We start from the raw sequence: 115,343 nt of genomic DNA, 5'->3' as shown, positions 1-115,343 counted from the left end.
GCCTGCTTGAGCATGTCGTTAAGACGCGCTTTTTGGAAAAAGAGGAATTGCTGCTGGCCGGCGACTTGCATGCTGAGCAAATACGGCAGCGATGTGTGCTTGATCGGGGTCCCTTCGGGCCGGGTCACGGCCTGAACTGACGAAATTCCCGGCACTGCGAGGACGGCTTTGGCTAACTTCTCGAGCACCAGGAAATCAGCCGGATTGCGTAGATCGTGGTTGGTCTCGACCAACAGGATCTCGGGGGTCATCATTGCCGACGGGGGAAAATGTCGCGCTGCGGCCTCGTACCCCAAATTGCCGGGGATGTCCTTGGGAATGAACTGCTGGTCGTTGTAGCTGGGTTTGTAGCCCGGCAGCGTCAACAGACCGATAAGCGTGACCGCCAGGGAGGCGACGAGAATGGGCGCGGGCCATCGAACGATCGCCGTGCCGACCCGGCGCCAGGCGCGCGGGTTGATTTTTCGCCGGGGCTCGAACAGCCCGAAACGGCTCCCGACGGTCAGTACTGCTGGAATAAGCGTGACCGCGACCGCGACGGCGACCAACACACCCACGGCGCATGGGATGGCCAGCACGTAGAAGGAGGGCAGCCGCGTAAAGATCAGAGCGAAAAGGGCTCCGGCGATCGTGAAACCCGAGGCCACGACGACCTTGGCGACCCCGTGGTACGTGGTGTAGTAGGCCGTCTCTCTGTCCTGACCGGCCTGACGCGCCTCCTGATATCGCCCGACGAAAAATATCCCATAGTCGGTACCGGCCGCGATCACGAGGGACACCAGCAGATTAATGGCAAAGGTGGTGAGGCCTATGGCCCCTTGATGGCCGATGAATGCAACAATGCCGCGGGCGACTTGCAGTTCTATCCCGACCACCAGCAGCAGCAGAATTGCGGTGATGACCGAACGATAAACCAGAAGCAGTGTTATGAAGATCACCGCGACGCTCACCAGGGTGATCGTCGCAACCGTCCTGTCGCCGCTGTGGCTCATATCCGCACTGATCGCCGCCGGCCCGGTGACAAACGCTTTGACTCCCTGCGGTGCCGGTGTTCGCGCGACGATGTGCTGAACCGCTTCAATCGATCCGTTGCCCGCGGCGAGAATCAGTTGAACATAGGCGGCCTTTCCATCGACGCTTTGCGCGGCGTGTCTGGTTAATTCATCTCCCCAGAAATCCTGGACGTACGCCACATGCTTCGGATCGTCTTTCAACTGAGAAATCAATCGATTGTAGAACTGGTGGGCGTCGTCGCCGAGGGGTTGCTGACCCTCCAAAACGATCGCCGCCACACCGCCGGAATTCGATTGATCGGAACGGCCAGGTTGGTCAGATCCTTTGAAGTCCTCATTCAGCCGCTTTGCCGCGGTGATGGACGGCGCATCCGAGGGGCTCAGGGATACTGAGCGCTCGCTCTCCACCTGCTCCAAAGAGGGGACACAGAAAATCAAGAAACCGATGACCGCCAGCCACGCCAGGATGACGAGCACCGACAATCGACGGATCGTCCGCGCTACCAATGGTCGACTGCTGTGTAGCTGATGGGTGCTCATGCGTTGAACGCGCAGGACGTAAACGCGCTTACCTCGTGCGTGACCTTCTCGACTTTGACCACGCCGTCCAGCAGGATGCGGCATCCGATGCTGTCACTGTCACCCTGCGCCGCAACGCTTTTCATGCCCGTTGCCGCGGTGACGGCGAACTCGAACGACCACGGCAGGTTTGCCCCCTCAACATGCTGCGAATCGCCATTGGCGCCGAAATAGCTGATCAAGGCCACGGTCCCTGGCGGTCCGAAGACCTCATACCTCAGGTGAGGGGGATTGTAGGGTTTGTTGTCCACTCTGGTGTCGCCGTACGAGAGTCCCTTCTCGGCGCCGAAGAGGCCGTGCAGTCGCGAAACGGTCAATGCTCCAACGGCAATCACCACCAGGACGACTAGTGGGATCCACAGCCGCCTCAGGACCTGAAGAATCACAGATCCCGCATTTCGGCGGCTTTTTCCGGATCCGACGTGCGCTCGGGGCGCGGCTGACGTCTGGCGAGCGCGTCGGAACGGAACACGTCCGGGACGGTGGAGTTGGCCAGCATCGAGGTCGCCCTCGACGGCGATATCGGAGCGCGACGGCTCAACATCGCGCACACTGCCCCAGACCACCGCACCACCCTAGCCGACACGAGTCTAATTACGGTTGCAAACCATAACGGAGGCCCACAGGTTCGTCCCGCCTTCGTCCGGGATTTAAGGAAGTTCTCAGTATGGTGTGTGGGGTACCGAAGGGGTCCGAGCCACGCCCCGGCATATGATGCGGCGCGGGCCTTGACCGTCCGTAGTGTTGCACCAAAGCGCTACTGGCCGACGGCATCCCCCGGAGGACCGGATGGCGGGTTCTTCCGGCCGGGCGAACACGAGGCTGCTGCGGCTTCATTTCGCAGAACACGCACGGAGTGAAGGGCCACGATTACCCGATGAGATTTGTGCTGGCGTTCTATGGGACTCGCGGCGATGTCGAGCCCGGCCTCGCTGTCGGCCGTGAGTTGCGGCGCCGCGGCCATGACGTATGCATGGCCGTCTCGCCCGACCTGGTCGGCTTTGCCGAGGCGGCTGGGCTTGCGGCGGTCGACTACGGGCCAGACATCCAGGCGTGGCTGGAATCGACGCGTAACTTCTGGGCGTATTTCTTCCGCAATTTCTGGAGGATTCGGGATGTGCTCGCGCTCTTGCGCGAATCTCGGGAGCCCGGCACGCGGCGTTGGGGTGAGATGAGCGCGACACTGACCGAGCTGACGAACGGCGCGAACTTGCTGTTGACCGGCATGAGTTATCAGGAGCTTGCCGCCAATGTCGCGGAGTACCGCGACATTCCGCTGGCCACGTTGCTGTGGTTTCCGATAAGGGTCAACGGCCGTCTCGTTCCGAGCCTCCCGCCTTCGTTCATCCGTTCGGCGATGCGGATCTACGAGTGGCTGGTTTGGCGCGGGGTGAAAAAGGTCGAGGACTCGCAGCGCCGTGAATTGGGCCTGCCGAAGGTCACCCGCCCCGCGCCGCGGCGGATCGCCGAACAAGGATCGCTGGAAATCCAGGCCTACGACAAAGTGTGCTTTCCCGGGCTTGCCGACGAATGGGCCAAATTCGGTCGCCAGCGGCCCTTTGTCGGCACACTGACGATGGAATCACCGACGGACGCCGATGAAGAGGTGGCCTCGTGGATCGCGGCCGGCGCGCCGCCGATTTTCTTCGGGTTCGGCAGCATCCCGGTCGAATCCGCCGCCGACACGGTCGCCATGATCGGCAGGGCCTGTGCACAGTTGGGAGAGCGCGGGCTGGTGTGCGCCGCCGCGACCGATTTCAGCAACGCCCCCCATTTCGAACACGTCAAGGTGGTGGACGCGATGAATTACGCCGCGGTCTTTCCCGCTTGCCGCGCAGTCGTGCACCACGGTGGCGCGGGCACCACGGCCGCGGGCCTGCGCGCCGGGGTCCCCACGTTGATCCTCTGGATGGCGGACGTTCAGCTCATCTGGGGAGTGGCGGTGAAACGGCTGAAGGTGGGCACCGCTCGGCGCTTTTCGACCGTGACCGAAAAATCGTTGGTCGCCGACCTGCGGACCATCCTCGCTCCGCAGTACGTCACCCGGGCCCGCGAGATCGCCACGTGGATGACCAAACCCGCCGAAAGCGTCGCGGCCGCCGCCGATCTTGTGGAAGATTTTGCGCGCTCCAGGAGTGTTGGTCGATAGGCGGCGCACGGGCACGGCTGGTCGCGACTGAGGCTTCAGGCGATCCCGTTCACCGGGCCGCTTTCGCCTGGTGGTCAGTTGGCGAAATGCGCCTGGTTCAGGTGGTCGGCCACCCGCAGCGCGTTGGCGGCGACCGTCAAACTGGGGTTCAAACCGGCGCTTGACGGAAAGAAGGAGGCATCCACCACGTAGAGGTTGTCGACTTCGTGTGCCCGATTTTGTGGATCGAGCACGCTGGTTTTGGGATCGGTACCGAAGCGGCAGGTGCCACAGACGTGACCCAGGGTGGAGTTGTTTGCGCCGGTGCGCAGGGTGAGCGTGCGAAACGGATTCAATACCTCTTTTATCTGCCGCATGAACACGGCGCGGCGCTCGATCTCGCTGGCGTGTAGACGATATCGAAGTCGCAGCCGCTGGCGGCCGTCCGCGCCGGGCCGATCGCTGGGTAAGACGTGGTTGTCCAGGTAGGGCAGGTCTTCCATGATGGGGGCCAGGAGCAATCCGCCGTTGAAGAAGCGATCGTAGATCGGCCGCACCGCGGGGCTCACCAGGCGCAGCAGCTTCGGCTGCCAGCCCGGGTGGTTGGTCAGCATGTCCATGGATGCCAAATTGGCCATCGCACCGGCTGACTGCACAGTGCCGTATTTCTGCCCCTCCCAGAAATAGAAGTCGTTCAGCCCGATCTCCTTGTTTTCCGCCGTGATCTGGCAGCGGGCTTGCGGCCAGACCTCGATCCAATCCATGAGATGGCGCATTAAGTTGCGGCCCACATAATCCGAGCTGTTGGCCAGTCCGCGTGGCCAGTCCCCCGATCGGGAGTTGAGCAGCAGCACCGGGGTGGCCAGGGCTCCGGCGGCCAGCACCACCACCTCGGCTTTCAGGGCGAGCGTGTCGCCGCGGTGCTGGGCGATCACCTGCCGCACGTGGGTGCGGTCGGCCTCGAGGCGCACCACCCGGCATTCGTCCAGCAGGTGGGCGCCGTGCTCGGCCACGGCGGGCAGCACGCCGTTGCGGGCGGCGTCGTTCTTGCACGACTGCGGGCAGAGATGGCCCTGGCAGGTGGGACACCCGTCGGTGTAGTCGCAGGCCATCGGCAGGTGGTAGGGGTGCAGTCCGCGGCCGGTCAGGTAGTTGACCAGGGGTTGGTTGTCGGGGGAGAACGGTGGTGCCGGGGGCAGCCCGACGGCGGCGGATTCGGGGCGCAGGGGGTCGGGCGCGCCGCGCACGCCGAGCTGTTTTTCGGCTTGGGCGTACCAGGGGCTGAGCTGGTCGTAGGTGATCGGCCAGGCCTCGGGCACGGTGGAGTCGCCGGGGTCGCGGAAGTTTTGGCGGGGGGTGAAGTCTTGGGCGAAGAAGCGTTCGCAGACCATGCCGTAGAGGGCCGAGGAGCCGCCGGTGCCGGCACCGATGTACGGCACGAAGCGCTTGGGGAAGCGCCCGCTGATGTCTTCGATCTCGTCGGTGCTGCGCCCGGCCCGGGCCAAGGCGTCGTAGTAGCCGGCTTCGGAACGGTAGGCCTGTGGCTCGGCCAGTTCGGGCATGGCCGCGCGAATCGTTCCCGGTGTCCCGGGCAGCGTCGAGCGGCCCTTTTCGACGAATAGCACCCGCCGGCCCGAGCGGGCCAGCGAGTAGCCCAGCATTCCGCCGCCCATGCCGGTGCCCACGATGATCGCGTCCCACACGACGCGTTCGGCCTCGCGCGCAGTCAGCTCGCCGACAGCCAAAATCAACTCCTCAACGGTTGATGGCCCAACGCATGGCCGGTCCAGGCGAATCGAGATCGTAGCATCGCGCATCGTGCACCAACCGCGATCGTCGGCGCGGCCCCCGCGCGCGGTTGGTTGCCGGACACCGGTGACCGTGAAACGCCAACGCCGCCATGTGCTCACGCTGTGCTACGACACCGTTGAGCCGTCATCCCGATTGAAGCGGCTTGCTTAGTGCGAGCGACCGCAGCAAAGCCCTGACGGCCGGCGCCTCAACACCTGGAGTCGCACCTGTCGCAGTAGTCACACGAAGGGTGTCGTCGGTAACCGTCAGGTAATGCTGTTGCGGCGGAATGGAACTTGCGATCGGGTCAAGCTCGCGGAATCGGGCCTCAAACCCTATTAGACGCGCGTAGCGTACCCCTAAATCACTCGTGCCTCGTCGAACGGTTGGAACCCAATGACTTCCTATGTGATCGCGACTCCGGAAGCCCTGGCCACTGCGTCATCAGATCTGGCCGGGCTGCAGGAAACGATCAAGGCGGCCTATGCGGCGGCGGCGCCCTCGACGACGTCGGTGGTGGTCGCGGCCCAGGACGAGGTGTCGGCGGCGATCGCGAAGTTATTCGGCGGCTTTGCCGAGGATTTTCAGGCGCTGAGCGCGGAAGCTGGGCAGTTTCACACTGCTTTCGTGGAGGCCTTGGGTTTGGGTGGGAACTCGTATGCCGCCACGGAGGCAGCGAGCGTGCCGATTCTGGGGAACGTGCCGTATCTCGCGAGCATAGAAACGAGCATCGAAAACATCCTGAACCCCAGCGACTGGACGACCGTCGGCACGTGGTTCTCGCCCGTCCTGAGGATAACGACGTTGCTTGCACCGCTGACCGGGAAGACACCACGCGCCGCGTTCGGCAACGGCGCCAACGGCGCCAACGGCGCGGCCGGGACCGGCGCGGCCGGTGGTAACGGCGGCAATGGCGGCTGGATTTGGGGCAACGGCGGCAACGGCGGCAACGGCGGATCCGGCGCGGACGGCGTAGCCGGCGTTAACGGCGGCGCCGGCCAAAACGGCGGCAGCGGCGGCTCCGGCGGCCTGGGCGGGCAGTTCTTCAGCCATGCCGGGTCCGGCGGCAATGGCGCAGCCGGTGGCAACGGCGTTGGCAATGGTAGCGGCGGCAACGGCGGCAACGGCGGAACGGGCTACTGGACTTCGGCGGGTGTCGGGGGCAACGGCGGCAGCGGCGCCGGTACTGGCAACGGCGGCAACGGAGGCACTGGCGGGGCCGGCTTCGCGGGCGTGACCGGTGGCGATGGAGGTAACGGCGGCGACGCCACTGGCACCGGCAACGGCGGCAACGGCGGCAGCGGCGGCTACGCGACCAGTTCCATTTCGGCTGCCGCCGTCGGTGGCAATGGCGGGAACGGCGGCAACGGCACTTCGGGTGGTGCCGGTGGGAACGGTGGTACGGGCTTCATGAACGGAACCGGAACCGTCGCGGGCGGCGCGGGCGGTAACGGGGGCACGGGCAGCACCGGCGTGGGTGGAACTGGAGGGGATGGTGGCTGGGCGAATGAACTTAGCGGTTCCTCTTCGGCCGCCGCCATCGCCGGTAATGGTGGGAACGGCGGGAATGGTGCCGTCGCTGGTGCCGGCGGGGCGGGTGGTGTGGCGGGCACCAACGGAGCGGGAACGGCTACTGGCGGCGCGGGTGGCAACGGTGGCACCGCCAGCAGCACTGTCGGTGGCGCAGGAGGGGCCGGCGGGGCGGCGACTGTCCCGAATAGTGCGTCGTCGGCTGCCGCCGTCGGCGGTAACGGCGGGAAGGGCGGGGACGGCATCTTCGGTGGTGCCGGCGGGGCCGGTGGTTCGGCTGGCACGAACGGATCAGGGACCGTCACAGGCGGCGCGGGCGGCGACGGTGGGAATGCCAGCGGCACCTCCGGTGGCGGCGGTGGTGCGGGTGGGGCCGGTGGCTTTGTGAGCATCAACAATGCGTCTTCGGCTGCCGCCGTCGGCGGGAATGGCGGGAACGGCGGGAACGGCACCTTCGGTGGTATCGGTGGGGCCGGCGGTGCAGCCAATCAGGCCGGAACGGGATCCGTCACGGCCGGGTCGGGCGGCAACGGTGGCACCGCCACCACCGGCGTCGGCGGCGCCGGAGGGGCCGGGGGGGCAACGGCGATCAGATCTAGCCAGTCCACGTTTAATGGCGTCGGCGGCACTGGCGGAGCGGGCACCGGCGGGGTGGGTGGGGCCGGCGGTGCAATCTCAACGGCCGGAAACGGAAACGTCACTGGCGGCGCCGCTGGCGTCGGTGGTGGCGGCTATAACGGCGGCAATGGCGGCGTCGGTGGTGCAGCGTCGAGTTCCGGAATCGGAAACGCCACCGGTGGTGCCGGTGGCGACGGAGCCAGCGGCACCGGCGGCGCGGGTGGCGCCGGTGGTGCCGGTGGCACCGCGGCTATCAGTACCAGCACCTCTGTGGGTTCGGCAATCGGCGGCAATGGGGGCAGCGGCGGGGACGGGACCTTCGGGGGTTATGGCGGGGCCGGTGGTGCAGTCAGTACGGCCGGAGTCGGAAACATTACGGGCGGCACGGGCGGCGACGGTGGTACCGGCAGCAGCAACAGCGGTGGCGCCGGTGGGGCCGGTGGCACCGCGGCAATCACATCTACCTTCTCCGCGGCTACGGCTGCCGGCGGCGATGGCGGGAACGGCGGGGGCGGCACGCCCGGAGGTGCCGGCGGAGCCGGTGGTGGCGCGTCCACCGCGGGAATCGGAAACGCCGTTGCAGGCACGAACGGTAATCACGGGTAATGGTGCATGCCGGTCACGACCTCCCACTCCAACGCTCTTATCTCTTGCCGGTAGGTGGCTAATTCGGCCAAAGCCGTCGTCCGTTCCGCCAGTTGGCGCGCCGAGCGGATAAAGTTCGCCGCGATCGAATCCGCCCGCCGACCCGCCCGTCGCCAAGGCCGACCGGCCAGGATTCTTGGGACCAGGGCAGCCGGCGGGGCGGGATCATGTCAGCGCGCGGGTGCCGAGAAGGGCACCGCGAAACCGAGGGAGTCGGTTTCGCTCGACACGTGTATACCAACGGGTATCGTCTGTCTTCGTGATCGAACTCGACGGCGTGACGAAAACGTTCGACGGAGCAATTCACGCCTTGCACGACGTGACCTTTTCCGTTTCTACGGGGTCGATTTGCGCTCTGCTCGGTCACAACGGCGCCGGTAAGACGACCGCGATCAAGATCCTGTCAACGCTGCTGCGGCCCACCTCTGGCCAAGCAATCGTGGCGGGGTACGACGTGGTCCAAGACCCGGCACAGGTGCGGGCCAGCATCGGAAGCATCGGTCAGTGGGCCGCGCTCGATCTCGAGCTCACCGGCAGGGAGAACCTGGTGCTGTTCGGCCGACTGCGGGGACTGCGGCGCAAAGACGCGCGGCTGCGAGCCGACGCCTTGATCCATCAGTTTGATATGTCGCACGCCGCCGACCGACCGGTTCGGACGTATTCGGGCGGCATGCGGCGTCGCATCGATATCGCCGCCGGACTGGTGGTTCTACCGAAAGTGCTTTTCCTCGACGAGCCGACGACAGGGCTGGACCCGCGTAGTCGCCGCGACGTATGGGACCTGGTGTTGTCATTGTCAGCCCAGGGCGTCACAATCCTGCTCACCACGCAATACCTCGAAGAAGCCGACGTGCTCAGCGATTCGATTGTCGTGCTGAACAATGGTCGTATTGTCGCCAATGGGACCGCCGAAGACCTCAAGCGCCGCGTGGGATTGGGCTACTGCACCGTGAGCCCGGTAAATCCCGGCGACCTCGCCAAGATATTCGCCGCGGTCGCCGATCTCGAAGGCGCCGAAGCCGATTACGAGGCGAACACCGTCTCGGTGCGCTCGCCCGATGGTGTTGCGACGCTCGGTGAAGTGTTCCGCCGGGTGGATCAGCTTGGCGTCGAGCTCGCCGACATAGCGCTACGTAAGCCGTCCCTGGACGAGGCGTTTTTGCTCCTCACCGAAGACGTGACCACGACGTGAGCGCGCTGGCTGCTTTGACCGAGCGCGTGGTGCGCGTCGCAATGCGCGACGATTTGCCGTTTGCGGTTCTGTCGCCCGCCGCCAGCTTGGTCATTTTCAATTTCATGCTGAACAATGTGATCGACACCGGTGGAATGACCTACCCGCAATACGTGCTACCGGCCGTCATCGTCCAGGTGATATTTCTCGGTGCGCTCACCACCGTTGACCGGGCTGCCCGCGACGAGCGCGGCGACTTCGGGGATCGGCTTCGCACACTTCCCATGTCCACGATGACACCGATGATGGCCCGCATGTTGTATTGCCTCTTCCGCGGCACTTTGGCTCTGCTCGCCGCGGTCGCGGCCGGGTACGCGTTTGGTTTCCGACTGTTTGGCGGTTTCGGGTACGCCGTGGGTTTCGCCGTTCTGACCCTCACCTTGACCCTTGCACTATCGCTCGCGGCCGACGCGGCAGGGGTTCTTACCGAAGCTTCGCAGGGCAAGATCGCAAGAAGCGGAGGACTGACTCAGTTGCTTTTGGTTCCCCAAATGTTGCTGGTCATGCTTTCCACGGGGCTGGCGCCTGTCGACTCGTTCCCCACCTGGCTGCATTCATTCGTGCGCAATCAGCCTGTCTCGCAGGTGACGCAGACCATGCGCGGATTCGCCGCCGGCCATGTGGTGGTCAGCGATTTGGCCATCAGCTTGGGATGGTGCCTCGCGTTGCTGGCGGTGTTCGGGGCGGTCGCGGTGGGGGCACAGAGGCGGCAGCGATGACGGTCAACACACCGTCGGGGAGCTCACTGGCCACCGAAACTGTGGTTTTTGCCGGCCGCCTCCTCACCGAGTGGCGGCGCCAGCCGGCGGTGCTGATCCAGAGTCTGGTGTTCCCGACCTTTTTGTTGATTACTTACAAAGTCCTGGTCGGTAAATCGATCATGAGAATTACCGGCACAGACAGCATTTACGGCTTGGTGCCGATGTGCGCGGTGGCGGGTGCGATGTTCGGAACGATCGTCGCCGCACGCACTATTCCTTTCGAACGCGACACCGGGATGATCGGCCGATTGTGGGTGTTGCCTGTCAAGAGGGCGAGCGCGATGACCGGCCGGCTGCTCGCCGAGGCCGCCCGCACACTGGTGAGCACCGTATTGATCACCGCGGTCGGCGTCGGACTCGGACTTCGGTTCAAAGGCGGCTGGCTCGCCGTGATTCCATTCCTCCTGGTGCCCGTGCTGATAGCGGTCGTCTTCGCGACGGGAGTAATAGCGATCGCGGTACGGTCCAAGACCGGTGCCGTGCTCTCCTGGCTGGCGGTGCCATCCATCGGCTCGGTGTTTTCCAGTTCCGGTGTTGTTCCCGCGGAAAACCTGCCCTCGGCGGTGCGGCTACAAATGCACCTGCAGCCGATGTGGCCGACGATTGAGTCCATGCGGGCACTCGCGCAAGGTGATCCCGCGTTGTGGCCGCTCTTCCTGACTATGGTGTGGGCTCTGGGGCTGGCCGCGGTGATCACACCGCTGGCCGTCCGCGGTTATCGCGCGGCAGCCGAAACCCCGCACTGACACTTCTGCTACGCACCGTCATCCAACGCGTATACGACGATTGAAAGGCTGTTCTGTGAAAGTTGTGTTGGCGTGCTATGGGACTCGCGGCGATGTCGAGCCCTGCCTTGCCATCGGCCGTGAGCTTTTACGCAGAGGACACGACATACGCATAGCTATCACTCCCGATCTGGTTGGCTTCGCCGAGGCGGCTGGGCTTTCGGCGGTCGCTTGCGGACCAGATTTTAAGTCTTTCGACGATACGCAGCGCAATCTATTGCCCGCTTACGATGTGCGCATCCTCCTTCAGATCCCGCGTCTCATCAGATTGACACACGAAGCTCGGGCGCTCATGACGCAGACCTTGGAAATGACGTGCGCGACGCTGATGGCCATGGTTGAGGGGGCCGACCTGCTGGTCACCTATCAACTACTAGAGGAGACGGCTCTCAACGTCGCAGAGTATTACCAGATTCCGTTGGCCACGGTGCATGTCACCCCGAAGCGAGCCAACAGCCAGATCCGCTCCGCCACGAAGCGAAACGAGCGGCGAAACTACCGGGGAATGTTTAAGAAGATAGAGAACGTGCAGCGCCGCGAACTTGGCTTACCGGAGGCAAGCTCTCCGACCCCGCAACGCATCGCCGAACGTGGATCGCTGGAAATCCAGGCTTACGACGAGGTTTGTTTTCCGGGCCTGGCAACCGAATGGGCGAAATGGGATGGGCAACGGCCCTTTGTCGGTGCGCTGACCCTGGGATTGGCGACAGACGCCGATGAAGCGGTCGCATCATGGATTGCCGCGGGAACACCACCGATTTATTTTGGGTTTGGCGGTTCACCGGTCCAATCGCCGGCTGAAGCGATCGTCATGATAGGCGCGGCCTGTGCGCAGTTGGGCGAGCGAGCGCTCGTCTGCGCCGCGGCGAATGATTTCAGCAACATTCCGCACATGGACCACGTCAAAGTGGTGGACGCCATGAATTACGCGACCATTCTTCCGGCCTGTCGCGCGGCCGTGCACCATGGCGGTGCGGGCACCACGGCCGCGAGCCTGCGCGCCGGACTCCCTACACTGATTCTTTGGACGTGGCCAGATCAAGCCGTTTGGGCAACTCAGGTGACGCGACTTAAGGTGGGCGCCGCCCGGCGATTTTCAACCGCCACCAGGGAATCACTGGTGGCGGACCTTAGCCAGATACTTGCCCCTGAATACGCAGCCCGAGCCCGCGAGCTCTCCACGCGAATGACAAAACCGACTGAAAGCGTTACCAACGCTGCCGATTTATTGGAAAAATTCGTCTGCTCGAAGTGTTTCCGCTAATTGGTGAAGGCGGCCATCGGATGACCGGCGCGGATGATTCTCGACCTGCCTCAGCGCTGTTGAATGGTATCGCGCCGCGTACGGCCGCCGTAGACGTGGAGAAGTCGAGGACCGACACTGCGGTCCAAGATCTCGTCGTCGGCCTTAACCGGTTCCGCATCGGCAGGGGTTGTATCCAGAAAGTGCCGGTTCGTGCGTTAGCATGTGAAGCGTTATGAGCCACGTGGAGCAAGTTGCGTTCTTTAAAGCCGTCGTCGATGCAAATCTGGAACTTGTCGCGGGTGCGAGCGTGCTGGAAATCGGCTCGTACGACGTCAACGGGAGCGTGCGCAATCTGTTCGCGGCCGCAGGACGCTATGTTGGAGTCGACCTCGTTGCAGGCCCCGGGGTCGACGTCGTGCGATTCGGACACCAGATTGACGATCCCGACAGTAGTTATGATGTGACCGTATCCGGTGAGTGCTTCGAACACGACCCGCACTGGCACGAAACATTCCTGAACATGGTGCGGCTTACTCGGCCAGGGGGACTGGTCGCCGTCAGCTGCGCATCCCGTGGCCGGCCTGAGCACGGTACAAGTCGTAGCGATACGGCTTTGTCGCCAGGTACTCAGGCGGCGGGCTTGGATTACTACCGTAATCTGAACAAGCGTGACTTCGAGGACACGCTGCCGTTGCGCTCCATGTTCGCCGAGTATCGCTTCTGGTATATGCCAACTCACTTCGACTTATACTTCGCAGGCATAAAAGCTGGTGATGCGGGCGGACAGGCACGGGCGCGCCTTCCCGGCGACGCTGCGGTCAAGCACATACGGTCTTTGATGCCGTGGCAAGACAAAGCCTATCGAGTACCCCTTCGAGTACTCTCCAGGATTGTTCCGGAACCTTTGTATCAGTCCCTTGCGTTGCCATATTGGCTCAAACTTCTAAGCTTGTCACCAGAACAGCAGCACCAATGAGGGCGACAATACTTTGTTGGTTTGATCACTAGCACGGCGTTATAATCTGCCTACTGTGTGGCCCAAATAAAACGTGCACAGGGCATTCCCGGAGTTATCTGATTGCCGCAATCGCTATCGGTACCGTGATATCGAGCGGGGCGCGACCATCAAGAGTTACGCGGCGACGTGAGCTGGGGATTAACGTGATTGTCAGCAGCGCGGCCTCAGGACTCGCCGCCCACAAACTTGAGGGCACGTGGCGATATGGCAAGTATCCTAATACTGTACATTACTGATAGAAGCTGATCGGAACTTCGCGGCGCCCGTGTGCGCGATGAATTACCGCTATCGAGTCGTAAAATTCGACTTTTTCGATAAGCGTCGTCGCTAAAGGCACGCGGATTTCATTCGCTCGATGTGATTCCCCCGCGCGGAAATCGGGTTCGCTTTTCAGCGAGGTTTGGTAGTGCGCGTGCATCGCATCGATCAGCCATTTTGTGAAGTCAGCGAACGATATCCAGCTGTCGCGATATGGCGTCCAATAATTGGCACAGAGGTCCTCGGCGATGTAAACGCCCCCGGACGCGAGGCCGCGAGGAAACAGGTAGCGAAACGTGGTAATGATGTGAGAGTTCATGTGGCTGCCATCATCCAGGATCACATCGAAAGGGCCGAACTCATCAATGACTTGCTGTAGGAAAGCGATATCGGTCTGGCTTCCTAGACGAACGTGCACCCGATTCAAAGGGTTGTCGAATTCTTGAGTCGTGGCATCGATATCGATGCCGACGATTGTCGATTCTGGGTGGAGGTAACGACGCCACATTTGCAGTGATCCACCTCTTGCTACGCCAATTTCAAGCATTCGTATCGGTTCTGAACGGCGCTCGCGCAGCGCCGATTCGTACACCGGCAAATAATGAAGAAGCTTATGGATGTTCGGCGTGTCGGCGAAAATCGAACCCAACTCACCACTTGGGCCTGACACGTCGGAGGCGATCCAGGCGACTTCTTTGCTGAGTTCCGGCCCGAGTTGCTTGAGCATGCGGTGGCGGTCGCGGTAGCGATAGCGACGGCGAACAAATGGTCGTCTTGCAGAAACCACAAACTCGACTGCAGGTAGGTTCTCACGGATGCGCGTGTTTAGCTCTCGACGAGGCACAGTCGGATATCTTACTGCCCCAGCCGGTCACGCACAGCGTTCTTCGATTCGGTAGGCGTAAAAATGTGGAACCTGGGCCATCTGCCAACCGGTCTACGTAGGGAACCTTCTTCCCAAGTCGGCCGCTCGTTATTATCGGCGGTCCCTAAATTTTGGCGCCACCGCGTTGATCTTGCTTGGAATCTGCCGATCCTCCACCTAAGGTCACCGAGGGCGTGTCCAATGGCACCAAGACGTTGCCCACATCCAGGCAAAGGGTTGCCTGCCTTAGGTGATAGGCAGATCACGCACCCGCTATGTGGCGACAACGACCAGCGCATCCGCCTCGAGCACCGGCCCCAATCGCGTTGATTGTGACCATCGACGGGCTTCTGGTATCCCTTCGAGACGCCGCGCCCTCAGCGAGAGCGATCTACGGTTGCACCCCAGCAGATGTTCTACGCCATTTTGACCGCATCGCCGCCAACTCTTGATCGGTGTAGAAATGGCGTGCATAAGGGGTGGCGTAGGCGGCGTTGATATCGTCGTCCGAAAATTTTATTTCCCGTAAGAACTCGTTCATCCGGTCGAAGTACCATTTCTTGGAGGAAAGGTTGGCCGGCCAGAGGCGGTCGATCCGTGAGGACTGCCCATAGCGTCCCACCACGAACTCGTTCAGTGCATCCAGGTGGTTCTTGTTGATGTCTTCGAACCGGAGCACGAGCACCCGCCACTTGCCGTCCCGGAAAATCTGCCAGCCCTTCTCCGGGTCGAACCCATGGTCATAGATTCGAATGCCGGTGGCCGGCTCAAAATGACGGTCGAACCATTCCGTCGCTTCCGGTATCCCGTCATCCCATGCATGAAACCGTGCGACCAACTCGTCCATGCTGGCGTTTCGGGCGGCCTCCTCCGACTCGAAGCAAAAGGGATAGACATCGGAATCGGGGGTCGACCGAGTCAGCGCAAGATTTTGGAAAAAGCCCGAAATCTTCCGCGCGATCGGATCTCGTGTTGCCGTGATGATGTCGAAATACTCGGCCCGCCTTGTGCGCCGGCCCGTACGATAGCGTTCGTATATCGGAGAGAAGTCCGCGCGATCGTGCAGGTGGTAGTAGCGGTACCGGGCCTCCAGCGTTTCCTCGATCGTGGTAGACCCCACCTTTCCCATCTGAAACACAAATAGGGGGTCTTGGAAGCGGCCGCGAGTTCGCCGCCAGGCGACCACGGGATTCAACGTCCACTTCCTTCTTCGGGTCGGCGTGGATCGTCCGGCGGGCACGGCTAGCAGCATGCCGGAAGGCTACTGGCACACGCAACGGGTCATGGTCAATTTGCGAAGATCACCGGCTATTCGCAGGTGGGTGTATAGAGGGGGTCTGCGTGTCGTTGGTCCGGACCAGGAGACGCCTTCCGAAGATTGGGCGCGCCTTGGGGACCGGTCGTTGAGAACGTCGCGACGGGACGACGGGATGACGACCGGACCAGCCATGCGAATGGTGCAAGCGCCCGCTCATAATCGGACAACCGGTAATAATGATCGGTGCCCCTGACTTCGGCCATACCCGTGACAGGCGCAAGTGCCCGTGACATTTGGAAGGACGAGAGCCCGCGATGAAATTTGTGCTCGCCTGCTATGGAAGTCGCGGTGATGTCGAGCCCTCCGTCGTTGTCGGTCGCGAGCTGCAGCGGCGAGGGCACGACGTGCGGATGGCCGTCTCGCCCAACCTGGTCGGCTTCACCGAGTCGGCTGGGCTTGCGGCGGTCGCCTACGGGCTGGACACCCAGGCCCTCCTGGACGCGCAGCGCAACTACTGGACATGTCGCTTCCACACTCCGTGGAAATTCAAAGAGCTGAACAGGCTGCAGCGCGAGAATCTGGAGATCTCTGCCCAATGCTGGAGGGATATGGGCAAAACCCTCATCTCGCTGGCGGAGGGGGCGGACCTGCTATTCACCGGCCTGACCTTCGAGCAGCCCGCTGCCAACGTCGCCGAGTATTACGACATTCCGTTGGCCACACTGGACTACTACCCGATCCGGGCCAACGGGCAACTCCTGCCGTTCCTGCCGTCGCCGTTGATCCGCCGCGCCTGGTTGATGGGCGAATGGATGAATTGGCGGGCGATGAAGAAGACCGAGGATGCGCAGCGCCGGGAACTGGGCCTGCCGAAGGCCACCCGCCCGACGTCGCGACGGATCACCGAACGCGGTTCATTGCAGATCCAGGCCTACGACGAGGTGTGGTTTCCCGGGCTGGCCGCCGAGTGGGCGAAATTCGATGGCCAGCGGCCCTTCGTCGGCACCCTGACGATGGAGTCGCCGACGGACGCTGACGAGGAGGCCGCGTCGTGGATCGCCGCCGGCACACCGCCGATCTTCTTCGGCTTCGGCACCATACCCATCGCGTCTCCGGCCGACACGCTCGCGATGATCGCCGCGGCCTGCGCGGAGGTGGGCGAGCGCGCATTGGTCTGCGCCGGGTCGAGTGACTTCAGCACCGCCCCCGATTACGAGCACGTCAAGGTGGTGAGCACGGTCAACTACGCGACCACCTTTCCCACCTGCCGCGCGGTCGTTCACCACGGTGGCGCGGGCACTTTGGCCGCGGGCCTGCGTGCCGGGGTCCCGACGTTGATCCTCTGGACGCTGCCCGATCAGATTTTCTGGGGCGCCCAACTGAAACGGCTCAAGGTCGGCTCGGCGCGCCGTTTTTCATCGGTTACCCGCAAATCGCTGGTCTCGGAACTTCGCACCATCCTGGCGCCGCACTACCTCACGCGCGCCCGCGAGATCGCCACCCGGATGACCAAACCGGCCGAAAGCGCCGCAGCCGCCGCCGATCTCCTGGAAAGCTTCGCCCGCGTGCGGCGCTGCGGGCCGGCCGTGGCGCCGAGTCGTTGATGTCAGGGCGGGCCTGAGCTTCAACACAGGTCGAGAATGGCGGCGAGTTCATGGTCGTGACGGGTGCGTTCGAAGCGCCGCGCGGTTTCCACCGCGTGCACGGCGAGGCTACGCCGCAGGTCCTCGTCCGACTCGAGCGCCATCAGGTTGGCTGCGAGCGCATTCGCGTCCCCGACAGGGCTCAGCAGCCCGTTGACGCCTGGATCGATGATCTCCGGAGTGCCACCGGCGTTTGTTCCGCACACCGGCAATCCCGCTCTCATCGCCTCCACGGTGACCCGTCCGAAGGCCTCGCACTCGCTGCACATGAGGCCGACGTGGGCGGCGGTCCAATAGGGTTCGACGTTTTCCGTCGGTCCGTGAATGTCCACCAGGTCCACGACGCCCAGGCGTCGGGCAAGCTCGCGAACCGGTTCTTGGTCCCCGGCACCGACCAACGTCAATTCGATGTCGACGCCGGCCTTTCGGGCAATGGCAACAGCCTCGACGGCAAGGTGTTGCCCCTTGTATTGGGAGTAGCGACCGACCAGCACAGCTCGCAGTGGCTCGCCCGGATGCCGCGGCGGCGCCGTCGCGGGTGCGGCGTCGATGGCGGGGTAGAGCACACACGTCTTGATCGTCGGATCCACCTCGAGTAGCGACTTCTCAACCGCTCGCGAACTGCAGATCACCGTCTTCGAAAGCCGTCCAATCGCGCGGACGGTCCCGCGGTAGCCCAGGAAAAACCGAAGCTGGTGGTCGTCCTTCCCGAACTCGCAGACCATCCAGTAGTGCGGGATTCCGAGGAGTTTGGCAGCGACGGCGTGCGACGGAATGCCCATCGTGTTGGTCAGCACCATCGTTGGCCGCAGTCGCATCAGTAGCAGCACCGCTCGCACAATCCCGGGCAGGAGTTGCGCGATGACGATCGCTTCCGCAAGTGGTACGAGCAGCGCGCCGACCACCGCCGCGGTGAGTCGCGAACTGACCCCTTCCCGCCATTGTTCGTAGTAAGCCCACCACGGCACCCAGCTGATCTCGGTGCGCATACCGTATCCGGCGCACTCGGACGCGAGGCTTCCCTGCCGCGGGTAGACGCCGACCATATCGAGGTCTGGCCGCATTTTCCGCAGCGCCAGCACCATGTCACGAAATCCGAATTCCGCGCCTCCGGCCATCTCCCATTTATGGGAGATGACCAACACGCGGGGGAGCTCGTCTTTTGTGCGGTTTTTCGCAGTGGCGCGCCGCCTGAATTGCGCTCGGCGCCAGATATCGGCGGCAATCATTGCGACAGTATGCCCAACCGCGCGCCACACGAGCGGCACTGGGTCGGGTGCTAGCATCCCGGCCATGGTTGGAGGCGGCGCCCCGGTGCGGATCGGCATTCTGGGGGCAGCCCGCATCACGCCGGCGGCGCTGATCAAGCCCGCTCAGGGGAACGCTGAAGTCGTGGTGGCCGCGGTCGCCGCACGCGACGTGTCGCGTGCTCAAGCCTTTGCCGCCCAACACGGCATCGCGCGGGTGCACGACAGTTACGAGGCGCTGATCGCCGATCCGGAGGTGGACGCGGTCTACAACCCGTTGCCAACCGCCTTGCACGGCAGGTGGACTCGGGCTGCGCTGGACGCCGGCAAGCACGTGCTGTGCGAAAAGCCTTTCACCGCCAACGCCGCCGAGGCCCGCGAGCTCGCCGAACTGGCCGCGAAGTCAGACCGAGTGGTGATGGAGGCTTTTCATTACCGCTACCACCCCTGCGCTTTGCGGGTCGACGAGATCATCGCGTCGGGGGAGCTGGGCAAGCTGGAGCGGGTCGAGGGGAACTGGTGCTTCTGGATGCCGAAGTTCTCGCACAACCGCTACAACTACGCCCTCGGTGGCGGCGCGCTCATGGACCTCGGATGTTATGCGGTCGACATGGTGCGCAGGTTCGGCGGCTCGACGCCGAAAGTCGTTTCGGCGCAGGCGAAACTGCGCGGGCCCGAGGTGGACCGGGCCATGACGGCCGAATTGCGCTTCGCCGACGGGCACACCGGTCGGATCCACTGTGCGATGTGGTCGACCGATCTACCGCGCCTCACGGTAAGGGTGGTCGGCGACCGCGGCGAGCTGCGGCTCCATCCGCTGATACCGTTCCAGCGGTTTTCGGTCCGCTCCACTACCGGCAAGCGTGCGGAGAACTTCACGTCGGCGCGCTCAACCTACGCCTATCAGCTCGACGCCTTCGCCGCGGCCGTGCTGCGCGGTGAACCGGTGCGGACGACACCGGAAGAAGCGGTCGAGAACATGACCGTGATCGACGCGATGTATCGCGCTGCCGGCCTGTCGATTCGGATGCCGGCCTAACCGGCCGTCCGTTCGCCCAGAGCGGGCGATCGACCGGGTCAGGCGGCGAAATGCGCCTGGTTCAGGTGGTCGGCCACCCGCAGGGCGTTGGCCGCGACGGTCAAGCTGGGGTTCAAACCGGCGCTCGAGGGAAAGAACGAGGTGTCCACCACGTAGAGGTTGTCGACTTCGTGTGCCCGGTTGTGCGGGTCCAGCACGCTGGTTTTGGGATCGGCGCCAAAGCGACACGTGCCGCAGGCGTGACCCAGGTTCGCATTGGCTTCACCGCTCCCGACGGGCATGTGGCGGAACGGCTTCAACACGTCTTTGAGCTGCCGCAAGAAGGCCGCGCGACGTTGGATCTCGCTGGGGTGCAAGCGATACTGCATGCGTAGCCGCTGGCGGCCGTCCAGGCTGGGCCGGTCGTAGGGCAGGACGCGATTGTCCAAATAAGGCAGGTCTTCCGTCATCGCGGCCAGCACCAGTCCGCCGGTGAAGAACCGCGTGTAGATCTGGCGCACCGCGGGGCTCATCGCGCGCAGCGCCCTGCCCCGCCAGTCGGGGCGGTTGGTCAGCCACTGCATCGGCGGTATCGCGCCGAACGATTGCAGGGTGCCGTGTTTCTGTCCCTCAATGAAATAGAAGTCGTTGAGCCCGATCTCCTTGTTCGCGGCGTCGGTCCGGTGGTTGGGGTGCGGCCACACCTCGATCGGGTCCAGCAAATGGCGCATCAGATTGCGGCCCACATAGTCCGAGCCGTTGGCGAGTCCGCGTGGCCAGTCCCCCGATCGGGAGTTGAGCAGCAGCACCGGGGTGGCCAGGGCTCCGGCGGCCAGCACCACCACCTTGGCCTTGAGGGCCAGCATGTCGCCGTGATGCTGGGCGATCACCTGGGTGACCTTGGTGCGGTCGGCCTCGAGGCGCACGACGCGGCATTCGGGCAACAGGTGGGCGCCGTGCTCGGTTACTGCGGGCAGCACGCCGTTGCGGGCGGCGTCGTTCTTGCACGACCGGGCACACAGATAGGTTTGGCAGGTGGCACAGTCGTCGGTGTAGTCGCAGGCCATCGGCAGGTGGTAGGGGTGCAGTCCGCGGCCGGTCAGGTAGTTGACCAGCGGCTGGTTGTCCGCCGAAAAAGGCGGTGCCGGGGGCAGCCCGACGGCGGCGGATTCGGGGCGCAGAGGGTCGGGCGCGCCGCGCACGCCGAGCTGTTTTTCGGCTTGGGCGTACCAGGGGCTGAGCTGGTCGTAGGTGATCGGCCAGGCCTCGGGCACGGTGGAGTCGCCGGGGTCGCGGAAGTTTTGGCGGGGGGTGAAGTCTTGGGCGAAGAAGCGTTCGCAGACCATGCCGTAGAGGGCCGAGGAGCCGCCGGTGCCGGCACCGATGAACGGCACGAAGCGCTTGGGGAAGCGCCCGCTGATGTCTTCGATCTCGTCGGTGGTGCGCCGCGCACGCCGAGCTGTTTTTCGGCTTGGGCGTACCAGGGGCTGAGCTGGTCGTAGGTGATCGGCCAGGCCTCGGGCACGGTGGAGTCGCCGGGGTCGCGGAAGTTTTGGCGGGGGGTGAAGTCTTGGGCGAAGAAGCGTTCGCAGACCATGCCGTAGAGGGCCGAGGAGCCGCCGGTGCCGGCACCGATGAACGGCACGAAGCGCTTGGGGAAGCGCCCGCTGATGTCTTCGATCTCGTCGGTGGTGCGCCCGGCGCGGGCCAGGGCGTCGTAGTACGCCCCCGCGGAACGGGCCGCCCTCGGTTCGGCCAGTTCGGGCATCGCGTCACGGATGGTTCCCGGCGTCCCGGGCAGGGTCGATCGTCCTTTCTCGACGAATAGCACCCGCCGGCCCGAGCGGGCCAGCGAGTAGCCCAGCATTCCGCCGCCCATGCCGGTGCCCACGACGATCACGTCCCACACGACGCGTTCGGTCGCGCGCGCACTCGAATCGCCGTCCGCCAATCGAGCTCCTCAGCTGGGATGACGCCCCAATCCTTGCCCGGTCCGGGCGAATCGGGATCGTAGCATCCGGTCCCGGTAGCCGACCTGTGAACGCCGTCGGGGTCGCATCCGATCTTCCCGCCGGGCATCTCGGCCATCTCGGTGGCACGCGGGTGTTCGCCGCGCCACAACCGCACCACCCGAGCCTCGCTCGTATCTCCGGATTGACCAGGGCCGACTGCTAGCATCGCCCCCATGCCTGGACGCGGGGCCGCCCCGGTGCGGATCGGCGTCCTGGGCGCGTCGCACTGGGCGCCGATGACGCTCCTCAACCCGGCGAGGGAAAACACTGACGTCGTGGTGGCCGCGGTGGCCTCACGCAACGTCTCCCGCGCGCGAGTTTTCGCCGCCGAACACGGCATCGTCCGGGTGCATGACGACTACGCGGCGCTGATCGCCGATCCCGACCTGGACGCGGTCTACAACCTGCTGCCCACAAGCGCGCACGGCAGGTGGACCCGGGCCGCGCTGGACGCGGGCAAGCACGTGCTGTGCCAGAAGCCGTTCACCGCCAATGCCGCCGAGGCCCGCGAGGTCGCCGATCTGGTCGCCAAATCGGACCGGGTGGTGATGGAGGCGCTGCAGTATCGCTACCACCCGTTGACTGCGCGCGTCGAGCAGATCATCGCGTCGGGAGAGCTGGGCAACCTGGAGCGGGTGGAGATTGCCGTCTGCGCGTTACTGCCAAGGCGCTCCAACCCCAACGCCTATGACTACTCCCTCGCCGGCGGTGCGGTCATGAACACCGGCGTTTATCTGGCCGACATGCTTCGAGCGTTCGGCGGTTCGACCCCCGAAGTCGTTTCGGCACGGGCCAAGCTGGGCGGTCCCCAGGTGGACCGGGCCGCGACGGCCGAGTTGCGGTTTGCCGGCGGGCACACGGGCCGGCTGCACTGCGCGCAGTGGTCGTCCGATCTGTTCCGGGCGAGCGCCAAGATAGTTGGCGGGCGCGGGCAGCTGCGTTACCTCAGCCCGGCGGCGCCCCACCTCCTGCCGCGGCTCTCCGTCCGCTCGGCCGACGGAAAGCGGGTGGAGCGCTTCCCGCGGCGCTCTGCCTACTCGTATCAGCTCGACGCTTTCGCCGGGGCGGTGCTGCGCGGGGAACCGGTGAAGACAACGCCGCAAAGCGCGATCGAGAACATGACCGTCGTCGATGCGATCTACCGCGCTGCCGGACTTCCGCTCCGTCAGCCGTCCTGAACTCCTCGTCCCTTCGCCCGGTGGCCCTTCGGGTGACAACGACCCGGTCGCGTCGGGCGCCCAACCGAAACTTGGGGATTCCAGGCCTATTGGATGGGTGTTGGATTAGACTCCGGACGGGTCAGCGGGGGTGGGAGGTCGCCGCTTTCGATTCACGGAAAGGGCACGGGGGACTGAAGGGCTGGGTTCCGCGATGGCTCAAGGCGTGTTCGGACGCAGCGATGCTGAGGTCGACCTCCTGGTGCGAGGCATGCGCTCGGGCATCGCGGTGGTGGGCTTCGGCTACATCGGCACCGTGATCGGCGCCGTGCTGGCCGACCGCGGCTGGCCCGTGACGGGGATCGACGTGCGGCAGAGCGTCGTCGACGAGATCAACCTGGGCAAGAGCACCGTGCCGGAGCCGGGCCTTGGCGAACTGGTGTCCAACAGCGTGCGAGTCGGCCGGCTTCGCGCCACCACCGATTTCGGCGCGCTGGCCGACAATGACTTCGTCATCGTGACCGTCGGCACGCCGCTCGGCCCGGACTTCGAGCCGATCGTCGACGACATCAAGGCGGCGGCGAAGGCCGTGGGGCAGCACCTGCGTTCCGGCCACCTGGTCATCCTCAAGAGCACCGTGCCGCCCGACACCACCGAAACCCTCGTCCGGCCGATCCTCGAGGAGGTCTCGGGCCTGCGGGCCGGCGTCGACTTCGGGTTGGCGTTCTGCCCCGAGCGGCTCGCCGAAGGCCAGGCCATCCGCGAGCTGACATCGATCCCCGTGGTGGTCGGCGCCGTCGACGAGCGCAGCGCTCGCGCCTGCTCGACCCTGTGGCGCCACGCGCTGGGAGTGGACTCTGTGGTGGTCGACGATCCGCGGACCGCCGAAATGGTCAAGCTTGCCGACAACTTGTGGGTCGACCTCAACGTCGCGCTGGCCAACGAGCTGGCCAAGGTCTGCGACCGGCTCGGGATGGACGCCCTCCAGGTCATCGAGGCGGCCAACACGATGCCCAAGGGCGGGCGCGATGCCAACATCCTGCGGCCGAGCATGGGCGTCGGCGGCTACTGCCTGACAAAGGACCCGTGGTTCGTCAACCATCTGGGCGAATCCGTGGGGTTGGAGCTGGCGATTCCGCGGACGTCGAGGACCGTCAACGACACGATGCCGGCCTACACCTACGGGCTGCTCACGCAGCTGCTCGCCGACCAGGGCAAGGCGATCGAAACCACCAAGATCGCGGTGCTGGGCATCGCGTTCAAGAACAACACCGGCGACTGCCGGCTCACACCCACCAAGTACGTCGTCGACATGCTCGAGGAGTCCGGCTGCCAGCTGTCGATCCATGACCCGTGGGTGCCGGACGAGGAAGCCCACACGGTGACCAAGATCCCGCTGACCCCCGACATCGAGTCGGCGGCCAAGGACGCCGACGCCTTGGTGGTTCTGGCGGGGCACCGGGAATTCCACCAGATCCCACTGGTGCGGCTCGCGGAGCTGACGGCCGCCGGGTGCGTGTTCCTCGACGGACGGAACAGCTTCGACCCGGCCGCGGTGCGCGCCGCCGGCTTCGTCTATAAGGGGATAGGTCGATAAGCGGCCGATAGCCCGCCGAAAGCAAACGAAAGAGCAAATATGTCCAATGTCGTCGTAACGGGCGGCTACGGCTTCATCGGATCGCATTTGGTCTCCGCACTGCTGGACCGCGGAGACTCCGTCACGGTGTTCGACTTCGCCAAGAACACCCGGGACACCAGCATCGATTTTGACCGGCACCCCAACTTCCGGTTCGTGCAAGGCGACGTCACCGACCTGAGCGCGCTGGAAAAAGCCCTGACGCCCGGCGTCGACACGGTCTTTCACCTGGCCGCCGTCGTCGGTGTCAAGAACTACCTCGACGATCCGCTCGGTGTACTCGACGTCAACGTGATCGGCACGCGCAACGTCCTGCAGCTGAGTCGGCGGCACGGAACACGCGTGGTGTTCGCCAGCACCTCCGAGGTGTTCGGGAAGAATCCCAACCCACCGTTCGCCGAGGACGACGACCGCGTCCTCGGTTCGACGAGGACGGCGCGGTGGAGCTACAGCACCAGCAAGGCCATGGCCGAGCATCTCGTGTTCGCGATGCACAGCGCTTACGGGTTGCCGGTGACGGTGGTGCGCTACTTCAATGTCTATGGCCCCCGGCAGAATCCGATTTTCGTGATTTCGCAGAGCATCCACCGGATTCTCAATGGTCGCCAGCCGTTGCTGTACGACTCGGGTGACCAGACGCGCTGTTTCACCTACGTCGACGACGCCATCGCCGGCACCCTGCTCGCGGCCGACAGCGACGCCGCGATCGGCGAGGCCTTCAACATCGGCAGCATGACCGAGACCACCATGCGCGACGCCGTCGCACTGGCGATCAAGATCGCGGACGTCGACTCGGTGTCGAGCGCCGAAGCTGTCGACACCGGCGCCCGATACGGGGGTCGCTACGAGGACATCCCCCGTCGCATCCCGGACTCGACCAAGGCGCAGCGCGAGTTGGGGTGGCGGCTTCGGGTCGATGTCGAGGAAGGGATCCGCCGCACCATCGAGTGGGCGAGGGCCAATCCGTGGTACCTCAAGGGGCCCGCTGGGGATGAAGCGTAGGACCGCCGCTCAAGCCGGGTGACCCGCAGTCAGTGGTGATCAGGCGAACCATGTGCGGGAGCGCGCCCAACGCGCCGCGCCAGGTCAACCGCTGGCGAGCGTGCGATCGGCCAGCGCCCCCATAACCGGGGCCAGTTGCCGGGAGTATTCGCGCGTCAGGTGCGCCTCGTCCAGGTAGACCAGGCTGTTGCCCACGATGACCGGGCAGCGATCGGGGGTACAGAACAGCTCAGTGAGGTCCGAGTATTGTGCGCCGCCAGCTTTGGTGGCCGCGGCTTCGGCGGCGATGCCGATCTGGTTCACCGCCTTCGAGGTTGGCGGAGTGCAGGCGGTCGCGTCGGCGAGGTGGTCGGCCAGGCAGTCCGGCACGATTGACTGCGGATCCGGGATCGGCCCGAGGACCAGCACCTGCGCGCCGCTGCCGCGGAGCTTCTTCACCAGGCGGTTCAGGGCGTCGATCCACGCCGGGTCGTAGGACGTGATACCGGACTGCCGATATGCCCGCCTCATGCTCAGCACAACGAGCCGCGGTCGCTCTGTCTGTAGCCGTGCGGTGATCTGACCGCGCCACTGGTCGCACTCGGTGTAGGCCCGGTCAACGGCCCCGTTGATGGTGGGAAGGTCGAGCATTGGACATGCGGCCTTTGTCATGGTCTCCAGCCGCCAGTGCCGCTGTTTGGCGACCTCCACGAACGCAGGATTCCACATCGCAGCATCCGAGTCACCGACCAGAGCCACCGTCGTGGTTGAGGCGGGTTCGCCGCTGGCGCACTCGGGCTGGCCGACTTCGAACAAATTACGAAGGCAGCCGTCCAAATACAAGGCCTTAACTTCGGCGGTTACGCCGGCAAGCGGCGGGGTGAGGTTCGAAGGGATGGCTTTCAGCCCGACGGATGCTGCGACCGCAGCCTGCACCTCCGCGAACACATGCTGCACCGCCGCGTCGTATGCCTCCACGCTGGAACCGGTGGGTGGAGTCGCCGCGGTGACGGTCAGCGCCGGAGCCGCAGGACCGCGGCCGACCGGCACGGGCATCCATACCAGGAGGGCCACGCCGACGGCGGCTGCGATTGTGGTGGCCGCACCGCCAACGGCGAGACTGCGGTTGGCCGACCGGCGCAGGGGAGCGGCGAAGCGCACCGGATTCTCGATGAAACGCAGAGTAAAGAAGGCCAGCCCAAGGGACAGCAAAACCTCCGTCAGCCTTACCCAAAGGGTATGGGTCGCTGACGGTGGAACCACCTGCAGCAACGGCCAGTGCCACAGGTACCACGAGTACGACACCCGGCCAAGCGCCCGCATCGGCCGCATTGCCAATACACGTCCGATTCCCTGAGCGGGGGCGGCGCAGCCCGCGCCGATCACCACCGCCGCACCCAGCACGGGCAACAGCGCGGCGGTTCCTGGATAGGGCGTCGCCGGGCCCAGCCGGACGCAGGCTAGGAGGATCAGCCCCAGCCCTGCGCATCCCGCGATCACGGCGGCAAGTGCCGGGAGTCGGCGCCACTGGCCGGCGGTGAGGGCCACCAGGCCGCCGACGGCCAACTCCCAGGCGCGGGTGGGCAGCGAAAAGAACGCCACGGGGGGCACCGCGCGAGTGAACACGAGTGACAGCGCAAATGACAGCGCCGCGACGAGCGCCAGGACGATCAGATACGGGCGCTCCGAGGGGGCGGCCAGGGCTCCGGCGCGTCGCCGCGTATGCCGGATGACCCACGCCGTGCCGATGATCAGGGCTGGCCACACCAGGTAGAACTGCTCCTCGACGCCCAACGACCAGTAGTGCAGGAACGGCGACGGTAGGGCATCGGCGAGATAGTCGACGCCCTGAAGCATGAACCGGTAGTTACTGACGTACAACGCGCTGGCAATGCCGTCATAGAAGACGCTCCGGGACTGCAATACCGGTGACAGGGCGGCCGCGCCGAGCATGATGACGACGCCTACCGTGGCGGACGCCGGGAGCAGTCGGCGGGCCCGCGCCCCATAGAAGCGGCGCAACCCGACGGTTCCGGTGGTGCTTGCCTCGCGCCAGAGCAGTCCGGTGATCAGAAAACCCGAGATGATAAAGAACACGTCCACGCCGACAAGCCCACCGCTCAGACCGGGCACGTGGGCGTGGAACAGGACGACGGCCACCACCGCGACGGCGCGCAAGCCCTCGATGTCCGGGCGAAATTCCTTCTGGGGCGGATGCTTGCGCCGCACTTCTTCGGTAGGGCTAACGCTGTCGGCCCGGCGCACGGTCACCTACCTAACGAGAGGATGCGTTCTTCAAGTCGAGGAATTATCACACACCTGTTCAACACGACTCGGCCGAATCTTCAACTACTGGTGCAGCGGCCGGCTCGACGACGGACGCCAGGCTTCGGCCGGGTTGCCTGTCTGCCGTTTGCCAGATTTCCGGCTTCCAGTTCGACAGCGCGGGTACCGGGTTATGCTGCTGGGCGGCTGAGCCGGGGACGCGGCCTGCCGCTTCCGTTCCCAGCATGCGCACGGGCAGTGAAAGGCTAGGACCTCGCCGATGAAATTTGTGCTGGCAAACTGGGGAACTCGCGGGGAAGTCGAGCCCTACGTCACTGTCGGCCGCGAGCTGGTGCGCCGCGGGCACTACGTCCACATGGCCGTCGCCCCCGAGATGGTGAGCTTCGTCGAGGCGGCCGGTCCCACGGCGGTGGCGTACGGACCGGAATTGAAAGCCATCCTGGACCCGCATCGCGATTTCTGGGCCGGCTTGTTCACCAAACCCTGGCGGGTCAAGGAGCTGAGCAGGTTGTCGGCCGATTATGCGACGCCCCTCACCCGGTGCCGGCCGGAGGTCAGCAAGACGCTGACGTCGCTCGCGGACGGGGCCGACCTGCTGCTCACCGGCATGAATTTCGAGGACGACGCGCTCAACGCCGCGGAGTATTGCGGCATTCCGTTCGCCACCCTGCACATCTTCCCGCTGCGAGCCAACGGCAGGCTCCTGCCGTTCCTGCCTGCGCCGTTGGCCCGCTCCGCGACGAGGCTGCTCGACTGGGCGGCCTGGCGCGGAGGGAAGAAGGTCGAGGACGCGCAGCGCCGCGAGCTCGGTTTACCGGAGGCGACGAGCCCCTGGCCGCGTCGGATCACCGAACGCGGTTCGCTGGAAATCCAGGCCTACGACGAGGTGTGCTATCCGGGGCTGGCCGCCGAATGGGCCAGCTGGAATGAGCAACGACCCCCGAGGAGGCCGTTCGTCGGCGCGCTGACGATGGAGTTGCCGACGGACGCCGATGAGGAAGTCGCGTCGTGGATCGCCGCGGGAACGCCGCCGATCTGCTTCGGATTTGGCAGCGTGGGCGTCGAGTCCGCGGCCGACACGCTGGCCATGATCAGCTCGGCCTGCGCGCAGCTGGGTGAGCGGGCGTTGGTGTGTGCCGCCGGATCCGACTACAGCAAGGCCCCGCACGGCGAGCACGTCAAAGTGGTCGGCGTGATGAATTACGCGGCGGCCCTGCCCGCCTGCCGCGCGTTCGTGCATCACGGCGGCTGCGGCACCACGAACGCGGGTCTGCGCGCGGGACTGCCGACGCTGATCCTCTGGACGTTGCCCGATCAGGGGCTGTGGGGAGCGCGGGTCAAACGACTGAAGGTGGGGACCGGCCGGCGCTTTTCGGCCACCACCGAGAAATCGTTGGTTGCGGACCTTCGCACTGTCCTGGACCCGCAATGCCTCACCCGGGCTCGCGAGCTCGCCACCCGGATGACCAAACCCGCCGACAGCGTCGCGACCACCGCCGATCTGGTGGAAGAGTTCGCCCGCCTCAAGCGGGTCGGCTGACCCGGCCGTTCGTTACTTGACCGAGGCTGTCACGCGCGTGTGATCGGTTGGCCCGGAAGCTGCTTCGTCGGGCTGCTCGCCGATCCAGTCCAGCAGGGCACGCAGCCCCTCCTCGAGCGCCCACTTCGGGCGCCAGTCAAGTTCCTTCGTTGCCGGCTCGATGTCGCACCTCGCGGCGCGCACGTCGCCGTCACGGAACTTCCCCACGACGACCGGTTCGGGGGCATCGCAAATCGCGGCAATCGTTCGCGCCAGCTCATGGATGGTCGTCGGGACACCGGATCCGATATCGAGGCAGCGTCGCGGCGCCGCGGGCGCCTCGATCGCGGCGAACAGCGCCTCGACGACATCGTCGATATAGACGAAGTCGCGCACGATTCGTCCGTCTTCGTAGACGTCCAGTGCGCGCTGGCCGCGTGCCAAGCGCGCGAAGAGGGCGACGATTCCGGTGTATGAGTTCGTCAGCGACTGGCCCGGTCCGTAGACATTCTGCAGCCGCAGCACGCTGAGACGGGTGTCATGGGCGGCCGCCCAGGCGGCCAAGATGTGCTCCTGGGCGAGCTTGGTCGCGGCATAGATGTTGGTGGGCCGCGGTTCCGTTCGCGTGGCGCAGCTCGGCAGCGGCACCGCGGCTTCACCCGCGGGCCCTTGCGGATCCCAGCTACCGGCCACGAGCTGAGCGTGGCTGCGCGGCTGCGGGTAGAAGACCTCGGATCCGTATTGCCAGGAGCCTTCGCCGTAGACGGCTCTCGACGAGGCCAGCACGAACTGCTCGGGTATGTGCGTCGAGCGGCTGAGGGCGTCAAGCAGCTGCGTTGTTCCCACGACGTTCACCGAGCCGTGGCGCGTCGCTTCCGACAGCGACTGCGCCGTTCCGGTCTCGGCCGCCAGATGGACGATCTGGGACGGCCGGCACAACCGCAGCACGGCATCCCAGTCGGGCGCATGGGTGACGTCGCCGGTGCACAACCGCACCGATGGCGGCAGGTCGATCGCCGAACCCGCGCCATGCACCTGCGGGTGCAAGACGTCCATCACGGCGACGTCGTAGCCGGCTTCGACGAGGCGGCGGGCCAGCGCGGATCCGATGAATCCCGCCCCGCCGGTGATCAGCACAGATGTCGACACAATCCGATCCCTCTCGTTACTGGGCGAAGGAAGCGCGCGACCGGCGCGCGTTGCGGGCGTGCGCTCCATGTCAACCCGGGGCAAGTGCGCGGTCGGCCAGGGCGCCCACAACGGGGGCCAAAAGCCGACTGTATTCGAACGTCACGTGGTCCTGATCCCGATATACCAGGGTGTTGCCGACGATGACCGGGCAGCGGTCGGCGGTGCAGAACAGCTCGGTGAGGTCGGCGTACTGCCCGCCGTCGGCTTTGGTGGCGGCGGACTCGGCCGCGATGCCCGCGCGGTTCACGGCCTTCGACGTCGGCGGCGAGCATGCGCTCGCGTCGTCGAGGTGGAGGGACAGGCATAGGGGCACCACCGACTGCGGGTCCGGGATCGCGCCAAGCACCAGCACTGCCGCACCGGTGCGGCGCAGCTGTTGCACTTGACGGGTCAGGCCGGCGATCCACGCCGGGTCGTAGGACGTGAAACCCGACGCCCAACCGTATTCGGCGCCGTATCGCCGCATCATGCTCAGCACGACGAGCCGCGGATGCTCGGCCTGTAACCGGGCAAGGATCTGACCCCGCCACTGCTCACACTCGGTGTACTCCCGGCCGAACAGGGGGATGGCGATGGGCAAATCCAGCAAGGGGCAGTAGCCCTTGGCCAGGGTCTCGAGCCGCCAGTGCCGCTGCGCGGCGACCTCCTCGAACGCCGGCTCCCACATCGCCGCGTTCGAGTCACCGACCAGGGCCACCGTCGTCGACGAGGCGGTGTCGCCCGTCGCGCACTGGGGATGATCGACGAGGAGAATATCGCGCAGGCAGCCTTTGGAGCCGAGTGGTCTTTCCTTGGCGTCGGCAAGCGGCGGATTCAGGTTCGAGGGGACCGCTTTGAGGTCGGCCGAGGCCGTGACCGCGGCCTGCACCTGCGCGAACGCCTGCCGGATCGCCGCGTCGTACGCGGCGATGTCGGAGCCGTTGGGCGGCTCCGGATCGCCGCGTCGTACGCGGCGATGTCGGAGCCGTTGGGCGGCGGCGTTGCGGTGATGGTCAGCGCGGGCGCTGCCGGGCCACGGCCGACCGGGGTGGGCACCACGGCCAGCAGCGCCACACCCACGCAGACCGCTACCGCGGTGGCGGCACCGCCGACCGCGAGGCTGCGGGAGGCTGACCGGCGCACCGGACCGGCGAACCGCAGCGGGTTCTCGATGAAACGGAGGGTGAGCACGGCCAGCCCGAGGGAAAGCACGATCGCTGCAATTGCCGGCCAGAGCGGTTGCTTCGGCCATGCCGCGGCAGGCATCGCCACCAGCAGCACCGGCCAGTGCCATAGGTACCACGAGTAGGACACTCGCCCGATGGCCCGCATCGGCCGCACCGCCAGCGCGCGGCCGCATCCCCGCGCCGGGGCTGCGCAGCCGGCGCCGATCACCAGTGCCGCGCCCAGCACGGGCAACAGTGCGGCGGTACCCGGGTAGGGCGTGCTCCGCCCCAACCGGATGCATGCCAGCAGGATGAGGGCCAGGCCCCCCCATCCGGCGATGGCGGCAGACAGTGGCGGGAGTCGACGCCATTGGCCGGCGGTGAGGGCGACCAGGCCGCCGACGGCCAACTCCCAGGCCCGGGTGGGCAGCGAAAAGAACGCCACCGGAGGTGCGAGGCGAGTGGCCACCAGCGACAATGCAAACGACACGACTGCGACCAGCGCCAGCACCACCAGATACGGGCGCTCCGAGGAGTCGGCTGGGGCCGCGGCGCGCCGCCGCGCACGGCGGATGAGCCAGGCCGTCGCGATGATCAAGGCCGGCCACACCAGGTAGAACTGTTCCTCGACGCCCAATGACCAGTAGTGCTGGAACGGCGACGGCGGCAGGTTGGTGGCGAGGTAGTCGACGCCTTGGAGCATGAACCTGTAGTTGCTGACGTACAGCGCGCTGGCGATGCCGTCATCGATGATGCCTCGGGAGAGCAACGCGGGCACCAGGGCCGCCGCGCCGAGCATGATCACCACGCCGACCGTGGCGGACGCCGGCAAGAGTCGGCGGGCCCGCGCACCGTAGAAGCCGGCCAGGCGGACGGTGCCGGTGCTCCTCGCCTCGCGCCAGAGCAGTCCGGTGATCAGGAAGCCGGAGATGACGAAGAACACGTCCACGCCGACGAACCCGCCGCCCACGCCGGGTATGTCGGCATGAAAGAGGACAACGGCCACGACCGCAACCGCGCGCAGGCCCTCGATGTCTGGGCGAAATCCCGTTTTTTCCGAGCGTCGACTCGGTACTGCTTGGGTGGGGCTAACGCTGTCAGCCGGGTGCAAGGTCACCTACTTGGAAAAGGACGCGTCCGTAGAGTCGACGCATTATCACACACCTGCCAAACAGGCCGGATCGATTCCGCGAGGTCAACGGTGGGCGAGGGCAAGGTCGGCCAGCGCCCCGATCACCGGGGCCAGCGCGCGGGCGTATTCGAGTGTGACGTGGTTGCCGTCGAAGTACACCAGGGTGTTGCCGACGATGTCCGGGCAGCGGTCGGCGGTGCAGAACAGCTCGGTGAGGTCGGCGTATTGTCCGCCGGCCGCCCGGGTGGCGGCGGCCTCGGCCGCGATGCCGGATTTGTTGACCGCCGTCGATATCGGCGACGAGCAAGCCGCCGCGTCCTCGAGATGCGACGACAAGCAGATTGGCGCCGCCGCGCGTGGAACCGGGATCGGCCCCAGCACCAGCACCTGCGCACCGGCGCGACCAAGCTGCTGCACCAGGCGGGCCAGGCCGTCGTTCCACGCGGGGTCGTAGGACGTGAAGCCCGGCTTGTAGCCGTGCCCGAAGCCATACCCGCGGTACATGCTCACCACGACCAGCCGCGGGCGCTCGGCCTGTAACCGGGCGAGGATCTGGGCGCGCCACTGGTTGCACAAGGTGTCGGACACCGCGCGACGGATGGCGTCGGTGATGGGCAATTCCATCGGGGTGCAGGCGCCCTTTCCCAGGGTCTCCAGCCGCCAGTGCCGCTGCGTGGCGATCTGCTGGAACGCCGGGCTCCACATCGTGGCGTGCGAGTCGCCGAGCAGGGCCACCGTTGTGGTCGAGGCGGTATCGCCGGTTGCGCACTCGGGCTGTCCGACATCGGTGAGATTGCGCAGGCAGCCGTTTTGAAACTCGGCCCTGTATTCGGCCGCCGCGCCGGCGAGGGGTGGGTTCAAGTTCGACGGGACGGCCTTGAGCCCGGCCGATGCCGTGACCGCGGCCTGCACGTGAGCGAACATCTGCTGCACCGCTGCGTCGTAGGTGTCGACGGTCGACCCCGCCGGAGGCGGTGTTGCGGTGATGGACAGCGCCGCGGCCGCCGGGCCGCGCCCGACCGGCACGGGAATCGATCCCAGCAGCGCGACGCCCACCGCGACCGCCATCGCGGTGGCGGCGCCGCCGAGCGCGAGGCTGGTCCGGGCGGAGTCGCGGATCCGAGGGGCGAATCGCAGCGGGTTCTCGACGAGCCGCAGGGTGAGCACCGCCAGCCCGCCGGAGAGCAAGACCGTTACCAACTTGCCGGCCAGACCGAGGGGGTGGCCGAGCAACGGAGGTGCGAGCACCAGCACCGGCCAGTGCCACAGGTACCACGAGTAGGACACCCGGCCGATCGCCTGCATCGGCCGAAACGCCAGTGCGTGGCCGCATCCCTGCGAAGGGGCGGCGCAGCCGGCGCCGATCACCAGGGCCGCACCCAGCACGGGCACCAGCGCGGCAACGCCCGGATACGGCGTGGCCGGGCCCAACCCGGTGCAGGCCAGCAGAATCAGGACCAGCCCGGCCCAACCGCTCAAGGCGGCAGCCCGTGGCGTCAGCCGGCGCCACCGGCCGGCGGTCAGCGCCACCAGCCCGCCGGCGGCCAACTGCCAGGCGCGGGTGGGTAGCGAAAAAAACGCCACAAACGGCACCACATAGGTGATCGCCAGAGACAGGACGAACGACACGGCTGCGACCAGCGCCAGGACCACCAGATACGGGCGTTTCGAGGAGGTCGCCTGGGCCCTGGTGCGCCGCCGCACCAGCCGGATGAGCCAGGCCGTACCGATGATCATGGCCGGCCACACCAGGTAGAACTGCTCCTCGACGCCCAACGACCAGTAGTGCTGGAAAGGTGATGCCGCCCTGGACGCGGCGAAGTAGTCGACTTGTTGCGCGATAAACCAGTAGTTGCTGACGTACAGGGCGCTGGCGATGCCGTCGTTGATGACCAGTGGGGCCTGCAGCGGGGGTAACAGCACGGCCGAGGCGATCATGGTGATCATGCCGACCGTTGCCGATGCCGGCAGCAGTCGGCGGGCCCGCGCTCCATAGAAGCGGCGCAGCCGGACGGTGCCGGTGCCGTTGGCCTCGCGCCAGAGCAGCCCGGTGATCAAGAAGCCCGAGATGACGAAGAACACGTCCACCCCGACGAATCCACCGCCAACCCCCGGTACGTCAGCGTGAAACAGCACCACGGCGAGCACCGCGACGGCGCGCAGGCCTTCGATGTCGGGGCGAAATCCCGGTTTTTCCGAGCGTCGACCCGGTATTGCCTCGGTAGGGCTAACGCTGTCGGCCGGGGCCAAGGTCACCTACCTGAAATGCAGACGAGGTCATGGAATCGAGGCATTATCACACAGCTGTAGAATGGGCTGGGCCCATTCGACAGCAATGGCGATCAGGGGCAGATCCCCACCCACATCGGGTCATTCTCCAGCTGCGGGCACCGGGTTATCAGACCGCGCACGGACTGCTCGGTGTTGATCGCGGCGGGAATCGGTGACAGAGCCAGAAAGACGATCGCGACCGCGAACCAAACCCGGGTGCGCCTGGTGGCCGCCCGGGCGGATTCAGGTTGACGGCTGGCGTAGAGCAGATAAACCACGCCAACGTCGAAAGAAATTGCTATCCACCACCGGGTCCAATCGGCTGAGGTGGCGAAGACCGGAAGCAATAAGAGTGCCGCCAGTGTCACCCATGGGAGCCATCCCCGCACGGTTTGGCGAAATCGCCCGAAGGGCACGCCGGAAATACCCCTGATGACACCCAGCGTCAACGTGAGGATCACGATTCCCGCCATTGTCGACATGATCAATGGGGCCCAGCCGATCTGGTTGGGTCCGATGAAAGGGGTATTTCTTGTCGTGACGGTGATGAAGCGACACGTCCAGTCGTGATAGTCGACGTAGGCGTGTTCGCCGCGCGGACTCCGGCCGGGTGCCCAGCGGACGGCTCCGTGTGGCAAGCGAGCACAGTGCGACGACACGTCTCGCTGCCGCAGCAGCGCTATGGCCAGCGCGACCACCAAGCCCGGAGCCACGGCGAGCAGTGCGCTCAGGCGCCGCATTCTGGCCGAACCGTGCGCCAGGACCACGATCGCCAGGATCGCGCCGAGCGCCTGCAGAAACGGGACCGCCTCATGGATCAGCGTCAGGACCCCGACGGCCATACCATAAATCCCGCTCGCAACCGGTAGCGATCGATCCTTTTTCGCCAAGGCGAGCACCACCGCGAACACCGCCAGCGCCGCCTCTCCAAGCAGGTCGGGCGTTGGCAACATGACGGCGTGCACGAAGCCAAACGGCAGCACCGGGGTGAGCAGGGCCAGCATCAGCCGACGCTCGGAGCGGCCGAATCTGACTGCCGTCACCCACGCCACCGCCGCGATGCCGACCAGGAAGAGCGCCGGCATCAGCCAGCGCAACACCAACAGGCCGTCAAAGTAGAGATCTGCGGGAAAGAGGTTCAGGAGTTCGCCGCCGAGTCCCCGCCTGACAAAGCCCTGGCTGTAATCGACCGCGTAGTAGGGGAAGAATTGCAAATTGGGTTCGTAAATACTCGCGAAAACGACCCAAGACGCCATGTAGAGCAGCACGCACAGTCCGACGATCGCGTACACGAGCCTGCGCCGGCTACTCGGCTCATTCGATTGCAGCGCGCTTGGTAATTCCTCGGTTTGCACCGGACGACCGGCATCGAATCCGGCCTGCCGCAAGGGTGGACCCGTTCGCTCCGCTTCAGGGCTCATGCCGGAACACGCCCAGCGGGGCCGAGCGAAAAACCAAAGTTAGTCAGCAATCGATTTCAGCAATCAGATCGAATTCCGCGAAAGTCCCTGACACCATGTCCCGCAGCTCACTCTGGGTATTTTGCCGGCCGAGCACATACGCGGAGATTCTGAAAAAGATCTTCCCGCGACTGCGCCCCGAACCCACGAACAGTTGTCCGCCTATGTGCTCGAGCGTGCTTTTCTTGATATCGGGCTCGACGGACCTCAGGTACGCATAGTCGGCGTCGGTGCCGTCGGGCCGGTTCACCGCCGGGGGCAGGTCGCCGACATTGGAGACGGTGACGGGTTGGGTGACACCACCCGCTGCCAGCGCCGCCAGCCTCCGGTTCAACCGCTTCGGTACCAACGGCGCCAGTGGGAAGGTCGACAAGTACTCCTCGTCGGGGTTCTTCATCGCCGCGAGGATTGCTTCGGTGATCGTGGCGTGCATGTCCCGGAGGTCCGTCGCCGCGTGCGTGGGGTCGACGGCGACGTCGACGACGGTGAGCGCATTGCCACGGGTGTCGTCCTCGGTCCGAAGCGTGACCGGAAATCGTAGGGTGACCGTTCCGTCGGCGTGAGCGCGCCCCGCCCGCACCGCGAGCCTGCACGCGACTGCTGCCACAAGCGAGTTGCTGCTTGCGCCAAGGCTTTTCGCGCGGGCATCCCATTCCGTCAGGTCGACGTACGCGGTGAGGGCGGGCACCTCCACCACCCGATCACCGTCGGTGGCCCTCGGCGCAGGTGGTGGTGCCGCTTTGATCGAAGAGGTGAATTGTTTGCGGTCGGGCCAGATTTTTCCGGCCGCGGAAACGAAGGCCTTCCGTATTTCGGGGAGTTCTTTGACGGTTTGCCGGAGGTCCTCACGCACGGCGTGCCTGCGCTTGCGCGATCGCGCCGGCGGGTAGCCGAAGTCACGCACCCTGCCCTCGGCGGCATCCGCGATCGCCTGGCCAAGCCCGATCCCGTCGACGAGGGTATGCGAAACCACCAGACTCACCGCGGCCCCGCCGTCGTCGAGTGGAAGCACCCCGAGATGCCAGCCGGGTCCCCACTCGGGGTCGATGGGCAGGCGCGCCCGCTCGTCGAGCCAGGCGCTCACCTCGGCGCGCGGACGCGGCGTCGGGGCGATGTCGATGCCGTCCGTCGCCGCAGCCTTGACCCAGCGATCACGGGCGAACGGTAGCGGAGACCGCTCGATTCTGCGTCCCAACAACCCGCATCCCAGATTGCGGTGGAAACGCCGTAACGCATCAACGTCGACGGCATGGTCATAGAACCACGTGAACTGGGTCAGCGTGTCGTGCACCGCTCGCGCGGCGAGGAACATCGCCTGATCCACGTACGCGAGCCTGTTGTCCACCGGCTCATCGCCGCGGGCGCCGGGCTGAGCCGCCGGGACCCTGGGCGCGGCGGCGTCGGTGAGCAGGTCGGCCAGATGTCCGGCGAGCATCGCCGGAGTGGGATGGTCGAGGGCCACGGTTGCCGGCAGCGCCAGGCCGGTGTGCTGGTTGAGGGTGTTGCGCAGTTCCAGCGCGGTCAGCGAGTCGATGCCGAGGTCTTTGAAAGGCCGGTCGGGATCGAGCGCGGCAGGGTCCGGGTGGGCCAACACGGCGGCGGTCGTGGTGGTGACCATCGCCGTGAGAGCGCGGAGTTGCTGTTCGGGGGTTTGCGTGGCCAGCTGAGCCCGCAGGCCGCGAGCGCTGGCCGCGCTGGCGCGGGGGCGGCTGGTGGTCAGGGTCGACAGCATCGAGGGCAGGGCGCCGTGGCGTGCTTGGCGGGTCAGCGTGGCGACGTTGAACGGGCTGGCCACCAGGTTGGGTCGCTGACTGCTGAGTGCGGCGTCGAAGAGGGCCAGGCCGTGGTCGTTGGTGATGGGGGTCAGGCCGGTGCGGGCCAGGCGGGCCAGGTCGGCGGTGGTGAGGTGGGCGGTCATGCCGCTGGGGGCTTGCCAGTAACCCCACGCCACACTGGTGGCCGCGCGTTGGGCGTGGTGGCGGCGGCGGGCAAGCGCGTCCAGGACCGCGTTGGCGGCCGCGTAATTGGCCTGCCCGGGGCTGCCCAATATTCCCGCGGCCGAGGAGAACAAGACGAACGCGGCCAGGTCGCGGTCGGCGGTGAGGCGATGCAGATGCCAGGCGGCGTCGGCCTTGGCGGCCAGCACCGCGTCGAGTTGCTCGGCGGTCATGTCGCCCAGCGCAGCGTCTTCCAGCAGCCCGGCGGCGTGGATGACCGCGGTCAGTGGATGCTGCGCAGGAACGCTGTCCAGCACCGCGGCCAGGTCGGCGGCGTCGGCGGTGTCACAGGCGGTGACGGTGACTTCGGCGCCCAGCTGGGTCAGGCGCTGTGCAAGCTCGGCCGCACCGGACGCGGCCGGGCCGCTGCGCGACAGCAGCAGCAGGTGCCGGACGCCGTAGTGGGTGACGAGGTGTTCGGCGAACAGCGCGCCCAGCATCCCGGTGCCACCGGTGATCAGCGCCGTGCCCTCGGCGTCCAGCACGGGGTGCGGGATGAGGATGATCTTTCCGGTATGCATGCCCTGGCTCATGTCGCGGAAGGCTTGGGGCGCGTTCACCAAGCCGTAGCTGGTGGTGGGCAGCGGCGTGAGCGCGCCGGTGGCGAACAGCTCCAGCAGGGCGGTCCATGCCGGCCGCAGGGATTCCGGTTGCGCACTGGACAGGTCGTAAACCCGATAGTCGACCCCGGGATGGGCTGCGGCGATGTCGCCGGCCGCGCGGATGTCGGTCTTGCCGATTTCGACGAAAGCGCCTCCGCGGGGCAGCAATTGCAGCGACGCATCGACGAAATCCCCGGCAAGGCTGTTGAGCACGACGTCCATGCCCTGCCCGCCGGTGGCGGCCTTGAAGGTGTCGACGAAATCCAGCGTGCGCGACGACGCGATGTGCGCCGGGTCGATCCCCAGCCCGCTCAGCACGTGCTGTTTGTCGGGGTGGGCGGTGGCGAAAACCTCGGCGCCGATGTGCCGGGCGATCCGGATCGCGGCTTGCCCGACTCCGCCGGTGCCGGCGTGGATGAGCACGCGCTGCCCGGCCGACAGCCCGGCGATCTCGACGAGGGAGATGTAGGCGGTCAGATACACGATCGGCGCGGATGCGGCCGCAGTAAACGACCATCCGGCCGGGACGGGTACCACCGTGCGCTCGTCGGTGGTCGCGGTGGGTGCGAACGCGTTGTGCGGGAAAAGGCCCATCACCGCATCACCGGGACGCAGCGACGTGCCGGGGCCGGCGTCCAGGACTACCCCGGCGGCCTCGCTGCCCATGCCCTCGTCGGCGATGGCGCCCAATGCCACCACCACGTCACGGAAGTTCAGCCCGGCGGCGCGGACCTGGACGCGAATCTGGCCCGGCGCCAGCGTGTTTGGCGGATCGACGGGCAGCAGGGCCAGGTTGGCCAAATCTCCCTTGCGGGTGGTACCCAACTGCCAGGCCGGTGCATCCGGCGGGGCCAGGATCGGGGTGCGGGCCAGCCGCGGGATGCGGACGGCGCCGTTGCGCAGGGCCAGCTGTGGCTCGCCGGCCGGTCGCGCCGCCGCGATGGCCGACACCTTGTCCGCGGTGGCGGCGGACTCGTCGATGTCGAGCACGGTGATGCGGTCGGGGTGCTCGTTCTGGGCCGTGTGGATCAGCGCCCAGGCCGCGGCATGGGCCAGGTCGGGCACACCGTCATAGCCGCCGACGCTGACGGCGCGGCGGGTGATGATCACCAGGTGGGTCTGGGCGGCGTCGGGCCGGGCCAGCCAACGCTGCAACTGGTCCAACACGTCGCGGGTCAGGCTGTGCACCTGCCGCAGCGGATCGGCTTCGGGGGCGTCGGCTTCGGGGGCGTCGGGCAGGAGCCAGATCACCACCTCCGGACAGGGGGTCACGGTCGCCAGGGCGGTGTAGATCGGTCCCTTCCGCAGGCCGGCGGGAAGTCGGTCGGGTGAGCCGGTGACCACCGCCCACTCGGTGCCGGTGGCTGCTGCCGGGGAGGTGTCGTCGAGCAAGGGTGGCCAGCTCAGCTGGAACACGCTGTCACGCAGTCCGGGCGCCGCGGCCAGGTGCCCGCTGATGTCGGGCAGTTCGCGCAGGGTGATCGTTGCAACGGTGATCACCGGGGCGCCGGCGGGGTCGGTGGCGCGCAGCTCGAACGTCTCCTCGCCGGTGCGGCTCAGCTGGACGTGCAGCTGGGTGGCGGCGGTGGCGTACAGGGCGATCCCGCCGAACGCGTAGGGAAGCCGCAATGACGCCGAGTCGGCCGCACCGGTCGGGTCCATCACGGACGCCATCGCGTGCAGGGCGGCGTCGAGGAGGGCGGGGTGGATACCGTAGCCGGTGACGTCGGTGCCGGCGGGCAAGGCCACCTCGGCATGGATGATCTCGGGGTGGGCGGGGTCGGTGCCGATTCCCCGCAACGACCGGAACGGACCGCTGTAGCCGTAACCCCGCTGGGCCAGCCTGTCGTAGAAGTCGTCCTGGTCGACGGCCTCCACGCCCGCTGCCGGCAGGATCGGCGGGGTGGCGGGCTGGTCGGAGCTCAGCTCGCCGCTGGCGTGCAATGTCCACACGCCGGACTGGCCGCCGGTGCGCGAGTGGACGGTGAACGCGCGCTGCCCGGTGTCCCCGGCCGAATGCACGGCGATCTGCAGATCGGCGGGCGTGTCGTCGCCGAGCCGCAGCGGTGTGTGCAGAACAAGTTCGTCGATCACCGGGCAGCCGGCGTACTCGGCGGCCTGCAACACCACATCGATGAACCCGGTCGCCGGGAACAGCACGGTGTCGTGGACTCGGTGGCCGCGCAGCCAGCCCTGTGTGGCCGTTGACAATCGGCCGGTCAACACGACCTGGTCCTGGTCGGCAAGGTCGACCACCGCACCCAGCAGGGGATGCTCGGCCCGATCCTGGCCCAGCCCGGAAGCGTCACCGGTCGAGGCGGGGTTCAGCCAGTAGCGGCGATGTTCGAAGGGATAGGTGGGCAGCTCGATGGTGCGGGCGTTCGGGTACAGGGCGGTCCACGACGGGCTGTGACCGTGGTTGTGCAGGTGGGCCAAGGCGGTGGCCAGGTTGTCCCGGTCGGGATGGTCTCGATGCAACGTGGTGATCACCGCGGACTGCGTCCGTCCCGCGGCCTGGGCCAATGCGTCGGTGATCGCCGGGGCCAGTACGGGGTGCGGGGAAAGCTCCACAAACGTGTGCTCACCGGCGGCCAGTCGCTCGACCACGCGGTCGTGGAATCCGACCGGCTCGCGCAGGTTGCGGTACCAGTAGTCGGCGTCCATGGTGGTGGTGTCCAGCGGATCAGCCGAAAGTGCTTGGCCCACGGTGGAATACAGCGGAATGCTGGCGGGCATCGGAGTCAGGTCTGCGAGCTCTGCCAACAACCGTTCCCGCACCGCCTCGACTTGGGCCGAGTGCGAGGCGTAATCGACGGCGATCGACCGCACGTGGATGCCGTCGCGGTCGCAGGTCGCGCTGAACTCCTCGATCGCGGTGGGAGTGCCGCTGATGATGGTTTGGGTGGGGCCGTTGACCGCGGCGATGCTCAACACCGCACCCCAGGGTTGCAGGTGCGGCTGCAGTTCGTCGGCGCCCAGCAGCACCGACGCCATGGCGCCGGTACCCCCCAGGGCGCACAGTGCCTGACTGCGCCGCGCGACAACCCTGGCGGCCTCGGGCAAGGACAGCACCCCGGCGATGTAGGCGGCGGCGATCTCGCCCTGGGAATGGCCGATCACCGCGTCGGGAACGATGCCGTAGTGGCGCAACGCCTCGGCCAGCGCAACCATCATCGTGAACAGCACCGGTTGCACCACGTCGACGCGGTCCAGCTCCGGGGCGTCCGGATCCTGGCGCAGGACGTCGCGCACCGACCAGCCCGTGAACGGGCGCAGCGCGTTGTCACAGTCGTCGACGGTGTCGGCGAAGACGCGGTGGTGCTCGTAGAGCTCTCGCCCCATGCCTGGGTATTGGCCGCCCTGGCCGGGCAGCACGAAGACGACTTTGCCGCGCAGATGGGCCAGGTAGTGATGGCCGGTCAGCTGCGGATGCGGTTGTCCGGCGTGCAGGGCATCCAGGGCGTCCAGCAGCTCTTTGCGCGGATCGGCGGCGGCCACCGGCGCGGTGATCGCCGCCCGATACGGGTGCTGGGTGCGGGTGGTGGCCAGGCTGTAGGCCAGGTCGGTCAGATCGATGCCGGGATGGTCGCTGAGGTGTTGGTGCAACCGGTCCGCCTGTGCGGACAACGCCGCGGGCGTGCGCGCCGAGACCGGCCACAACAGCTGCCCGAAGTCCATACCGTCCTGGGCATGTCCGACCGGGGCTTCGGTGTCGGCCGGTTCGGCGGGCGCGATGGGGGCCTGTTGCAGGATCAAATGTGCGTTGGTGCCGCTGATTCCGAACGAGGACACGGCCGCGGTGCGGGGGTGGTCGGTGTCCGGCCACGGCACCGGATCGGTGAGCAGGCGGACGGTGCCGGCCGACCAGTCGATATGCGGGCTGGGGCGATCGACGTTCAGGGTCGGGGGCAAGCTGTCGTGCCTGAGGGCCTCGATCATCTTGATCATTCCGGCCACCCCGGCGGCGGCCTGGGTGTGGCCGATGTTGGATTTGATCGAGCCCAGCCACAATGGCTGCTCGGCGCCGCGGGCGGCGCCGTAGGTGGCGATCAGGGCGCCCGCCTCGATCGGGTCGCCCAGGGTGGTGCCGGTGCCGTGGGCTTCGACGACATCCACGTCGTCGAGCTCGATGCCGGCGTTGGCGACGGCCTGGGTGATGACGCGCTGTTGGGCGGGCCCGTTGGGTGCGGTCAAGCCGTTCGAGGCGCCGTCCTGGTTGATGGCCGAGCCGGCGATGACCGCCAGCACCGGGTGGTTGTTGCGCCGGGCGTCGCTGAGCCGTTCCAGGACCAGCACCGCCGCCCCTTCGCCCCAGCCGGTGCCATCGGCGTTGGCGGAGAACGCTTTACACCGCCCGTCGGCGGCCAGCCCCCGTTGGCGGGCGAACTCGGTGAAGACCGCCGGCGTGGTCATCACCGTGACGCCACCGGCAAGGGCCATGGCCGACTCGCCGTTGAGCAGTGACTGACACGCCCAGTGCGCCGCCACCAGCGACGACGAGCAGGCGGTGTCGATGGTGACCGCCGGGCCCTGCAACCCCAACGTGTAGGCGACACGACCCGACACCACGCTGGTGGACGAACCGGTCAGGCCGTATCCCTCCGCGCCGTCGGAACCGCCCGCACCGTATTGCTGCGACCAGGCCCCCACGAACACCCCGGTCTGCGAACCCGCCAGCTCGGCCGGATCGATTCGGGCGGTTTCCAATGCTTCCCAACACACCTCCAGCAGCAACCGCTGCTGAGGATCCATGGTTTGAGCCTCGCGCGCCGAGATCCCGAAGAAGTCGGCGTCAAACCCGGCCGCGTCAGCCAGAAATCCTCCGGCACGCGTGTAGGTCTTGCCCACCGCGTCGGGGTCGGGGTCGAACAGATCCGCCAGATCCCAACCGCGATCGACCGGAAACGCCCGGATCGCGTCGTCGCCTCCGGCCACCAGATCCCACAGCGCCGCAGGCGAATCCACCCCGCCGGGGAACCGGCACGCCATCCCGACCACGGCGATCGGCTCGTCCACCCGCACTTGCGCGTCCGCCGGCGCGGCGGCCGAGGCCGACCCGCCCAGCAGCTGGCCCAGGCGGGCGGCCAAGTCTTTCGGGGTGGGGTAGTCGAAGGCCAAGGTGGGCGGCAAATCGAGTTCGGTGACCGTTTTGAGCCGGTCGAGCAACTCGGTGGCCTTCACCGAGTCAAAACCCAGGTCCTGAAATGTGAGTTCGGCGTCGATGTAGTCAGGGCTGGGATGGCCCAACACACGTGCCGCTTGCGAACACACCTCGGCGGCCAGCAGGTCTTGCTGCTCGCGGCCGAGGGTGCGCAGGCGTTGGGCCAATTCCGAGGTGCCCCCGTCGGTTACGCCGGTGTCATCAACTTTCTGCTGTTCCGGCGCGCGGGTCGGCCCGCCGTCCATGCGGGTGAACCCGTCATGGAGGTACAGCTGTACGCAGTCACGTCGCCGGACCTTGCCGCTTGTGGTGGTTGGAATCGAACCGGCTTCCACCAGAACGAGATCCGCCACACTCAACCCGTGCGCCCGCGATATCGCCGCGGTGACTTCGCGCCTGACGACGCCCATCCGCTGCGCCGTGGCCTCTTCGGATTCTTCTCGCTTCTTGACTTCGACGATCGTGACCAGCTTCTCGACGCCGTCATCGTCGGCAACCGCGATCGCCACGCAGCGGCCATGGGTGATCTCCTGGATCGACGCCTCGATGTCGTCCGGAGAGTGGTTGCGCCCGTAGACGATCAGGAGGTCCTTGATGCGGCCCTTGATGAACAGCTCGCCGTCGGAGAAGAAGCCCAGATCCCCGGTTTTCAGCCACGGCCCCTCGGGCGTGCCGGCCGACGGTCTGGCAAGCGTTGCGCCGAAGGTGCGTTCGGTCTCGTCGGGCTTCTGCCAATAGGCGGTGGCCACGTTCTCGCCGTGCACCCAGATCTCGCCGACCGTTCCCGCCGGGCACTCGATCCTGGTCTCGGGGTCGACGATGCGAACCGTCAGCCACGGCGGCATGCCGTAACTGATCAGCGGCAGACCTTCCCCGCTCGCGCACCGCTTTGCTTGGCCGGCGGTCAGTTCGTCGGATTCGAACCACACGACTTCGGGTGGGTGACCCGACTCGCGGGTCGCCACGAAGACCACTGCTTCCGCCAGCCCGTAGGAGGGCCGTAACGCCTCGGGGCGAAGGTTGAAGCGGGCGAACCGCTCGGCGAATCGCCGCATCGTCGACGGTTGCACGCGTTCGGCACCGTTGAGGATGTGGCGCACGTCGCCGAGGTCAAGCCCGGCCAGGTCCTCGTCCGATGTCCTTAGCGCCGCCAATTCGAATGCCACGTTGGGGCCCGCCGAAAACACGCGGGTGTTGCTGGCCATCAGCTGCACCCACCGCGCCGGCCGCTGCAGGAATGCCAGCGGGGTGCTGATCACCGAGCGCAGTCCGCCCAGAACCGGCAGGACGATTCCCGTGATCAGACCCATGTCGTGGAAGAACGGCAACCACGACACGATGGTGGTGTCCGGCGGAGGGGTCCCGCCGAAGTAGGCGGTGACGATCTGGTCGAAGTTGGCCTGGACGTTGTGGTGGGAGATCACGACCCCGGCGGGCGTGCGCGTCGACCCGGAGGTGTATTGCAGATACGCGATCTCCTGCGCGGTTTCGGGTTCGGCACCCAGGCCGTGCTCGGCATCCAGGTCCAGCACATCAAGCTCGATGATCGCCGGCCGGGATTCGGCGGACAGCGACGCGACGGAGCCGGCGACGCTTCCCGCGACGTCGGACGTCGTCAGGATGGCGGTCGGAGACGCGTCACGCAGCACGGCACTGACACGCTCATCGCTGGCACCCCCCAGCGGAACGGACAGCGGAACCGCGATCTGCCCGGCCTGGAGTGCGCCCAGAAACGCGACGACGTACTCCAGTCCTTGGGGTGCCGATATCACAACGCGATCACCGGTTGACCCGTGCGCCTTGAGTTCCTGTGCGACGTTCAACGTCCGCCGATACAGTTGCGCCCACGTCAGGCTTTCCTCAACGCCCGCCCAGTCCTGGTCGTAATCGACAAACGTGAAGGCCGTCTGATCGGGCCGCAGACTGGCATGCTGCCGCAGCACCGCCGGGATGGACGGCTCAATCACGGCGTGAAGACAATTGGTGAGTAGGCGGACAGGTTGTGCTCGTGGGTGGGTTCAGCCAAGCAACCGATGCCCGGGCGAAACTCCCGGCTGTACCGCGCGCCGACCCGGCAGTCCTTCGAATAGCTAACGCCGTCGGTGTGCTGCAAGATCACCAGCCTTGGAAAGAGAAGAGGACGTGTTCTTCGAGTCGGGGAATTATTACACACCTGTCCAACCCATTGGGTATGTTGGCGAATCATCAGTCATCGTCGTCGGCTCGGGAGCCTCTGGCTGTTTGGGCTGTCATCGAGCCGACGGAAGGCGGTCCTCATTGCGGGCGGAAACCCCGACATCGCCCAGGGCTTCCCTGCGGGCGCGCGGGCGTGCGAGATCGCGGGGATTCGTCAAACCGAACGCTCGGAGGTGAACCGGTGAGCGTAGTCGACAGTCCGACGGTGGACAGCCCACCGGCAGTGGATCGGACGACCCTTCACCAGGTGTGGAAGGCGATCCTGATCGGCATCGCGATCGTCGTGGCGACGGCGTGTTACTTCCTGCCGGCTCTCCTCGGCGCCCTCGGTCTGCTTCTGCTGCTGCTCGTGTGTGCGCGCCTGGTTTATCGGGATCGCGATCGCTACATTCCCAACTTGTATTCTCGGGACACGAGGGTTTACGAGGACGCCTATCGCGCGTTCATCGGCCGCACGCTCCGCGATATTCGGCGGTGCAAGATACGGGGCCACACGCTGTTGTGGGAAGCGTCGCGCCTGCCGAAACCAAGCCGCGCGGATTCCGACGAACTCCTCCTGGATCTGGGCGTCTGGCTCGGCTGGTCGACACGGTTGATGGCTGACGCTTCCGGCCGCCCCGTGTACGGCTTCGACACCTTTGAGGGCCTCGTTGAAGACTGGCAGGTCGACGATCAGATCCTCATTAAACGTGGAAGCTTTTCACTGTCGGAACCGCTGGCGAAGCGTTCGATGCGCGACACCGGGGTGAGCCTGCACGACGGTCTGCCCGAAGCGCTCGGACGCAATGTGCAATTCATCAAGGGAAGCACCTACGACACGCTGGCTCCGTTCCTGGCCGACCGACCGGACGCCCCGATCCGGCTGTTCCACATGGATTTGGATACCTATGAGAGTTGCCTGCATGCGCTAGAAGCCTGCAAGGACCGCTTTGTCGAAGGATCCATTCTCGTCTTCGACGAGTACCTCGTCACCAATGCGGAAATGCGGGCATTCTTCGAGTTCCAGGACGAGTACGCGCTGGAATGGCGATACCGGGCCTGGGGTCTCGAAGTCATGGAAATGAACGTCGAGATGGTTCGCGCGCGGTCGAAACGCCTGGCGTACTACCTGCTCTGGATCGCAGCGTATTGGCTGGCGGGCGACGGCAGCTACGTCTGGAAGTTCTTCGGCCGACGGTTTTGGCGATTCTGGCTGGGCGCACCGGCCGGCGACATCCTTTTCATGCTTGGTGCTGCCGGACAACGGAAGTCGGTCAGTCTCGAAATTACCGGTTTGGGAAAGTTGGACCCGACCCGCCCGCGCAATCAGAACCGCGGGTGAGGGGCAGTCCCTTGGACCTACGCCTGACTCGCGTGGCGCGGCAGGGTAGGGGGGGCCCGCGATGAGATTCGTCCTGGCGAGCTGGGGAAGCCGCGGCGACGTCGAGCCCAACCTCGCCGTCGGTCGCGAGTTGGTGCGCCGAGGGCACGAGGTCTGCATGGCCGTCCCGCCCGATTTGGTCGGCTTCACGGAGGCGGCCGGCGTCGCCGCCGTCGGCTTCGGCCCGGAGGCGCGGTCCATTCTGGACGCGCACCGCGAATTCTGGACGTGCTTCTTCAGCCGCCCCTGGCGGATCCGGGATCTGGTCAGATCGCGCCTCGAAATCTCGGTGCCCCTGCTGCGGGCTTGGCAAGAGATGAGCACGACGCTGGTGTCGCTGGCGGACGGGGCAGACCTGCTGTTCACCGGCATCAATTTCGAGGACGCCGCCGCCAACGTCGCGGAGCACTACGGCATTCCCTTGGCCACGTTGCACTACTTCCCGCTACGGCCCAACGGCCAGACCCTGGCATTCCTGCCGGCGCCGATGGCCCGCGCGGCGGTGACGGCGTTTTGGTGGGCGTCTTGGCGTGCGACGAAGAAGGTCGAGGAGGCTCAGCGCCGCGAGCTGGGTCTGCCGAAGGCGAGAGGATCGGCGCCGCGGAGGATCACCGAACGCGGATCCTTGGAAATGCAGGCCTACGAGGAGGCACTCTTTCCGGGGCTGGCGGCCGAATGGGCGGAATATAAGGAACAACGTCCCTTCGTCGGCGCGCTGACGCTCGGGTTGGCAACCGATGCCGACGAGGAAGTCGCGTCCTGGGTCGCCGCGGGAACGCCCCCGATCTATTTCGGGTTCGGCAGCACCCCGGTCGAATCTCCCGCCGACACGATCGCCATGATCGGCGCGGTCTGCGCGCGGTTGGGTGAGCGCGCGTTGGTGGGCGGCGCCGGAACCGACTTCGGCGGCGTCCCCCATCCCGACCACGTCAAGGTAGTGAGCGCGGTGAACTTCTCGACCGTCTTTCCCGCCTGCCGCGCGGTCGTGCACCACGGGGGCACGGGCACCACGGCCACGGGCTTGCGCGCGGGAGTCCCCACGCTCATTCTTGCGACGGACATCGATCAGACGCTGTCCGGATCTCGGGTCAAAGCGCTCAAGGTCGGCACCTCGCGGCGCTTCTCGACCGCGGACGAGAAATCCCTCGCCGCGGATCTGCGCACGATCCTCGCCCCCGAATACGCTGCCCGGGCCCGCGAGCTCGCCACCCGGATGACCGATCCCGCCAAGAGTGTCGCCACCGCCGCCGACCTTCTGGAAGATTTCGCCCGCGCGCGCCGTGGTGGCTAATGGGCGACGGACGCCATCAAACCCGGAAGCCAGGCGCTGTGGCGCCTGCCGGGAGCAATTGCCGATTCGGGTGACAGCCGTCTCACCCGGCAAGTATGGTCTAGAACTTGTTACACCCATGTCGAGTAATGGTCTGGAGACACGGTTGAGCACCAATCCGTTCGATTTTGGTAGTGGCAGCCCTGTGGTCGCGGTTGTCGACCAGGTGCGGCACGAGACGATCGGCGCTGCGAAATGACCGATCTGCAAAATCGCGATGAGGCACCGCAGCGTGCGCGCGGATCGCAGGGGACGGGCGACCGTTTCGCGATCGTCGGCTACGCGGTGCGCCTTCCGGGCGCCCCTGACGCGGACGCGTTCTGGGACGTGCTGCAGCAGGGGCGGGATGCCCTGTCGGAGGTGCCGCCGGACCGCTGGGACGTCGACGAATTCTACGACCCGGACCCCGACGCGCCCGGCAAGATCGTCAGCCGCCGGGCGGGCTTCATCGAGGACGTGACCGGATTCGACGCGCCGTTCTTCGGGCTGTCGAACCGCGAAACCATGCTGATCGACCCCCAGCACCGGATCCTGCTGGAGACCGCGTGGCAAGCCGTCGAACATTCGGGCACCGCGCCGTCGGCCCTGGCCAACACCAAGACCGGTGTGTTCATGGGCCTGGGCACCCACGACTACCTCGGACTGATTTCCGAACAGCTGAGTTACGAGGAGATCGAGGCGTACGTCGCGATCGGGACGTCGTCCGCGGCGGGGGCGGGCCGGATCAGCTACGGGCTCGGGCTGCAGGGCCCGGCGGTGTCCGTCGACACGGCTTGCAGCTCCTCGCTGGTGGCGGTCCATCAGGCGTGCCAGTCGCTGCGTTTCGGGGAGTGCGACCTCGCGCTCGCCGGCGGCGTCAACGTGTTGCTCAGCGCGAAGACCGCGATGACGTTCTCCCACGCCCACATGCTGGCCCCCGACGGCCGGTGCAAGACCTTCGACGCGGCCGCCGACGGGTACGTGCGCGGCGAGGGCTGCGGCGTCGTCGTCGTGAAACGACTCGAGGACGCGATCCGAGACGGTGACCGGATTCGGGCCGTCATCCGGGGCAGCGCGGTCAACCAGGACGGCGCCTCGGGTGGCCTGACGGTGCCCAACGGCGTCGCCCAGCAGCGCGTGATCGCCGAGGCGCTGCAGTGCGCGGGTGTCTCGCCCGGCGAGGTGGGTTACCTGGAGGCGCACGGGACCGGCACCTCGCTGGGTGACCCGATCGAAGTCCAGGCCGCCGGTGCGGCACTGGGCAAGGGACGCGACGCCGACCGACCGCTGCTGATCGGGTCGGTGAAGACCAACATCGGGCACCTGGAAGCGGCCGCGGGGATCGCGGGCCTGATCAAGGTCATCCTGTCGTTCGAGCACGAGGTGTTGCCGAAGCACCTGAACTTCAGCAAACCGTCGCCGCACATTCCCTGGGACCGGCTCCCGGTGCGGGTGGTCGACGAGGCGGTGCCGTGGGCGCGCGACGGGCGGCCCCGCATCGCCGGGATCAGCTCGTTCGGATTCTCCGGAACCAACGCGCACGTCATTCTCGAGGAAGCCCCCGAGGCGAGCCACGTCGGCGCGCCCGCGACCCCGTCCGACGACCGGCGGTTCAGCCTGTTGCCGCTCTCGGCGCGCAGCCCGGCCGCCCTGGCGGAGCTCGCCAAGGCATACGGCAGTTGGCTGGCCGACCACCCCGACGCCTCGCTGGCCGACGTGTGCCTCACCGCGGGGTCGGGGCGCTCGCACTTCGAGCACCGGGCCGCCATCGTGGTCAATTCGATGGAATCCGCGCGCGAGCAACTCGCCGCGCTCGCCGACGAGCGTCCGGCCCCGGGCCTGCTGCGCGGGGAGTGCACCGACCGGCCGAAGACGGCGTGGTTGTTCACGGGACAGGGCAGCCAGTACGCCGGCATGGCGCGTGAGCTCTTCGAGACCGAGCCGGTGTTCGCCGAGACGATGACCCAGTGCGCGGCGGCCGTCGCCGGCGTGCTCGAAAAGCCCCTGCTGGACGTGATTTTCGATCCGGACGGCGACGACACTTTGCGGCTGACCAGCTATGCGCAGCCCGCCTTGTTCGCGGTGGAGATGGGCCTGGCCCGCCTGTGGCAGTCGTGGGGCTTCGAACCCGACGTGGTGATCGGACACAGCGTCGGCCAATACACGGCGGCCTGCGTCGCCGGCGTGTTCAGCCTCGAGGACGGGGCCCAGCTGCTGGCCGAGCGCGGGCGCCTGTTCGGCAGCCTGCCCGACGGCGGGCGGATGGTCGCGGTCTTCGCCGCCGCCGAGCGGGTGGAGAGCCTGACCGACGAGTTCCCGAGCCTGTCGGTGGCCGCGTACAACGGCGCCAACACCGTGCTGTCGGGACCCGTCGAGGATCTGGAGCGGGCGGTGGCCGGCCTGGAGGACGACGGCGTGCGCTGTGACTGGCTCGACACCAGTCACGCCTTCCATTCGGCGCTGCTGGATCCGGTCCTCGACGAGTTCGAGTCGTATGCGAATCGGTTCACCTTCGGCGCGCCGCAGCGGACGCTGGTCTGCAACCGCACCGGTGCCGCGCTGGGCAGAAGCGCGAAACTGGACGGCGCGTACTGGCGCCGCCACGCGCGGCAGCCGGTCGAGTTCGCCAAGAGCGTGCACACCCTGGCCGACCTGCACTGCACGATGCTGCTGGAGATCGGCCCGCAGCCGATCCTGACCGCCGCGGCCCTGCGCGCCTGGCCCGACCCGGCCACCGCACCGCGGGCGGTCGCGTCGATGCGCAAGAACATCGCCGACCATCGCCAGATCACCGAAGCCCTGGCCAACGCCTACATCGTCGGCCACCGGCCCGACTTCGGCGCCCTCGCGGGGCCGGCGCGCAAGCTCGACCTGCCGACCTATCCGTTCCAGCACCGCCAGTACTGGTTCAAGGAGCAGCGGGTCACGCCCGCCCACGCCCCGACCCAGGTGGCGGCCGCGCGCACCGAAACCGTCCGGCTTCTCGAGGACGGCCGGTTCGACGAGCTCGCCGCACTGCTCGGCGGCAACGGCAATCAACAGCCCGTCGAGATGCTCAAACAGCTTGCGGCACAACACAACCAAGAACGCAGCGTGCAGTCGATCGCGGACTCCCGCTACGAGATCCGGTGGGAGAAGTCCGCTGCCTCGAGCGCGAAGGCCGGTGAGGGATCCGGCTGGCTGTTGATCGGCGACGACGCCGGGGCGGCGCAGCCCGTGGTCGACGCCCTGACCGCGGGTGGCCACCGGCACCGGATCATCGGGCTGCCGGTGTCCGACGCGGACGAGGAGCGGCTGGCAACGGCGTTGCGCGCGGCGGCGGCGGAGGAACCGGAGCTGCGCATCGTGCTTCTCGCGGCGCTCGACTCCGACACCGCAACCTCGACGCGATCGCTGCTGCGGATGCAACACCGTGTCCTCGGCGGCACCCGGCGACTGTTCCGCGCCGCGGCCACCGCCGAACTGCGCGCACCCATCTGGCTGGTGACCCGCGGTGCGCAACGGGTCACCAACTCCGACGCCGTGTCACCGGTGCAGACCTGCCTGTGGGGCTTCGGCCGCGCCGCCGCCCTGGAATACCCACGACTGTGGGGCGGGCTGGTGGACCTGCCTGCCGCCGGTGCCCCGGACGACGGGGTGTGGTCGCGGTTGATCGACCGGATGGTCGCCGCACCGCGCGGCTCGGCCAGTTCGGAAGACCAGATCGCCCTGCGCGAACAAGCGGTGTACGTTCCCCGGCTCACGCGGCGATCCGGGCAACCGGCCGCCAAGCCGCTGGCACTACGCGATGACGCAACCTATTTGGTCACCGGTGGGCTCGGCGGCGTCGGGATGGAGATCGCCGGATACCTGGCCGCCCACGGTGCCCGGCATCTGGTGCTGACCAGCCGGCGCACACCCGGCGACGCCGCACAGCAGCGCATCCAGGCGCTGCACGACCAGCACGGCTGCGACGTCCGCGTGATCACGGCCGATGTCGCCGACCTGCACGACGTCGCTCGCCTCGTGTCGACGATTCAGGCCGAACTGCCGCCGCTGGCCGGCATCGTGCACGCCGCCGGCGAGATCGGCAACACCCCGCTGCAAACCCTGGACGACGCCGAGATAGACCGGGTGTTCGCCGGAAAGGTCTGGGGCGCATGGCATTTGACCGAAGCCATCGCGGACATGAAGCTCGACTTCTTCCTGTGCACCTCCTCGATCTCCGGGGTGTGGGGCAGCGGTGGCCAGAGCGCATACAGCGCGGCCAACGCGTTCCTTGACGGGCTGGCCTGGCAGCAGCGCGAGCACGGTTACGTCAGCGTCAACTTCGGCCCCTGGTCGGCGGCCGGCATGGCCGACGAGGCCGCCCGAGCGCAACTGGACAAGCGCGGCGTCCGGCCGCTGTCACCCGCCGACGCACTCGCGGGAATGGCCGACGTGATGGGCGGGTCGTCGCCGCAAGGCGTGGTGGCCAAGATCGACTGGGCCAGCTTCCTGCCGCTGTACCAAATGGCGGGCAAGCGGGGCTTCCTGACGGAGCTGCAGCAGGAGGTGCCCGACTCCGCGCCCGAGCTGGCGGCGTCGGGGACCACCCAACTGGTCGAACGGCTCACCGCGGCCCCGGTGCAGCAGCGCAAGAAACTGGTCGTGGACTATCTGCGCGACGCCGTCGCCGAGGTGACCCGGATCGACCCCGCGGAAATCCGCGAGGAGGCCGGACTTTTCGACCTCGGTATGGATTCGCTGATGGCCGTCGAACTGCGCCGCCGACTGGAACGGGCCGTGGGCAAGGAACTGCCGGCCACCCTGGCGATGGACTACCCGCGCATCACCGACGTCGCGAATTTCCTCATCAACGACGTCCTTAGCCTCAATGCCCCGGCGGCCGCGCAAGCGGCGCCGGTGGCGGCCCCGGTGACGCAGACAACGGGGCGCACGGACGAGCCGATCGCGATCGTCGCGGTGGCCTGCCGCTTCCCGGGTGCGCCCGATCCCGAAAGCTACTGGGAGCTGCTGTCCGGGGGCGTCGACGCGATCCGGGAGATCCCGGACGACCGGTTCGACGTCGATGAGTACTACGACCCGGATCCCGAGGCGCCGGGCAAGATCTACACCCGCTACGGCGGATATCTCGACAAGATCGACGGATTCGACCCGGAGTTCTTCGGCATCTCCCCGCGCGAGGCCGTGTGGATGGATCCGCAGCAGCGGTTGATGCTGGAAATCGCGTGGGAGGGACTGGAGCGCGCCGGGTACTCGCCCGCGGGGTTGCGCGGCAGCCGAACCGGCGTGTTCGTGGGCGTGGCCGCCAACGAGTACTCGCAGTTGCTCAACGCCAACTCGGTCGAGACCATCGAGGCCCATTTCATTACGGGCAACGCGCTCAACGTGATCGCGGGCCGGGTGGCGTTCGCGCTCGGGCTGGAAGGGCCCGCGATGGCGGTGGATACCGCGTGCAGCGCGTCGCTGGTCGCGGTCCATCAGGCCTGCCAGGCATTGCATTCCGGCGACTGCGACATGGCGCTGGCCGGCGGGGTGAACGTCCTGGTGAGCCCGGCGTCGATCGTTGCCACCGCGCGCGCCAGGATGCTTGCCGCCGACGGTCGGTGCAAGACCTTCGACGCCAGGGCGAACGGCTACGCGCGCAGTGAAGGCTGCGGGATCCTGGTGCTCAAGCGGCTCAGCGACGCCGAGCGCGACGGCGACCAGATCTGCGCGGTCATCCGCGGGAGCGCGGTCAACCAGGACGGCGCTTCCAGCGGTCTGACGGTGCCCAATGGTGGTGCGCAGCAACGGCTCATCGCCGCGACGCTGGCGCGCGCCGGCCTGGTCGGCGGGGACGTCGACTACCTGGAGGCGCACGGCACGGGCACCTCGCTGGGTGACCCGATCGAAGTCCAGGCCGCCGCGGCCGCCTACGGTGTCGGCCGCGACCCGAACCGGCCGCTGCTGATCGGGTCGGTGAAGACCAACATCGGCCACCTCGAGTCGGCGGCGGGGATCGCCGGCCTGATCAAGGTCGTGCTGTCCCTGCAGCACGGAGTCCTGCCGCAGATCCTGCACTTCGAGAACCCGTCGCCGCACATCCCGTGGGATTCCCTGCCGGTGCGGGTGGTGGACAAGCCGATTCCGTGGCACGCCAACGGCAGGCCGCGCCGCGCCGGGACGAGCTCCTTCGGGTTCTCCGGTACGAACGCACACGTCCTGATCGAGGAGGCTCCGCCGGCCACGGCGGTGGCACACGACGTTTCGCCCGGCGACACCGCGGAACCCGAGAGCGGCCATGACCTCGTCAACGTGCTGCCGCTGTCGGCCCGCTCACCGCAGGCGCTGGCCGCGCTGGCGCAACGCTACGCGGGCTGGCTGGATCAGCACCCCGACGTCGACATCGCGGACGTGTGCTTCACCGCCGCCGTCGGGCGTTCGCATTTCGAACACCGGGCCGCGCTGGTCGTGGAATCGGTCGACGGCGCGCGCGAACTCCTGCACGGGTTGGCCGAGAACCGGCTGGGCCCGGGCGCGATGCGCGGCGAGTGCGGAGACCCGCCGAAGACGGCGTGGTTGTTCACCGGGCAGGGCAGCCAGTACCCGGGGATGGCGCGCGAACTGTTCGACACCGAACCGGTGTTCGCCGAGACCGTCAGGCGGTGCGCGGAGGCGGTCGACGGGATGCTGCCGCGTCCACTGCTGGAGGTGCTGTTCGACACGTCCAGCGACGCGGGAGAAACCCTGCGGCACACCTCCTTTGCGCAGCCGGCGCTGTTTGCGGTCGAGATGGGCCTGGCGCGGCTGTGGCAGTCGTGGGGTATCGAGCCCGACGTGGTGCTGGGGCACAGCGTGGGCCAGTATGCCGCGGCGTGCGTGGCGGGCGTGTTCAGCCTCGAGGACGGGGCGCGCCTGATCGCCGAGCGCGGCCGGCTGTTCGGCAGTCTGCCCGAGGGCGGACGGATGGTGGCGGTGTTCGCCGACGCCCAGCGAGTGGAGCGGGCCGCGGAGGAATTCCCGCACATCTCGGTCGCGGCCTACAACGGCCCCAACACGGTGCTGTCGGGTCCCGGCGCGGATCTGGAAGACATCGTCGCGAAGTTGAGCGCCGACGGAATGCGGTGCACGTGGCTGGACACCAGCCACGCGTTCCATTCCGAACTGCTGGAGCCGGTGCTCGACGAGTTCGAGTCGTACGCAAAGGGATTCGAGTTCGCCGTCCCCACCATGCCCCTGGTGTGCAACCGGACGGGCGCGCTGCTCACCGCGGAAACGCCGCTGGACGCGCAGTATTGGCGGCGGCACTCCCGGCAACCGGTGCAGTTCGCCGAGAGCGTGCGCACCGTCGCGGCGCTGGGTTGCTCGGTGTTGATGGAGATCGGTCCGCAACCGGTCCTGACCAACGCCGCGGCGCAGGCATGGCCGGATTCCTCGCCCGCTCCGCGCGCGATCGTGTGCCTCCGCAAGGACGCGGACGCCCGGCGCCAGATGGCGGAAGCGCTGGCCGGCGCCTACGTCAGCGGCCACCGGCCCGCGTTCGCCGCGCTGTACCACCGGCCGCGCCACAAGCTGGCGCTGCCCACCTATGCGTTCCAACGCCGCCGCTTCTGGCCCAAGAATGCCGACATCCGCGGCATCGACGGGCAGGGTGCGGCCGGATCCGGAATCCTGGGGAGCGCAAAAGATCTCGCCTCCGGCGATACCGTCTACACCAGCCGGTGGTCCGTCAACACGCAACCGTGGCTGGCGCATCACGTCATCTATGGCACCGTCGTCGTTCCGGGCGCGACGTACGCGACGATGGCGCTCGCCGCGGTGGGGACACCCGCGCAGGTGCGCAATGTCTTCTTCTATGAGCCGATCATTCTGCCGGACAAGCATTCCCGCGAAGTGCAGCTGACCATGCATCCGGCCGAGGATGAGGGCGGCTGGACCTTCCAGGTGCACAGCCGCCCCTACGGTGAGCGCGACGCCGAGTGGTCGTTGAACGCCGATGGCCGGGTTGTCGCCGGCGCCGACGATGCCCTGGCATCGGAGCCGACGGAGTCCATCGATGCCGCATGTGAGCGGTTGGGCCGCACGCGTCCGCAGCAGTTGTTCGACACCTTCGCCGACATGGATCTGATGTGGGGGCCCACGTGGTCCAACTCGCTCAAATCGCTGTGGGCGGGCGACGGTGAGGCGGTCGGCGACATCGCGATCGGTGAGGAACTGGCCGAACAGCTCGGTAACGAGCCGGTCCATCCGGTGCTGCTGGACCTGTGCACCGGTGTCGCCTTCCCGGCCTTCCCCGCGATTCTCGAGGCGGCCGAAGGCGAGGTGCCCGACCTGTTCCTGCCGCTGCGGTATGGGCGTGTGGTACTGCGCGAGAAGTTGCCGAAGCGGTTCTATTGCCGCGCGCGCTGGCAGTCGGGAGGTTCCGACAGCGAAACGCAGGTCTTCGACCTCGATTTCGTGGATCGGGACGGTCGCGAGCTCGGCGGGATTCGGGAGTTCACGGTCAAACGCGCCCCGCGCGAGGCGTTGCTGCGCGGGCTCGGCGGCGATGCCGCCCGCAACCTGTACACCTTCGGCTGGCAGGAGGTGCCACCGCCGGCGTCCGGCAACGGTGCCGGGGACGGTACCTGGCTGATTGCCGGATTCGACGAGCTGGCCGCCAAAATTCAGCGTGGCGTTGCGCTGGATCGTGCCGCAGTCTCAGGGGATGCCGAGGCGTGGAAGCGGCTGCTCGCGGAGGCTTCGGATCGCGGCGCCCCGGTCTCCGGCATCGTCTGGCGCAGCAACGCGCGGCCCGACGGCGAGGAATCGAGTGCCGAACTCGCAGCGCGGCTTCAGGGCGAGATCGACCGGCTGCTCACGGTCGTGCAGACGTTGCAGGCGCAGCAAGACCTGAAACTCACCGGCGGACTGTGGATCGTCACCGAACGGGCCGTGGCGACCGAACCCGGCGAACCGGTCGACCCGGTGCAGTCGGCGCTGTGGGGTTTCGGACGTTCCGTCATCACCGAGCAGCCGGGCCTGCATTGCAGGCTGGTCGACTGCGACGGATTCGATCAGGCCGCGCAATCGCTGGCCGGCCTGCTCGGCACACCGGCGGACGAGCCTGAACTCGCACTGCGGCAAGGAAAGTACTTGGTGCCCCGGCTCCTGCCGTGGGCGCGCAGCGGCCACCTCCCGGTGCCCCGCGGCGGCGATTACATCCTGGAGCCGACCGAACGCGGCGCGATCGACAACCTTCACCTGGTCGGCACCGAAGTGCCGCCGCCGAGCGCGGGTCAGGTGCAGATAAGGGTGGAGGCCGCAGGCCTCAACTTCCGGGATGTGCTCAACGTGCTCGGTCTGTACCCGGGTGACCCGGGACGGGTCGGCGGCGGCGACCTCTGCGGCGTCGTCACGGAGTTGGGCGCCGGGGTTTCCGGATTCGAGGTCGGCCAGCGCGTCTTCGGCTTAATGCCGGGCGGGTTCGCCACCAGGGTCAACGTCCCGGCCCAGTTCCTTGCGCCGGTCCCGCACGGGGTGAGCGCCGTAGGGGCGGCGACCATACCCGCCGGCGCGCTGACGACCCGACTCGCGTTCGACTGGGCGAAGTTGGGGCCCGGTGATCGTGTGCTCATCCACGCCGCCAGTGGTGGCGTCGGTCTGGCCGCGATCCAGATGGCCCAGCAGCGCGGTGCCATCGTCTTCGCCACCGCCAGCACCTACAAACGCGCGACCCTGCGGAAAATGGGTGTGGAGCACATCTACGACTCGCGCACAACGGATTTCGCGGATCAGATCCTCGCCGACACCGGCGGTGCCGGTGTGGACGTCGTGCTCAACAGCCTGACCAACGAGGGTTTCATCGCCGCGACCGTGCGGGCGACCGCACAGGGCGGCCGGTTTGCCGAAATCGCCAAGCGCGACATCTGGACGCGTGAGCAGATGGCGGCGGCCCGTCCCGATATCGACTACGAGATCATCGCGCTGGATGCGTGCATCGAGCACGAACCGGAGCGGACCGGGCAATTGCTGGCCGAGGTGGCCGACAGCATGGCTCGCGGCGAGCTGGCGCCGCTGGCAGTCGAGGTCTACCCGGTGACGGAGGCGAAGACCGCGTTCCGCCGCATGCAGCAGGCCCGGCATATCGGCAAGATCGTGCTGCAGATGCCGAAGCCGCTGCAGCCGCGCGGCGATCGGAGCTATCTGATCACCGGCGGCCTCGGTGCCCTCGGCCTGCACACGGCGGCCCATCTGGCCCAACTCGGAGCCGGTGACATCGTGTTGACCAGCCGGAGCACGCCGGATGCGGAAGCACAACGGGAGATCGACGAGATCACCGAGCGCTACCGGTGCCGGATCCACACCTTCGCGGCCGACGTCGGCGACGAGGCGCAGATCACCGAGCTGATCGGGCGGATCCGGGAGGAGTTGCCGCCGCTGGCGGGGGTGGCACACCTCGCGGGTGTGCTCGACGACGCGCTGCTGTCCGAACAGAGCCCGGAGCGTTTTCGCAAGGTCTTGTCACCGAAAGCAATCGGTGGCTGGCATCTGCATCGGTTGACGAAGAACGATGATCTCGACTTCTTCATCGTGTACTCCTCAGCCTCCAGCGTGCTCGGTTCACCCGGCCAGGCCAACTACGCGGCCGCCAATGCGTTGCTCGACGGGCTCGTTGCGGATCGCCAAGCGCAAGGCCTGCCCGCGACCGGCGTCAACTGGGGACCGTGGGCGAAGGGCGGCATGGCCACGTCGCACGCCGCGCGCGCCAATCTCAGTGCGCAAGGCCTGATTCCGCTGGAGCCCACGGCGGCCCTGACCGCTCTAGACGAGATCGTCGCGCACGGAACGGGGCAGGCAACCGTCATCAAAGCCAACTGGCAGCGCGCTGCGAAAGGTGGGCTGGGCGCCGCCCGCCCGGCGATTCTCGACCACGTGCTTCCGAGTGCCGCCGGGGCGAGCGCCGGCGACAGCGAGCTGCTCCGGCAACTGCACGACGTGCCCGAGGCCGAGCGTGGCAGCTTCCTCACCGAGTTCCTCCGGCACGAAGTGCAGAACTTCCTGCGGCTCGCGCAACCACCGGCGGCAACCAGCCGGTTCCTGGAGCTGGGCACGGATTCGCTGATGGCGGTCGAATTCAGCAACCGGTTGATCCCCCAGTTCGGGGGCGCGTTCACGATCAACGCCACTGCGGTATTCGACTACCCGACGATCGGGTCGCTCGCCGAGTACCTGGCCGCTCAGGTGCCGGAGCCGGACGGGACGGAATCCGATGGTGCGCACGAGCCCGCACACTGACCAACGGGCCGTGACCGACGGACCATGGCAGACGCCGATTCCGAACGGCCCCGATCTGCCGGTGCGCCAGCACAGGCGATCCCTAACCACTGGCAAACCAGTGTTCACACAGATCCGAATATCCCGTGCGTCAGACGGTGCTCCCTGGCCACTGGCAAACCAGTGGTCACATCAGAGATGGCACCGAAGTGTAACGTGATACCTTCAACGCGACATTGAGGCAGAAGTCGCTCTTGTAGTTCGGAGCCCTAGATGTCCTATGTGATTGCAACGCCGGAAGTTTTGGCCGCAGCATCGTCGGAATTGGCCGGAATCGGAGAGGCGATTTCGTCGGCCACTTCGGCGGCGATGCCTTCGACGACGTCGCTACCACCCGCGGCGCAGGATGAGGTTTCGGCGGCGATCTCGCAGTTGTTCGGTGCTTACGCGCAGGAGTATCAGGCGATCAGCGCGCAGGCGGCGCTGTTTCATCAGCAATTCGTAGAAGCCATCAATGCGGGCGGGGGACAATATGCGGCCGCAGAGGCGGCCAATACCTCCCCGTTGCAGAGCTTGTTCGGCACGATTCTTGACGACATCTCGTCCATCAACCAAGGCGTCCGGGCGATCATAGGGCGTCTGCCGGGAGCGCTGTTGCCGCAGCTGCTGTCGGTGCCGTTGCCGCCGCCGTTGCCGCCGCCGTCGCCGTTGCCGTTGCCGTTGCCGGCGTCGTTGCCGGTGCTCGTGCCGTTGCCGCCGCCGTTGCCGCCGTTGCTGCCATTGCCGCCGTTGCCGCCGTCGTTGCCGTTGTTGCCGCCGCCGCCGCTGCCCGTTTGACCCGCGGCGACTGGGCCCGGTGTCCTCCCCGAACGCGCGACGCGGCGTGCCTCGGTCGGCCTCGCACTCGCCGGGCGCATCTCGCGATTGGAGCAGGCTGCGCTCTAGGCCTCTCCGCCCAACCGCGACCTCAATACCCGGTACTCCAACAAGCCCGCCCGGAGCTGCTCGTAGACGGCGGACCCGGGTAGCGCGAGGAAGTTGGCGACACGAGCATTTCCGTCACCATAAACCTGCTCCCAATTACCGCTCGCTTGATCGCGCGACGCCAGGACGTTAGCGGTGATATCACGGTCGCTTTCGGTGGCGAAACCCAGCGCCTTCAAACGCATCCGCACATAGTCCCAGTCCTCGGGGCTCAGGAAGTCCGTATGCAAGAACCAAGCTCCGGGGCGGCAGATCCGGTGGACTTCCTTCAGGAATTTCGGAAGGTTTCCATAGGAATGCGAGGACTCGACGTTAACGACGGCATCGCAACACTTTTCGGGCAGGGGCAGGTTCAGCGCATCGCCGACCTTGAACTCTATCCCGTGCTTGGCGTGCGCTTTGCTGCAGAAGGCGATCGCTTCCGACGACATGTCGATGCCGATCACCTGACCATTGAATTTTTCCGCGATGACAGCGGAGTTTCCTCCGCGGCCACACCCTATCTCGACGATTGTGCGGCCATTTAGGTCAACCGATCCGACCACCTCGAGAATCAGCCGGACCGAGTTCGCGTTGAAGGTGCCCTGGGGGATGGCGAAGGCGGCCTCATTGTTCGAATCCGTGGGAAGGTATCCATAATTCAAGAAGAACGATGAATCGGCCACCCCGACTTCTTCCAAGCGGCGGCTGAGCTTGTTGTAAAAGCTGCGCCACCCACCGGCGGTCGTGGACAGCAGATCGTCAGCCAGGTGCGTCGACATCGCAACTTGCTGATTATCCTCCGATTCGACGTGCACCGAAGGTTCGCTTTGGTGGTCCATTTATGTCGCCTCAATCAACTTGCTTTTGCACCATAATTCGATGGCTTCGCTGTGACGGAACTTATGGTTCGGATCTCTCCGGCCTGACATCGCCCAATCAATCGTGCATGCTCCCAGGGCGACTTGCGCCTCACAGCCTAAGCGTCCGTCCCGCTGACCGTAGCCGATTCGCGACTTCGGTCACCTCGCCGCACGCGCACGGCATGACGAACCCTCGTCGTGGACGCCCAGCGCCGTCGGGGGACATGGGGTTGCTGCTATCACCGCACGAGGTGGGACGCCGCTCGGCGCATGCCACTAATACCCTTCATGGGTCGAGGTCCGGGAGGCGGTACGCCCTGCGGCCTGCCACCTCAATTCCACCAAGGGGCAGACAACTTCTATCGGGCTCGGTATGGTCTAGAACTTGTTATACCCATGTTCAGTAGAGAGTACGGAGACGCGGTGAGCACCAATCCGTTCGACGATGACGAGGGCAGTTTTTTCGTCTTGGTCAACGACGAGGAGCAGCACAGCCTGTGGCCGGCCTTCGCGGATGTCCCGGCGGGGTGGCGGGTGGTGCACGGCGAAGCGGATCGTGCCGCGTGTCTGGACTACATCGAGAAGAACTGGACCGACATACGGCCGAAGAGCCTGCGCGAGCGGTTGGCGGCGGGACAGGGGCGTTGATAGGTACACCCGATGGAACTTGATGACCGGGCGCTCCCGCTGACGCGGGGACAGCTTGACATTTGGCTTGCGCAGGAAACGGGTCAGTCCGCCACGGAGTGGCAGCTCGGCGTCCTCGTGCGCTTTGACGGCACGGTAGAGCGCGACTTGCTCGAGCGGGCGATCCGTCACGCTATGAGCGAGGCCGAACCGGCCAGGGCCGCCATCTTCGAGTTGGACGGGCAGATCTTCCAACGGGCGATCGATCAGTCGGACCTCGAGGTCGATTTCTACGATCTCAGCGACTCGCGCCATCCGGTGCAGGAAGCCCGGGAGATAGCGCTGAAGATCCAGCGCACCCCGATGCCGTCGACGGGTCCGCTGTTCAAATTCGCGTTGTTTCAAACATGGTCGGATGAGTTTTATCTGTTCGGGTGCTTCCACCACCTGGTCATCGACGGATCCGGAATAACTCTCATCGCCAACCGGATTGCGACGGTCTACGCCGCAATCGTTTCTGACGCACCAATTCCGCCCGCCTTCTTCGGGTCGCTGCAGGACCTCGTCCGCTGCGAGTCCGAATACGAAGCGTCCACCGATTACCTGGAAGACCAGGACTACTGGACTCGAAACCTCCCGGCGGAAAGCGGACCGCACCATCAATTACCGCAGGCCGCGGGCGACGAGGATCCGTCTCAGCCTTCGGCGCCCGTTCGCCTGGATCCCGCGGTGCTTCGGCAGGTCCAGGAGTTGTCCCAACAGTGGAATATGCCGCGGTCCTCGGTGATCACCGCCGCCAGCGCACTGCTGGTGCGTGGATGGTGCGCCGACGGCTCCGAGGTGGTGCTGGACTTCCCCGTCAGCAGGCGGGTGCGTCTGGAGTCCAAGACGCTGCCCGGGATGATCTCCGGGGTGGTGCCGCTGGTTTTGCGCGTTTCGCCCGCGGCCACGGTGGCCGAGTTCTGTCAGCACGTCGATACCCGAATCAGGGAAGCGCTGCAGCATCAGCGGTTCCCGGTACATGCGCTGGAACGCAAAGCCGACCCGCGCGGCGCCGGGCAGTCAGCCGAGCGGGTGAGCGTCAACTTCATGCCGTCGAAAATGACCATGGACTTCGCCGGTGTCACCGCGTCGGCGTCGTTCACCAATCCCGGCCAGGTGGGCGCCTTCGGGCTGATCTTCTCCGGCGCCGGTGACCAGCTTTTCCTCAGCACGTCGGGCGCCGGGGGCCCGTTCTCGAATGCCGACGTATCCGATTTGGCGAGGCGCCTGGGCCGGCTGTTGGTGGAGATGACCACCGATCCCGCGCGGCCGTTGTCCTCGATGGACGTGCTCGAGGAGCGTGAACACGTCCGGCTGGATGGCTGGGGCAATCGGGAGGTCCTGACCCGGTCGGTGAGCGCGCCGGCGTCGATCCCGGCGTCGTTCGCCGCGCAGGTGGCGCGCGCCCCGGAGGCGGTCGCCGTCACGTGCGGGGAGCGCTCGCTGACCTACCGCGAGGTTGACGAGGCCGCCAACCGGTTGGCGCGGCTGCTCGCCGACGGCGGTGTGGGCCCGGGGCGGCGCGTGGCGATGCTGTTGCCGCGCTCGGCCGAGGCCATCGTGGCGATCCTCGCCGTGCTGAAGACCGGCGCGGCGTACGTGCCGATCGACCCGGCGGTGCCGCCGGCCCGCATCGAGTTCATGCTCGATGACGCCGCACCGATCGCTGCGATCACCAACGCGGGGCTGCTCGACAAGCTGGGCGGGCGCGATCTGCTGATCATCGACGTCGACGATTTGCCAGCCGGCGCCGCCGACGGCAGCTCCGGCACCCCGCTGCCGGAGCCGGACCCGGACAACATCGCGTACCTCATCTACACCTCGGGAACGACCGGTGTGCCCAAGGGCGTGGCCATCACCCACCAGAACGTGACGCGGCTGCTGGAGTCCCTGGACCTGGAACTGGCGCCCGGGCAGGTGTGGTCGCAGTGGCATTCCCTGGCGTTCGACGTCTCGGTGTGCGAGATCTGGGGTGCGCTCTTGTACGGTGGGCGCCTCGTGGTGGTGCCCGAGTCGGTGGCGCGTTCGCCCGAGGATTTCCACGCGCTATTGGTCAGGGAACAGGTCGGCGTCTTGAGCCAGACTCCGTCGGCGTTCTATGCGCTGCAGGCCGCCGACGCGCTCTCACCCGAGCTCGCACGCCAGCTCAAGCTCGAGGCCGTCATCTTCGCCGGCGAAGCGCTGGAACCCCGCCGGCTGCGGGCGTGGCTGGACAATCACCCGGAGCGACCGCGCCTGCTCAACCTCTACGGCACCACCGAGACCACGGTGCACGCGTCGTTCCGGGAGATCGCCGCCGCCGATGCGGACAGCCTCGTCAGTCCCATCGGGGTGCCGCTGGCCCACCTTGGTTTCTTCGTGCTCGACGGCTGGCTGCGGCCGGTCCCGGCGGGTGTCGTCGGCGAGCTGTACGTGGCCGGCTCGGGCGCGGGTTGCGGGTACTGGCGCCGGCCGGGCTTGTCGGCGACGCGGTTTGTGGCGTGCCCGTTCGGCGGGCCCGGGGCGCGCATGTATCGCACCGGGGACCTGGTGTGGTGGGGCGCCGACGGGCAGCTGCGATATGTGGGGCGCGCCGACGAGCAGGTCAAGATCCGCGGGTATCGCATCGAGCTGGGCGAGGTCCAGGCGGCGCTGGCCGCGCTGGACGGGGTCAAGCAGGCCGTGGTGATCGTGCGGGAGGACCGCCCCGGCGACAAGCGCCTCGTCGGGTACGTCACGGGGACCGTCGACCGCGCCTCGTTCGGGACCACGGCGCGCGCCGAACTCGGGGAGCGGTTGCCGGCGTACATGGTGCCGGCCGCCGTGGTGGTCATCGATGCGCTGCCGCTGACGGTCAACGGCAAACTCGACAGGCGGGCCCTGCCGGCACCGGAGTACCAGGACGTCGATCGCTACCGTGCCCCGGCCGACGCCGTCGAGGAGATCCTGGCCGACATCTACGCCCAGGTCCTCGGCCTCGAGCGGGTCGGTGTGGACGAGTCGTTCTTCGAGCTGGGCGGGGACAGCATCTTGTCGATGCAGGTGGTCGCGCGGGCGCGGGCCGCCGGTGTGGTCTGCCGACCGCGCGACATCTTCGTCGAGCAGACCGTGGCCAGGCTGGCCCGGGTGGCCGGGGTGGCCGCCGGCGATGTCGACGTGAGCGACGCGGGCCTGGGGTCGTTGGTCGCGACGCCGATCATGTGCTGGCTGCACAGCGTGGACGGCCCGGTCGACCAGTTCAACCAGACGCTGTTGATGCAGGCACCCGTCGGGGTGACCGAGTCCGACGTGGCCGTGGTGTTGCAGGCCTTGCTCGATCGGCACGCCATGCTGCGGCTGCGCGTGGACGAGGACGCCGGGGGCTGGTCGCTGACGGTGCCCGAGGCGGGCTCGGTGGACGCGCGGCAGCTCCTGCGGGCGGTGGACACGCTCTCCGATGAGGCGGTGATCGAGGCGCGCTCCCGGCTGAACCCGTCGGCCGGGCGGATGCTCAGCGCGCTTTGGGTGGTCCCGACCGGCCAGTTGGTCCTGGTGGCCCATCACTTGGCCGTCGACGGAATGTCGTGGCGGATTTTGGTGGAGGACCTCAACCTGGCCTGGGTTCAGCATCGCGCCGGCCAGCAGGTGGCGTTGCCCTCGGGTGGGACGTCGTTCGGGCGGTGGGCGTCGCTGCTGGCCGAGCACGCGTGCCGGCCGGAGGTGGCCGAGCTCGCGCAGGCGTGGCGGCAGGTCGCGTCGGTGCCGGCGGGGCTGCCGCCGGTGCGACCCGACGTGGATACCTTCGCCGCCGCCGGGAACATGTCCGCGGAGCTGGATGCCGACACCACCCGCATGCTGCTCGGAGAGGTGCCGGCGGCATTCCACGCCGGCGTCCACGAGATCTTGTTGATCGCGTTCGCCCTGGCGGTGGCCGAATTCGTCGGCAGCGGCGGGGCCCCGATCGGCATTGACGTCGAGGGCCACGGGCGCGAGGAAGAACTCTTCGCCCCGGACGAGCACGTGGACCTGTCGCGCACCGTGGGGTGGTTCACCACCAAGTACCCGGTGGCCCTGCACGTGGGCGCGCTGGATTGGGCGCAGGTCACCGCGGGCGCCGACGCCCTGGGGGCGGCGATCAAGGAGGCCAAGGAGCAACTTCGGGCCCTGCCCGACGGCCTCACCTACGGTTTGCTGCGCTACCTGAACCAAGACGTCGATCTGGCGGTCACCGATCCGCCGATCGGGTTCAACTACCTGGGGCGCCTGGGCGCGGGGGAGGCCGATCTTTCCGGTGATGTGTGGGAGATCTGCCAGGACGGCTGGTCGGTCACCGGCGTCGCCGCCGCCATCCCCATGCCGCTGATGCACACCCTCGAACTCAACGCCGGCGTCATCGACACCGACACCGGGCCGCGGCTGCGCGCCAGCTGGACCTGGGCGCCCTCGGCCCTGGATCAGGCTCAGATCAGCCGGTTGAGCCGGTTGTGGTTCGACGCGCTGGCCGGCATGTGCGCGCACGTGCGAGGCGGAGGGGGAGGGTTGACACCGTCCGATATCGCAGTCGGTCTCAGCCAGGAGCAGATCGACGAGCTTCAGCGGCAATATGCGGATAGCTGACGTATTGCCGCTGACCCCCCTGCAACAGGGGCTGCTGTTTCATGCCAGCACCGCGCAGGGTGAGGACGACGTTTATGCGGTGCAGCTCGATCTCACGCTGACCGGTCGGCTCGACCAGCACCGCCTCCGCGAGGCCGTGCACAACGTGGTCAAACGGCATCCCAACCTGGCGGCGCGATTCTCCGCGAAGTTCGACGTGCCGATGCAGATCATCCCGGCCGATCCCGTCGTGCCGTGGCGGTACGTCGACCTCGTCGGGGCGGCGGAACTCGACGAGGAGATCCGGCAGATATGTGCCGTCGAACGCGCGGCGGTGTGCGATATCGCCCAGCAGGCGGCCTTTCGGGCGGTCCTGATCCGCACGGCGGAAAATCACCACCGGCTCGTGCTCACCAACCACCACATCGTGCTGGACGGCTGGTCGTTGCCGATCCTGCTGGGGGAGCTGTTCGCCAGCTATTACGGGCACTGGCTGCCCGCGGCGGTCCCGTATCGCAGATTCGTCTCGTGGCTGGCCGGCCGTGACCTCGATGCCGCCCGCGCCGCGTGGGGTGAGGTCCTGGCCGGATTCGAGGCGCCCACGCTCGTGGGTCCGCCGGGCGGCCTGGGGCTGGGGCGGCGAGGCGTCGCGTCGTTTCGGCTGCCCGAACACCTCACGCCGGCCGTCGGCGATCTGGCGCGCTCGCACCACACCACCGTCAGCACCGTCCTGCAGGGCGCCTGGACGCAGCTGCTGGTATGGCTGACCGGGCACCCTGACGTCGCCTTCGGGACAACGGTCTCGGGCCGGCCGGCCGAAGTCTCCGGCGCGGACTCGATGGTGGGCCTCTTCATCAACACGGTGCCCGTGCGGGCGCGCGTCACCGCCGCCACCACCACGGACCTGCTCGCCCAGCTGCACGACGAACACAACCACACCCTCGATCACCAGCATCTGGCGCTCAACGAGATTCACCGCGTCGCCGGCCAGGACCAGCTCTTCGACACGTTCTTCGTCTACGAGAACTACCCGCTCGACACCGCCGCGCTGTCGGGTGCGGACGGGCTGGCCATCACCGAGTTCACCCACCGCGAATACAACCACTACCCGCTTGCGGTCCAGGCGCTGCCGGGCGACGAAATGGCCCTACGGGTCGAATTCGACACCGATGTGTTCGATGAGGCCGGCATCGAAACCCTGATGCGGCGGTTCGAGCGCGTGCTCTGCGCGATGACGACCGATCCGGGTCGGCGGTTGTCGTCGTTGGATGTGCTGGACCAATCCGAGCATGCGCGGTTGGACGGCTGGGGTAACCGGGCCGCATTGACCCGGTCGATGGGCGCGCCGGTGTCGATCCCGGCCGCCTTCGCCGCGCAGGCCGCGCGCACGCCGGACGCGGTGGCGGTGACCTTCGAGGGTGTGCCGACGACGTATCGGGAGCTCGATGCGTCGGCCGACCGATTGGCGCATGAGTTGGCAGCCCGCGGTGTGGGTGCCGGGCAGCGGGTGGCGTTGTTGCTGCCGCGCTCGGCCGAGGCGATCGTCGCAATGCTGGCCGTCGCGAAGACCGGCGCGACATACGTGCCGATCGACCCGGCCGTCCCCGCGACGCGGATGCAGTTCGTGCTCGGGGATGCCGCGCCGGTCGCCGCTGTCACCACCGCCGCGCTGGCCGACCGGCTCAGCGGGCACAACCTCTGGGTCATCGATATCGCCGATACCGCCGATACCTCGGTCGCCCACCAACCCGGGACGGCACTGCCGGGGCCGGCCCCCGACGACATCGCATACCTCATCTACACGTCGGGGACGACGGGCACGCCCAAGGGGGTGGCGATCCCGCACCGGAATGTGACGCGGCTGTTGGCGACCCTGGACGCCGAGATGGAGCTGGCGGGCCGGGTGTGGTCGCAGTGTCACTCGCTGGCATTCGACTTCTCGGTGTGGGAGATCTGGGGTGCGCTGCTCTACGGCGGGCGGGTGGTGGTGGTGCCCGACGCGGTGGTGCGCTCGCCGGAAGACCTGCACGCCCTGCTGGCGGCCGAGCGGGTCGGCGTGCTCAGTCAAACGCCGTCGGCGTTCTATGCGCTCCAGGCCGCCGATGCACAGGCCGGGCACGGGAATGCGCTCGGCCTGGAGGCCGTGGTGTTCGGCGGTGAGGCACTCGAACCCCACCGGCTGCGCCCGTGGCTGGAGAAACATCCGGGCCTGCCGCGCCTGATCAACATGTACGGCATCACCGAGACGACGGTGCACGCCTCGTTCCGGGAGATCGTCGCCGCCGATGTGGACGCCGTGGTCAGCCCCATCGGGGTGCCGCTGGCCCACCTGGGGTTCTTCGTGCTGGACGGCTGGCTGCGGGCGGTGCCGCCGGGCGTGGTGGGCGAACTGTACGTCGCCGGCGCGGGCGTGGCCGACGGATATGTCGGCCGGCCGGGATTGAGTGCGACCCGCTTTGTGGCGTGTCCCTTCGGCGAGCCCGGGGCGCGCATGTATCGCACCGGGGACCTGGTGTGGTGGGGCGCCGACGGAGAGCTGCGGTATGTGGGGCGCGCCGACGAGCAGGTCAAGATCCGCGGCTACCGCATCGAACTCGGCGAGATCCAGGCGGCGCTGAACGCGCTGGACGGCGTCGAGCATGCGGTGGTGATCGCGCGCGAGGACCGCCCCGGCGACAAGCGCCTGGTGGGGTACGTGACCGGGACCGCGGACCCTCACACGCTGCGCGGCGCGCTGGCCGAGCGGCTGCCGTCGTACATGGTGCCGACCGCGGTGGTGGTCATCGATGCGTTGCCGTTGACGGTCAACGGCAAGATCGACACCCGCGCCCTGCCGGCGCCGGAGTACCAGGACACCGGCCACTACCGCGCCCCGACCAACGCGGTCGAGGAGGTGCTGGCCGGGATCTACGCCCAGGTGCTGGGCGTGGAGCCCCCCCTGCTGGTCGGCGTCGACGACTCGTTCTTCGACCTGGGTGGGGATTCGTTGTCGGCGATGCGGCTCATCGCCGCGGTCAACGCCGCCCTGGACGCCGGCCTGTCGGTGCGCGCGGTGTTCGAGGCGCCCACGGTGGCCCAGCTGGCAACCCGGATCGGCGGGGACGAGGGCCGGCTGGAGCCCCTGGTGGCCGGGGAGCGGCCGGCGGTGGTGCCGCTGTCGTTCGCCCAGAGCCGGTTGTGGTTCATCGACCAGTTCCAGGGGCCTTCGCCGATCTACAACCTGCCGGTGGCGTTGCGGCTGAGCGGGCACCTGGACGCCGCGGCCCTGGGTGCGGCCATCGCCGATGTGGTCGGCCGCCAAGAGGCCCTGCGGACGTTGTTCCCGGCGGTCGAGGGGGTGCCGCGGCAGGTGGTGGTGCCCGCCGAGCGGGCCGACTTCGGGTGGGCGGTGGTGGATGCCACCGGCTGGACGGACGACGCGCTGGGTGAGGCGATCGACGAGGTGGTGCGGCACCCGTTCGATCTCGCCGCCGAGATTCCGCTGCGCGCCCGGCTGTTCCGGGTCGCCGAGACCGAGCATGTCTACGTGGCGGTGATGCACCACATCGCCGCGGACGGCTCGTCGATCATGCCGCTGGTGCGCGATACGGGCATCGCCTACGCCAGCCGGTGTGCCGGGCAGGCCCCGGGCTGGGCGGACCTGTCGGTGCAGTACGTGGACTACACGTTGTGGCAGCGGGCGCAGTTGGGCGATCTGGGTGATAGCGGCAGCCGCATCGCTGCGCAGGTGGCCTATTGGGAGGATGCGCTGGCCGGGATGCCCGAGCATCTGCAGCTGCCGACCGATCGGCCGTATCCGGCGGTGGCGGATTATCGCGGGGCCACCGTGGCGGTGGACTGGCCGGCGGAGTTGCAGCAGCGGGTTGCCCAGGTGGCCCGGGAGCACAATGCGACCAGTTTCATGGTGCTGCAGGCCGCGCTGGCGGTGTTGCTCTCCAAGCTGAGCGCCAGCAGCGATGTGGCGGTGGGTTTCCCGATCGCCGGGCGTCGCGATCCCGCGCTCGATGATCTGGTGGGCTTTTTCGTCAACACGCTGGTGTTGCGGGCCGACCTGTCCGGGGACCCCAGTGTCGCCGATCTGTTGGCTCAGGTGCGTCGCCGCAGCCTGGCCGCCTACGAGAACCAGGACGTGCCCTTCGAGGCGCTCGTCGAGCGGCTCAACCCCACCCGCAGCCTGACCCATCACCCGCTGGTCCAGGTCATGCTGGCCTGGCAGAACTGGCAGGACAACGGTCCCCTCGATCCCGCCGTCGGGATGGCCCTGGGCGACCTGCAGGTCACCCAGCTACCGCTCGACACCCGCACCGCCCGCATGGACCTCTCGATTTCCCTGGCCGAGCGCTGGGGCGAGGACGGCGAGCCCGCCGGCATCTGGGGCGCGGTGGAATTCCGCACCGACGTCTTCGACGCGTCCAGCATCGAAACCCTGATCCAACGGCTGCACCGGGTGCTGGCGGCCATGACCACCGACCCGCGGCGGCGGCTGTCGTCCATCGATGTGCTCGACGCCGCCGAGCGCCGCCGTCTGGATGAAGTAGGCAACCGCGCGTCGTTGACCCGGGCCCCACGGGCGGTGGGATCGGTACCGGCGTTGTTCGCCGCGCAGGTGGCGCGCACGCCGGACGCGGTGGCGGTGAGCTCCGGGCACGGGTCGTTGACCTACCGGGAGCTCGATGCAGCAGCCGACCGGCTCGCGCACGCGCTGGCTGGATGCGGGGTCCGCCCGGGCGCCTGCGTGGTGTTGCTGATGGAGCGCTCGGCCCAGGCCGTCGTGGCCATGCTGGCCGCGCTGAAAACCGGTGCCGCGTACCTGGCGATCGACCCGGCACTCCCGCCGGCCCGGATGCAGTTCATGCTCGACGACGCCGCGCCGATCGCGGCGATCACCACCACCGCATTGGCCGACCGCCTGCGCGGCCGCCAACTGGCGATCCTGGACATCGACCACCTCGCAGAAACCGACGCCGACGTCGCGCCCGGGAGCGCACTGCCGGCGCCGGCCCCCGACGACATCGCATACCTCATCTACACCTCGGGTACCACGGGGACCCCCAAAGGGGTGGCCATCACCCACCACAACCTCGCCCACCTGGCGGAGTCGACACCCACACACCTGCCCGCGGCGCAGGTGTGGACGCAGTGCCACTCCTACGCGTTCGACTTCTCGGTGTGGGAGATCTGGGCCGCGCTGCTCGGCGGGGGACGGCTGGTGGTGGTGCCCGACGCGGTCGTCGGCTCGCCCGACGATTTCCACGAGCTGCTGCTCAGCGAACGGGTCAATGTGCTGACCCAGACCCCGTCGGCGGTGACCGCACTGAACCCGCAGGGCTTGGAGTCGGTGGCGGTGCTGCTCGGCGGCGAGGCCTGCTCGGCCGAGGTGGTGGAGCAGTGGGCGCCCGGGCGGGTGGTGATCAACGCCTACGGGCCGACCGAGGCCACGGTGTACGTCTCGATGAGCGCGCCTCTGAACACGGAGGACTCGTTCGGATCCGGCGCGGCGCCGATCGGCGCCCCGGTACCGACCGCCGCTCTGTTCGTCCTCGACGAGTGGTTGCGACCCGTGCCGGCGGGTGTGGTCGGTGAGTTGTACGTGGTCGGCCGCGGCGTCGGGGTCGGATACGTCGGCCGCGCCGAATTGACCGCCTCCCGGTTCGTTGCCGCCCCCTTCGGGGAGCCGGGCACGCGGATGTACCGCACCGGCGACCTGGTGCGGTGGCGCGCCGACGGGCAGCTGCAGTACCTCGGGCGCGCCGACGAGCAGGTCAAGATCCGCGGCTACCGCATCGAGCCCGGCGAAGTCCAAGCCGCACTGGCCGCGCTGGACGGGGTGCAGCAGGCGGCGGTGATCGCGCGCGAGGACCGTCCCGGCGACAAGCGCCTGGTGGGATATGTGACCGGGACCGCCGAGCCGGTCAAGCTGCGCGCCGCGCTGGCCGAGCGGCTGCCGCCGTACATGGTCCCCGCCGCCATCGTGGTGCTCGACGCGCTGCCGTTGACCGTTGGCGGCAAACTGGACAAGCGGGCCCTGCCGGCGCCGGAGTACCAGGACGCCGGCCAATACCGCGCCCCGACCACCCTCACCGAGGAGATCCTGTCCAGCGTCTACGCCCAGGTGCTGGGTGTCGAGCGCGTCGGGGTGGACGACTCGTTCTTCGACCTGGGTGGGGATTCGTTGTCGGCGATGCGGTTGATCGCCGCGGTCAACGCCGCCCTGGACGCGGGTCTGACCGTGCGGGCGGTGTTTGAAGCGCCGACGGTCGCTTTGTTGGCGACGCGGATCGGTGGGGGTGAGGGCCGGCTGGAGCCGCTGGTGGCCGGCGAGCGGCCGGCGGTGGTGCCGCTGTCGTTTGCCCAGAGCCGGTTGTGGTTCATCGACCAGTTCCAGGGGCCTTCGCCGATCTACAACCTGCCGGTGGCATTGCGGCTGAGCGGGCACCTGGACGCCGGGGCCCTGGGTGCGGCGCTGGCCGATGTGGTCGGCCGCCAAGAGAGCCTGCGGACGTTGTTCCCGGCGGTCGAGGGGGTGCCGCGGCAGGTGGTGGTGCCCGCCGAGCGGGCCGACTTCGGGTGGGCGGTGGTGGATGCCACCGGCTGGACGGACGACGAGCTGGGTGAGGCGATCGACGAGGTGGTGCGGCACCCGTTTGATCTGGCCGCCGAGATTCCGCTGCGGGCGCGGCTGTTCCGGGTCGCCGAGGACGAACATCTGTACGTGGCGGTGATGCACCACATCGCCGCCGACGGATGGTCGATCGCGCCACTGGTGAACGACCTCGCGGTGGCGTACGCCAGCCGGTGTGCCGGGCAGGCCCCGGGCTGGGCGGACCTGTCGGTGCAGTACGTGGACTACACGTTGTGGCAGCGGGCGCAGTTGGGCGATCTGGGTGATAGCGGCAGCCGCATCGCTGCGCAGGTGGCCTATTGGGAGGATGCGCTGGCGGGGATGCCCGAGCATCTGCAGCTGCCGACCGATCGGCCGTATCCGGCGATGGCGGATTATCGCGGGGCCACGGTGGCGGTGGACTGGCCGGCGGAGTTGCAGCAGCGGGTTGCCGAGGTGGCCCGGGAGCACAATGCGACCAGTTTCATGGTGTTGCAGGCGGCGCTGGCGGTGTTGCTGTCGAGGCTGAGCGCCAGCAGCGATGTGGCGGTGGGTTTCCCGATCGCCGGGCGTCGCGATCCCGCGCTGGATGACTTGGTGGGCTTTTTCGTCAACACGTTGGTGTTGCGGGCCGACCTCAGTGGCGATCCCAGTGTCGCCGACTTGCTTGCGCAGGTGCGTCGCCGCAGCCTGGCCGCCTACGAGAACCAGGACGTGCCCTTCGAGGTGTTGGTCGACCGTCTCAAGCCCACCCGCAGCCTGACGCATCACCCGCTGGTCCAGGTCATGCTGGCCTGGCAGAACTTTGCGTGGCAGGACAGCGACGCCGCCGGATTGGCCCTCGGTGATCTTCAGGTCAGCCAGTTGCCGGTCAACACCCGCACCGCGCGCCTCGACCTGTCGTTCTCCCTGGCCGAGCGCTGGGGCGAGGACGGCGAGCCCGCCGGCATCTGGGGCGCGGTGGAATTCCGCACCGACGTCTTCGACACGTCCAGCATCGAAACCCTGATCCGACGGCTGGAACGGGTGCTGGCGGCCATGACGGCCGATCCGGCTCGGCGGCTGTCGTCGATCGATGTGCTGGACGAGGCCGAGCATGCCCGGTTGCAGGGGTGGGGTAACCGGGCGGGTCTGACGGCCCCGGTGAGCCGGGCGGTGTCGCTCTCGGAGGTGTTTGCCGCGCAGGTCGCGAGCACCCCCGAGGCGGTCGCGGTGAACTGTTCCAGTGGGTCGGTGACGTATCGGGCGCTGGACGATGCGTCCGCGCGGTTGGCACGGGCGTTGGCGGGGCGGGGAGTGGGCCCGGGGCAGCGGGTGGCGTTGCTGCTGCCGCGTTCGATCGAAGCGATCGTGGCGATGGTGGCCGTGGTCAAGACGGGGGCGGCGTACGTGCCGATCGATCCGTCGGTGCCGGCGGCGCGGATGCAGTTCGTGCTCGGCGATGCCGCGCCGGCGGCAGCGGTGACGACGGCGGGGTTGGCCGACCGGTTGGCGGAGTTTGACCTGGCGGTCATCGACGTCGACGAGCTGGCCGATGACAGTGGTTCCGGTGTCGCGCCGACGGGCGCGGGGCCCGACGACACGGCCTATCTGATCTACACCTCCGGGACGACGGGCACGCCGAAGGGGGTGGCGATCCCGCACCGGAACGTGACGCGGCTGTTGGCGACCCTGGACGCCGAGATGGGGTTGGCGGGCCGGGTGTGGTCGCAGTGTCATTCGCTGGCATTCGACTTCTCGGTGTGGGAGATCTGGGGCGCGCTGCTCTACGGCGGGCGGGTGGTGGTGGTGCCCGACGCGGTGGTGCGCTCGCCGGAGGATTTGCTGTCGTTGCTGGTGGCCGAGCGGGTGGGTGTGCTGAGCCAGACGCCGTCGGCGTTCTATGCGCTGCAGACCGCCGAGGCGTTGGCGCCCGAGCTGGGCGACCGGCTGTGCCTGGAGGCGGTGGTGTTCGGGGGCGAGGCGTTGGAGCCGGCGCGGTTGCGCAGCTGGTGGCAGCGTCACCCGGGGTCGCCGCGCCTGATCAACATGTACGGGATCACCGAGACCACGGTGCATGCGTCGTTCCGGGAGATCCTGGCTGCGGACGTGGACGCCGTGGTGAGTCCGATCGGGGTACCGCTGGCCCACCTCGGCTTCTTTGTGCTCGATCGGTCGTTGCGCGCGGTGCCGCCGGGCGTGGTGGGCGAACTGTATGTCGCCGGCGCCGGAGTCGCGGACGGGTACGTCGGCCGGGCGGGGCTGAGCTCGACGCGGTTTGTGGCGTGTCCGTTCGGGCAGCCCGGGACGCGGATGTATCGCACCGGGGACCTGGTGTGGTGGGGCGCCGACGGGCAGCTGCGGTACGTGGGGCGCGCCGACGAGCAGGTCAAGATCCGCGGGTATCGCATCGAGCTGGGCGAGATCCAGGCGGCGCTGGCCGCGCTGGAGGGCGTCACGCAGGCCGTCGTGATCGTGCGGGAGGACCGCCCCGGCGACAAGCGCCTCGTGGGATACGCCACCGGGACCCTCGATCCGGCCTCGTTCGGGACGTCCGCGCGTGCGGCGCTGGCCGAGCGGTTACCGACATACATGGTGCCGGCCGCCGTCGTGGTCATCGATGCGCTGCCGCTGACGGTCAACGGCAAACTCGACACCCGAGCCCTGCCGGCACCGGAATACCAAGACGGCGACTCCTACCGTGCCCCGGCCGACGCCGTCGAGGAGATCCTGGCCGACATCTACGCCCAAGTCCTCGGCCTCGAGCGGGTCGGCGTCGACGACTCCTTCTTCGAACTCGGCGGCGACAGCATCTTGTCGATGCAGGTGGTCGCGCGGGCGCGGGCCGCCGGTGTGGTCTGCCGACCGCGCGACATCTTCGTCGAGCAGACCGTGGCCAGGCTGGCCCGGGTGGCCGGGGTGGCCGCCGACGACGTCGACGTGAGCGACGAGGGCCTGGGTCCGCTGGTCGCGACGCCGATCATGTGCTGGCTGCACAGCGTGGACGGCCCGGTCGACCAGTTCAACCAGACGGTGCTGCTGCAAGCCCCGCCAGGCGTCAGCGAGGCCGATGCGGCAATGCTGTTGCAGGCCTTGCTCGATCGGCACGCCATGCTGCGCCTGCGCGTCGATGAGGACGCCGGCGGCTGGTCGCTGACGGTGCCCGAGGCGGGGTCGGTGAACGCCCGCGACTGCCTGCGTGCGGTGGAGACGCTGTCCGATGAGGCGGTCATCGAGGCGCGCTCCCGGCTGAAGCCTGCGGCCGGAAGGATGCTCAGCGCGCTGTGGGTGAGCTCGACGGGTCAGCTGGTCGTGATCGTTCATCACCTGGCCGTCGACGGGGTGTCGTGGCGAATCCTGTTGGAAGACTTCAACATCGCCTGGGCGCAGCATCGCGCCGGGCAGCAGGTGGCGTTGCCCTCGGGCGGGACGTCGTTCGGGCGGTGGGCGTCGCTGCTGGCCGAGCACGCGTGCCGGCCGGAGGTGGCCGAGCTCGCGCAGGCGTGGCGGCAGATCGCGTCGGTGCCGGCGGCGCTGCCGCCGGTGCGACCCGACGTGGATACCTTCGCCGCAGCCGGGAACCTGTCCGCGGAGCTGGACGCCGACACCACCCGCATGCTGCTCGGAGAGGTGCCGGCGGCATTCCACGCCGGCATCCACGACATCTTGCTGATCGCCTTCGCCCTGGCGCTGACGGAGTTCGTGGGCGGTGGTGGCGCGCCGATCGGCATCGACGTGGAGGGCCACGGCCGCCAGGAGGACCAGGCCGCATCGAAAGAACATGTGGACCTGTCGCGGACCGTGGGGTGGTTCACCACCAAGTACCCGGTGGCCCTGGAGGTGGGCGGCCTGGACTGGGCGCAGGTGACCGCGGGCGCCGACGCCCTGGGGGCGGTGATCAAGGAGGCCAAGGAGCAGCTGCGGGCCCTGCCCGACGGCCTCACCTACGGTTTGCTGCGCTATCTGAACCCCGACGTCGATGTGGCCGGGGCGGATCCGCCGATCGGATTCAACTACCTCGGGCGCCTGGGGGCGCCGGCGACCGAGTCGTCCCGTGACACGTGGCGGATCAGCCAGGAGGGCGCGTCGGCCGCCGGCGTCGCCGCCGCCATCCCGATGCCGCTGATGCACACCCTTGAACTCAACGCCGGCACCGTGGAGACCGACGCCGGACCGCGGCTGCGCGCCGGCTGGACCTGGGCGCCCTCGGCCCTGGATCAGGCTCAGATCAGCCGGTTGAGCCGGTTGTGGTTCGACGCGCTGGCCGGCATCTGCGCGCACGTGCGGGGCGGAGGGGGCGGGTTGACGCCCTCCGACGTCGTCCCCGCCCGCCTGAGCCAGGAGCAGATCGACGAGCTGCAACGGCAATATCGGGTCGCCGACGTCCTGCCGCTGACCCCCCTGCAGCAGGGCCTGCTGTTCCACGCCGGCACCGCACACGGCGGCGACGATGTGTACGCCGTACAGCTCGACATCACGCTGAGTGGTCGACTCGATCAGCACCGCCTGCGCAACGCCGTGAACACGGTGGTCAACCGGCATCCCAACCTCGCGGCCCTGTTCTGCGCGCAATTCGACGAGCCGGTGCAGATCATCCCGACCGATCCCGTGGTGCCCTGGCGGTACATCGACCTCGACGCGGGCGGCCCGGACCTGGAAGAGCAGATCCAGCGGGTGTGCGCCGCCGAACGCGCAGCGGTCTACGACATGGCCAACCAGCCGGCCCTGCGCGTCGCCTTGATCCGCACCGCCGTGGATCGGCACCGGTTCGTGCTGACCAATCACCACATCGTGCTGGACGGCTGGTCGCTGCCGATCCTGCTGGGGGAGCTGTTCGCCAGCTATTACGGGCACTGGCTGCCCGCGGCTCCGTCGTATCGCAGGTTCATCACCTGGTTGGCCGATCGGGACCGCGCCGCCGCCCGCGCAGTGTGGCGGGAGACGTTCGCCGGCTTCGACGACCCGACATTGGTCGGCCCGTCGGATCGATTCGGGCTGGGACGGCGAGGGGTCGCCTCGTTGCGGCTCTGTGAGCAGACCACGCGGGCCGTCACCGAGTTGGCGCGCTCACGTCACACCACCGTCAGCACCGTGCTCCAGGGCGCCTGGGCGCACCTGCTGGTGTGGTTGACCGGTCAGCATGATGTCGCCTTCGGCGCCGTCGTCTCGGGGCGGCCCGCGGAGGTGCCGGGCGCGGATTCGATGGTCGGCCTGTTGATCAACACGGTGCCGGTGCGGGCGGGCATCGCGGCAGAAACCACGACCGCCGATCTGCTCGACCAACTGCAGACCGCGCACAACCGCACGCTGGAGCACCAGCATCTGGGACTCAGCGAGATCCACCGCGTCACCGGCCACCGACGACTGTTCGACACCGTATTCGTCTACGAGAACTACCCGACGGACGCCGCCGCAATGTCGGCCGAGGACGGGTTGGCCATCACCGAGCTCACCAACCGGGACTACTATCACTACCCGCTCACGGTCCAGGCCCTGCCGGGCAACCAGCTGGAGTTGCGCTTCCAATACTGCGCGGAGCTGTTCGACGCGGCCGACGTCGAAACACTGATGGAGCGGTTCGATCAGGTGCTGGTGGCCATGACCGCCGACCCGACGCGGCCGTTGCCACCGATCGTCGTGCGAGCCGGCGGTAGGCACGCGCATCCGGATAGCCGGGGCAACGGGGCCGTGGGGCCCCCGCAGGCGATCACGGCGGCGGCGTTACCCGGATACCACGAGAACGGGAACGGCAACGCTGATGGGGCGCCGACGACGCTGGTCGAGCAGATCCTGACCGACATCTACTGCCAGGTGCTTGGTCTGGACGGCGTCGGGATCGATGAGTCGTTCTTCGACCTGGGCGGAGATTCGCTCGCGGCCATGCGGGCCGTCGCCGCGATCAACAGGGCTCTGGGCAGCCGGCTTTCGGTGCCCACCTTGTTCGAGGCACCCTCCGTGCGAAGCTTGAGTGAGCGGTTGGACGCCCATGGCAGCCCGGTGGAAGACCTCCCCGCGGTGAGCCCGGTCAGCGATCTGTAGGCGCCTCGGCGGCCGGCCCTCTGATGCGCAGGACCGCTACCACATCGATGGGACCAGGCGGTAGCGCACCTTCTGCGTGTACTCGCGGTATCCGTCCAGTTCCTTCTGGAGCAGCCTCTCCTCATCGCGGATGCGCGCAATGAGGACGATGACGCCCGGGGCGACGAAGACCAGCCCCCAGTAGGAGCCGAGCGCGAGCGGGATGCCGATCATCATGATCACGTTGCCGGTGTACATGGGATGCCGCACCATCCCATACAGACCGGTGGAGACGACCTGCTGACCTTCCGCGACCCGGACGGTGGCGGCGGCGTAACTGTTGTGAATGATGACCACCGCCACCACGCCCAACCCCGCGGCCACCAAGACATCACCCACCAGGCAGATGGCCGCCGGTACCGGCGACCAGCCGAAGCGATGATCAAGGGCGCTGACCACGACCATTGCCGCCAGGGACAAATACAGGCCGCCGATAACGAGCTTCTGCGCCAATCGGGTCTCCGCCGTCGGCCCCCCACGCATCCGGGCCTCCAACGCAACCGGATTAGTGCGCAGCAAATAAATCGTCGGCGTCCACGCCGAAATAGCGACAACCACCAGAAAAACCCACGCTTGCCAATATTTGAAGGTGCCCGCCGGGACAAACAGCATCAAGCCGAATACGAGAAACTCAACGAAACCGAATACCCACAACTTGGGAATGGTTTTCACCGATCCTCCTTGTTAGTCCGGCACCGCGGGACACGACGCACACCGCGACGCCGGGAAGCACTGCCCGCCGGCCTATCACCGCCGCACCGATCGCCGACTGCCGCACCAGCGGCGCAGGATGAAACTACCGCGGCCTCGCCGGAAAGTGTGAGCGAATGCGCGGTTTCCCGCGCCCGTGGCGGCGGTGGCGGGAGGCGTCTATGCGGAAGGCCGCATTCGGCGCGGCGCGCCCGGAGCGGCAGCGGTCGGCGATTCGCGGAGAAGCTGGAGGGTCGCCCCCGGGTGTTGGGCGGGGGACGAACCCTCTCCAGGGCTCCTGGTAGCTGCCACTGCCCTGATTGCCGCGAGCACTTGGCTACCGACCGACTGCTGATAGTCGCGCAGGTATTGAAGTCGTCGCGGGTCGTCCTCCGCCAGGTGGTGGGTGAGCGGATGCTCGGTCGTCCAGACTGCGTGGGCGGCGCCGGCACAGGCTCCACCGGCACTCCCGGCACCCCCTGACGGCATAACGAAGGGCCGGGCGGATCGCCGGCGGCCTCGGGGACAAGGATGATCGACATCATCGGGCCCGCCCCGGAGTGGTGGAAGCCGGCGGTGACCGAGGCGAAGTAGAGGCCCTCGGGTCGTCGGGCAGCGATGTCCGCGAGCGCCTCCCGTTGGCCTGCGCCGTCGGCGCGTCGCTGCTGCTGGGCCGAAGCAGCGCCATCCTGGCCCGCCTCATCGTGCCGACCGCGGACCTGCTGGACCTGCACGCCGAGGTGCACCGGCTCAGCGGCGGGCAACTGCACCCGGAACCGGCTCCCAACAGCCTGCCCGGCCGCTGGACGCCGCACGTCACGCTGGCCCGCCGGGTCACGGGACCGGCCCTGGGCCGCGCGCTGCGCATCGCGGGACGCCCGCAGGAGATCGCGGGCAGCTTCGCCGCGCTGCGCCGGTGGAACGGCGACAAGAAGGTCGACTACCTCATCTAGAGGCGCCCGGCGCCGGGATGCGTCCGCGGATCGATCGTCGCGGTGGCATACCCCGCCGGTTGCCGTGTTCAGCGGCGGTTACCCTACTTTGAACCGTTTTCATTCAGGCTGCCATGCGAATGTGGCAGGTGCGGCTGCGCGCCGACAACGATGCAGGGGAGTACTTGGTGACGCAAGCGGCAACGCGACCGGCGACCGGCGTTGACGAGACGGACATCCTGGCCGAGGCACGCGAGCAGGTGCTCGAGAGCGGCAACGGGCTGAGCCGCGACCAGGTGCTGAGGGTGCTGCGGCTGCCCGACGACCGGCTCGACGCGTTGCTGGCGCTGGCCCACGAGGTACGGATGCGCTGGTGCGGCCCCGAGGTCGAGGTCGAGGGCATCATCAGCCTGAAGACCGGAGGCTGCCCGGAGGACTGCCACTTCTGCTCCCAGTCGGGGCTGTTCGCCTCCCCGGTGCGCAGCGCGCGGCTGGACATTCCGAGCCTGGTCGAGGCCGCCAAACAGACCGCCAAGTCCGGCGCCACCGAGTTCTGCATCGTCGCCGCCGTGCGCGGGCCCGACGAGCGGCTGATGGCCCAGGTGGCGGCGGGCATCGAGGCGATCCGCAACGAGGTGGAGATCAACGTCGCCTGCTCGCTGGGCATGTTGACCGCCGAGCAGGTCGAACGATTGGCGGAAATGGGCGTGCACCGCTACAACCACAACCTGGAAACCGCCCGCTCGTTCTTCGCCAATGTCGTCACCACCCACACGTGGGAGGAGCGCTGGCAGACGCTGTCGATGGTGCGCGACGCCGGCATGGAGGTGTGCTGCGGCGGCATCCTCGGCATGGGGGAGACGCTCGAGCAACGCGCGGAGTTCGCCGCGGAACTGGCCGAGCTGGAGCCCGACGAGGTGCCGTTGAACTTCCTGAACCCACGGCCGGGCACCCCCTTCGGCGACCTCGAGGTGCTGCCGGCGACCGAGGCCCTCAAGGCGGTGGCCGCCTTCCGGCTGGCGTTGCCGCGCACCATCCTGCGGTTTGCCGGGGGCCGCGAGATCACCCTGGGCGACCTCGGGGCCAAGCAGGGCATCCTCGGCGGCATCAACGCCGTGATCGTCGGCAACTACCTGACCACGCTGGGCCGCCCCGCCGAGGCCGACCTGGAACTGCTCGGCGATCTGCAGATGCCGATCAAGGCCCTGAACGCCAGCCTGTAGCGGCCGGTGGCTGAGCCGTGGGCGCCTACAACGTGTACACCGGGAAGTTAGGGGAGACCGCCGTGCCCACGGCGGCCCAGCTGGGCCTGGAGCCGCCCCGGTTCTGCGCGCAGTGTGGCCGGCGGATGGTGGTGCAGGTCCGCCCCGACGGCTGGCGGGCGCACTGCTCGCGCCACGGTCACCTCGATTCCGCCGACGTGGAACCGCGGCGATGACGGACCGGCAGCAAGGCACCGCCCGGCCCTCGCGGCGGCATACCATTTTCCTTGCCGCCCTGGGCATTTCGCTTGCCGGCGTGCTGATCGGCGGGCTGTGGGCCTGGATCGCCCCGCCGATTCACGCGGTCGTGGCGCTCACGCGCTCCGGTGAGCGCGTGCACGACTACCTGGGCAACGAATCCCAGCACTTCTTCGACGCGCCCTGCCTGATGCTGGGCCTGCTGACGGTGCTGGCGGTGGTCGGCGCGGTCCTGGTGTGGGAGTGGCGAGAGCATCGCGGTCCGGCGATGGTCGTGGGGCTGTCGGCGGGGATGGCGACCGCGGCCGCCGCCGCGTCGGCGGTGGGCGCCGTCCTGGTGCGGCTGCGCTATGGCGCACTGAACTTCGACGCGGTGCCGCTGGTGGGAAAGCCGTCGGTCGCCTACGTCCTGGAGGCGCCGCCGGTGTTCTTCTCCGATCAGCCGCTGCCGTTGGCGGCGACCCTGCTGTGGCCGGTCGGCGTCGCGGCGCTGGTCTACGCGGTGCTCGCGGCGGCGAACGCGCACGACGACCTCGGGGCCCTTCCGCCCGCCGGGCCGGCATCGCCGGTGGGGCCGGTGGGACCCACGGAACCGGTGGGGCCTACGGAACCCGCCGCGCCGGTGTCATAGCGGTCGCCGGTGAACCGTGCGGCCGGTGATGACCTTGGCCGCGATCTTCGCCAGCCGCGCCATGCCGACGTAGGTCATCGGGTTGAACATCGTCGGCCAGGTGGTCCTGATCAGGTGCTCGGTCAGCGGCCGGCGGTCGAACCGGTCGGTGAGCCAGCGCAGCGTCATCGGGGCCGACAGCGGATGCAGCAGCATGTGCTCGTTGAACGCGTCGCGGTGGTAGGTGACCCGGGCGCCGCCGGCGGAATAGGCGTCGGCGAGCTCGTCGATGTCGTCGACGGAGATCAGGTAGTCGTGCACGGCCTGCACGATCAGCACCGGCGGGGTGGGCACCGCGGCGCCCAGCTTGATGTTGTCGAACACGAAGCTGACCTCGGGCGTCGACAGGATGTCCTCGAGCGGCTCGTCGAGGTAATCGCCCATGTTCTTGCGCGCCATCCGCACGACGGCCTCCACGGTCGTCATGTGTTCCAGCGATTCGAGCAGGGCGCGCCCCTCCTCGTTGGCGTGTTCCTTGATGACGCGGTCGAGGTCGGGGTAGATGTGGGCGAGCGCGGCCACCACCAGCGCGGGCAGCCCCGCCAGCAGGCTGCCGTTGAGCCGGCGGAAGGTGTGGCCGAGGTCGCCGACCGGCGAGCCGAGCACCGCCCCGACGATGTCGAGTTCGGGCGCGTAGGCGCCGCACATCTCGGCCGCCCACGCGCTGGCCAGGCCGCCGCCGGAGTACCCCCACAGCCCGATCGGGGCCCCCGTGGACAATCCGAGGCGCTCGAAGCTCAGCGCGGCCCGGATGCCGTCGAGCACCCGGTAGCCGGGCTCATACGGCGCGCCCCACAGGCCGCGGACGCCCTCATGGTCGGGCACCGAGACGGCCCATCCTTCGGCCACCGCGGCCAGGATCAGGAACAGCTCGAACTGGCCGATCGATCCGAGGGCCTTGGCGCCGCGACGCAGGGCGTACGACGGGAAGCAGCGGGACGTCATGGCGTCGATCGCGCACTGGTAGGACAGCAGCGGGCACGGGCGCTCGGGCGCCGCCTCGAGCGGGACGATCACCGTGGTCGCCGTCGCCTCGGGCGTGCCGTTCATGTCCATCGTCCGGTAGAGCAGCTGCACGGCCTTGACGGGCTGCGGGATCACGCCCAGGAACGCCAGCTCCACGTCGCGCGACCGCAGCACGGTGCCCGGCTCGGCGTGCTGAAAACCGAGCGGGGGCTGGTAAAACGGGTCGTCCGACGGAAGCAGCGGGCGCACCTTGCGCTGCAGCCCCTCGTGCGGGGGCTGACCGATCCACTGCGCCCCCCGCGTGCCTGCCAGATTGCCGAGCTCAACCATTGAGGCTCCCTTCATGGCCACCCGGGATTCTCCCGTATGAACGGGCGGTAGCCAAAACGCAATCGCCGCACTGCGCACCAGGTTGTGACATTTCCCAGGTCACGCGCGTGGCCTGCGACCGGATTCACAGCGCGGTCAAAGCCCCGGGGGCCGCAGCGCGGCAAACTCGTCGGTGACCCGCAGTTGGGAGTCGGTGAACTCATAAATCGCCGCCGGCCGGCCGCCGCTGCGACCGGACTGGGCGAAGGTCCCGGTGTGCGAGATGACGCCGCGGCGCACCAGCACCCGTTGCAGGTTGGTGGCGTCGACCTGATAGCCCAGGGCGGCTCCGTAGATGTCGCGCAGCGTCGACAACGCGAAATCCCTTGGCGCCAAGGCGAACCCGATGTTGGTGTAGGACAGCTTGGCGACCAGCCGGGCGCGGGCGTGGGTCACCATGGGGGCGTGGTCGAAGGCCATCGGCGGCAGCGCGTTGACCGGATGCCAGCGGGTGTCCGGCGGGAGCTCGGGCGTGGCGGGGGAGGGCACCAGCCCCAGGAAGGTCGAGGCGATCACCCGGCCGCCGGGAACCCGATGGGGCTCGGAGAAGACCGCGAGCTGCTCGAGGTGGGCCAGTTGCTTCAGGTCGACCTTCTCGGCCAGTTGCCGCCGGACGGAGGTGGTCATGTCCTCGTCGTTGCGCAACCGCCCGCCGGGCAGCGACCAGGCGCCCCGCTGCGGATCCTGGGCACGCTGCCATAACAGGACGTTCAGCTGCGGTTTTCCTGCGCGGGGGCCGGCGGTAACGCCGCGAACCTGGAACACGACCGCGAGCACCTCGTGTTCGGTGCTACGATGTGGCATGTTTTCGATCATAAGTCGAAAACCTCCGGGCTGCGAAAGGAGCCGCCATGACGGTCTCGATCCGCATGGACACGCTCTCTGAAGACATGACTGCCCGCATCACCGATTCTGCAACCGGCTACGCCGGTGTGGACGGCGACGCGCAGTGGGCCGCCGAGGTCCGCCGGCTGGCCAGGCTGCGCAACGCCACCGTGCTCGCGCACAACTACCAGCTGCCCGCCATCCAGGACGTCGCCGACCACGTGGGCGACTCGCTGGCCCTGTCCCGGATCGCGGCCGACGCGCCCGAGGACACCATCGTGTTCTGCGGCGTGCACTTCATGGCCGAGACCGCCAAGATCCTCAGCCCGCACAAGACCGTCCTCATCCCGGATCAGCGGGCCGGCTGCTCGCTGGCCGACTCGATCACCGCCGACGAGCTGCGCGCCTGGAAGGACGAACACCCCGACGCCGTGGTCGTCTCCTACGTCAACACCACGGCCGCGGTCAAGGCGCTCACCGACGTCTGCTGCACCTCGTCCAACGCCGTCGACGTGGTCAACTCCATCGACCCCGACCGCGAGGTACTGTTCTGCCCGGACCAGTTCCTGGGCGCCCACGTCCGCCGCGTCACCGGCCGCACCAACATTCACGTGTGGGCGGGAGAATGCCACGTCCACGCCGGCATCAACGGCGACGAGCTCGCCGGCCAGGCCCGCGCCAACCCCGATGCCGAGCTGTACGTTCATCCCGAATGCGGTTGCGCCACTTCGGCTTTGTACCTGGCCGGCGAAGGCGCCTTCCCGGCCGACCGGGTGAAGATCCTGTCCACGGGCGGCATGCTCGAGGCGGCTCACGAAACCCGCGCCCGCAAGGTGCTGGTCGCCACGGAGGTCGGCATGCTCTACCAATTGCGCAGGGCCGCACCGCAAGTGGATTTCCAGGCGGTCAACGACCGCGCGTCGTGCCGGTTCATGAAGATGATCACCCCGGCCGCGCTGCTGCGCTGGCCGCCCACCGCGCCGGGCGCCGCGTGATCGTGCTGTCCAAGGCGGGTAGCCAACGCAAGTCCACCGCCACGCATTACGCGCAGGGCGGCATCGCGGTCGTCCTGCCCGGCAACGACGACTCGGTGGAGGCGCACGTCGCCGACACCCTGGCCGCCGGGGCGGGACTGTGCGACGCGGACGCGGTGTGCTCGATCGTCGCCGACGGCTACCGCGCGGTATCCGAGCTGGTCGGTGACGGAGCGCGTTTCGACGAGTCGCTCCCCGGCCAATGGGCCGTGACGCGCGAGGGCGGTCATTCCCGGCGGCGCATCGTGCACGCCGGCGGAGACGCGACCGGCGCCGAGGTCCAGCGGGCGCTGGACCAGGCCGCGGCCATGCTGGACATCCGCGGCGGCCACGTCGCCCTGCGGGTGCTGCACGACGGCACGGCGGTGACCGGGGTTTCGGTGGGCAACGCCGACGGGTTCGGGATCATCAGCGCGCCCTCGGTGATCCTGGCAAGCGGCGGCCTGGGGCAGCTCTACGGGGCGACCACCAATCCCGAGGGCGCCACCGGTGACGGCATCGCCCTGGCCCTGTGGGCCGGCGTGCCCGTCAGCGACCTCGAATTCATCCAGTTCCATCCGACCATGCTCCACGCCGCCGGCAGCGGCGGCGCCCGACGGCCGCTGGTCACCGAGGCGATCCGCGGCGAGGGGGCGATACTGCTTGACAGCCAAGGGAATTCGGTGACGGCGGGCGTCCACCCGATGGGCGATCTGGCGCCCCGCGACGTGGTCGCCGCGGCCATCGACGAGCGGCTGAGGGCCACCGGCGACCCATGCGTGTTCCTCGACGCGCGCGGCATCGACAACTTCGCCGCCCGGTTCCCGACCGTCACCGCCTCCTGCCGCGCCGCCGGCATCGACCCCGTGCGCCAACCCATCCCGGTGGTTCCCGGCGCGCACTACAGCTGCGGCGGCGTCGTCACCGACGTGTACGGCCAGACCGAGTTGCCGGGCCTGTTCGCCGCCGGTGAGGTGGCCCGCACGGGCATGCACGGGGCCAACCGGCTGGCGTCCAACAGCCTGCTGGAGGGCCTGGTGGTCGGGGGCCGCGCCGGAAAGGCGGCGGCCGCGCACGCCGCGTCGGCCGGGCGCGTCCGCGCGTCGGCGCCCGACCCGATCGTGCACACCGCGCCCGGGCGTCGCGCTCTGCAGAAGGCGATGAGCCGGGACGCGTCGGTGGTGCGCGACGCCGCCGGGCTGAACCGCCTGTCCGAGAAGCTTTCTGGCGCGCGGGAACGGACCATCGCCAGCCGCGGCGATTTCGAGGACATCGCGCTCGCCCTGACGGCCCGCGCGGTGGCGGCGGCCGCCCTCGCGCGCACCGAGAGCCGGGGCTGCCACCACCGGGCGGAGTTCGCCGACGCCGCGCCCGAACAGGCGCGCAGCAGCGTGTTGCGGCTGGCCGAGGATCAGGCCTCGGTGCTGGTGGAGGCGCTGGCGGTGGTTGGCTGACCATGCTCTCGGAGAGCGAACGCGCCGCCGCCGTGGAAACCATTCGCCGCGGCCTGAACGAGGACCTCTGCTACGGCCCCGACGTCACCACGCTGGCGACGGTGCCGGCCGGCGCGCAGGCCACGGCGTCGATGGTCCCGCGCGAGCCCGGGGTGATCGCCGGGGTGGACATCGCCTTGCTGGTGCTCGACGAGGTGCTCGGCGCGGCCGGCTACCAGGTCATCCACCGCGTCGACGACGGCGCCCGCGCGCGGCCCGGCCAGCCGGTGCTGACGCTGCGCGCGCAGACCCGCGGCCTCTTGACCGCCGAGCGGACCATGCTGAACCTGATCTGCCACCTGTCGGGAATCGCCACCGCGACCGCCGCCTGGGTCGAGGCGGTGCAGGGCACCAAGGCCCAGGTCCGCGACACCCGCAAGACGCTGCCCGGCCTGCGCGCGCTGCAGAAGTACGCGGTCCGGGTGGGCGGCGGTGTCAACCACCGGCTCGGGCTGGGCGATGCGGCCCTCATCAAGGACAACCACGTCGCGGCCGCCGGATCGGTGGTGGCGGCCCTGCGCGCGGTGCGCGACGCCGCCCCCGACCTGCCCTGCGAGGTGGAAGTCGATTCGCTCGAGCAACTCGACGAGGTGCTGCCGGAGAAGCCGGAACTGGTCCTGCTGGACAACTTCCCGGTGTGGCAGACCCAGATGGCCGTGCAGCGACGCGACGCCCGGGCCCCGGCGGTGCTGCTGGAATCCTCCGGCGGCCTCAGCCTGGAGAACGCGGCGACCTACGCCGCGACGGGTGTCGACTACCTGGCCGTCGGTGCGCTGACGCACTCGGTGCGGGTACTCGACATCGGCCTGGACGTGTAGCCGCCCGCACGGGCCCCACCGTTTCGCCGCGACACTGACACCACGCACACGACACGCCGACGCGCGCCGCCCTGGCTGCAGTCTCGACGCAACCAGCGCCCCCTCAGGCGACGTCGCCGACGAAAATCCCCACGCGGCGCAGCTGCATGCGCGCCATCCGCGGAAGACTTTCCACGTCGGGACCGTCGTAGCCCGCCGGCAGGATCCGCGTATTGGTCAGGTGCACCACGCGGTCGCGGCCGAACTGCACGTCGGCCTCCCCGGCGGCCAGCACGTTCTTCACCCAGTTCGTCTTGCCGTGGGCCAGCGCGATCGCCAGCGTGTTCCCCTTGCGGTACGGGGTGATGATCGTCTCGTAGGGCGTGCCGGACGTGCGACCGCGGTGCTTGATCGTCGCGGTTCCGGGCATGAACCTCGCGAACGGCTTGATCGCCCGGTTGAGGTATTTGATCTGGAAGCGCTCGAACCACACCGGGAACAGCATGGGGACGCCCGGCGCGTTGTTGGGGTGATCCTTTGCAGACATGACGGCTCCTCCTCATCGGCACTGTACCGGTCGGATAACCAGTTGAGCTGCTCTGGGACAATGGGGACCGTGAGCACCACCCAAACCTCGCCGATGGCCCGCATCGACCTGCGGGGCGCGCAGCTGACGGCCGCGCGACTGCGGGCCGCGCTGCCGCGCGGGGGCGCCGACGTGGAGTCCGTGCTGCCCACGGTGCGTCCGATCGTGGCCGACGTCGCCGAGCGCGGCGCGGAGGCGGCCCTGGAGTACGGGGCGTCCTTCGACGGCGTGCGCCCGGCGGCGGTCCGGGTTCCGGCGGCGGCGGTGGCCGCCGCGCTCGACGGCCTGGACCCTGACGTCCGCGACGCCCTGCGGGTGATGATCGACCGCACCCGCGCGGTGCACGCCGACCAGCGGCGCGCCGACGTCACCACCACGCTGGGCCCCGGCGCAACGGTCACCGAACGGTGGGTTCCGGTCGAGCGGGTGGGCCTGTACGTGCCCGGCGGCAACGCGGTCTACCCGTCGAGCGTGGTGATGAACGTGGTGCCGGCGCAGGCCGCCGGCGTCGGTTCGCTGGTGGTCGCCAGCCCCCCGCAGGCCCGTTTTGACGGGCTGCCGCACCCGACGATCCTCGCCGCCGCCCGGCTGCTCGGCGTCGACGAGGTGTGGGCCGTCGGCGGCGCGCAGGCCGTGGCCCTGCTGGCCTACGGCGGCACCGACAGTGACGGGGCGGAGCTCGCACCCGTCGACATGATCACCGGCCCGGGCAACATCTACGTCACCGCCGCCAAGCGGCTGTGCCGCTCGCAGGTGGGCATCGACGCCGAAGCCGGCCCCACCGAGATCGCCATCCTGGCCGACCACACCGCCGACCCCGCGCACGTCGCCGCCGACCTGATCAGCCAGGCCGAACACGACGAGATGGCGGGCAGCGTGCTGGTCACCCCCAGCGCGGAGCTGGCCGCCGCCACCGACGCGGAGGTGGCCGCCCAGCTGCGGACGACCGTGCACCGCGACCGGGTGACGGCGGCCCTGGGCGGGAGCCAGTCGGCGATCATCCTGGTCGACGACCTCGCCGCCGGCATCACGGTGGTCAACGCCTACGCCGCCGAGCACCTGGAGATCCAGACCGTCGACGCTGCGCAGGTGGCCGCCCAAATCCGTTCGGCGGGAGCTATTTTCGTCGGCCCGTACGCCCCGGTGAGCCTCGGCGACTATTGCGCGGGATCCAACCACGTGTTGCCGACCGGCGGCAGCGCGCGCCACTCCAGCGGCCTGTCGGTGCAGACGTTCCTGCGGGGCATCCACGTGGTCGACTACACCGAGGCGGCCCTCAAGGACGTCTCCGGGCACGTCGTCACGCTCGCCAAGGCCGAAGACCTGCCGTCGCACGGCGAGGCCATCCGGCGGAGGTTCGAGCGATGACGCGGCAGCCACCCACCCTCGACGACCTGCCGCTGCGCGACGATCTGCGCGGTAAAACCCCCTACGGCGCACCGCAACTGGCGGTTCCGGTGCGGCTGAACACCAACGAGACCCCGCACCCGCCGAGCGGGGCGCTGGTCGATGACGTCGTGCGGTCGGTGGGCGAGGCCGCCGTCGACCTGCACCGCTACCCCGACCGCGACGCGGTGGACCTGCGCCGCGACCTGGCCGCGTACCTGACCGGGCAGACCGGCACGCCGCTGGGCGTCGAGAACCTCTGGGCCGCCAACGGTTCCAACGAGATCCTGCAGCAGTTGCTGCAGGCGTTCGGCGGGCCGGGGCGCAGCGCCCTCGGTTTCGTCCCGTCCTACTCCATGCACCCGCTGATCTGCGACGCCACCCGCACCGAATGGCTGCACGCCCCGCGCGCCGACGACTTCAGCCTGGACGTCGCGGTGGCCGTCGCCGCGATCACCGACCGCAAGCCCGACGTGGTGTTCCTGGCCAGCCCCAACAACCCGTCGGGGCAAAGCGTTTCGCTGCCGGACCTGCGGCGGCTGCTCGACGCGGCTCCCGGGATCGTGATCGTCGACGAGGCGTACGGCGAGTTCTCTTCGCAGCCCAGCGCGGTGGGCCTGGTCGAGCAGTATCCGACCAAGCTGATCGTCACCCGCACCATGAGCAAGGCCTTCGCGTTCGCCGGCGGCCGGCTCGGCTACCTCATCGCCACGCCGGCGGTGATCGACGCGATGCTGCTGGTGCGGCTGCCCTATCACCTGTCGTCGGTCACCCAGGCCGCGGCCCGGGCGGCGCTGCGGCACGCCGACGACACCCTGGGCAGCGTCGCGGCGCTGATCGCCGAGCGCGAGCGTGTCACAAAGGCATTGAGCGGCATGGGTTTTCGGGTCATCCCGAGTGACGCCAACTTCGTGCTGTTCGGGGAGTTCGCCGACGCGCCCGCCACCTGGCAGCGCTACCTGGACGCCGGGGTGTTGATCCGCGACGTCGGCATCCCCGGCTACCTGCGCGCCACGACGGGACTGGCCGAGGAGAACGACGCGTTCCTGCGGGCCAGCGCGCAGATCGCCGCCACCGAACTGACCCCGGTAGGAGCACCGTGACAGCCACAGCGACCCGCCGCGCGCGCATCGAGCGCCGCACCAAGGAATCCGACATCGTCGTCGACCTCGACCTCGACGGCACCGGCCGGGTCGACGTCGACACCGGGGTGCCGTTCTACGACCACATGCTCACGGCGCTGGGCAGCCACGCCAGCTTCGACCTCACCGTGCGCACGAAGGGCGACGTGGACATCGAGGCCCACCACACCATCGAGGACACCGCGATCGCGCTCGGCCAGGCCCTCGGCCAGGCCCTCGGCGACAAGAAGGGCATCCGCCGGTTCGGCGACGCGTTCATCCCGATGGACGAGGCGCTGGCCCACGCCGCCGTCGACGTGTCCGGCCGCGCCTATTGCGTGCACACCGGCGAGCCGGACCACCTGCAGCACACCACCATCTCGGGCAGCTCGGTGCCGTATCACACGGTGGTCAACCGGCACGTGTTCGAGACGCTGGCCGCCAACGCGCGCATCGCGCTGCACGTTCGCGTGCTGTACGGGCGCGACCCGCACCACATCACCGAGGCGGAATACAAGGCCGTGGCCCGCGCGTTGCGTCAGGCCGTCGAGCCCGACCCGCGGGTCTCCGGGGTGCCGTCCACCAAAGGTGTTCTGTGACAAAACGATCGGTTGTGGTCCTGGACTACGGCTCGGGCAATCTGCGGTCGGCCCAGCGCGCCCTGCAACGCGTGGGCGCCGCGGTCGAGGTGACCGCCGACGCCGAGGCCGCCGCAAACGCCGACGGGTTGGTAGTGCCCGGCGTCGGCGCGTTCGAGGCCTGCATGACCGGGCTGCGCAAGATCTCCGGGGAGAAGATCATCGCCGAACGGGTCGCCGCCGGGCGCCCGGTGCTCGGGGTGTGCGTCGGCATGCAGATCCTGTTCGCCCGCGGTGTCGAGTTCGGGGTGGAGACGACGGGCTGCGGGCAGTGGCCGGGAGCGGTCACGCGCCTGGACGCCCCGGTGATCCCGCACATGGGTTGGAACGTGGTCGAGGCCGGCCCCGGCAGCGCCCTGTTCGACGGGCTCGACGCGGACACCCGGTTCTATTTCGTGCATTCCTATGCCGCGCAGCGCTGGGAGGGCTCCCCGCAGGCGGTGCTCACCTGGGCCACCCACCACGCGCGTTTTCTGGCCGCGGTCGAGGACGGTCCGCTCTCGGCCACCCAGTTCCACCCGGAGAAGAGCGGGGATGCCGGTGCTTCCGTGCTGAGCAATTGGGTTGGGGGACTGTGACGATGCGGTTGATTCTGCTGCCCGCGGTCGACGTGGTCGAGGGCCGCGCCGTGCGCCTGGTGCAGGGCAGGGCCGGCAGTGAGACCGAGTACGGGTCGGCGCTGGACGCCGCCCTGGGCTGGCAGCGCGACGGGGCCGAATGGATCCATCTGGTCGACCTGGACGCCGCGTTCGGTCGCGGCTCCAACCGGGAACTGCTCGCCGAGGTGGTCGGCAAGCTCGACGTGCAGGTGGAACTCTCCGGCGGGATCCGCGACGACGACTCGCTGGCGGCGGCGCTCGCCACCGGCTGCGCCCGCGTCAACCTCGGGACGGCGGCCCTGGAGAACCCGCAGTGGTGCGCGCGCGCCATCGCCGAGCACGGCGACAAGGTCGCCGTCGGGTTGGACGTGCAGATCTCACAGGGCGAGCACCGGTTGCGCGGCCGCGGCTGGGAAACCGACGGCGGCGATCTGTGGGAGGTGCTGGAACGCCTTGACGGCGAAGGCTGTTCGCGCTTCGTAGTCACCGACGTCACCAAGGACGGCACGCTGGGCGGCCCCAACCTGGACCTGCTGGCCGCCGTCGCCGACCGCACCGAGGCTCCGGTGATCGCCTCCGGCGGGGTGTCCAGCCTGGACGACCTGCGCGCCCTAGCGACGCTGACCGGGCGCGGCGTCGAGGGCGCTATCGTCGGCAAGGCCCTCTACGCCGGCCGGTTCACCCTGCCGCAGGCCCTGGCCGCTGTCCGTGAAGTCCAGGAGTAGCGGCCTTGGACATCGAAGCGTTGGTCGGCACGGCGTCGACGATCCTGGACGACGCAGCCGACCCGTTCCTCGCCGGCCACCGCGCGGGCTCGGCGGTGCAGAAGAAGGGCAACGACTTCGCCACCGAAGTCGACCTCGCGATCGAGCGCCAGGTCGTCGCCGCGCTGACCGAGGCCACCGGAATCGGGGTGCACGGCGAGGAATACGGCGGTGAGGACGTCGACGCGGAGTGGGTGTGGGTGCTCGACCCCGTCGACGGCACGTTCAACTATGCGGCCGGATCGCCGATGGCCGGGATCCTGCTCGGGCTGCTGCACCGCGGTGACCCGGTGGCCGGCCTGACGTGGCTGCCGTTCACCGGCGAGCGCTACACCGCCGTCGCCGGGGGGCCGCTGATCAAAAACGGTGAGCCTCAGCCGCCGCTGGGTCCCGTCGACCTCGCCGACGCCCTGATCGGAGCCGGGTCCTTCAGCGCGGACGCGCGGGGCCGCTATCCCGGGCGTTATCGGGTGGCGCTGCTGGAAAACCTCAGCCGGGTGTCGTCGCGGCTGAGGATGCACGGTTCCACCGGCATCGACCTCGCCTACGTCGCCGACGGAATCCTCGCCGCCTCAATAAGTTTCGGTGGCCACGTGTGGGACCACGCCGCCGGCGTGGCGTTGGTGCGCGCGGCGGGGGGCGTCGTCACCAACCTGGCGGGTGAACCCTGGACCGCCGATTCCGAATCCGCGCTCGCCGCGGCGCCCGGCGCGCACGAGGAGATCCTGGAGATCCTGCGCAGCACCGGCAGCCCGGAGGACTACTGAGCATGGCGCTGGCGGTGCGGGTGATCCCCTGCCTGGACGTCGACGCCGGCCGGGTCGTCAAGGGCGTCAACTTCGAAAACCTCAGGGACGCGGGCGACCCGGTGGAACTTGCCGCGGCCTACGACGCCGAGGGCGCCGACGAGCTCACCTTCCTGGATGTGACGGCCTCGTCGTCCGGACGCGCCACCATGCTGGACGTGGTGCGCCGCACGGCCGAGCAGGTCTTCATTCCGCTGACCGTGGGCGGCGGCGTGCGCACGGTGTCCGACGTCGACGTCCTGCTACGCGCGGGCGCCGACAAGGTGTCGGTCAACACCGCGGCGATCGCGCGGCCCGACCTGCTGGCCGAGATGGCCCGGCAGTTCGGTTCGCAGTGCATCGTGTTGTCCGTGGACGCCCGCACGGTGCCAACCGGCTCGGCGCCGACGCCGTCGGGCTGGGAGGTCACGACACACGGCGGTCGTCGCGGCACCGGGATCGACGCGGTCGAGTGGGCGGCCCGAGGCGCCGAACTGGGGGTGGGGGAGATCCTGCTGAACTCGATGGACGCCGATGGCACCAAGGCCGGGTTCGACCTGGCGATGCTGCGGGCGGTGCGCGCCGCGGTCACCGTGCCCGTGATCGCCAGCGGGGGCGCCGGGGCGGCCGGACACTTCGCGCCCGCCGTGGACGCCGGCGCCGATGCGGTGCTGGCGGCCAGCGTGTTTCACTTCCGCGAGCTGACGATCGGGCAGGTGAAGGCGGCCATGGCCGCGGCGGGGATCACGGTGCGATGACGCTCGACCCGAAGATCGCCGCGCGGCTCAAGCGCAACGCGGACGGCTTGTTCGCCGCCGTCGTGCAGGAGCGCGGCACCGGCGACGTGCTGATGGTCGCCTGGATGGACGACGAGGCGTTGGCCCGCACGCTGGAAACCCGTGAGGCGACGTATTTTTCGCGATCGCGCGGCCGGCAATGGATCAAGGGAGCGACGTCCGGGCACACCCAGCACGTGCACTCGGTGCGGCTGGACTGCGACGGCGACACGGTGCTGCTGACGGTCGACCAGGTCGGCGCCGCTTGCCACACCGGCGACCACAGCTGCTTCGATGCCGACGTGCTGCTGGCGCCGGAAGGCTAGCCTACTGCCTTGGCCCGCCCCGACCGCGAGTGATAGCGGCAACCCCGAAAATCCCTGCATAACAACCATGCTCGGGCCGGTGCAGGCGGATCAGCCGGGCGCGACGTCCAATCCCTGCGCGGCGGCGATCGCCGCGCGGGCCCACTCGTGACGGGACACGGCCGGCGAGATGCGGTCGCGGCGAATCATCTCCAGGTCGATGGCTTTTCCTGTCAGCACCGCGTTGGGCACCCGGAACGAGTAGGACGGCCCGTCGGTCGCGACGGCCAGGATCGCGTCGCTGTCGGTGAAATTGTTGGCGACCATCGTGTCCTGGGCCCACCGGAACGGCTTCACGCCGCCGAAGCTGTTGACGTACACCACCCACAGCCGGGTGCCCCGCAGGTTGTAGAGATTGGTGAGCGCCCGGTTCACCGCGCCGTATTCGAGCGGGCCGAGCACCCCCGCCTTGTCGGTGATCTGGCCGGACAGCTTCAAACCCGACGTCGACGGCGGCGCCGCCGCGGGGCTCGGCGGCGGCGAGGCAACCGACTGGGACGACCCGGCGCCGGCCTTCTGGTGGCGAGCGTGACCGCCCAGCGCGCGGACCCCGAAGTGCGAAGCACCGCGACTGCGACCAGCGCCGCGATCGCCAGCGCGGGCCCCCGTGAACCCGTGCGCGCCGCGGGCGCGCTCGGCGACCCGGACGGTGGCTTCGCGATGACCTCCGTCGGGGCCGGGATCACCTGGGTGGGGCCGGCCGGCACCTCGGAGGCCACGGTGGCGAGCTGGCTGCCCAACGCGGCCGCGAAATCGGTGCAGGTCGGGTAGCGGTCGTCGGGCTTCTTGGCCATGGCCTTGGCGATGGGGCCGTCCAGCTCGGCCAGCTCGGGCCGGCGCTCGCTGATGCGCGGCGGCGGCGCGGACAAGTGCTGGGTGATCACCACCGCGGGGTTGGAATTGCGAAACGGCGCGGAGGCGGCCAGCAGGTCGAAAGCGGTGCAACCCAACGCGTATTGGTCTGCCCGCCCGTCCAGATCCAGCCCCTGGAGCTGTTCGGGCGCGCAGTAGGCGGTGGTGCCCACCAGCATGTTGGTGGCGGTCAGCCCGCTGATGTCGCCCAGCTCGCGGGCAATGCCGAAGTCGGCCAACAGAATCCGTCGTCGGGGGCTGGGGTCGGTCACCAGGATGTTGGCCGGCTTGACGTCGCGGTGCAGCAGCCCGCGCGCGTGCGCGTAGTCCAGGGCGTCGGCGACGGCCGAAACGATCTCGACCACCTCCGCTTTCGGCATCCCGGACGGGTATTTGGTGCGCAGCAATTTCGCGGCGTCGGTGCCCTCCACGTAATCCATCGAGATCCACAGCTGCCCGTCGAACTCGCCGCGATCGTGGATGCCGACGATGTGCTCGTTGTACAGGCTCGCGGCCAGGTCGGCCTCGCGGTTGAAGCGTTGGCGGAACTCGTCGTCGGCGGTGAGATGCCGGGGCAGGATCTTCAGGGCGTCGCGGCGGGGCAGCCGCGGGTGCTGCGCCAGATATACCTCGCCCATCCCGCCGGCGCCCAGCCGCCGGATGATGGTGTATCCGGCGAACACCTGTCCCTCCGCCAGGCCTTCGCCGCGGCCACCGCTTTCTGGCATGTCAGCATGCTACTGACGCCGATGGCCTCCCCACGTCAATCTCGACGGATCGAGGACTCCCCGCGGCGGTGAGGCGGTCGGTTCGTCGCGCGCCGCCCCCCTTCTTCGATCACAATGGCGGGCGATGGTGAAACGACCGCCCTGGATCTCCTGGACGACTGTCGTGCCGGTGATCGCCGTGCTCGTGCTCGCGGCCACCTGGAACCAACACCCCGGGCCCGCGCTGGTCGTCCTGCAGGCCGCGTTGTTGATCGGCGCCGTGCTGGCCGCGGTGCACCACGCGGAGGTGGTCGCGGCCCGCGTCGGCGAGCCGTTCGGGTCCCTGGTGCTCGCGGCCGCGGTGACGGTCATCGAGGTGGCCCTCATCGTCGAGCTGATGGCGTCCGGAGGCAACGAGACCGCCACGCTGGCCCGCGACACCGCGTTCGCCGCCGTCATCATCACCACCAACGGCATCGCCGGGTTGTCGCTGCTGCTGGGCTCGCGACGCTACGGCGTGACGTTGTTCAACGCCGAGGGCAGCGGAGCCGCGCTGGCCACGCTGACCACGCTGGCGACGCTCAGCCTGGTGCTGCCCGCGTTCACCACCAGCCACATCGGCCGGGAGTTCTCCCCGGGCCAGCTGGCGTTCGCCGCGGTCGCCTCGCTGGGGCTGTACCTGCTCTTCGTGTTCACCCAGACCATCCGGCATCGCGACTTTTTCCTGCCCGTCGCGCAGCGCGGCCAGAAGCGGCTCTTCGAGGACGAGAGCCACGCCGAACCGCCGAGCACCCGCGCGGCGCTGATCAGCGTCGCCCTGCTGCTCGTCGCGCTGCTCGCGGTCGTCGGCCTGGCCGAACAGGAGTCCCCGGCCGTCGAGCACCTGGTCACCGCGGCCGGATTCCCCCAGACGTTCGTCGGGGTGGTCATCGCGACGCTGGTGTTGCTCCCCGAGACGCTCGCGGCGGTGCGCGCCGCGCGGCGCGGCCGGATCCAGACCAGCCTGAACCTGGCCTACGGCTCGGCGCTGGCCAGCATCGGGCTCACCATTCCGGCCATCGCGCTGGCCAGCATCTGGCTCAAGGGGCCGCTGGTGCTGGGCCTGGGCCCCCTGCAGCTGGTCCTGCTCGCGCTGACCGTCGTGATCAGCATGCTGACCGTGGTCCCCGGGCGCGCGACGCGGTTGCAGGGCGAGCTGCACCTGGTGCTGCTGGCCGCCTACGTGTTCCTGGCGATCAACCCCTGACGGGCGAGCAGGGGGCACCTCCCACCGCGAGCAGACGCAGAATCGCGTCCCTTGTCGGCGTGTAGGGCGATTCTGCGTCTGCTCGCCAGGGAGGTGCCCCCAGCCCCCGAAGGCCGCGGCTACGCCGACGACCGCGCGCGCAGCGTCGCCAGCGCCTTGTCGGCGTGGGTGTCCATGCTGAATTCGCTGGCGATGACGTCGAGCACCGTACGGTCGGTGTCGATGACGAAGGTGGTGCGCTTGACCGGCATCACCTTGCCCAGCAACCCCCGCTTGACGCCGAACTGCGCGGCCACGGCGCCGTCGGCGTCCGAGAGCAGCGGGTAGTCGAACTTGTGCATGTCGACGAACTTGGCCTGCTTGCCCACCGGGTCGGTGCTGATGCCGACCCGGCTGGCGCCGACCGCGGCGAACTCGGCGGCCAGGTCGCGGAAGTGACACGCCTCCTTCGTGCAGCCCGGCGTCATCGCGGCCGGGTAGAAGAACAGGACCACGGGCCCGTCGGACAACAGCGCGCTGAGCTTGCGCGGCGTTCCCGTCTGATCGGGCAATTCGAAGTCCGCGACGGTGTCACCAGGTTTCATGGCCGTCACGCTACGCCCGGTGCCGGCGGCGGATCTGCGAGGATGGTTCGGTGCACGACCACCTCGCCGCCACCACCTCCCGGGAGGCCTTTCGCCAGCTTGCGGCCGAGCATCGCGTGGTTCCGGTGACCCGCAAGGTGCTGGCCGACAGCGAGACCCCGCTATCGGCATACCGCAAACTCGCCGCCGATCGCCCGGGCACGTTCTTGCTGGAATCGGCCGAGAACGGCCGGTCCTGGTCGCGGTGGTCCTTCATCGGCGCGGGCGCGCCGTCGGCGCTGACGGTGCGTGACGGCCACGCGGTGTGGCTAGGCGCCGTGCCGCAGGACGCGCCCACCGGGGGGGACCCGCTGCACGCGCTGCGCGCGACGCTGGAGTTGCTGGCCACCGCGGCCCTGCCCGGCCTTCCGCCGCTCTCGGGCGGCATGGTGGGTTTCTTCGCCTACGACCTGGTTCGGCGCCTCGAGCGCCTGCCGGAGATGGCCGTCGACGACCTCCACCTGCCCGACATGCTGCTGCTGCTGGCCACCGATCTGGCCGCCGTGGACCACCACGAGGGCACCATCACCCTGATCGCCAACGCCGTGAACTGGAACGGCACCGACGAGCGGGTCGACGAAGCGTACGACGACGCCGTCGCCCGGCTCGACGTGATGACCGCGGCCCTGGGCCAGCCGCTGCCGTCGACGGTCGCCACCTTCAGCCGCCCGCAGCCGCGGCAGCGGGCGCAGCGCACGGTCGAGGAGTACACGAAGATCGTCGACTACCTCGTCGAGCAGATCGCGGCCGGCGAGGCCTTCCAGGTGGTGCCCTCCCAACGCTTCGAGATGGACACCGACGTCAACCCCATCGACGTCTACCGGATGCTGCGGGTGACGAACCCGAGCCCCTACATGTATCTGCTGCATGTGCCCAACGGCCAAGGGGGAACGGACTTTTCGATCGTCGGATCCAGCCCGGAGGCGCTGGTCACCGTCGCCGAGGGGTGGGCCACGACGCACCCGATCGCCGGGACCCGGTGGCGCGGGCACACCGAGGAAGAGGATCAGCAGCTGGAGAAGGACCTGCTGGCGGACGAGAAGGAACGCGCCGAGCACCTGATGCTGGTGGACCTCGGCCGCAACGACCTGGGCCGGGTCTGCACGCCGGGCACCGTGCGGGTCGAGGACTACAGCCACATCGAACGCTACAGCCACGTGATGCACCTGGTGTCGACGGTGACCGGGATGCTCGGCGAGGGACGCTCCGCGCTGGACGCGGTGACGGCCTGCTTCCCCGCGGGCACGTTGTCGGGTGCGCCCAAGGTGCGCGCGATGGAGCTGATCGAAGAGGTGGAGAAGACGCGCCGCGGCCTGTACGGCGGCGTGGTCGGCTACCTGGACTTCGCCGGCAACGCCGATTTCGCCATCGCGATCCGCACTGCGTTGATGCGGGGCGGCACGGCCTACGTCCAGGCCGGCGGTGGGGTGGTGGCCGACTCCAACGGCCCCTACGAATACACCGAGGCGACGAACAAGGCTCGCGCGGTGCTGAGCGCGATCGCGGCGGCCGAGACGCTGACCGCGCCGGGCTCGGGCCGAAATGGCTGATCGCCGGGCAGAGCGCAGCGGCCGGTGGCCGATCGTGGCGGCCCAGCTGCTGCTGGTCGCCGCCGCCGCGACGCTGTGGGGGGCGTCGCGGCTGCCGTGGGTGGCGATCCGGTCGTTCGACGGCCTGGGGCCACCCAAGGACGTGACCCTGTCCGGCGCGTCCTGGTCGACGGCGCTGTTGCCCCTGGCCGTGCTCCTGCTGGCGGCGGCCGTCGCCGCGCTGGCGGTGCGGGGCTGGCCGTTGCGGCTGCTCGCGGTGCTGGTGGCGGTCGCCGGCCTGGCGGCCGGCTACCTGGGCGTCAGCCTGTGGATGGTGCCCGACGTCGCGGTGCGGGCGGCCGATCTGGTACACATCCCGCTGATGACGCTGGTAGGCAGCGAGCGGCGGCACTGGGGGGCCGGGCTCGCCGTGGCCGCGGCGGTGGTCACGGTGGTCGCCGCGGTGTTGTTGATGCGCTCGTCCTTCATCGCGGGATCCGACCGGCCCGCCGCGAAATACGCGGCCCCGGCAACGCGCCGGTCGATTTCGCGACGCGAGGGCGCCACCGGAGCGATGCTGGAGGGGTCGGACAAGCCGAGTATGTCGGAGCGGATGATCTGGGATGCACTTGACGAGGGCCGCGACCCGACCGATCGGCCCGGTCAGTCGGACACCGAGGGTCGGTGACGGGGTGTCCGCCGACGGCCGCTACCCTTCATTCACGTCGTCGGGAACGTCTGGGTGATCTGGGTGACGATGGATGACCGAGCGAAAGGGATACGACAGGCATGAGTCCGGCATCCGTGCTTGACTCCATCCTTGAAGGAGTCCGTGCCGACGTCGCCGCGCGCGAATCCCTCATCGGCCTGTCCGAAATCAAGGCGATGGCCGCGGCCGCGCCTCCGCCGCTCGACGTGATGGCCGCCCTGCGCCAGCCCGGGATCGGCGTGATCGCCGAAGTAAAGCGGGCCAGCCCGTCGGCCGGCTCCCTGGCGAAGATTTCCGACCCGGCGAAGCTGGCCCGTGCCTACGAAGACGGCGGCGCGCGGATCATCAGCGTGCTGACCGAGGAGCGCCGCTTCTGCGGCTCGCTCGACGACCTCGACGCCGTGCGGGCGGCCGTCTCAATTCCCGTGCTGCGCAAGGACTTTGTGGTGCGGCCCTACCAGATTCACGAGGCACGGGCGCACGGCGCGGACATGTTGCTGCTGATCGTCGCCGCGCTGGACCAGTCCGCGCTGGTGTCGATGCTGGACCGCACCGAATCGCTGGGCATGACGGCCCTGGTGGAAGTGCACACCGAAGAAGAGGCCGACCGCGCGCTCAAGGCCGGGGCCAACGTCATCGGCGTCAACGCCCGCGACCTCACGACGCTGGCGGTGGACCGGGATTGCTTCGCGCGCATCGCGCCCGGGCTGCCCAGCAACGTCATCCGGATCGCCGAGTCAGGTGTGCGCGGCACCGCGGACCTGTTGGCCTACGCCGGTGCCGGCGCGGACGCCGTGCTCGTCGGTGAGGGCCTGGTGAAAAGCGGTGACCCCCGGGCCGCGGTTGCCGACCTGGTCACCGCCGGCACCCATCCGTCCTGTCCGAAACCGGCTCGCTAGCCGACGAGCGGTGCACTGAAGCGTTGAACCCTATGAGCCGCCCGCGCGTTGACCCATGGTGATGGAAGACCTGTCGGGGCCTGATCTTCCGCGTGCGAGTGCGGCCATCGCGGACCCCCCCCGCCACGATCCCGACGCCGGCGGCCATTTCGGCGGTCCGGGCGGTTATGGCGGCCGCTATGTCGCCGAGGCGTTGATGGCGGTGATCGAGGAGGTCACCGCCGCCTACGAGAAGGAACGCGTCAACCAGGACTTCCTGGACATCCTGGACGATCTGCAGACCCACTACACCGGTCGGCCGTCGCCGCTGTACGAGGCGACCCGCCTGTCCGAGCATGCCGGGGGAGCCCGGGTGTTCCTCAAGCGAGAAGACTTGAACCACACCGGTTCTCACAAGATCAACAACGTTCTCGGCCAGGCGTTGCTGGCGCGGCGGATGGGCAAGAATCGGGTGATCGCCGAAACGGGCGCCGGTCAGCACGGCGTCGCGACGGCCACCGCGTGCGCCCTGCTCGGCCTGGACTGCGTGATCTACATGGGCGCGGTGGACACGGCCCGCCAGGCCCTCAACGTGGCGCGCATGCGGCTGCTGGGCGCCGAGGTGGTCTCCGTCGAGAGCGGCTCGAAGACCCTCAAGGACGCCATCAACGAGGCGTTCCGGGATTGGGTGACGAACGCCGACACCACCTACTACTGCTTCGGGACCGCGGCCGGGCCCCACCCCTTCCCGACGATGGTGCGCGACTTTCAGCGCATCATCGGCCTGGAGACCCGCGTGCAGATCCAGAAACAGGCCGGCCGGCTACCCGACGCCGTAACCGCCTGCGTCGGAGGCGGATCCAACGCCATCGGGATCTTCCACGCGTTCATCGACGATCCCGGCGTCCGGCTGGTCGGCTTCGAGGCGGCGGGCGACGGCGTCGAGACCGGCCGGCACGCCGCGACGTTCTCCGGCGGTTCCCCCGGGGCGTTTCAGGGGTCGTTCTCCTACCTGCTGCAGGACGAGGACGGCCAGACCGTCGAATCCCACTCCATCTCAGCGGGTTTGGACTACCCGGGGGTCGGACCGGAACATGCGTGGCTGCGCGAGACAGGGCGCGCCGAATACCGCCCCATCACCGACTCGGAGGCCATGGAGGCGTTCGGCCTGCTGTGCCGCACCGAGGGCATCATTCCGGCCATCGAATCCGCGCACGCGGTGGCCGGGGCGTTGCGGCTGGGCGTCGAGCTGGGCCGCGGGGCGGTCATCGTGGTGAATCTGTCGGGCCGCGGCGACAAGGACGTGGAGACCGCGGCGCAGTGGTTCGGGCTGCTGTCGCCCGGCGACGACCAGGGCAAGCGGTGAACGTGGAACACGCCCCGGCAGGCAATCTCGGCCCGGTCTTCGCGGCGTGCCGTCACGACGGCCGCGCGGCGCTGATCGGCTACCTGCCGACGGGTTACCCCGACGTGCCGACCTCTGTGGACGGCATGATCGCGCTCGTCGAATCCGGCTGCGACATCATCGAGGTGGGCGTGCCGTACTCCGACCCGGGCATGGACGGCCCGACCATCGCGAAGGCCACCGAGATCGCGCTGCACAAGGGGGTGCGGGTCCGCGACACGCTGGCCGCCGTCGAGGCGATCAGTGCCGCCGGTGGCCGCGCGGTGGTCATGACGTACTGGAACCCGGTGCTGCACTACGGTGTTGACGCGTTCGCGCGCGACTTGGCGTCGGCCGGCGGGCTGGGGCTGATCACGCCGGACCTCATCCCCGACGAGGCCGGGCAGTGGATCGCGGCGTCCGAGGAGCATCGGTTGGATCGCATCTTCCTGGTGGCGCCGTCGTCGACGCCGCAGCGGTTGGCGACGACGGTCGAGGCGTCGCGCGGATTCGTCTACGCGGCGTCGACCATGGGGGTCACCGGGGCGCGTGACGCGGTGTCGCACGCCGCACCGGACTTGGTGGCCCGGGTCAGGGCGGTGTCCGACATACCGGTCGGCGTCGGTCTGGGGGTCCGCTCCCGCGAGCAGGCCGCGGAGATCGCCTGCTACGCCGACGGCGTCATCGTCGGTTCCGCGCTGGTGTCGGCGCTCGGCTCCGACGGTCTGCCCGCGGTACGGGCGCTGACCGAGGAACTCGCTTGCGGGGTGCGCGACGGGGTCTCGGCCTCATGACGACGTTGCTGGCGTACTTCCCCAGCCCGCCCCAGGGCGTCTGGCACCTGGGGCCGGTGCCCATCCGCGCCTACGCGCTGTTCATCATCACCGGCATCGTGGTCGCGCTGGTCATCGGCGACCGGCGCTGGGAGGCCCGCGGCGGCGAGCGCGGCGTCATCTACGACATCGCGCTGTGGGCGGTGCCTTTCGGCTTGATCGGTGGCCGGCTGTATCACCTGGCCACCGACTGGCGAACCTATTGGGGTCCCGGCGGCGCGGGATTCGGCGCGGCGCTGCGCATCTGGGACGGTGGTCTGGGCATCTGGGGAGCGGTCGCCCTCGGTGGTGTCGGTGCGTGGATCGCGTGCCGGCGCCGCGGAATTCCGCTGCCCGCGTTCGGTGACGCGATCGCGCCGGGAATCGTCTTGGCGCAGGCCATCGGTCGGCTGGGAAACTATTTCAATCAGGAGCTCTACGGCCGGGAAACGACGCTGCCGTGGGGCCTGGAGATTTTCTACCGGCGGGATCCCTCGGGTTACGTCGATCCGCATTCGCTCGACGGAGTCTCGACGGGCCAGGTGGCGCTCGTCGTGCAGCCCACGTTCCTGTACGAATTGATCTGGAACGTCCTGGTTTTCGCCGCGCTGATCTACCTCGACCGACGGTTCACGCTGGGGCACGGACGGCTGTTCGCCCTGTACGTCGCCGGGTATTGCATCGGGCGCTTCGGCGTCGAGTTGCTGCGGGATGACTCCGCGACCCATATTGCCGGCATCCGGATCAATTCCTTCACGTCGACGTTCGTGTTCATCGGCGCGGTGGTGTACTTCATGCTCGCGCCCAAGGGACGCGAGGATCCGGCCAGTCTGCGCGGCAACGCCGGAGACCTCGAGGTGTCGCCGATCTCCGCGTCGGAGGCCGCCGCCCTGGCCGACGAGCACCACGACCCGGTGGCCGCCGTGGACCCGGTCGCCGCCGAGGAACGTTCCGACGCTCCACCGCCGGAGGCCCAGACGAGCGAGCCCGAGGCCCTGGATACGGGCGACTCGGAGCCGGAGTCGGCCGCCGAGTCGATGGAGCCGGACGCGCTCGAACCCGACGAGGCCGAGGAGCCCGAGGAAGCCGAGGAGTCCCCCGAAGGCGAGGAAGCCGCGGAAACCGACGAGGCCGGGGAAGCCGAGCAGGACGTCGAACCCGATGCGGCCGAGGCCAACGAAGAATCCGCGGAAACGACTGCCATAGAACCGGACTCAGAGCCCGCCGAGCCGGACGTCGCCGGATCCGGGCCCGAACCGGCGACCCCCGAGGAGTCGGCGGAATCCGAAGCCGAGGGCGAAGACGAACCCGAGGCCGAAACCGTCGATCCCGCGGCCGACGCGAGCGCGGGCCCGAGCGCTAACCCGAGCGCCGCCGAGACGGCACCGGCGTCGGAGGAGGCGTCGACCCGCAGGCGATGGAGCCTGCGCGGCAGGAACCGCCGTTAGCCGCCCGCCGGCCCCGTCCGGGCCGGCGCACCAAGGCCGCGGATCTGTCATGCTGGCACCGTGATCGAACCGTCGTGGGGTCCCCCCGCAGATCCGGCCGCGCGGCCGGGCGGTCCGCATCGTCATCTCCCGCACACCGCGGTCGGCACGGGTGCGCTGCTGGCCGGCGCGCTGGGCTACGTGGCCCTCGTCGACCCGCACCACAGCTCGTCGGTCTACCCGCCGTGCCCGTTCAAATGGCTCACCGGCTGGAATTGCCCGCTCTGCGGCGGGCTTCGGATGACCCATGACCTGCTGCACGGCGACCTCCCGGCCGCCGTCAACGACAACGTCTTCCTGTTGGTGGGGGCCCCGCTGGTGGCCCTGTGGGTGGTGCTTCGCCGCCGGCGCGGCAAATCCGCGCTGCCGGTCTCGGCCATGCTGGGCATCGCGGTCGCCGCGGCCCTGTGGACGCTCGCGCGCAACCTGCCCGGTTTCCCCCTGCTCCCGACCGTCACCGGTTAGCGGAGGCCGCGGTGGCCGTGCGCGACTATGCTGGGGCGCCGTGAGTAGACGCGGGAAGATCGTCTGCACCCTCGGCCCTGCAACCAACAGCGACAAGTTGATTCTGGCGCTGGTGGAGGCCGGAATGGACGTCGCCCGAATGAACTTCAGCCATGGCGACTATCCCGATCACAAAGCCGCCTACGAGCGAGTGCGGGCCGCGTCCGACAGCACCGGCCGCGCGGTCGGCGTGCTCGCCGACTTGCAGGGCCCGAAGATCAGGTTGGGGCGTTTCGCCACCGGGGCCACCTACTGGGCGGACGGCGAAACGGTGCGCATCACCGTCGCCGAGTGCGAAGGCAGCCACGACCGCGTGTCCACCACCTACAAGAAGTTGGCCACCGACGCCGTGGTCGGTGACCGCCTGCTGATCGACGACGGCAAGGTCGGCCTCGTCGTCGAGGCCATCGAGGGCGACGACGTCGTGTGCAGCGTCACCGAAGGCGGACCGGTCAGCAACAACAAGGGCATTTCGCTGCCGGGGGTGAACGTGTCCGCGCCCGCCCTGTCGGAGAAGGACATCGAGGACCTCACCTTCGCCCTCGACCTCGGTGTCGACCTGGTGGCGCTGTCGTTCGTGCGTTCCCCGTCGGACGTCGAGCTCGTCCACGAGGTGATGGACCGGGTCGGGCGGCGGGTTCCGGTGATCGCCAAGCTGGAGAAGCCCGAAGCGGTCGACAACCTGGAAGCGATCGTGCTGGCGTTCGACGGCATCATGGTGGCGCGCGGCGACCTCGGCGTGGAACTGCCGCTGGAAGAGGTCCCGCTGGTGCAAAAGCGGGCAATCCAAATCGCAAGGGAGAATGCCAAACCCGTCATCGTGGCGACGCAGATGCTCGACTCGATGATCGAGAACTCGCGGCCGACGCGTGCGGAGGCCTCCGACGTCGCCAACGCCGTGCTCGACGGCGCCGACGCGCTGATGCTCTCCGGCGAGACGTCGGTGGGCAAGTACCCGATGGCGGCCGTCCGGACCATGTCGCGGATCGTCTGCGCGGTGGAGGAGAACTCCACCGCCGCCCCGCCGCTGGCGCACGTGCCCCGCACCAAACGCGGGGTCATCTCGTATGCCGTCCTCTACATCGGCGAGCGACTCGACGCCAAGGCCCTTGTCGCGTTCACCCAATCCGGAGACACCGTCAAGCGACTGGCCCGGCTGCACACCCCGCTGCCGCTGCTCGCCTTCACCGCGTGGCCCGAGGTGCGCAGCCAGCTCGCCATGACGTGGGGGACCGAGACGTTCATCGTGCCGATGATGACCTCCACCGACGGGATGATCCGCCAGGTCGACAAGTCGCTGCTGGAGCTCGGCCGGTACAAGCGCGGTGACCTGGTGGTCATCGTCGCCGGAGCGCCACCTGGCACAGTAGGGTCGACCAACCTGATCCACGTGCACCGGATCGGGGAGGACGACGTCTAGCGACAGCCCGGCGACGACCCACGCCGCATAGCGGCTTGAGGAGGAGGCGGGCAATTGACCCAAGGAGAGCCCGTGGTGGTCGGCTGTGAGTCTCAGGAGCCGAATGCGCAGGAAGGTGCGCATTCCGACTTCGAGGAGCTGCTGCAGATACTCGACCTCACGCGTGTCGGCGAGGACCTGTTCACCGGTTCGCATCCCACCAAGAACCCGCTGCGGACGTATGGCGGCCAGCTCATGGCGCAGTCGTTCGTGGCCGGCACCAGGACGCTGGAACGGCCCGAACTCCCGCCGAGCGCCCTCTCGGTGCACTACATCAACGGCGGCGACACGTCGCGGGACATCGAATTCCACGTGACCCGGCTGCGCGACGAGCGCAGCTTCGCCAATCGCCGCGTGGACGCCGTGCAGGACGGTGTGCTGTTGTCCTCGGCGCTGATCTCGTTCATGTCCGCCGGCCCGGGGCTCGAGCACGGCGTCGAGCCGCCGCAGGTAGACCAGCCGCACGCCCGGCCGGGGCTCCGGGAACTGCTGCGCGGCTACGAGCAGATCGTCCCGCACTTCGTCAACGCGCTGCACCCCATCGAGTGGCGCTACACCAACGACCCGGCCTGGATCATGCGCAAGAAGGGCCAGCGGCTCCCGCACAACCGGGTCTGGATGAAAGCCCTCGGCACGCTGCCCGACGACCCCGTGTTGCACACCGCGGCCATGGTGTACTCGTCGGACACCACGGTGCTGGATTCGATCGTCACCACGCATGGGCTGTCCTGGGGCTTCGACCGCATCTTCGCCGCGTCCTCCAACCAATCCATCTGGTTCCACCGGCAGGTCGACTTCAACGACTGGGTGCTGTATTCGACGTCGTCGCCGGTGGCCGCCGAATCGCGCGGGCTGGGGACCGGTCACTTCTTCGACTCCTCCGGGAAAATCCTCGCCACGGTGGTTCAGGAGGGCGTCGTGAAATACTTTCCGTCTTCTCCCCGATAAAGCCGGCAGACGGGTGCCGGATACCTGCGCGGGTAGCGGCCCGATTTAGGCCCGGATCGGCCGCGATCGGGCGTAAATTGTGATCAGCGGGGTATTCGGTGCACGTGGCGGCGCGAGCCGCCCAGCTGGATCGTCAGCAGCATCGGGAGGCAAGGAGTGAGTGGTTCACCGGCCGACGTCGCGGTTGGGCACCGCGGCCGCGAACGGGTTGTCGTGCCGTCGGATTCGGCGGCGGCCCGCTGGGTCGGCGCGCTGGCGCTCATGTGCGCGGTGGCCTGGCTCGTCGTCATCCTCGCTCGCCACCAGCAGCACCCGGCGTGGCACTACACCGACCGGCTGAGCTGGTCGCTGACCATCCTCGGCGCCGCGGCCTTCATCGCCCGCGGGATATTTTTGGGGCGTCCGGTGACGGCCGCGCACGCGGCCGCCGCCGCCCTCTTCGTGCTGGCGGGCCTGGGGGCCGGTGTGCTGTCGTTCGATCTGCTCGGTGACCTGCTGATCGTCAGCTCCGGGTCGGTGCTCGTGTGGGCGACGTCGTCGCGCCAGCGGCCCGGGGACCTGCCCCGGGTGTGGGCGTTGATCAACGGCACCAGCGACGACCCGCTGGCGCCGTTCGCGATGCAGACGGGCAAGTGTTATCACTTCACCGCCGACGGGAGGGCCGCGCTCGCATACCGGACGCGGCTGGGGTTCGCCGCGGTGAGCGGGGACCCGATCGGTGCCGAGGAGAGGTTCCGCGAGCTGGTCGCCGGCTTCGCCGCGATGTGTCACGCCCACGGCTGGCGCATCACGGTGGTGGGCTGCAGCGAGAAGCGGCTGCCGTTGTGGCAGGACCCGACGGTGGTCGGGCAGAGGCTGCGCGCGATCCCGATCGGCCGCGACGTCGTCGTCGACATACCGAACTTCGATATGGCGGGCCGCAAGTTCCGCAACCTGCGCCAGGCGGTGAAGCGCACGCACAACTGCGGCATCACCACAGAGATCGTCGACGAACAGCAACTCGGCGACCGGCGCCTGGCTGAGCTGACCGAAGTGGTGCGGGAGTCCACCAAGGGCGCACACACCGAGCGTGGGTTTCACATGAACCTCGATGGCGTGCTGGAAGGCCGGTTCCCCGGCATCCGGCTGATCATGGCCCGGGACGCTTCGGGGAAGGTGCAGGGCTTCCACCGCTACGCGACCGCGGGCAACGGCAGCGACATCACCCTCGACGTGCCGTGGCGCCGGCGCGGGGCGCCCAACGGCATCGATGAACGTCTCAGCGTCGACATGATCATGGCCGGCAAACAGGCTGGTGCACAGCGACTTTCACTTGCATTCGCGGCGTTCCCCGAAATCTTCGACGAGAAGAATCGCAATCGGGCCCAGCGCGTCTGCTACCGACTGATTCACGTCCTGGACCCGCTGATCGCGCTCGAGTCGCTGTATCGCTACGTGCGCAAGTTCCGGGCGCTGGACGCCCGCCGCTACGCGCTGGTCTCGATGACCCAGGTGGTCTTCTTGGCCTTCGTGTTGTTGTCGCTGGAATTCATGCCGCGACGGCGGCACCTTTAGACTTCCAGCGCGGGGCACGGTCGGCGCCGCAGTGCTGGACGCCGGAAGCGCACCGCCGGGTGTTCATTCGATGCTCAGCTGCCGGCAGCCAATTCCGTCGGGCAAGTGATGAGTTGCGACAACCACCGTCCGGTCCGCGGACATGAGGCGCGAATCCGGGCCCAGCAGTTGGCGCAGGACCCACTCGGCGTCGGCCGCGTCGAGATGTTCGGTGGGCTCGTCGAGGAGCACGATCCGCGCGGGGCAGAGCACGGCGCGGGCCAACATCAACCGTCGGCGCTGCCCCGCGGAAAGGGCGTGCGCGCCACCGGTCAGCACGGTCGACAGCCCCTCCGGCAGGGCGGCGGCCCACGCGGCCAGCCCGACGGCCTGCAGCGCGCCGGTGAGCTCGTCGTCGCGGCAGTCCCCGCGGGCCACGAGCAAGTTGTCGCGCACGGTGGTGGCGAAGACGTGCGCGTCCTCGGCGAAAAAGCCGATGGCGCGTCGTTGTTCGTCTTCACCGAGCCGACGGAGGTCGGTGCCGTCGAGCAGCACCTGACCGTCGAGCGGAGGCAGCAAGCCGGCGAGCGTCATCAGCAGCGTCGTCTTTCCCGAGCCGCTCGGGCCGGTGATCGCCAGCCTTGCCCCCGGCGCCACATCGAGCGCCACCCGGGTTGATCGCGCCGCGCCCGCGTGGCCCGATCGGACGTCCGCGGACAGTACGAGCGTGCGCCCCAACGGCGACGAGGCCGTAAGCCTGGCATCGATCGCGCCGCGGGGAGGGGCCAGGTCGAGGAGTCGGCGCGCGGCGATCCGCGACCGCGTCAACTGGACGGCCGCGCCCGGTAGGGGCGTCATCGCCTCGAATGCCGACAGCGGCAACAACATCAACACGGCCAGCGTGGTCGGTGCGGCCGTCGGTGCCAGCGCAACCGCCGACAGAACCGCGCCGATCACGCTGGCGCCGATCGCCGCCGTGGGCACCGCCTCGGCCAGGGCGGCCGGCCTGGCGGCCGCGTCCAGGGCCACGCCCCAATCGCGTTGGCGGCGCTGGGCTTCAGCGATAACGCCGGTCAGGACGCCGGCGACCCGCAGTTCTGGGCCGTGTTCGAGCGCGGTCATCGCCGCGGTATCGCGCCGCGAATGGTATTGCCGCGCCACCTCTTCCTGTGACGCGGCGGCCTTGGCGGCAAGCCGGGGCGCGACGAAGCCGGCGATCAGCAGGCAGATCGCCAGGACCAGCCCGGCCGACACCGAGATGGCCCCGACGACGGCGGTCGCCGCCACACCCAGCACCACCGCGACGCCGATCGGCACCACTGCGCGCACCAGCACGTTGGCCAGCTCGTCCACGTCGGCGCCGACCCGCGCCACCAGTTCGCCGCTGCGCAGGCGGACGGCGGCCGCCGCCGGCCCCTGGGCCAGTCGCTGATAGATCTGCGCCCGGGCGGTGCCGGCCGCCCGCAAGGCGGTGTCGTGCGTGGCCAGTCGTTCGCAGTAGTGCAGCACCCCACGGGAGATCGCGAAGGCGCGCACGGCGACGGCGGCGATCGACAGGTCGAGGACCGGCGGCATCTGCCAGGCACGGGTGATCAGCCAGGCGGACACGCCGGCCAGTGCCAGTGCGCTGCCCAGCGACAGCACACCCAGCGCGATGGCGGCGAGTAACCGGGGCAGCCGGGGGCGCAGCAGGCTTGCGATCGCTTCGGTTGTTTCGCGGCGACCCGCCGCGCCCGGCTCCGCCGCGCTTGCGATCGCCGCTGGCGCGGGCGGGTCAGGCCGAGGCATAACGCACCCCGGCCGCCGCTACCTCCACGACGCGGTCACCGATCGCGACCAAGGGCTCGCGGTGGCCGACGACCACCACCGTCGCGCCGGCGCGTGCGCGCTCGACGATGGCCCGCAACACCCGTTCTTCGGTGCGGGCGTCGAGGTGCGCGGTGGGCTCGTCGAGGAGCAGCACCGCCGCCGTCGATCCGAGAACGCGGGTAAGACCCAGGCGCTGGCGCTGGCCCAGCGACAGTCCGACGCCGTCGCGACCCAGCGTCGTATCCATGCCGTCGGGCAGCTCTGCCAGGACGGCATCGAAACCGGCGGCGCGGCAAGCCGTTTCGACGTCCGCGAGATTCCCGAACAGCCTCAGGTTGTCACCGACCGTGCCGGCGACGAGCGCGGGCCGCTGGGGCAGCCAGGCCAGCTGGGACCACCACGCGTTGGGGTCGAGTTCGGTGACGTCGACCCCGGCCACGCTGACCCGGCCCGACGACGGGGTGGTGACGCCGGCGATCACCTGCAGCGTCGTGCTTTTTCCGGCGCCGTTCGGCCCGGTCAGCACCGTCACCGACCCGGGTTCGATGACCGCGCTCAGGTGGCGCGGGGCGTGACCGTCGCGACCGCTCACGCTGAGCCGCTCGAGCCGGATCTGCGCACCGCGCGCCGCCACGGTCCGGCGCGGGGGCTCGGCCGCCGGGGCGGGGCCGATGAGTGCGAATGCACTGTCCGCCGCGGTCCGGCCGTCCTGAGCGGCATGGAATTCCACGCCGATGCGGCGCAGCGGCCAATAGACATCGGGTGCCAGCAGCAGGACCGTCAGGCCGGTGGCCAGGGTCATCTCGCCGAACACCAGGCGAAGGCCGATGCTGACCGCGATGAGCGCGACGCCCAGGGTGGCCAGGAGTTCCAGGACCAAGGCCGACAGGAACGCGATCCGCAGCGTCGCCATCGCCGAACGTCGATGGGCGGCGGCCAGTTCGGCGATGCGAAGCTCGGGACCCCGGGTACGCCCCAGCGCCCGCAGCGTGGGAATGCCGGCGATCAGATCGAGCAGCCGTGCCTGCAGGGTCGTCATCGCCGTCAGCGCCGTGGCCGATCGTTCGGCCGTCGCCAGCCCGATGAGCACCATGAAGACGGGAATGAGCGGAAGGGTGATCAGCACGATCAGGGTCGATTTCAGGTCATAGACCGCGATGACGGCGACGGTGGCCGGGGTCAGGATCGCGGCGAGCAGCAGGGTGGGCAGGTAACCGGCGAAGTACGGACGCAGCCCGTCGAGGCCGCGGGTGACCAGGACCGCGGCGGCATCGCGCTGCGCCGCCTGTTCACGCGGCTGCCGCGCGGTCACCGCGGTCAGCACCTGGCCGGCCAGGTCGGCGATCACGGCGCTGGCACCCCGTTGTCCCAGGCGCGCCTGAAGCCAGTGCGTGAGCGTGCGAACGAGCCACAGCGCCAACAGGATCGACAGGGGAGCGGGCCAGACATGGCGGCCGGCCGCAGCCGGGTCGGCGACCACGTGCGCGACGATGCGCGCCAGCACGATCGCCGAGCCGATGGTGCAGCCGGAGATCACCACCCCGCAACCCACCGAGGCGAGCAGGTAGCGGCGCAACGGCGTCGAGGCCCGCCACAATCTCGGATCGACGGGGCCCCGGGCCTTCGCGGCCGCCCGCGAGTCGGTTGCGCTCAGGACGGACGCCTGGCCAGGCCGATGGATGCCGGTATCCGCTCGGCCGAAAGCCGTTGCCGGAAAACCCAATACGTCCACGCCTGGTACACCACCGTCAGCGGAGCCATGATCACCGTCACCCAGGTCATGACCTTGAGGGTGTAGGGGGTCGACGAGGCGTTGTAGATCGTCACATTCCATTGCTTGTTCAGCGTCGAGGGCACCAGGTTGGGGTACAGGCAACCGAACAGCAGGATCACGACGGCCGCCACCACCACGGCGGTGCAGGCGAATGCCCAGCCGTCGGACCCGCGACGCCACACCAACAGCACCGCCGCCAGTTGGGCGACCACCGCCGCGGCCAGCACCAGCCAGGTCCAATTTTTGCCGTAGGCCAGTTGCGTCCAGAGCCCGAACCCGGCAACCAGAGCGGTCACCGGAAGCGTCAGCCGCACCGCGAGCCGGTGGGCGTCGTCGCGGATGGTGCCGGAGGTCTTCAGCGAGATGAACACCGCGCCGTAGAGCAAGAAGAGCCCGGCGGTGGCCAGACCGCCCAGCAACGTGTAGGCGTTGAGCACGTCGGTGATCGACAGGTGAATGTGGCCGTCGGCGTCCACCGGCAGCCCACGGACCAGAATCGCGAACGCCACACCCCACAGCACCGCGGGCAGCCAGGACCCGGCCGCTATGCCGAAATCGGCCCAGCCGCGCCATTTCGTGTCGTCGACCTTGCCGCGCCATTCGATCGCGACGGCGCGCAGGATCATGCCGACGAGGATGGCCAGCAGCGGCAGGTAAAGGGTGGAGAACACCGCGGCGTACCAGCCGGGGAACGCGGCGAACATCGCCGCGCCGCCGACGATGAGCCACACCTCGTTGCCGTCCCAGACCGGCCCGATGGTGTTGAGGGCCGTGCGGCGCTGCGGTTCCGGTTCGCCGGCGCCGACGCGCGCCAGGGGTTCCATCAGCATGCCTACGCCGAAGTCGAATCCCTCCAGGACGAAGAAGCCGAGGAACAG

General features: G+C 68.4%; 67 protein-coding genes and 3 pseudogenes (2 of these 70 cut by a window edge). 46 read left to right on the top strand and 24 right to left on the bottom strand.

What is annotated here, in order from left to right:
• Together BN971_RS05995 and BN971_RS05990 are read right to left on the bottom strand one after the other, a co-directional pair.
• Nucleotides 1-1,553, bottom strand: partial view of an MMPL/RND family transporter gene (locus BN971_RS05995; protein WP_085180232.1) — the 5' portion only. Its footprint begins 1,330 nt before the window's first position; 1,553 of the gene's 2,883 nt are visible here — the first part of the coding sequence; it begins with the start codon at nucleotides 1,551-1,553; the stop codon falls past the left edge of the window.
• Nucleotides 1,550-1,963 (bottom strand): MmpS family transport accessory protein, encoded by a 414-nt coding sequence (locus BN971_RS05990; protein ID WP_085180549.1) that lies wholly within the window; start codon nucleotides 1,961-1,963, stop codon nucleotides 1,550-1,552. The genes BN971_RS05995 and BN971_RS05990 overlap by 4 nt, the downstream gene beginning before the upstream one ends.
• A gap of 506 nt (nucleotides 1,964-2,469) precedes the next feature.
• Between BN971_RS05990 and BN971_RS05985 the strand changes: the two genes are divergently transcribed.
• Nucleotides 2,470-3,741 carry a glycosyltransferase gene (locus BN971_RS05985; protein WP_085180548.1) on the top strand — a complete coding sequence of 424 codons (1,272 nt, stop codon included), beginning with the start codon at nucleotides 2,470-2,472 and terminating at the stop codon, nucleotides 3,739-3,741.
• A 74-nt stretch (nucleotides 3,742-3,815) separates the two neighbouring features.
• Here BN971_RS05985 and BN971_RS05980 read toward each other — a convergent pair whose 3' ends face one another.
• Nucleotides 3,816-5,465: a GMC oxidoreductase gene (locus tag BN971_RS05980; RefSeq protein WP_245836631.1), complete on the bottom strand. Its 1,650-nt coding sequence runs from the start codon at nucleotides 5,463-5,465 to the stop codon at nucleotides 3,816-3,818.
• Nucleotides 5,466-5,907: 442 nt separating this feature from the next.
• Between BN971_RS05980 and BN971_RS26260 the strand changes: the two genes are divergently transcribed.
• From BN971_RS26260 to BN971_RS24515, 6 genes are all read left to right on the top strand, one after another.
• Nucleotides 5,908-8,265: a PE family protein gene (locus BN971_RS26260; protein ID WP_170322112.1), complete on the top strand. Its 2,358-nt coding sequence runs from the start codon at nucleotides 5,908-5,910 to the stop codon at nucleotides 8,263-8,265.
• Nucleotides 8,266-8,563: 298 nt separating this feature from the next.
• Nucleotides 8,564-9,496 carry an ATP-binding cassette domain-containing protein gene (locus BN971_RS05955; RefSeq protein WP_085180229.1) on the top strand — a complete coding sequence of 311 codons (933 nt, stop codon included), beginning with the start codon at nucleotides 8,564-8,566 and terminating at the stop codon, nucleotides 9,494-9,496.
• On the top strand, nucleotides 9,493-10,254 hold the full coding sequence (locus tag BN971_RS24955; protein ID WP_169718579.1) for an ABC transporter permease: 762 nt from the start codon (nucleotides 9,493-9,495) through the stop codon (nucleotides 10,252-10,254). Before BN971_RS05955 ends, BN971_RS24955 begins: the two co-directional genes overlap by 4 nt.
• Nucleotides 10,251-11,042, top strand: coding sequence for an ABC transporter permease (locus tag BN971_RS24950; RefSeq protein ID WP_169718578.1), 792 nt, complete (start codon nucleotides 10,251-10,253; stop codon nucleotides 11,040-11,042). The genes BN971_RS24955 and BN971_RS24950 overlap by 4 nt, the downstream gene beginning before the upstream one ends.
• 55 nt (nucleotides 11,043-11,097) lie before the next feature.
• Nucleotides 11,098-12,345, top strand: coding sequence for a glycosyltransferase (locus BN971_RS05945; protein WP_085180228.1), 1,248 nt, complete (start codon nucleotides 11,098-11,100; stop codon nucleotides 12,343-12,345).
• 214 nt (nucleotides 12,346-12,559) lie between these two features.
• A complete protein-coding gene (locus BN971_RS24515) occupies nucleotides 12,560-13,303 on the top strand; it encodes a class I SAM-dependent methyltransferase (protein ID WP_139027053.1) in 744 nt (247 codons plus the stop codon).
• 271 nt (nucleotides 13,304-13,574) lie between these two features.
• Here BN971_RS24515 and BN971_RS05940 read toward each other — a convergent pair whose 3' ends face one another.
• Nucleotides 13,575-14,330, bottom strand: coding sequence for a class I SAM-dependent methyltransferase (locus BN971_RS05940; protein ID WP_085180227.1), 756 nt, complete (start codon nucleotides 14,328-14,330; stop codon nucleotides 13,575-13,577).
• Between the two features lie 529 nt (nucleotides 14,331-14,859).
• Nucleotides 14,860-15,720 (bottom strand): putative capsular polysaccharide synthesis family protein, encoded by an 861-nt coding sequence (locus BN971_RS05935; RefSeq protein WP_090349864.1) that lies wholly within the window; start codon nucleotides 15,718-15,720, stop codon nucleotides 14,860-14,862.
• A gap of 320 nt (nucleotides 15,721-16,040) precedes the next feature.
• Between BN971_RS05935 and BN971_RS05930 the strand changes: the two genes are divergently transcribed.
• Complete coding sequence (locus tag BN971_RS05930; RefSeq protein WP_085180225.1) at nucleotides 16,041-17,330, top strand: glycosyltransferase; 1,290 nt, start codon at nucleotides 16,041-16,043, stop codon at nucleotides 17,328-17,330.
• A gap of 20 nt (nucleotides 17,331-17,350) precedes the next feature.
• On the opposite strand, the gene BN971_RS05925 is transcribed toward BN971_RS05930, so the two are convergent.
• Complete coding sequence (locus BN971_RS05925; protein ID WP_169718577.1) at nucleotides 17,351-18,598, bottom strand: glycosyltransferase family 4 protein; 1,248 nt, start codon at nucleotides 18,596-18,598, stop codon at nucleotides 17,351-17,353.
• 64 nt (nucleotides 18,599-18,662) lie between these two features.
• Between BN971_RS05925 and BN971_RS05920 the strand changes: the two genes are divergently transcribed.
• Nucleotides 18,663-19,655 (top strand): Gfo/Idh/MocA family protein, encoded by a 993-nt coding sequence (locus tag BN971_RS05920; RefSeq protein ID WP_085180223.1) that lies wholly within the window; start codon nucleotides 18,663-18,665, stop codon nucleotides 19,653-19,655.
• 38 nt (nucleotides 19,656-19,693) lie between these two features.
• On the opposite strand, the gene BN971_RS05915 is transcribed toward BN971_RS05920, so the two are convergent.
• Nucleotides 19,694-21,028 (bottom strand): GMC oxidoreductase, encoded by a 1,335-nt coding sequence (locus BN971_RS05915; protein WP_249262706.1) that lies wholly within the window; start codon nucleotides 21,026-21,028, stop codon nucleotides 19,694-19,696.
• 791 nt (nucleotides 21,029-21,819) lie between these two features.
• Between BN971_RS05915 and BN971_RS05910 the strand changes: the two genes are divergently transcribed.
• The 3 genes from BN971_RS05910 to BN971_RS05900 all read left to right on the top strand — a co-directional run bounded on the left by BN971_RS05910 (nucleotide 21,820) and on the right by BN971_RS05900 (nucleotide 25,441).
• Nucleotides 21,820-22,824: a Gfo/Idh/MocA family protein gene (locus BN971_RS05910; protein WP_085180221.1), complete on the top strand. Its 1,005-nt coding sequence runs from the start codon at nucleotides 21,820-21,822 to the stop codon at nucleotides 22,822-22,824.
• Between the two features lie 193 nt (nucleotides 22,825-23,017).
• The gene (locus BN971_RS05905; RefSeq protein WP_085180220.1) at nucleotides 23,018-24,400 is read left to right on the top strand and encodes a nucleotide sugar dehydrogenase; all 1,383 of its coding nucleotides are present in this window, start codon (nucleotides 23,018-23,020) and stop codon (nucleotides 24,398-24,400) included.
• A 39-nt stretch (nucleotides 24,401-24,439) separates the two neighbouring features.
• Nucleotides 24,440-25,441 carry an NAD-dependent epimerase/dehydratase family protein gene (locus tag BN971_RS05900; protein WP_085180219.1) on the top strand — a complete coding sequence of 334 codons (1,002 nt, stop codon included), beginning with the start codon at nucleotides 24,440-24,442 and terminating at the stop codon, nucleotides 25,439-25,441.
• Between the two features lie 84 nt (nucleotides 25,442-25,525).
• On the opposite strand, the gene BN971_RS05895 is transcribed toward BN971_RS05900, so the two are convergent.
• Nucleotides 25,526-27,691, bottom strand: coding sequence for an acyltransferase family protein (locus BN971_RS05895; protein ID WP_085180218.1), 2,166 nt, complete (start codon nucleotides 27,689-27,691; stop codon nucleotides 25,526-25,528).
• 274 nt (nucleotides 27,692-27,965) lie between these two features.
• Here BN971_RS05895 and BN971_RS05890 point away from each other — a divergent pair, with 274 nt between their 5' ends.
• Nucleotides 27,966-29,246 carry a glycosyltransferase gene (locus tag BN971_RS05890; protein ID WP_085180217.1) on the top strand — a complete coding sequence of 427 codons (1,281 nt, stop codon included), beginning with the start codon at nucleotides 27,966-27,968 and terminating at the stop codon, nucleotides 29,244-29,246.
• A 12-nt stretch (nucleotides 29,247-29,258) separates the two neighbouring features.
• On the opposite strand, the gene BN971_RS05885 is transcribed toward BN971_RS05890, so the two are convergent.
• The 5 genes and pseudogenes from BN971_RS05885 to BN971_RS05865 all read right to left on the bottom strand — a co-directional run bounded on the left by BN971_RS05885 (nucleotide 29,259) and on the right by BN971_RS05865 (nucleotide 46,151).
• Nucleotides 29,259-30,362 (bottom strand): NAD-dependent epimerase/dehydratase family protein, encoded by a 1,104-nt coding sequence (locus tag BN971_RS05885; protein ID WP_085180216.1) that lies wholly within the window; start codon nucleotides 30,360-30,362, stop codon nucleotides 29,259-29,261.
• 82 nt (nucleotides 30,363-30,444) lie between these two features.
• A pseudogene (locus tag BN971_RS05880) lies at nucleotides 30,445-32,672 on the bottom strand (acyltransferase family protein).
• Between the two features lie 84 nt (nucleotides 32,673-32,756).
• Nucleotides 32,757-34,907: an acyltransferase family protein gene (locus BN971_RS05875; RefSeq protein WP_245836648.1), complete on the bottom strand. Its 2,151-nt coding sequence runs from the start codon at nucleotides 34,905-34,907 to the stop codon at nucleotides 32,757-32,759.
• A gap of 128 nt (nucleotides 34,908-35,035) precedes the next feature.
• Nucleotides 35,036-36,385, bottom strand: coding sequence for a hypothetical protein (locus BN971_RS05870; protein ID WP_139027051.1), 1,350 nt, complete (start codon nucleotides 36,383-36,385; stop codon nucleotides 35,036-35,038).
• A gap of 43 nt (nucleotides 36,386-36,428) precedes the next feature.
• Nucleotides 36,429-46,151 carry a type I polyketide synthase gene (locus BN971_RS05865; RefSeq protein ID WP_085180213.1) on the bottom strand — a complete coding sequence of 3,241 codons (9,723 nt, stop codon included), beginning with the start codon at nucleotides 46,149-46,151 and terminating at the stop codon, nucleotides 36,429-36,431.
• A gap of 410 nt (nucleotides 46,152-46,561) precedes the next feature.
• On the opposite strand from BN971_RS05865, the gene BN971_RS05860 reads away from it, so the two are divergent.
• The 4 genes from BN971_RS05860 to BN971_RS26255 all read left to right on the top strand — a co-directional run bounded on the left by BN971_RS05860 (nucleotide 46,562) and on the right by BN971_RS26255 (nucleotide 61,106).
• Complete coding sequence (locus tag BN971_RS05860) at nucleotides 46,562-47,701, top strand: class I SAM-dependent methyltransferase (RefSeq protein ID WP_245836627.1); 1,140 nt, start codon at nucleotides 46,562-46,564, stop codon at nucleotides 47,699-47,701.
• Between the two features lie 61 nt (nucleotides 47,702-47,762).
• Entirely contained in the window at nucleotides 47,763-49,031 is a 1,269-nt protein-coding gene (locus BN971_RS05855) for a glycosyltransferase (RefSeq protein WP_085180211.1), read from the top strand.
• Between the two features lie 234 nt (nucleotides 49,032-49,265).
• Nucleotides 49,266-60,290 (top strand): type I polyketide synthase, encoded by an 11,025-nt coding sequence (locus tag BN971_RS05850; RefSeq protein WP_085180210.1) that lies wholly within the window; start codon nucleotides 49,266-49,268, stop codon nucleotides 60,288-60,290.
• Nucleotides 60,291-60,542: 252 nt separating this feature from the next.
• A complete protein-coding gene (locus BN971_RS26255; RefSeq protein WP_085180209.1) occupies nucleotides 60,543-61,106 on the top strand; it encodes a PE family protein in 564 nt (187 codons plus the stop codon).
• A 104-nt stretch (nucleotides 61,107-61,210) separates the two neighbouring features.
• Here BN971_RS26255 and BN971_RS05840 read toward each other — a convergent pair whose 3' ends face one another.
• The gene (locus BN971_RS05840; protein WP_085180208.1) at nucleotides 61,211-62,074 is read right to left on the bottom strand and encodes a class I SAM-dependent methyltransferase; all 864 of its coding nucleotides are present in this window, start codon (nucleotides 62,072-62,074) and stop codon (nucleotides 61,211-61,213) included.
• Between the two features lie 444 nt (nucleotides 62,075-62,518).
• Between BN971_RS05840 and BN971_RS05835 the strand changes: the two genes are divergently transcribed.
• Genes BN971_RS05835 through BN971_RS05830 form a run of 3 tightly spaced genes read left to right on the top strand, consistent with a single transcriptional unit; the run spans nucleotide 62,519 to nucleotide 79,937 of the window.
• Nucleotides 62,519-62,743 (top strand): MbtH family protein, encoded by a 225-nt coding sequence (locus tag BN971_RS05835; protein ID WP_085180207.1) that lies wholly within the window; start codon nucleotides 62,519-62,521, stop codon nucleotides 62,741-62,743.
• 12 nt (nucleotides 62,744-62,755) lie between these two features.
• The gene (locus BN971_RS24505; RefSeq protein ID WP_139027050.1) at nucleotides 62,756-67,339 is read left to right on the top strand and encodes a non-ribosomal peptide synthetase; all 4,584 of its coding nucleotides are present in this window, start codon (nucleotides 62,756-62,758) and stop codon (nucleotides 67,337-67,339) included.
• Nucleotides 67,326-79,937 carry a non-ribosomal peptide synthetase gene (locus BN971_RS05830; protein ID WP_169718576.1) on the top strand — a complete coding sequence of 4,204 codons (12,612 nt, stop codon included), beginning with the start codon at nucleotides 67,326-67,328 and terminating at the stop codon, nucleotides 79,935-79,937. The genes BN971_RS24505 and BN971_RS05830 overlap by 14 nt, the downstream gene beginning before the upstream one ends.
• Nucleotides 79,938-79,973: 36 nt before the next feature.
• Here the strand turns inward: BN971_RS05830 and BN971_RS05825 are convergent, their stop codons facing one another.
• Nucleotides 79,974-80,648: a methyltransferase family protein gene (locus tag BN971_RS05825; protein WP_085180206.1), complete on the bottom strand. Its 675-nt coding sequence runs from the start codon at nucleotides 80,646-80,648 to the stop codon at nucleotides 79,974-79,976.
• A 647-nt stretch (nucleotides 80,649-81,295) separates the two neighbouring features.
• On the opposite strand from BN971_RS05825, the pseudogene BN971_RS05820 reads away from it, so the two are divergent.
• The 4 genes and pseudogenes from BN971_RS05820 to BN971_RS05805 form a co-directional block, all read left to right on the top strand.
• A pseudogene (locus tag BN971_RS05820) lies at nucleotides 81,296-81,619 on the top strand (2'-5' RNA ligase family protein); the annotation flags it as partial.
• Between the two features lie 167 nt (nucleotides 81,620-81,786).
• Entirely contained in the window at nucleotides 81,787-82,821 is a 1,035-nt protein-coding gene (gene bioB / locus BN971_RS05815) for a biotin synthase BioB (RefSeq protein ID WP_085179023.1), read from the top strand.
• A 17-nt stretch (nucleotides 82,822-82,838) separates the two neighbouring features.
• Nucleotides 82,839-83,036, top strand: coding sequence for a biotin synthase auxiliary protein BsaP (bsaP, locus tag BN971_RS05810; RefSeq protein ID WP_085179010.1), 198 nt, complete (start codon nucleotides 82,839-82,841; stop codon nucleotides 83,034-83,036).
• Nucleotides 83,033-83,689, top strand: coding sequence for a DUF2567 domain-containing protein (locus BN971_RS05805; RefSeq protein ID WP_085179009.1), 657 nt, complete (start codon nucleotides 83,033-83,035; stop codon nucleotides 83,687-83,689). Before bsaP ends, BN971_RS05805 begins: the two co-directional genes overlap by 4 nt.
• Here the strand turns inward: BN971_RS05805 and BN971_RS05800 are convergent.
• Together BN971_RS05800 and BN971_RS05795 are read right to left on the bottom strand one after the other, a co-directional pair.
• On the bottom strand, nucleotides 83,684-85,024 hold the full coding sequence (locus tag BN971_RS05800; RefSeq protein ID WP_085179024.1) for a lipase family protein: 1,341 nt from the start codon (nucleotides 85,022-85,024) through the stop codon (nucleotides 83,684-83,686). The two genes, BN971_RS05805 and BN971_RS05800, sit on opposite strands and share 6 nt — an antisense overlap.
• A 135-nt stretch (nucleotides 85,025-85,159) precedes the next feature.
• Nucleotides 85,160-85,867, bottom strand: coding sequence for an NUDIX hydrolase (locus BN971_RS05795; RefSeq protein ID WP_085179022.1), 708 nt, complete (start codon nucleotides 85,865-85,867; stop codon nucleotides 85,160-85,162).
• A gap of 47 nt (nucleotides 85,868-85,914) precedes the next feature.
• On the opposite strand from BN971_RS05795, the pseudogene nadA reads away from it, so the two are divergent.
• The 3 genes and pseudogenes from nadA to nadC form a co-directional block, all read left to right on the top strand.
• Nucleotides 85,915-86,853: pseudogene (gene nadA, locus BN971_RS05790) on the top strand (quinolinate synthase NadA); the annotation flags it as partial.
• Complete coding sequence (locus BN971_RS05785; RefSeq protein WP_090349859.1) at nucleotides 86,811-88,355, top strand: L-aspartate oxidase; 1,545 nt, start codon at nucleotides 86,811-86,813, stop codon at nucleotides 88,353-88,355. The pseudogene nadA and the gene BN971_RS05785, both read left to right, overlap by 43 nt.
• A 2-nt stretch (nucleotides 88,356-88,357) precedes the next feature.
• Nucleotides 88,358-89,212, top strand: a complete 855-nt coding sequence (nadC, locus tag BN971_RS05780; RefSeq protein WP_169718533.1) for a carboxylating nicotinate-nucleotide diphosphorylase — start codon at nucleotides 88,358-88,360, stop codon at nucleotides 89,210-89,212.
• A 103-nt stretch (nucleotides 89,213-89,315) separates the two neighbouring features.
• Here the strand turns inward: nadC and BN971_RS05775 are convergent, their stop codons facing one another.
• A complete protein-coding gene (locus tag BN971_RS05775; RefSeq protein ID WP_085179005.1) occupies nucleotides 89,316-89,738 on the bottom strand; it encodes a nitroreductase family deazaflavin-dependent oxidoreductase in 423 nt (140 codons plus the stop codon).
• 60 nt (nucleotides 89,739-89,798) lie between these two features.
• Between BN971_RS05775 and hisD the strand changes: the two genes are divergently transcribed.
• The 8 genes from hisD to hisI are packed head-to-tail and all read left to right on the top strand — an operon-like array spanning nucleotide 89,799 to nucleotide 96,172.
• Complete coding sequence (hisD, locus tag BN971_RS05770; protein ID WP_085179004.1) at nucleotides 89,799-91,145, top strand: histidinol dehydrogenase; 1,347 nt, start codon at nucleotides 89,799-89,801, stop codon at nucleotides 91,143-91,145.
• The gene (locus BN971_RS05765) at nucleotides 91,142-92,266 is read left to right on the top strand and encodes a histidinol-phosphate transaminase (RefSeq protein WP_090349858.1); all 1,125 of its coding nucleotides are present in this window, start codon (nucleotides 91,142-91,144) and stop codon (nucleotides 92,264-92,266) included. The genes hisD and BN971_RS05765 overlap by 4 nt, the downstream gene beginning before the upstream one ends.
• Nucleotides 92,263-92,883, top strand: coding sequence for an imidazoleglycerol-phosphate dehydratase HisB (gene hisB, locus BN971_RS05760; protein ID WP_085179002.1), 621 nt, complete (start codon nucleotides 92,263-92,265; stop codon nucleotides 92,881-92,883). Before BN971_RS05765 ends, hisB begins: the two co-directional genes overlap by 4 nt.
• Entirely contained in the window at nucleotides 92,880-93,500 is a 621-nt protein-coding gene (gene hisH / locus BN971_RS05755) for an imidazole glycerol phosphate synthase subunit HisH (RefSeq protein WP_085179001.1), read from the top strand. The genes hisB and hisH overlap by 4 nt, the downstream gene beginning before the upstream one ends.
• Before the next feature lie 2 nt (nucleotides 93,501-93,502).
• Nucleotides 93,503-94,246: a bifunctional 1-(5-phosphoribosyl)-5-((5-phosphoribosylamino)methylideneamino)imidazole-4-carboxamide isomerase/phosphoribosylanthranilate isomerase PriA gene (gene priA, locus BN971_RS05750; RefSeq protein WP_085179000.1), complete on the top strand. Its 744-nt coding sequence runs from the start codon at nucleotides 93,503-93,505 to the stop codon at nucleotides 94,244-94,246.
• Between the two features lie 5 nt (nucleotides 94,247-94,251).
• A complete protein-coding gene (locus BN971_RS05745) occupies nucleotides 94,252-95,052 on the top strand; it encodes an inositol monophosphatase family protein (protein WP_085178999.1) in 801 nt (266 codons plus the stop codon).
• A 2-nt stretch (nucleotides 95,053-95,054) separates the two neighbouring features.
• Nucleotides 95,055-95,828: an imidazole glycerol phosphate synthase subunit HisF gene (hisF, locus tag BN971_RS05740; protein ID WP_085178998.1), complete on the top strand. Its 774-nt coding sequence runs from the start codon at nucleotides 95,055-95,057 to the stop codon at nucleotides 95,826-95,828.
• On the top strand, nucleotides 95,825-96,172 hold the full coding sequence (gene hisI / locus BN971_RS05735; RefSeq protein WP_085178997.1) for a phosphoribosyl-AMP cyclohydrolase: 348 nt from the start codon (nucleotides 95,825-95,827) through the stop codon (nucleotides 96,170-96,172). The genes hisF and hisI overlap by 4 nt, the downstream gene beginning before the upstream one ends.
• A gap of 90 nt (nucleotides 96,173-96,262) precedes the next feature.
• Here the strand turns inward: hisI and BN971_RS24945 are convergent, their stop codons facing one another.
• Entirely contained in the window at nucleotides 96,263-96,649 is a 387-nt protein-coding gene (locus BN971_RS24945; RefSeq protein ID WP_170322111.1) for a TPM domain-containing protein, read from the bottom strand.
• On the bottom strand, nucleotides 96,646-97,791 hold the full coding sequence (locus BN971_RS05730; RefSeq protein ID WP_170322110.1) for a serine/threonine-protein kinase: 1,146 nt from the start codon (nucleotides 97,789-97,791) through the stop codon (nucleotides 96,646-96,648). Before BN971_RS05730 ends, BN971_RS24945 begins: the two co-directional genes overlap by 4 nt.
• A gap of 124 nt (nucleotides 97,792-97,915) precedes the next feature.
• Here BN971_RS05730 and BN971_RS05725 point away from each other — a divergent pair, with 124 nt between their 5' ends.
• Nucleotides 97,916-99,016: a calcium:cation antiporter gene (locus BN971_RS05725; protein WP_085178995.1), complete on the top strand. Its 1,101-nt coding sequence runs from the start codon at nucleotides 97,916-97,918 to the stop codon at nucleotides 99,014-99,016.
• A 119-nt stretch (nucleotides 99,017-99,135) separates the two neighbouring features.
• Here the strand turns inward: BN971_RS05725 and BN971_RS05720 are convergent, their stop codons facing one another.
• Nucleotides 99,136-99,600, bottom strand: a complete 465-nt coding sequence (locus tag BN971_RS05720; RefSeq protein WP_085178994.1) for a peroxiredoxin — start codon at nucleotides 99,598-99,600, stop codon at nucleotides 99,136-99,138.
• 50 nt (nucleotides 99,601-99,650) lie between these two features.
• Here BN971_RS05720 and BN971_RS05715 point away from each other — a divergent pair, with 50 nt between their 5' ends.
• From BN971_RS05715 to BN971_RS05670, 10 genes are all read left to right on the top strand, one after another.
• Nucleotides 99,651-101,189, top strand: a complete 1,539-nt coding sequence (locus BN971_RS05715) for an anthranilate synthase component I (RefSeq protein ID WP_085178993.1) — start codon at nucleotides 99,651-99,653, stop codon at nucleotides 101,187-101,189.
• Nucleotides 101,182-101,856 (top strand): TIGR02234 family membrane protein, encoded by a 675-nt coding sequence (locus BN971_RS05710; RefSeq protein WP_085178992.1) that lies wholly within the window; start codon nucleotides 101,182-101,184, stop codon nucleotides 101,854-101,856. Before BN971_RS05715 ends, BN971_RS05710 begins: the two co-directional genes overlap by 8 nt.
• A 101-nt stretch (nucleotides 101,857-101,957) precedes the next feature.
• Nucleotides 101,958-102,776 carry an indole-3-glycerol phosphate synthase TrpC gene (gene trpC, locus BN971_RS05705; protein WP_085178991.1) on the top strand — a complete coding sequence of 273 codons (819 nt, stop codon included), beginning with the start codon at nucleotides 101,958-101,960 and terminating at the stop codon, nucleotides 102,774-102,776.
• A gap of 61 nt (nucleotides 102,777-102,837) precedes the next feature.
• The gene (trpB, locus tag BN971_RS05700) at nucleotides 102,838-104,121 is read left to right on the top strand and encodes a tryptophan synthase subunit beta (protein WP_090350022.1); all 1,284 of its coding nucleotides are present in this window, start codon (nucleotides 102,838-102,840) and stop codon (nucleotides 104,119-104,121) included.
• Nucleotides 104,118-104,933 carry a tryptophan synthase subunit alpha gene (trpA, locus tag BN971_RS05695; protein WP_085178990.1) on the top strand — a complete coding sequence of 272 codons (816 nt, stop codon included), beginning with the start codon at nucleotides 104,118-104,120 and terminating at the stop codon, nucleotides 104,931-104,933. Before trpB ends, trpA begins: the two co-directional genes overlap by 4 nt.
• Nucleotides 104,930-106,399, top strand: a complete 1,470-nt coding sequence (locus BN971_RS05690; protein WP_085178989.1) for a prolipoprotein diacylglyceryl transferase — start codon at nucleotides 104,930-104,932, stop codon at nucleotides 106,397-106,399. Before trpA ends, BN971_RS05690 begins: the two co-directional genes overlap by 4 nt.
• 156 nt (nucleotides 106,400-106,555) lie before the next feature.
• Complete coding sequence (locus BN971_RS05685; RefSeq protein ID WP_245836473.1) at nucleotides 106,556-106,903, top strand: DUF2752 domain-containing protein; 348 nt, start codon at nucleotides 106,556-106,558, stop codon at nucleotides 106,901-106,903.
• Between the two features lie 40 nt (nucleotides 106,904-106,943).
• Nucleotides 106,944-108,362 carry a pyruvate kinase gene (gene pyk, locus BN971_RS05680; protein ID WP_090349856.1) on the top strand — a complete coding sequence of 473 codons (1,419 nt, stop codon included), beginning with the start codon at nucleotides 106,944-106,946 and terminating at the stop codon, nucleotides 108,360-108,362.
• 72 nt (nucleotides 108,363-108,434) lie between these two features.
• Nucleotides 108,435-109,349 carry an acyl-CoA thioesterase II gene (locus BN971_RS05675; RefSeq protein WP_090349855.1) on the top strand — a complete coding sequence of 305 codons (915 nt, stop codon included), beginning with the start codon at nucleotides 108,435-108,437 and terminating at the stop codon, nucleotides 109,347-109,349.
• A gap of 156 nt (nucleotides 109,350-109,505) precedes the next feature.
• Nucleotides 109,506-110,903, top strand: coding sequence for a bifunctional lysylphosphatidylglycerol flippase/synthetase MprF (locus BN971_RS05670; protein WP_085178987.1), 1,398 nt, complete (start codon nucleotides 109,506-109,508; stop codon nucleotides 110,901-110,903).
• Between the two features lie 63 nt (nucleotides 110,904-110,966).
• On the opposite strand, the gene cydC is transcribed toward BN971_RS05670, so the two are convergent.
• The 3 genes from cydC to cydB all read right to left on the bottom strand — a co-directional run.
• Nucleotides 110,967-112,670, bottom strand: a complete 1,704-nt coding sequence (gene cydC / locus BN971_RS05665; protein WP_090349853.1) for a thiol reductant ABC exporter subunit CydC — start codon at nucleotides 112,668-112,670, stop codon at nucleotides 110,967-110,969.
• Nucleotides 112,657-114,267, bottom strand: a complete 1,611-nt coding sequence (gene cydD, locus BN971_RS05660) for a thiol reductant ABC exporter subunit CydD (protein ID WP_085178985.1) — start codon at nucleotides 114,265-114,267, stop codon at nucleotides 112,657-112,659. Before cydD ends, cydC begins: the two co-directional genes overlap by 14 nt.
• A 74-nt stretch (nucleotides 114,268-114,341) precedes the next feature.
• A protein-coding gene (gene cydB, locus BN971_RS05655; RefSeq protein ID WP_085178984.1) for a cytochrome d ubiquinol oxidase subunit II crosses the window boundary here: on the bottom strand, nucleotides 114,342-115,343 show its 3' portion. 39 nt of this gene lie beyond the right edge of the window; only the last 1,002 of its 1,041 coding nucleotides appear in the window; its start codon lies beyond the right edge, outside the window; it ends in the stop codon at nucleotides 114,342-114,344.

It is taken from the genome of Mycobacterium bohemicum DSM 44277, assembly GCF_001053185.1.
Lineage (GTDB): Bacteria > Actinomycetota > Actinomycetes > Mycobacteriales > Mycobacteriaceae > Mycobacterium > Mycobacterium bohemicum.
This window is presented reverse-complemented; position numbering and strand designations above follow the sequence as displayed.

Coding starts and splice junctions, on each gene's coding strand:
- BN971_RS05730 (WP_170322110.1), bottom strand. CDS start 97,791: ATGCCAGAAAGCGGTGGCCGCGGCGAAGGCCTGGCGGAGGGACAGGTG.
- BN971_RS05900 (WP_085180219.1), top strand. CDS start 24,440: ATGTCCAATGTCGTCGTAACGGGCGGCTACGGCTTCATCGGATCGCAT.
- cydC (WP_090349853.1), bottom strand. CDS start 112,670: ATGCCTCGGCCTGACCCGCCCGCGCCAGCGGCGATCGCAAGCGCGGCG.
- BN971_RS05855 (WP_085180211.1), top strand. CDS start 47,763: ATGAGATTCGTCCTGGCGAGCTGGGGAAGCCGCGGCGACGTCGAGCCC.
- priA (WP_085179000.1), top strand. CDS start 93,503: ATGCGGTTGATTCTGCTGCCCGCGGTCGACGTGGTCGAGGGCCGCGCC.
- BN971_RS05805 (WP_085179009.1), top strand. CDS start 83,033: ATGACGGACCGGCAGCAAGGCACCGCCCGGCCCTCGCGGCGGCATACC.
- trpB (WP_090350022.1), top strand. CDS start 102,838: ATGGAAGACCTGTCGGGGCCTGATCTTCCGCGTGCGAGTGCGGCCATC.
- BN971_RS05795 (WP_085179022.1), bottom strand. CDS start 85,867: ATGCCACATCGTAGCACCGAACACGAGGTGCTCGCGGTCGTGTTCCAG.
- BN971_RS05830 (WP_169718576.1), top strand. CDS start 67,326: ATGCGGATAGCTGACGTATTGCCGCTGACCCCCCTGCAACAGGGGCTG.
- BN971_RS05890 (WP_085180217.1), top strand. CDS start 27,966: ATGAAATTTGTGCTGGCAAACTGGGGAACTCGCGGGGAAGTCGAGCCC.
- BN971_RS05690 (WP_085178989.1), top strand. CDS start 104,930: ATGACGACGTTGCTGGCGTACTTCCCCAGCCCGCCCCAGGGCGTCTGG.
- BN971_RS05775 (WP_085179005.1), bottom strand. CDS start 89,738: ATGTCTGCAAAGGATCACCCCAACAACGCGCCGGGCGTCCCCATGCTG.
- BN971_RS05905 (WP_085180220.1), top strand. CDS start 23,018: ATGGCTCAAGGCGTGTTCGGACGCAGCGATGCTGAGGTCGACCTCCTG.
- BN971_RS05710 (WP_085178992.1), top strand. CDS start 101,182: ATGGCTGATCGCCGGGCAGAGCGCAGCGGCCGGTGGCCGATCGTGGCG.
- BN971_RS05910 (WP_085180221.1), top strand. CDS start 21,820: ATGCCTGGACGCGGGGCCGCCCCGGTGCGGATCGGCGTCCTGGGCGCG.
- BN971_RS05930 (WP_085180225.1), top strand. CDS start 16,041: ATGAAATTTGTGCTCGCCTGCTATGGAAGTCGCGGTGATGTCGAGCCC.
- BN971_RS05920 (WP_085180223.1), top strand. CDS start 18,663: ATGGTTGGAGGCGGCGCCCCGGTGCGGATCGGCATTCTGGGGGCAGCC.
- BN971_RS26260 (WP_170322112.1), top strand. CDS start 5,908: ATGACTTCCTATGTGATCGCGACTCCGGAAGCCCTGGCCACTGCGTCA.
- BN971_RS05850 (WP_085180210.1), top strand. CDS start 49,266: ATGACCGATCTGCAAAATCGCGATGAGGCACCGCAGCGTGCGCGCGGA.
- BN971_RS05800 (WP_085179024.1), bottom strand. CDS start 85,024: ATGGTTGAGCTCGGCAATCTGGCAGGCACGCGGGGGGCGCAGTGGATC.
- BN971_RS05870 (WP_139027051.1), bottom strand. CDS start 36,385: ATGAGCCCTGAAGCGGAGCGAACGGGTCCACCCTTGCGGCAGGCCGGA.
- BN971_RS05935 (WP_090349864.1), bottom strand. CDS start 15,720: ATGCTGCTAGCCGTGCCCGCCGGACGATCCACGCCGACCCGAAGAAGG.
- BN971_RS05925 (WP_169718577.1), bottom strand. CDS start 18,598: ATGATTGCCGCCGATATCTGGCGCCGAGCGCAATTCAGGCGGCGCGCC.
- BN971_RS24950 (WP_169718578.1), top strand. CDS start 10,251: ATGACGGTCAACACACCGTCGGGGAGCTCACTGGCCACCGAAACTGTG.
- BN971_RS05720 (WP_085178994.1), bottom strand. CDS start 99,600: ATGAAACCTGGTGACACCGTCGCGGACTTCGAATTGCCCGATCAGACG.
- hisF (WP_085178998.1), top strand. CDS start 95,055: ATGGCGCTGGCGGTGCGGGTGATCCCCTGCCTGGACGTCGACGCCGGC.
- BN971_RS05765 (WP_090349858.1), top strand. CDS start 91,142: ATGACGCGGCAGCCACCCACCCTCGACGACCTGCCGCTGCGCGACGAT.
- BN971_RS05985 (WP_085180548.1), top strand. CDS start 2,470: ATGAGATTTGTGCTGGCGTTCTATGGGACTCGCGGCGATGTCGAGCCC.
- BN971_RS26255 (WP_085180209.1), top strand. CDS start 60,543: ATGTCCTATGTGATTGCAACGCCGGAAGTTTTGGCCGCAGCATCGTCG.
- nadC (WP_169718533.1), top strand. CDS start 88,358: ATGCTCTCGGAGAGCGAACGCGCCGCCGCCGTGGAAACCATTCGCCGC.
- BN971_RS05940 (WP_085180227.1), bottom strand. CDS start 14,330: ATGCTCAAGCAACTCGGGCCGGAACTCAGCAAAGAAGTCGCCTGGATC.
- BN971_RS24505 (WP_139027050.1), top strand. CDS start 62,756: ATGGAACTTGATGACCGGGCGCTCCCGCTGACGCGGGGACAGCTTGAC.
- hisD (WP_085179004.1), top strand. CDS start 89,799: ATGGGGACCGTGAGCACCACCCAAACCTCGCCGATGGCCCGCATCGAC.
- hisI (WP_085178997.1), top strand. CDS start 95,825: ATGACGCTCGACCCGAAGATCGCCGCGCGGCTCAAGCGCAACGCGGAC.
- BN971_RS05725 (WP_085178995.1), top strand. CDS start 97,916: ATGGTGAAACGACCGCCCTGGATCTCCTGGACGACTGTCGTGCCGGTG.
- BN971_RS05840 (WP_085180208.1), bottom strand. CDS start 62,074: ATGGACCACCAAAGCGAACCTTCGGTGCACGTCGAATCGGAGGATAAT.
- trpC (WP_085178991.1), top strand. CDS start 101,958: ATGAGTCCGGCATCCGTGCTTGACTCCATCCTTGAAGGAGTCCGTGCC.
- BN971_RS24515 (WP_139027053.1), top strand. CDS start 12,560: ATGAGCCACGTGGAGCAAGTTGCGTTCTTTAAAGCCGTCGTCGATGCA.